At 65.5% G+C, this 113,587-nt stretch carries 107 protein-coding genes (2 of these 107 running past the window's edge); 64 read left to right on the top strand and 43 right to left on the bottom strand.

The window, feature by feature from the left end:
* The 10 genes from LFT46_RS20595 to LFT46_RS20550 form a co-directional block, all read left to right on the top strand.
* On the top strand, positions 1–677 hold the final stretch of the coding sequence (locus tag LFT46_RS20595; RefSeq protein ID WP_236800372.1) for a phytoene desaturase family protein. The gene continues 766 nt to the left of window position 1, outside the view; 677 of the gene's 1,443 nt are visible here — the last part of the coding sequence; its start codon lies off the left edge, out of view; its stop codon occupies positions 675–677.
* Positions 678–763: 86 nt separating this feature from the next.
* Positions 764–2,752, top strand: a complete 1,989-nt coding sequence (locus LFT46_RS20590; protein ID WP_236800371.1) for a penicillin-binding transpeptidase domain-containing protein — start codon at positions 764–766, stop codon at positions 2,750–2,752.
* Between the two features lie 25 nt (positions 2,753–2,777).
* The gene (locus LFT46_RS20585; RefSeq protein WP_236820890.1) at positions 2,778–4,460 is read left to right on the top strand and encodes an ABC-F family ATP-binding cassette domain-containing protein; all 1,683 of its coding nucleotides are present in this window, start codon (positions 2,778–2,780) and stop codon (positions 4,458–4,460) included.
* 119 nt (positions 4,461–4,579) lie between these two features.
* Positions 4,580–5,353 (top strand): DeoR/GlpR family DNA-binding transcription regulator, encoded by a 774-nt coding sequence (locus LFT46_RS20580; RefSeq protein WP_236800369.1) that lies wholly within the window; start codon positions 4,580–4,582, stop codon positions 5,351–5,353.
* Positions 5,350–6,603: an MFS transporter gene (locus LFT46_RS20575; RefSeq protein WP_236800368.1), complete on the top strand. Its 1,254-nt coding sequence runs from the start codon at positions 5,350–5,352 to the stop codon at positions 6,601–6,603. Before LFT46_RS20580 ends, LFT46_RS20575 begins: the two co-directional genes overlap by 4 nt.
* Before the next feature lie 22 nt (positions 6,604–6,625).
* The gene (locus tag LFT46_RS20570; protein WP_236800367.1) at positions 6,626–8,122 is read left to right on the top strand and encodes a bifunctional phosphatase PAP2/diacylglycerol kinase family protein; all 1,497 of its coding nucleotides are present in this window, start codon (positions 6,626–6,628) and stop codon (positions 8,120–8,122) included.
* 145 nt (positions 8,123–8,267) lie between these two features.
* The gene (locus LFT46_RS20565; protein ID WP_236800366.1) at positions 8,268–9,191 is read left to right on the top strand and encodes an ABC transporter ATP-binding protein; all 924 of its coding nucleotides are present in this window, start codon (positions 8,268–8,270) and stop codon (positions 9,189–9,191) included.
* Complete coding sequence (locus tag LFT46_RS20560; RefSeq protein ID WP_236800365.1) at positions 9,191–10,084, top strand: ABC transporter permease; 894 nt, start codon at positions 9,191–9,193, stop codon at positions 10,082–10,084. The genes LFT46_RS20565 and LFT46_RS20560 overlap by 1 nt, the downstream gene beginning before the upstream one ends.
* Positions 10,085–10,356: 272 nt before the next feature.
* On the top strand, positions 10,357–11,763 hold the full coding sequence (locus LFT46_RS20555) for an amino acid permease (protein WP_236800364.1): 1,407 nt from the start codon (positions 10,357–10,359) through the stop codon (positions 11,761–11,763).
* Positions 11,764–11,785: 22 nt separating this feature from the next.
* Positions 11,786–13,087: a M18 family aminopeptidase gene (locus LFT46_RS20550; protein WP_236800363.1), complete on the top strand. Its 1,302-nt coding sequence runs from the start codon at positions 11,786–11,788 to the stop codon at positions 13,085–13,087.
* A gap of 4 nt (positions 13,088–13,091) precedes the next feature.
* On the opposite strand, the gene LFT46_RS20545 is transcribed toward LFT46_RS20550, so the two are convergent.
* The 5 genes from LFT46_RS20545 to LFT46_RS20525 form a co-directional block, all read right to left on the bottom strand.
* Positions 13,092–13,739, bottom strand: a complete 648-nt coding sequence (locus tag LFT46_RS20545; protein WP_236800362.1) for a PglD-related sugar-binding protein — start codon at positions 13,737–13,739, stop codon at positions 13,092–13,094.
* Entirely contained in the window at positions 13,736–14,899 is a 1,164-nt protein-coding gene (locus tag LFT46_RS20540; RefSeq protein ID WP_236800361.1) for a DegT/DnrJ/EryC1/StrS family aminotransferase, read from the bottom strand. The genes LFT46_RS20545 and LFT46_RS20540 overlap by 4 nt, the downstream gene beginning before the upstream one ends.
* Positions 14,900–14,947: 48 nt before the next feature.
* Entirely contained in the window at positions 14,948–16,057 is a 1,110-nt protein-coding gene (locus LFT46_RS20535; RefSeq protein ID WP_236820889.1) for a Gfo/Idh/MocA family protein, read from the bottom strand.
* Positions 16,058–16,108: 51 nt separating this feature from the next.
* A complete protein-coding gene (locus LFT46_RS20530) occupies positions 16,109–17,686 on the bottom strand; it encodes a sugar transferase (protein ID WP_236820888.1) in 1,578 nt (525 codons plus the stop codon).
* A gap of 147 nt (positions 17,687–17,833) precedes the next feature.
* Complete coding sequence (locus LFT46_RS20525) at positions 17,834–20,482, bottom strand: helix-turn-helix transcriptional regulator (RefSeq protein WP_236820887.1); 2,649 nt, start codon at positions 20,480–20,482, stop codon at positions 17,834–17,836.
* 562 nt (positions 20,483–21,044) lie between these two features.
* On the opposite strand from LFT46_RS20525, the gene LFT46_RS20520 reads away from it, so the two are divergent.
* The 5 genes from LFT46_RS20520 (at position 21,045) to LFT46_RS20500 (ending at position 28,160) form a co-directional block, all read left to right on the top strand.
* Entirely contained in the window at positions 21,045–22,967 is a 1,923-nt protein-coding gene (locus tag LFT46_RS20520; RefSeq protein WP_236820886.1) for a hypothetical protein, read from the top strand.
* Complete coding sequence (locus LFT46_RS20515) at positions 22,964–23,989, top strand: aminoglycoside phosphotransferase family protein (RefSeq protein ID WP_236820885.1); 1,026 nt, start codon at positions 22,964–22,966, stop codon at positions 23,987–23,989. Before LFT46_RS20520 ends, LFT46_RS20515 begins: the two co-directional genes overlap by 4 nt.
* A gap of 23 nt (positions 23,990–24,012) precedes the next feature.
* A complete protein-coding gene (locus tag LFT46_RS20510; protein ID WP_236820884.1) occupies positions 24,013–25,479 on the top strand; it encodes a lipopolysaccharide biosynthesis protein in 1,467 nt (488 codons plus the stop codon).
* A gap of 57 nt (positions 25,480–25,536) precedes the next feature.
* Positions 25,537–26,691: a glycosyltransferase family 4 protein gene (locus LFT46_RS20505; RefSeq protein ID WP_236820883.1), complete on the top strand. Its 1,155-nt coding sequence runs from the start codon at positions 25,537–25,539 to the stop codon at positions 26,689–26,691.
* A gap of 200 nt (positions 26,692–26,891) precedes the next feature.
* The gene (locus LFT46_RS20500) at positions 26,892–28,160 is read left to right on the top strand and encodes an O-antigen ligase family protein (protein WP_236820882.1); all 1,269 of its coding nucleotides are present in this window, start codon (positions 26,892–26,894) and stop codon (positions 28,158–28,160) included.
* Between the two features lie 480 nt (positions 28,161–28,640).
* Here the strand turns inward: LFT46_RS20500 and LFT46_RS20495 are convergent, their stop codons facing one another.
* From LFT46_RS20495 to LFT46_RS20480, 4 genes are all read right to left on the bottom strand, one after another.
* On the bottom strand, positions 28,641–29,237 hold the full coding sequence (locus tag LFT46_RS20495; RefSeq protein ID WP_236820881.1) for a hypothetical protein: 597 nt from the start codon (positions 29,235–29,237) through the stop codon (positions 28,641–28,643).
* A 424-nt stretch (positions 29,238–29,661) separates the two neighbouring features.
* Positions 29,662–30,831, bottom strand: a complete 1,170-nt coding sequence (locus tag LFT46_RS20490; RefSeq protein WP_236820880.1) for a glycosyltransferase — start codon at positions 30,829–30,831, stop codon at positions 29,662–29,664.
* A gap of 90 nt (positions 30,832–30,921) precedes the next feature.
* Positions 30,922–32,577, bottom strand: a complete 1,656-nt coding sequence (locus LFT46_RS20485) for a polysaccharide biosynthesis tyrosine autokinase (RefSeq protein ID WP_236800350.1) — start codon at positions 32,575–32,577, stop codon at positions 30,922–30,924.
* Between the two features lie 193 nt (positions 32,578–32,770).
* Positions 32,771–34,783 (bottom strand): hypothetical protein, encoded by a 2,013-nt coding sequence (locus LFT46_RS20480; RefSeq protein WP_236820879.1) that lies wholly within the window; start codon positions 34,781–34,783, stop codon positions 32,771–32,773.
* Positions 34,784–35,223: 440 nt separating this feature from the next.
* On the opposite strand from LFT46_RS20480, the gene rpsF reads away from it, so the two are divergent.
* The 6 genes from rpsF to LFT46_RS20450 all read left to right on the top strand — a co-directional run bounded on the left by rpsF (position 35,224) and on the right by LFT46_RS20450 (position 38,714).
* Entirely contained in the window at positions 35,224–35,529 is a 306-nt protein-coding gene (gene rpsF, locus LFT46_RS20475; protein WP_013602900.1) for a 30S ribosomal protein S6, read from the top strand.
* Between the two features lie 70 nt (positions 35,530–35,599).
* Positions 35,600–36,175 (top strand): single-stranded DNA-binding protein, encoded by a 576-nt coding sequence (locus tag LFT46_RS20470; protein WP_141158852.1) that lies wholly within the window; start codon positions 35,600–35,602, stop codon positions 36,173–36,175.
* A 126-nt stretch (positions 36,176–36,301) separates the two neighbouring features.
* Positions 36,302–36,541 (top strand): 30S ribosomal protein S18, encoded by a 240-nt coding sequence (gene rpsR, locus LFT46_RS20465; protein WP_003800144.1) that lies wholly within the window; start codon positions 36,302–36,304, stop codon positions 36,539–36,541.
* Between the two features lie 17 nt (positions 36,542–36,558).
* Complete coding sequence (gene rplI / locus LFT46_RS20460) at positions 36,559–37,011, top strand: 50S ribosomal protein L9 (RefSeq protein WP_018769834.1); 453 nt, start codon at positions 36,559–36,561, stop codon at positions 37,009–37,011.
* Positions 37,012–37,091: 80 nt separating this feature from the next.
* Complete coding sequence (locus tag LFT46_RS20455) at positions 37,092–37,940, top strand: PhzF family phenazine biosynthesis protein (protein ID WP_236820878.1); 849 nt, start codon at positions 37,092–37,094, stop codon at positions 37,938–37,940.
* Positions 37,941–38,087: 147 nt separating this feature from the next.
* Positions 38,088–38,714 (top strand): FMN reductase, encoded by a 627-nt coding sequence (locus LFT46_RS20450; RefSeq protein WP_236822096.1) that lies wholly within the window; start codon positions 38,088–38,090, stop codon positions 38,712–38,714.
* An 11-nt stretch (positions 38,715–38,725) separates the two neighbouring features.
* Here LFT46_RS20450 and LFT46_RS20445 read toward each other — a convergent pair whose 3' ends face one another.
* Positions 38,726–39,298 (bottom strand): hypothetical protein, encoded by a 573-nt coding sequence (locus LFT46_RS20445; RefSeq protein ID WP_236822095.1) that lies wholly within the window; start codon positions 39,296–39,298, stop codon positions 38,726–38,728.
* 754 nt (positions 39,299–40,052) lie between these two features.
* Between LFT46_RS20445 and dnaB the strand changes: the two genes are divergently transcribed.
* Complete coding sequence (gene dnaB, locus LFT46_RS20440; RefSeq protein ID WP_236800347.1) at positions 40,053–41,438, top strand: replicative DNA helicase; 1,386 nt, start codon at positions 40,053–40,055, stop codon at positions 41,436–41,438.
* On the opposite strand, the gene LFT46_RS20435 is transcribed toward dnaB, so the two are convergent.
* Together LFT46_RS20435 and LFT46_RS20430 are read right to left on the bottom strand one after the other, a co-directional pair.
* The gene (locus LFT46_RS20435; protein ID WP_236820877.1) at positions 41,435–42,409 is read right to left on the bottom strand and encodes an acyl-CoA thioesterase; all 975 of its coding nucleotides are present in this window, start codon (positions 42,407–42,409) and stop codon (positions 41,435–41,437) included. The two genes, dnaB and LFT46_RS20435, sit on opposite strands and share 4 nt — an antisense overlap.
* Positions 42,410–42,545: 136 nt before the next feature.
* On the bottom strand, positions 42,546–42,980 hold the full coding sequence (locus tag LFT46_RS20430) for a DoxX family protein (RefSeq protein WP_236800345.1): 435 nt from the start codon (positions 42,978–42,980) through the stop codon (positions 42,546–42,548).
* 108 nt (positions 42,981–43,088) lie between these two features.
* On the opposite strand from LFT46_RS20430, the gene LFT46_RS20425 reads away from it, so the two are divergent.
* The 3 genes from LFT46_RS20425 (at position 43,089) to LFT46_RS20415 (ending at position 45,546) form a co-directional block, all read left to right on the top strand.
* Positions 43,089–44,441 carry an MATE family efflux transporter gene (locus tag LFT46_RS20425; RefSeq protein WP_236820876.1) on the top strand — a complete coding sequence of 451 codons (1,353 nt, stop codon included), beginning with the start codon at positions 43,089–43,091 and terminating at the stop codon, positions 44,439–44,441.
* A 46-nt stretch (positions 44,442–44,487) separates the two neighbouring features.
* Positions 44,488–45,078: a hypothetical protein gene (locus LFT46_RS20420; protein WP_236820875.1), complete on the top strand. Its 591-nt coding sequence runs from the start codon at positions 44,488–44,490 to the stop codon at positions 45,076–45,078.
* 96 nt (positions 45,079–45,174) lie between these two features.
* The gene (locus tag LFT46_RS20415; RefSeq protein WP_236820874.1) at positions 45,175–45,546 is read left to right on the top strand and encodes a hypothetical protein; all 372 of its coding nucleotides are present in this window, start codon (positions 45,175–45,177) and stop codon (positions 45,544–45,546) included.
* Here the strand turns inward: LFT46_RS20415 and LFT46_RS20410 are convergent.
* Positions 45,543–46,088: a CGNR zinc finger domain-containing protein gene (locus tag LFT46_RS20410; RefSeq protein ID WP_236820873.1), complete on the bottom strand. Its 546-nt coding sequence runs from the start codon at positions 46,086–46,088 to the stop codon at positions 45,543–45,545. The genes LFT46_RS20415 and LFT46_RS20410 overlap by 4 nt on opposite strands.
* Before the next feature lie 71 nt (positions 46,089–46,159).
* On the opposite strand from LFT46_RS20410, the gene LFT46_RS20405 reads away from it, so the two are divergent.
* Entirely contained in the window at positions 46,160–47,185 is a 1,026-nt protein-coding gene (locus tag LFT46_RS20405; RefSeq protein ID WP_236820872.1) for an EamA family transporter, read from the top strand.
* 99 nt (positions 47,186–47,284) lie between these two features.
* Here the strand turns inward: LFT46_RS20405 and LFT46_RS20400 are convergent, their stop codons facing one another.
* A complete protein-coding gene (locus LFT46_RS20400) occupies positions 47,285–47,548 on the bottom strand; it encodes a WXG100 family type VII secretion target (RefSeq protein ID WP_043448478.1) in 264 nt (87 codons plus the stop codon).
* A 213-nt stretch (positions 47,549–47,761) separates the two neighbouring features.
* Here LFT46_RS20400 and LFT46_RS20395 point away from each other — a divergent pair, with 213 nt between their 5' ends.
* Positions 47,762–48,034, top strand: coding sequence for a DUF2277 domain-containing protein (locus LFT46_RS20395; protein ID WP_236800339.1), 273 nt, complete (start codon positions 47,762–47,764; stop codon positions 48,032–48,034).
* A gap of 21 nt (positions 48,035–48,055) precedes the next feature.
* Here LFT46_RS20395 and LFT46_RS20390 read toward each other — a convergent pair whose 3' ends face one another.
* From LFT46_RS20390 to LFT46_RS20365, 6 genes are all read right to left on the bottom strand, one after another.
* Positions 48,056–50,338 carry a heavy metal translocating P-type ATPase gene (locus LFT46_RS20390; protein WP_236820871.1) on the bottom strand — a complete coding sequence of 761 codons (2,283 nt, stop codon included), beginning with the start codon at positions 50,336–50,338 and terminating at the stop codon, positions 48,056–48,058.
* 27 nt (positions 50,339–50,365) lie between these two features.
* Positions 50,366–50,605 carry a heavy-metal-associated domain-containing protein gene (locus tag LFT46_RS20385; RefSeq protein WP_236800337.1) on the bottom strand — a complete coding sequence of 80 codons (240 nt, stop codon included), beginning with the start codon at positions 50,603–50,605 and terminating at the stop codon, positions 50,366–50,368.
* A gap of 52 nt (positions 50,606–50,657) precedes the next feature.
* The gene (locus LFT46_RS20380; protein WP_236820870.1) at positions 50,658–51,023 is read right to left on the bottom strand and encodes a metal-sensitive transcriptional regulator; all 366 of its coding nucleotides are present in this window, start codon (positions 51,021–51,023) and stop codon (positions 50,658–50,660) included.
* A gap of 316 nt (positions 51,024–51,339) precedes the next feature.
* Positions 51,340–51,852: a universal stress protein gene (locus LFT46_RS20375; RefSeq protein ID WP_236800335.1), complete on the bottom strand. Its 513-nt coding sequence runs from the start codon at positions 51,850–51,852 to the stop codon at positions 51,340–51,342.
* Positions 51,853–51,950: 98 nt separating this feature from the next.
* The gene (locus LFT46_RS20370; RefSeq protein ID WP_236820869.1) at positions 51,951–52,733 is read right to left on the bottom strand and encodes a class F sortase; all 783 of its coding nucleotides are present in this window, start codon (positions 52,731–52,733) and stop codon (positions 51,951–51,953) included.
* Between the two features lie 111 nt (positions 52,734–52,844).
* Entirely contained in the window at positions 52,845–53,618 is a 774-nt protein-coding gene (locus LFT46_RS20365; RefSeq protein ID WP_236820868.1) for a hypothetical protein, read from the bottom strand.
* A 276-nt stretch (positions 53,619–53,894) separates the two neighbouring features.
* Between LFT46_RS20365 and LFT46_RS20360 the strand changes: the two genes are divergently transcribed.
* The 8 genes from LFT46_RS20360 (at position 53,895) to LFT46_RS20325 (ending at position 60,431) form a co-directional block, all read left to right on the top strand.
* Positions 53,895–54,095, top strand: coding sequence for a hypothetical protein (locus LFT46_RS20360; protein WP_236800332.1), 201 nt, complete (start codon positions 53,895–53,897; stop codon positions 54,093–54,095).
* Positions 54,096–54,162: 67 nt separating this feature from the next.
* Positions 54,163–55,272, top strand: coding sequence for a WD40/YVTN/BNR-like repeat-containing protein (locus LFT46_RS20355; protein ID WP_236820867.1), 1,110 nt, complete (start codon positions 54,163–54,165; stop codon positions 55,270–55,272).
* Positions 55,232–55,552 carry a MoaD/ThiS family protein gene (locus LFT46_RS20350; protein ID WP_373462134.1) on the top strand — a complete coding sequence of 107 codons (321 nt, stop codon included), beginning with the start codon at positions 55,232–55,234 and terminating at the stop codon, positions 55,550–55,552. The genes LFT46_RS20355 and LFT46_RS20350 overlap by 41 nt, the downstream gene beginning before the upstream one ends.
* 155 nt (positions 55,553–55,707) lie before the next feature.
* Complete coding sequence (locus LFT46_RS20345; RefSeq protein ID WP_236800329.1) at positions 55,708–56,490, top strand: ABC transporter ATP-binding protein; 783 nt, start codon at positions 55,708–55,710, stop codon at positions 56,488–56,490.
* Positions 56,477–57,187: an ABC transporter ATP-binding protein gene (locus LFT46_RS20340; RefSeq protein ID WP_236820866.1), complete on the top strand. Its 711-nt coding sequence runs from the start codon at positions 56,477–56,479 to the stop codon at positions 57,185–57,187. Before LFT46_RS20345 ends, LFT46_RS20340 begins: the two co-directional genes overlap by 14 nt.
* A 6-nt stretch (positions 57,188–57,193) precedes the next feature.
* Positions 57,194–58,075 carry a branched-chain amino acid ABC transporter permease gene (locus LFT46_RS20335; RefSeq protein WP_236820865.1) on the top strand — a complete coding sequence of 294 codons (882 nt, stop codon included), beginning with the start codon at positions 57,194–57,196 and terminating at the stop codon, positions 58,073–58,075.
* Complete coding sequence (locus tag LFT46_RS20330) at positions 58,075–59,175, top strand: branched-chain amino acid ABC transporter permease (RefSeq protein WP_236820864.1); 1,101 nt, start codon at positions 58,075–58,077, stop codon at positions 59,173–59,175. The genes LFT46_RS20335 and LFT46_RS20330 overlap by 1 nt, the downstream gene beginning before the upstream one ends.
* Entirely contained in the window at positions 59,172–60,431 is a 1,260-nt protein-coding gene (locus LFT46_RS20325) for an ABC transporter substrate-binding protein (RefSeq protein WP_236820863.1), read from the top strand. Before LFT46_RS20330 ends, LFT46_RS20325 begins: the two co-directional genes overlap by 4 nt.
* Here LFT46_RS20325 and LFT46_RS20320 read toward each other — a convergent pair.
* From LFT46_RS20320 to LFT46_RS20295, 6 genes are all read right to left on the bottom strand, one after another.
* Complete coding sequence (locus LFT46_RS20320; protein WP_236800324.1) at positions 60,428–61,048, bottom strand: PadR family transcriptional regulator; 621 nt, start codon at positions 61,046–61,048, stop codon at positions 60,428–60,430. The two genes, LFT46_RS20325 and LFT46_RS20320, sit on opposite strands and share 4 nt — an antisense overlap.
* Before the next feature lie 69 nt (positions 61,049–61,117).
* Positions 61,118–62,530 (bottom strand): vanillate/3-O-methylgallate O-demethylase, encoded by a 1,413-nt coding sequence (ligM, locus tag LFT46_RS20315; RefSeq protein WP_236800323.1) that lies wholly within the window; start codon positions 62,528–62,530, stop codon positions 61,118–61,120.
* A gap of 38 nt (positions 62,531–62,568) precedes the next feature.
* Positions 62,569–63,441, bottom strand: coding sequence for a formyltetrahydrofolate deformylase (gene purU / locus LFT46_RS20310; protein ID WP_236800322.1), 873 nt, complete (start codon positions 63,439–63,441; stop codon positions 62,569–62,571).
* Positions 63,442–63,453: 12 nt separating this feature from the next.
* Positions 63,454–64,350 (bottom strand): methylenetetrahydrofolate reductase, encoded by an 897-nt coding sequence (locus LFT46_RS20305; protein WP_236800321.1) that lies wholly within the window; start codon positions 64,348–64,350, stop codon positions 63,454–63,456.
* Positions 64,351–64,464: 114 nt separating this feature from the next.
* The gene (locus LFT46_RS20300; RefSeq protein ID WP_236800320.1) at positions 64,465–65,955 is read right to left on the bottom strand and encodes an aldehyde dehydrogenase family protein; all 1,491 of its coding nucleotides are present in this window, start codon (positions 65,953–65,955) and stop codon (positions 64,465–64,467) included.
* 46 nt (positions 65,956–66,001) lie between these two features.
* The gene (locus LFT46_RS20295; protein WP_236820862.1) at positions 66,002–66,967 is read right to left on the bottom strand and encodes a VOC family protein; all 966 of its coding nucleotides are present in this window, start codon (positions 66,965–66,967) and stop codon (positions 66,002–66,004) included.
* A 250-nt stretch (positions 66,968–67,217) separates the two neighbouring features.
* On the opposite strand from LFT46_RS20295, the gene ligM (LFT46_RS20290) reads away from it, so the two are divergent.
* Together ligM (LFT46_RS20290) and LFT46_RS20285 are read left to right on the top strand one after the other, a co-directional pair.
* Entirely contained in the window at positions 67,218–68,630 is a 1,413-nt protein-coding gene (gene ligM / locus LFT46_RS20290) for a vanillate/3-O-methylgallate O-demethylase (RefSeq protein ID WP_236820861.1), read from the top strand.
* Positions 68,620–69,444, top strand: a complete 825-nt coding sequence (locus LFT46_RS20285; RefSeq protein WP_236820860.1) for an NAD(P)-binding domain-containing protein — start codon at positions 68,620–68,622, stop codon at positions 69,442–69,444. The genes ligM (LFT46_RS20290) and LFT46_RS20285 overlap by 11 nt, the downstream gene beginning before the upstream one ends.
* 36 nt (positions 69,445–69,480) lie before the next feature.
* Here the strand turns inward: LFT46_RS20285 and LFT46_RS20280 are convergent, their stop codons facing one another.
* From LFT46_RS20280 to LFT46_RS20265, 4 genes are all read right to left on the bottom strand, one after another.
* On the bottom strand, positions 69,481–69,717 hold the full coding sequence (locus LFT46_RS20280; protein WP_236800316.1) for a hypothetical protein: 237 nt from the start codon (positions 69,715–69,717) through the stop codon (positions 69,481–69,483).
* 105 nt (positions 69,718–69,822) lie between these two features.
* On the bottom strand, positions 69,823–71,073 hold the full coding sequence (locus LFT46_RS20275; RefSeq protein ID WP_236820859.1) for a pyridoxal phosphate-dependent aminotransferase: 1,251 nt from the start codon (positions 71,071–71,073) through the stop codon (positions 69,823–69,825).
* Between the two features lie 38 nt (positions 71,074–71,111).
* Positions 71,112–72,803: an alpha-amylase family protein gene (locus LFT46_RS20270; protein ID WP_236820858.1), complete on the bottom strand. Its 1,692-nt coding sequence runs from the start codon at positions 72,801–72,803 to the stop codon at positions 71,112–71,114.
* Complete coding sequence (locus LFT46_RS20265; RefSeq protein WP_236820857.1) at positions 72,800–73,828, bottom strand: TIGR03885 family FMN-dependent LLM class oxidoreductase; 1,029 nt, start codon at positions 73,826–73,828, stop codon at positions 72,800–72,802. The genes LFT46_RS20270 and LFT46_RS20265 overlap by 4 nt, the downstream gene beginning before the upstream one ends.
* 165 nt (positions 73,829–73,993) lie before the next feature.
* On the opposite strand from LFT46_RS20265, the gene LFT46_RS20260 reads away from it, so the two are divergent.
* Positions 73,994–74,917: an AEC family transporter gene (locus LFT46_RS20260; protein ID WP_236800312.1), complete on the top strand. Its 924-nt coding sequence runs from the start codon at positions 73,994–73,996 to the stop codon at positions 74,915–74,917.
* Between the two features lie 53 nt (positions 74,918–74,970).
* Positions 74,971–76,059: an ATP-dependent DNA ligase gene (locus LFT46_RS20255; RefSeq protein WP_236820856.1), complete on the top strand. Its 1,089-nt coding sequence runs from the start codon at positions 74,971–74,973 to the stop codon at positions 76,057–76,059.
* Between the two features lie 165 nt (positions 76,060–76,224).
* Here the strand turns inward: LFT46_RS20255 and LFT46_RS20250 are convergent, their stop codons facing one another.
* Complete coding sequence (locus LFT46_RS20250) at positions 76,225–77,544, bottom strand: MFS transporter (RefSeq protein ID WP_236800310.1); 1,320 nt, start codon at positions 77,542–77,544, stop codon at positions 76,225–76,227.
* Between the two features lie 233 nt (positions 77,545–77,777).
* On the opposite strand from LFT46_RS20250, the gene LFT46_RS20245 reads away from it, so the two are divergent.
* The 13 genes from LFT46_RS20245 to LFT46_RS20185 all read left to right on the top strand — a co-directional run bounded on the left by LFT46_RS20245 (position 77,778) and on the right by LFT46_RS20185 (position 89,706).
* Positions 77,778–78,641, top strand: coding sequence for an IclR family transcriptional regulator (locus LFT46_RS20245; protein ID WP_236820855.1), 864 nt, complete (start codon positions 77,778–77,780; stop codon positions 78,639–78,641).
* A 153-nt stretch (positions 78,642–78,794) separates the two neighbouring features.
* Positions 78,795–79,676 carry a shikimate dehydrogenase gene (locus tag LFT46_RS20240; RefSeq protein ID WP_236820854.1) on the top strand — a complete coding sequence of 294 codons (882 nt, stop codon included), beginning with the start codon at positions 78,795–78,797 and terminating at the stop codon, positions 79,674–79,676.
* Positions 79,676–81,568 (top strand): bifunctional sugar phosphate isomerase/epimerase/4-hydroxyphenylpyruvate dioxygenase family protein, encoded by a 1,893-nt coding sequence (locus tag LFT46_RS20235; RefSeq protein ID WP_236820853.1) that lies wholly within the window; start codon positions 79,676–79,678, stop codon positions 81,566–81,568. Before LFT46_RS20240 ends, LFT46_RS20235 begins: the two co-directional genes overlap by 1 nt.
* Before the next feature lie 39 nt (positions 81,569–81,607).
* Entirely contained in the window at positions 81,608–82,477 is an 870-nt protein-coding gene (gene pcaH / locus LFT46_RS20230; protein ID WP_236820852.1) for a protocatechuate 3,4-dioxygenase subunit beta, read from the top strand.
* Positions 82,478–82,479: 2 nt separating this feature from the next.
* A complete protein-coding gene (gene pcaG, locus LFT46_RS20225; RefSeq protein ID WP_236820851.1) occupies positions 82,480–83,037 on the top strand; it encodes a protocatechuate 3,4-dioxygenase subunit alpha in 558 nt (185 codons plus the stop codon).
* On the top strand, positions 83,034–84,506 hold the full coding sequence (locus LFT46_RS20220) for a lyase family protein (RefSeq protein ID WP_236820850.1): 1,473 nt from the start codon (positions 83,034–83,036) through the stop codon (positions 84,504–84,506). The genes pcaG and LFT46_RS20220 overlap by 4 nt, the downstream gene beginning before the upstream one ends.
* Positions 84,499–85,317: an alpha/beta fold hydrolase gene (locus LFT46_RS20215; protein WP_236820849.1), complete on the top strand. Its 819-nt coding sequence runs from the start codon at positions 84,499–84,501 to the stop codon at positions 85,315–85,317. Before LFT46_RS20220 ends, LFT46_RS20215 begins: the two co-directional genes overlap by 8 nt.
* Entirely contained in the window at positions 85,314–85,796 is a 483-nt protein-coding gene (gene pcaC / locus LFT46_RS20210) for a 4-carboxymuconolactone decarboxylase (RefSeq protein ID WP_236800302.1), read from the top strand. Before LFT46_RS20215 ends, pcaC begins: the two co-directional genes overlap by 4 nt.
* Positions 85,797–85,873: 77 nt before the next feature.
* Positions 85,874–87,106: a thiolase family protein gene (locus LFT46_RS20205; protein ID WP_236820848.1), complete on the top strand. Its 1,233-nt coding sequence runs from the start codon at positions 85,874–85,876 to the stop codon at positions 87,104–87,106.
* Entirely contained in the window at positions 87,106–87,807 is a 702-nt protein-coding gene (locus LFT46_RS20200) for a 3-oxoacid CoA-transferase subunit A (RefSeq protein ID WP_236800300.1), read from the top strand. The genes LFT46_RS20205 and LFT46_RS20200 overlap by 1 nt, the downstream gene beginning before the upstream one ends.
* Position 87,808: 1 nt before the next feature.
* Positions 87,809–88,498, top strand: coding sequence for a 3-oxoacid CoA-transferase subunit B (locus tag LFT46_RS20195; RefSeq protein ID WP_236820847.1), 690 nt, complete (start codon positions 87,809–87,811; stop codon positions 88,496–88,498).
* Positions 88,499–88,509: 11 nt separating this feature from the next.
* Positions 88,510–89,319, top strand: a complete 810-nt coding sequence (locus LFT46_RS20190) for an IclR family transcriptional regulator domain-containing protein (RefSeq protein ID WP_236820846.1) — start codon at positions 88,510–88,512, stop codon at positions 89,317–89,319.
* A 60-nt stretch (positions 89,320–89,379) separates the two neighbouring features.
* Entirely contained in the window at positions 89,380–89,706 is a 327-nt protein-coding gene (locus LFT46_RS20185) for an MmcQ/YjbR family DNA-binding protein (RefSeq protein ID WP_236820845.1), read from the top strand.
* Between the two features lie 70 nt (positions 89,707–89,776).
* On the opposite strand, the gene LFT46_RS20180 is transcribed toward LFT46_RS20185, so the two are convergent.
* Entirely contained in the window at positions 89,777–91,108 is a 1,332-nt protein-coding gene (locus tag LFT46_RS20180; protein ID WP_236820844.1) for an MFS transporter, read from the bottom strand.
* Positions 91,109–91,251: 143 nt separating this feature from the next.
* On the opposite strand from LFT46_RS20180, the gene LFT46_RS20175 reads away from it, so the two are divergent.
* Entirely contained in the window at positions 91,252–92,088 is an 837-nt protein-coding gene (locus LFT46_RS20175; protein ID WP_236820843.1) for a shikimate dehydrogenase family protein, read from the top strand.
* 115 nt (positions 92,089–92,203) lie between these two features.
* Positions 92,204–92,992, top strand: coding sequence for an IclR family transcriptional regulator domain-containing protein (locus LFT46_RS20170; RefSeq protein WP_236820842.1), 789 nt, complete (start codon positions 92,204–92,206; stop codon positions 92,990–92,992).
* Positions 92,993–92,996: 4 nt separating this feature from the next.
* On the opposite strand, the gene ligK is transcribed toward LFT46_RS20170, so the two are convergent.
* On the bottom strand, positions 92,997–93,680 hold the full coding sequence (ligK, locus tag LFT46_RS20165; RefSeq protein WP_236820841.1) for a 4-carboxy-4-hydroxy-2-oxoadipate aldolase/oxaloacetate decarboxylase: 684 nt from the start codon (positions 93,678–93,680) through the stop codon (positions 92,997–92,999).
* Positions 93,681–93,923: 243 nt separating this feature from the next.
* Between ligK and LFT46_RS20160 the strand changes: the two genes are divergently transcribed.
* The 5 genes from LFT46_RS20160 to LFT46_RS20140 all read left to right on the top strand — a co-directional run bounded on the left by LFT46_RS20160 (position 93,924) and on the right by LFT46_RS20140 (position 98,614).
* On the top strand, positions 93,924–94,580 hold the full coding sequence (locus LFT46_RS20160; protein ID WP_236800292.1) for a GntR family transcriptional regulator: 657 nt from the start codon (positions 93,924–93,926) through the stop codon (positions 94,578–94,580).
* Between the two features lie 173 nt (positions 94,581–94,753).
* Entirely contained in the window at positions 94,754–95,941 is a 1,188-nt protein-coding gene (locus tag LFT46_RS20155) for a Re/Si-specific NAD(P)(+) transhydrogenase subunit alpha (protein WP_236820840.1), read from the top strand.
* Positions 95,941–96,249, top strand: a complete 309-nt coding sequence (locus LFT46_RS20150; protein WP_236820839.1) for an NAD(P) transhydrogenase subunit alpha — start codon at positions 95,941–95,943, stop codon at positions 96,247–96,249. Before LFT46_RS20155 ends, LFT46_RS20150 begins: the two co-directional genes overlap by 1 nt.
* Positions 96,246–97,619, top strand: coding sequence for an NAD(P)(+) transhydrogenase (Re/Si-specific) subunit beta (locus tag LFT46_RS20145; RefSeq protein WP_236800289.1), 1,374 nt, complete (start codon positions 96,246–96,248; stop codon positions 97,617–97,619). The genes LFT46_RS20150 and LFT46_RS20145 overlap by 4 nt, the downstream gene beginning before the upstream one ends.
* A gap of 71 nt (positions 97,620–97,690) precedes the next feature.
* The gene (locus LFT46_RS20140) at positions 97,691–98,614 is read left to right on the top strand and encodes a diacylglycerol/lipid kinase family protein (protein ID WP_236820838.1); all 924 of its coding nucleotides are present in this window, start codon (positions 97,691–97,693) and stop codon (positions 98,612–98,614) included.
* A gap of 23 nt (positions 98,615–98,637) precedes the next feature.
* Here the strand turns inward: LFT46_RS20140 and LFT46_RS20135 are convergent, their stop codons facing one another.
* The 5 genes from LFT46_RS20135 to LFT46_RS20115 form a co-directional block, all read right to left on the bottom strand.
* Positions 98,638–99,363 (bottom strand): maleate cis-trans isomerase family protein, encoded by a 726-nt coding sequence (locus LFT46_RS20135; protein WP_236820837.1) that lies wholly within the window; start codon positions 99,361–99,363, stop codon positions 98,638–98,640.
* Positions 99,364–99,371: 8 nt separating this feature from the next.
* Positions 99,372–100,799, bottom strand: a complete 1,428-nt coding sequence (locus LFT46_RS20130; RefSeq protein ID WP_236820836.1) for an amidohydrolase family protein — start codon at positions 100,797–100,799, stop codon at positions 99,372–99,374.
* Between the two features lie 30 nt (positions 100,800–100,829).
* Positions 100,830–101,618: an aspartate/glutamate racemase family protein gene (locus tag LFT46_RS20125; RefSeq protein ID WP_236820835.1), complete on the bottom strand. Its 789-nt coding sequence runs from the start codon at positions 101,616–101,618 to the stop codon at positions 100,830–100,832.
* Entirely contained in the window at positions 101,615–102,298 is a 684-nt protein-coding gene (locus LFT46_RS20120) for a GntR family transcriptional regulator (protein WP_236800284.1), read from the bottom strand. The genes LFT46_RS20125 and LFT46_RS20120 overlap by 4 nt, the downstream gene beginning before the upstream one ends.
* A gap of 81 nt (positions 102,299–102,379) precedes the next feature.
* Positions 102,380–103,738: an MFS transporter gene (locus tag LFT46_RS20115; RefSeq protein ID WP_236820834.1), complete on the bottom strand. Its 1,359-nt coding sequence runs from the start codon at positions 103,736–103,738 to the stop codon at positions 102,380–102,382.
* Positions 103,739–103,998: 260 nt separating this feature from the next.
* Between LFT46_RS20115 and LFT46_RS20110 the strand changes: the two genes are divergently transcribed.
* Complete coding sequence (locus tag LFT46_RS20110; RefSeq protein ID WP_236820833.1) at positions 103,999–104,532, top strand: HPP family protein; 534 nt, start codon at positions 103,999–104,001, stop codon at positions 104,530–104,532.
* On the opposite strand, the gene LFT46_RS20105 is transcribed toward LFT46_RS20110, so the two are convergent.
* Complete coding sequence (locus LFT46_RS20105) at positions 104,492–105,331, bottom strand: ACT domain-containing protein (protein WP_236820832.1); 840 nt, start codon at positions 105,329–105,331, stop codon at positions 104,492–104,494. The genes LFT46_RS20110 and LFT46_RS20105 overlap by 41 nt on opposite strands.
* Before the next feature lie 154 nt (positions 105,332–105,485).
* Between LFT46_RS20105 and LFT46_RS20100 the strand changes: the two genes are divergently transcribed.
* A complete protein-coding gene (locus tag LFT46_RS20100) occupies positions 105,486–106,562 on the top strand; it encodes an FUSC family protein (protein ID WP_236820831.1) in 1,077 nt (358 codons plus the stop codon).
* 60 nt (positions 106,563–106,622) lie between these two features.
* Here LFT46_RS20100 and LFT46_RS20095 read toward each other — a convergent pair whose 3' ends face one another.
* Positions 106,623–107,864, bottom strand: a complete 1,242-nt coding sequence (locus tag LFT46_RS20095) for an MFS transporter (protein ID WP_236820830.1) — start codon at positions 107,862–107,864, stop codon at positions 106,623–106,625.
* A gap of 150 nt (positions 107,865–108,014) precedes the next feature.
* Here LFT46_RS20095 and LFT46_RS20090 point away from each other — a divergent pair, with 150 nt between their 5' ends.
* Together LFT46_RS20090 and LFT46_RS20085 are read left to right on the top strand one after the other, a co-directional pair.
* On the top strand, positions 108,015–108,758 hold the full coding sequence (locus tag LFT46_RS20090; protein ID WP_236822093.1) for an IclR family transcriptional regulator: 744 nt from the start codon (positions 108,015–108,017) through the stop codon (positions 108,756–108,758).
* Positions 108,759–108,871: 113 nt separating this feature from the next.
* Positions 108,872–110,062, top strand: a complete 1,191-nt coding sequence (locus tag LFT46_RS20085) for a 4-hydroxybenzoate 3-monooxygenase (protein WP_236820829.1) — start codon at positions 108,872–108,874, stop codon at positions 110,060–110,062.
* 39 nt (positions 110,063–110,101) lie between these two features.
* Here LFT46_RS20085 and LFT46_RS20080 read toward each other — a convergent pair whose 3' ends face one another.
* The gene (locus tag LFT46_RS20080) at positions 110,102–110,641 is read right to left on the bottom strand and encodes a TetR/AcrR family transcriptional regulator (RefSeq protein ID WP_236820828.1); all 540 of its coding nucleotides are present in this window, start codon (positions 110,639–110,641) and stop codon (positions 110,102–110,104) included.
* Between the two features lie 58 nt (positions 110,642–110,699).
* Here LFT46_RS20080 and LFT46_RS20075 point away from each other — a divergent pair, with 58 nt between their 5' ends.
* The gene (locus LFT46_RS20075; protein WP_236820827.1) at positions 110,700–111,755 is read left to right on the top strand and encodes an FAD-dependent monooxygenase; all 1,056 of its coding nucleotides are present in this window, start codon (positions 110,700–110,702) and stop codon (positions 111,753–111,755) included.
* On the opposite strand, the gene LFT46_RS20070 is transcribed toward LFT46_RS20075, so the two are convergent.
* Positions 111,756–113,579, bottom strand: coding sequence for an ABC transporter permease (locus LFT46_RS20070; protein WP_236820826.1), 1,824 nt, complete (start codon positions 113,577–113,579; stop codon positions 111,756–111,758).
* Positions 113,576–113,587, bottom strand: partial view of an ABC transporter ATP-binding protein gene (locus LFT46_RS20065; RefSeq protein WP_236800275.1) — the final stretch only. It continues 1,053 nt past the right edge of the window; the window shows 12 of its 1,065 coding nt (coding positions 1,054–1,065); its start codon lies beyond the right edge, outside the window; its stop codon occupies positions 113,576–113,578. The genes LFT46_RS20070 and LFT46_RS20065 overlap by 4 nt, the downstream gene beginning before the upstream one ends.

The raw sequence follows: 113,587 nt of genomic DNA, 5'->3' as shown, positions 1-113,587 counted from the left end.
CGCCGCGCGGACTCCTGGACATGGCAGGGGAATCACTTCCGGGCCACTTCCGGCGGGCACTGGACCGCTTCCGCTACGGCAACGGCTCCTGCAAGGTGGATTTCATCCTGTCCGGGCCGGTGCCATGGCAGGCCGACGGACTTTCCGAATCCGGTACCGTCCACGTGGGCGGCACACGGGCCGAACTGGCGCGTTCGGAAAATGAGGTCAGCGCAGGACGCCACCCTGAACGGCCCTACGTGCTCGTGGCCCAACCCTCCCGTTTCGACCCGAGCCGGGCACCCGCCGGCAGGCACACCCTCTGGACCTACTGCCATGTTCCCTCGGGCTCCACAAAGGACATGACCAACCAAATTGTGGCCCAGCTGGAACGGTTCGCTCCGGGCTTCCGCGACCTGGTGGTGGAATCACATGTCATCACCGCTGCGGAGCTGGCCGAGTACAACCGCAACTACATCGGGGGCGACTTCAGTGCCGGCGTCATGGACGTCCGGGGGCTTATCCAGAAGCCTGTGATATCCCCCGTCCCGTGGCGGACGCCGCTGCTGGGCGTCTACCTCTGCTCGTCGTCAACCCCACCGGGGCCGGGGGTGACAGGCATGCCGGGCATGCATGCGGCAAGGCAGGCCCTCAAGGATGTCTTCAAGCTGCCGGTCCCTGACCTTGGCATCGCCTAGGTTCCAGGCATGGCCGGCGCGTGGTTGGGCCGTCCGCTGCTTACACAGTTGCGCAGCAGGCGGCCGGCCCGGGGGATAATGGCGCGATGGGGAAATCAACAAAACTTTCGCTTGCCGTAGCTGCGCTCATTCTCGGAACCTCGCTGGTGGCCTGCGACGACGGGAAGTCCGGGGCGGAAGCCGCCGCGCAACAACTGGCCGGCGCGGTCTCGGCGCTGGATGTGGGATCTGTGGCCTTTGAGGGCAAGGATGCTGCGGCAGCCAACGACCAGCTCCACCAGGTCTTCGCGGCCCTGGATCCGCAAAAGCCGCAGGTCCAGGCAGGCGGGCTTACGCTCGACGGCGACAAAGCATCCGCCCCACTGAATTACACGTGGAAGTTTGGCGACGCCGAGTGGAAGTACACCATCGCGGCAAACTTCAAGAAGTCCGGCGACAAGTGGCTCACTGTCTGGGACCCGGCCATGCTGGCACCCGGCCTGGCGGACAGCGAGATCGTGACCAAGGGCTCCCAGTCGCACAAACGCGCGGACATCCTTGGTGCCGGGGACGTCCCGCTGGTCACCTACCGTCCCGTGGTGAACGTGGGGATCGACAAGCCCCAGCTCGGTGGCGCGGACCCGGCCGATTCCGCCGGCAAGCTGGCCGCACTGGTGGGAGTGGATCCTGCCGCCTACGTACAGCAGGTCAAGGCTGCCGGTGAACAGGCCTTCGTTTCCGCGATCACCCTGCGGGAAGAAGGCCGGACCATCTCCGACCAGCAGATCCAGGCCATTCCGGGTGCCCGGGGGATACCGGCGTCGATTCCGCTGGCGCCGAGCCGGACGTTCGCCCGTGCCGTTCTTGGGTCGGTGGGTGAAGCATCCGCAGAGCAGATCGAGGCATCCAACGGTGCCCTTGTGGCAGGTGACGTGACCGGCGTCGGCGGTCTCCAGCAGCAGTACGATGAACAGCTCCGCGGCTCGGACGCTGTCGTCATCCGTGCACAGCGGGCCGACCTGACCCGCGAACAAATCCAGTCCGCCGGCACCGACCCCCGCCGCGTCCTCTTCCAAGTGGACCCCAAGCCCGGAACCCCGCTGAAAACCACCCTCGATCCGCGGCTGCAGACCCTGGCGGAAAGCACCCTGGAGGGCGTGAAACCGGCGTCGGCGATCGTTGCCCTGCGTCCCTCCACCGGCGCAGTCCTGGCAGCTGCATCCGGACCGGGCAGCAACGGCTACAACACCGCCATGCTGGGACAGTACGCGCCGGGCTCCATTTTCAAAATGGTGGACTCGCTCGCCATGTTCCGCAACGGGATGACGCCCGATTCCACCGTCCAGTGCACTCCCACCCTTACGGTGGACGGCCGCACGTTCAAGAACTCCGAGGGCTACCCCGAGACCTCCCTGGGCGCGGTAACGCTGCGGGACGCCTTTGCACACTCCTGCAACACGGCCTTCATCTCGCAGCGGGACTCGGTGTCACAGGGCCAGCTTGAAGCCGCCGCCACGTCCATGGGTGTCGCGGTGGAAGCGCCGAAGCTCGGTGCTGAAGCCTTCCTGGGTTCCGTACCCGGCCAGGCCCAGGGCACCGAGCACGCAGCCTCCATGATCGGACAGGGAAAGGTGCTGCTGTCCCCGCTGGCGGCGGCAATCATGGCCGGGTCCGTCGCCAAGGGCGCGCCGGTGTCGGCGCAGCTGGTCCTCAACGCCGACGCCGGTGCTCCCGCCGCCGGAACGACGGCAGGGTCCACCGCCCCCGCAGCAGAACCGACGGCCACAGCCACGGCCGAGGCGCCGTCCACGGCCTCGGACAAGCCCATCACCGCAGCGGAGGCGGCATCGCTCGCAGACATGATGCGCGCCGTCGTCACCTCCGGACACGCAGGATTCCTCTCCAGCGTCCCCGGTGCCCCTGTGGGGGCCAAGACGGGAACCGCCGAATTCGGCACCGAGAACCCGCCGAAGACCCACGCGTGGATCGTGGCCGTGCATGGCGACCTGGCAGTGGCCGTCTTCGTGGAGGACGGCGGCCTGGGTGCCACCACCTCCGGCCCGCTGCTGAAGCAGTTCCTCACCGCCGCCGGCTAGGGAGGGGCGTGGGAGGATTGACGGTGTGGCCCATATTGACGTTTCCGGCATCGACTACTTCCTCTCCGACGGCACCCAGCTCCTGAACGGGGTCACCTTCAAGGTCCCGGACGGCACCAAGACCGCCCTGATCGGGCCCAACGGCACCGGCAAGACCACGCTGTTCCGAATCATCGCGGGAGACCTGGTTCCGGACGAGGGCGTGGTGGGCCGTTCCGGGACCATGGGCATCATGCGACAGTTCGTGGGCCAGGTGCGGGACGGTTCCACGGTCCGGGACCTCCTGGTCTCCGCCGCTCCCCCGGCGCTGGCGGCGGCTGCGCGCGAGGTTGATGAGGCGGAGCTGGCCATGATGGAGCACGACGACGAACCCACCCAGATGCGGTACGCCCAGGCCATTGTGGACTGGGGGGACGCGGGCGGCTACGACGTCGAAACCGTCTGGGACGAGGTCTGTATGGCCGCGCTGGGACTGCCCTTTGACCGCGCGCAGCACCGCCCGGCGTCGACCCTTTCCGGTGGTGAGCAGAAACGGCTGGTACTGGAGGCGCTGTTTGCCGGCCCGGACGATCTCCTGCTCCTGGACGAGCCGGACAACTACCTGGACGTCCCCGGGAAGCGCTGGCTCGAGGAAAAACTGAACGAGTCCAGGAAGACGGTCTTCTTCATCAGCCACGACCGCGAACTGTTGAATAACGCTGCTGGACGCATCGTGACCTTGGAGCCGGGCATCAACGGGGCTGCGGCCTGGATCCACGGCGGCGGCTTCGGCTCCTATGTTGAGGCACGCGCAGACCGGAACGCGCGCTTCGAGGAACTGCGCAAACGCTGGGACGAGGAGCACATCAAGCTCAAGGAACTCGTCAACATGTACAAGAACAAGGCCGCGTTCCGTTCAGACATGGCCAACCGCTACCACGCTGCCCAGACCCGGCTGGCGAAGTTCCTCGAAATTGGGCCGCCGGAGGCGCTGCCCATCGAGCAGAACGTCCAGATGCGGCTCAAGGGCGGGCGGACCGCCAAGCGCGCCATCGTGGCGGAGCGGCTGGAGCTGACCGGCCTCATGAAGCCGTTTTCCACTGAAGTATGGTTCGGTGACCGCGTGGGCGTCCTGGGCTCCAACGGTTCCGGCAAGTCCCACTTCCTGCGGCTGCTGGCCACCGGTGGCACTGACCCCGAACGGGAGCACCTGCCGGTTTCCGATGTGCAGATCGTTGAGGTGCCGCATGAAGGGACGGTGAAGCTGGGTGCGCGTATCCGGCCCGGCTTCTTTGCACAGACGCACGTCCGGCCCGACCTGCTGGGGAAGACTCTGCTGGAGATCCTGCACCGCGGCGACGAGCACCGTTCCGGGCTGGGCCGTGAGGCCGCCGCCGGCGCGCTGGACGGCTACGGCCTGGCGGGGCAGTCGGAGCAGAAGTACGAGTCCCTCTCCGGCGGCCAGCAGGCACGGTTCCAGATCCTGCTCCTGCAGCTCAGCGGTGCCACCCTGCTCCTGCTGGACGAGCCCACGGACAACCTGGACCTGCATTCGGCCGAGGCCCTGGAACGCGCCATTGACCACTTCGAGGGGACCGTCCTGGCTGTCACCCACGACCGCTGGTTCGCCCGGACCTTCGACCGGTTCCTGGTTTTCGGATCCGACGGAAAAGTCTACGAGTCCGCCGAGCCCGTGTGGGATGAGCAAAGGGTGGACCGCGTCCGCTGAGAGGTTGCTCCATCAGATATCGCTGTTTCACTCGTGGTTTGGCAGCCGCAACTGATAGAGCAACTGCAGAGTTGCTCTTTTGCAGTGACCAAGTGATCAGAGACTGTTAGCATTTGCTCATGAAGACCGATGAGCGGCACCGCACAATTGCCGAAATCCTTCGGCAGCAGTCGGAAGCGAGCGTCGAACAGCTGATGCAGGCGTGCGGTGCCTCGGGCGCCACCATCCGCCGCGACCTTGAGGTGCTCTCAGGCCACGGTGTCCTCCGCAGGGTCCACGGCGGTGCCAGGAGCCTGATCGGGCAGGGGCAGAACCCCGGCTACGGGCAGCGCGAGCTGGAGGACCGGGATGCCAAGACCCGTATAGGGGCTGCGGTGGCAGGCCTGCTGGCCGAACGGGAACACGTCTGGCTGGACAGCGGAAGCACGGCGACGGAGGTGGCGCGGGCCGTGTCAGGCAGGGCGCTGACCCTGATGCCCATGTCCCTGCAGGCCCTCAATGCGGCAACTGCGGGTGAGGGAAGTGCAGGCTCCCGGCCTGCACTGTTGCTGCCGGGCGGGAGCGTGGTGCCCGGAGAACTTTGTTTCCGTGGACCCCTGGCCGAGTCCAATATCCGGTCCCTCCGCTTTGATACCGCCGTGGTTACCCCCTGCGCAGTGCATCCCAACGACGGCCTGCTGGCCCACGACCTGGAAGATGCAGCAGTCAAGAAAGCAGGCCTGGAATCAGCTGCACGGGTGGTGGTAGCCGCCTCAGCGGCAAAGTGGCAGGCCCACGCACGGGTGCTCGTGGCCGGGCTGGACCGCGTGGACATCATCGTCACCGACAGGCAGTTCAGTGCGCAGGATAAGGCCGAACTCGAAAAATACTCTGTGGAAGTAGTGAGCGTATGAGCACCAGCACCGGCATGGAACAGCACGCAGGATTGAAAGCCGCCGCCGCGGCCACGTTTGTGGTCTTCGGCATCAACGGGCTTGTCTTTGCCAGTTGGGCAGCCAGGATTCCCGCAGTCACCCAGACGCTGCAGATCACATCCGGCCAAATGGGCACCCTGCTGCTGTGCACGGCCATCGGCTCGCTGCTTGCGCTGCCCACCGCGGGACTGGTGGTGGGCAGGATCGGTACGGCCAACACCGTGCGTTTTGCCGGCCTGCTGGCCGCGGCGGCAGGCGTGGGTATCGCGATGTCGCTTTCGGCTGTTTTCATTCCCGGAACGGCGGTGTCCCTGTTCTTCTTCGGCATCGGCATTGGGCTGTGGGACGTGGCGCAGAATATTGAAGGGGCCGACGTGGAGCACAAGCTCCGCCGGACCATCATGCCGCAGTTCCACGCGGCCTTCAGCGGCGGCGCGTTCATAGGTGCCCTCGTCGGCGCGGGGCTGTCCACCCTGGGCGTGGACCTTCCGCTGCATCTTCTGGTGATCGCCGCCGTGGTGGTTGTGGTGGCCCTGGTGGTCCCACGCTATTTCCTCCCCCACCTGGTTACAGCCACCGTGGAGGGGGCCCCGAAGCCTGCCAAGGGGCAGTCCGCCTGGCGGGACAGCAGGACGCTGCTGATCGGCGTAGTGGTCCTGGGCGCCACGCTCACGGAGGGTGCCGGAAACGACTGGATTGCCAAGGCATCGGTTGACGGACTTGCCACCTCAGAGTCCACCGGTGCCCTTATGTTCGCCCTGTTCGTGCTGGCCATGACCGCTATGCGATTCCTCGGTGGCCGTGTCATTGACAAGTACGGACGCGTCGCCGTGCTGCGCGCCAGCATGGCAGCGGCCGCCGCAGGGCTGGGGCTCTTCGTGCTGGCATCCAATATCTGGCTGGCGGGGATTGGTGCCGCGCTGTGGGGCGTGGGCGCCGCCCTCGCCTTCCCGATGGGAATGTCCGCCGCGTCCGACGACCCGCAACACTCAGCCGCCCGCGTCTCCGTTGTATCAACTTTGGGGTATATCTCGTTCCTGGCTGGACCGCCGCTGCTGGGCTATCTGGGGGACCTGACGGGGATCCACACGGCGCTGCTGGCGATCATGGCCCCCATCCTGGTTGCCCTCCTGCTCGCCGGAGCGGCCAGGCCCTTACAGGTGGAGCAGGCGACCGCCGCGCAGGACACCGATCAGGACAGCGTGCAGGAGTCCTCCAAGCACGAGTAGCCCTTGGGGTTAGGGTGATCACATGCAAAGCAGCAGGCCACGGGGCCGGACCTGGATCAGCCGGCTCGATAGATACCTCTTGAGGCATGTTTCAGACCTGCCGGGCGGTAACCACGACGTCTTCTTCCGGCGGCTTTCCGCTGCCGCCAACCAAGGCAAACTCTGGATTGGCACGGCGGCTGTCATGGCGCTCTTCCCGGGCAAGACGAGGAGGGCTGCGCTGCATGGCCTGATTGCCCAGGGGGTAGCCTCGGCGGTGACCAACGTGGTGTTCAAGACGCTGCTCCCCCGGACCCGTCCGCTCCCTGAACATCTGCCGGTCTTCCGCTTCGTGCATCCGCAGCCCACCAGTTCCTCCATGCCGTCCGGCCATTCCGCATCCGCCGTGGCGTTCGCAGTGGGAGTGGGTTTGGTCCGCCCCGCCCTGGGCGCCGCATTGGCACCGGCTGCCTTAGGTGTGGCCTATTCAAGGGTGCACACTGGGGCGCACTGGCCCTCCGATGTTCTGTTCGGCTCCGCCCTCGGTGCCGGCGCTGCCTTGGTGACCCGCCACTGGTGGCCGGTCCGCCCGCCCATCCCGCAGACCAACCGGGCTTGGACCAGTGCCCCCGAACTGCCTGGTGGTGAAGGCCTCAGCATCGTGGTCAACACCCTTGGCGGCTCCTTCAAAGAAGAGACCGCCGAGGCTTTGCAGGAAGTATTTCCCAAAGCTCATATAAATACCGTGCAGCCTGACGAGGACCTGGTGGAGCGGATCGCCGCTACTGCTGATTACCCTGGTACCCGCGCCCTGGGTGTGTGGGGCGGAGACGGGACCGTGGGCACGGCGGCTGCTGCCGCCGTCGACCGTTCTTTGCCCCTGCTGGTCCTCCCCGGTGGGACCTTGAACCACTTTGCCCGGGACGCGGGGACGGGCAGCCTGAAGGATGCCGTGCGGGCGGCAAACAACGGTGAGGCCGCACTCGCAGACATCGGAGTGGTGACCGCAGAGCGGGGCCTGGCCGGGAACCCGGAGGTATCCGAGGTGGCAATGCTGAACACGTCGAGCATCGGCCTCTACCCGAACTTTGTCCGACGGCGCGAGCACCTGCAGCCCGCGCTCGGAAAACCGCTGGCCGGCGTCGTTGCCATGTTCCGGACCTTCGCCGCGGGTACGCCCACCACTCTCACCGTGGACGGGAAGCGGCACAAAGTGTGGATTGCCTACCTGGGGAGGGGCCGGTACTACCCGCGCGACCATGCGCCCCTGATCCGGCCCGTCATGGACGACGGTGTGCTGGATGTCCGGCTGATCACCGCCGATGAGTCCTTTGCAAGGCTGCGCCTGCTCTGGTCCGTGCTCACGGGCACCGTGGCAAGCTCCCGGATCACGCATCTCCGGGAGGCCACGGGGGTCAGGATCGACGCCGACGGTGCCCCCATGGCGCTGGCCGTGGACGGAGAGGCCCTGGCCGGAGTCCGAAGCGTGGCCTACAAGGTCCGGCCGAAGGCGCTGACGTACTACTCACCGCGCTCCTGAGGGGAGCGGGCGCGGGGAGGACCCTGATTCTCCCCTGAATCATCCCTGATACGAGGCGAAACGCTGCCCGCACCCCGGTAGCGTGGGGCAAGAACACCCAGCGAAAACCGTCCGCAGCCGCGTGCTGCCGTCCGAAGGATGAATCATGATCGAGGCAAACGGGCTGACCAAGGTCTATGGTGCCAAAACCGCCGTGGCCGGTGTCAGTTTCACCGTTAAGGCAGGGCAAGTCACCGGCTTTCTGGGCCCCAACGGGGCAGGAAAGTCCACCACCATGCGCATGATCATGGGATTGGACCGGCCCACATCCGGATCTGTCACGGTGAACGGCCTGCCATACGTCCGGCACAAGGCGCCACTGCGGCAGGTGGGTGCCCTCCTCGACGCCAAAGCGGTGCACACCAGCCGCAGCGCCTACAACCACCTGCTGGCCATGGCGGCCACGCACAGCATCCCCAAAACGCGGGTGCATGAGGTGATCGAGATGACCGGGCTGGAGGCCGTGGCCCGCAAGAAGGCCGGCGGCTTTTCACTGGGCATGGGCCAGCGGCTGGGTATCGCCGCTGCCCTGCTGGGGGACCCGCAGACCCTCATCCTGGACGAACCGGTCAACGGCCTGGACCCCGAGGGGGTGGTGTGGGTGCGGAACCTGGTGCGGTACCTGGCCGGGCAGGGGCGCACAGTGTTTCTTTCGAGCCACCTGATGAGCGAGATGGCGCAGACTGCGGACCACCTGATAGTCATTGGCCGCGGCCGGGTGATTGCCGACGCACCCATCAAGGACATCATCACCGGCAAGGGCCAGTCACGGGTCCGCGTCCGTACCGACCAACCTGACCGGCTCCATCAGCTGCTGTCTGCGCGGGGTGCCTCCGTTGACGTGCCGGAGCGGGAACTGCTCGAAGTAACGGGTCTGGAACCCAAAGCAATCGCCGCGACCGCCCTGGAAAACCAGGTCATGGTCTATGAACTCACCCCCCTTGTTGCCAGCCTTGAGGAGGCATACATGGAACTGACCAAGGACGACGTCGAATACCACTCCCTGCCCACTGTGGAGGTCAGCAAGTAATGAGTTCCACAACCACTGAGTCAACGTCCTCCCGCGAACCGGCACCGTCCCCCGCCGGACCAGCCTCCCGCAACGCCGGAAGGTCCCTTCCCGGTCCCACCTTCTTCCGGGTCCTCAACTCGGAGATCATCAAATTCCGCAGCTTGCTCTCCACCCTGATCCTGCTCGCCTCCACGGCGGTGGTCATGGTGGGATTCGGTGCGCTGTCGGCGTGGGGGACAGGACAGTTCACGAATGCCGCCACCCGTGATCCGCAGGCGGCCTCGAGGATGGCATCCCAGGGCGGAGACCTTGCCATCAGCGCCCCCACCTCCGGTATCGCCTTCGCGCAACTGATCCTCGGGTCCCTGGGTGTGCTCCTGATGAGTTCCGAGTTCACTACGGGCATGGCCCGGTCCACCTTCGCAGCCGTACCCAAGCGGATCCCCGCATTTGCCGCCAAGCTGGTGGTGGTGATGGTGACGTCGTTCGTGGTCACCGCCGTGTCCACCTGGGTGGCCGGGCTGGTTGCCGTGCCCATCCTGGACAACTACGGCCTGAAACTCGACCTGGCCAGCTCCCAGTCGGTGAAGCTCCTCCTGGTCAACAGCATCTACGTGGCCGCCGTCGCCGCCATCGGCATGGCCCTGGGCACGCTGCTGCGGAACTCCGCCGGTGGCATCATGAGCCTGGTGGGCATCTTCTTCGTGGCACCTCTTGCCTTCCAGCTCATCCCCGGGGACTTCTTCAAGGAAGCCCGGAAGTACCTGCCCGGCAACACCGTTGAGCCGCTGACGGCTGTGCAGCACGTTCCGGACACCCTCGAGGCGTGGCAGGCCGGACTGGTCCTGGGCGCCTGGGTGGTGGTTCCCGTCCTGCTGGCCGCCGTGCTGCTCAAACGCCGGGACATCTGACCTCCGGGCTCCTGCTTCCGGCCAATGCATCCGCAGCGGCGTGGTTTCCGGCACATGACAAATATGCCTGGGAGGAAACTTTTCTTGCTCGTGATGGTTCCTGCTTGGAGGGCCGTCCTGTTCGCCGGGGGCAGATCTGTTGAACTGCACAAAGCAGGGCGGATAATGGCGGACCTAGGGTGAAACGACGATGTGGTGCATCACACGGTCCGCCGGTGTCCACCAAGGCACGTCGCTCAACCCATGCTATTTCCCAACAGGACGGCGCTTCCATGCATGCTGACCAGCAACTTTCAAAGTCCCTGAAACCCAGGCACCTGTCCATGATCGCCATCGCCGGCGTGATTGGTGCAGGACTTTTCGTCGGCTCGGGGGCAGCCATTCAGCAGGCCGGCCCAGGCATCCTCGTGGCGTACGCGGCCGCCGGCCTGGTGGTCATCCTGGTGATGCGCATGCTGGGCGAGATGGCCGCGGCCAACCCCGAGACAGGCTCGTTCTCCACCTACGCCGACAAGGCGCTGGGCCGCTGGGCAGGGTTCAGCATCGGCTGGCTCTACGCCTGGTTCTGGATCATCGTCCTGGGCATCGAAGCCACCGCAGGCGCTGCCATCATGCACCGCTGGGTGCCGGGCATCGACCAGTGGGTGTGGGCCCTTGTCCTCATGGTGCTGCTGACGCTGACCAACCTCGGTTCCGTGAAGTCCTACGGTGAGTTCGAGTTCTGGTTCGCGTCCATCAAGGTCGCTGCCATCGTCCTGTTCCTCCTCTTCGGCGCTGCCGCCATCCTGGGCCTCGTTCCGGGCGTCCCCGCACCGGGGCTGAGCAACCTGATCAACAACGGCGGCTTTATGCCCAATGGCCCGGGTGCGGTCCTGGCAGGCATCCTTGTGGTGGTCTTCTCCTTTTTCGGCGCTGAGATCGCCACCATCGCAGCCGGCGAATCCGAAAACCCTGTGGATGCCGTCAAGAAGGCAGTGAAATCCACAGTGTGGCGCATCCTGGTCTTCTACATCGGCTCCATCGCCGTGGTGGTCACCCTGCTTCCCTGGAACTCCGCCTCCGTGGCCAAGAGCCCGTACGTGGCGGTCATCGAACTCTTCGGCATCCCCGGCGCCGGAACCATCATGGACGTCGTAGTTCTTACTTCCGTCCTTTCCTGCCTGAACTCCGGTCTTTACACCGCCAGCCGCATGCTGTTCTCACTCTCTACCCGCGGTGACGCGCCGCGCTCATGGACCCGCATCTCCCGCCGGGGTGTTCCCGCCGCTGCCGTCCTTGCCTCCACTGTGGTCGGGTTCGTCACGGTCGGTCTGAACTACATCGCACCGGACACCGTGTTCCTCTTCCTGGTGAACACCTCGGGGGCCATTGCCCTGTTCGTATGGCTGGTCATCTCGGCGTCGCAGCTTGTCCTCCGCCGCCGCATGGGCGCCGCGGCCAAGGACCTGCAGCTGAAGATGTGGCTGTTCCCGTACCTCACCTGGGCAGCGATCATCAGCATCGTGGCCCTGCTCATCGGCATGGTGATCGTGGAGTCCACCCGGGAATCGCTGCTGCTCTCCCTGGCCCTGGCTGCCGTGGTCGTGGCGGTCGGTGTGCTCCGTTACCGTCGGCACGGCGCTGCCGCCGGCCAGCCGGACGCCGTGGAGGTCGAACCCGCAGCGGCACCTGCGGAGTAGGCGCGGCGCTAAACTCGGGACCATGCCTTTGCCTTCCTCTGCCGCAGACCACATCCAGGACCTTGGCGCCTATGTCAGCGCATCGCCGTCGAGCTTCCATGCTGCGCACGAGGGCGGCCGGCGGCTGGAGGAGGCCGGGTTCACCCGCCTGGATGAACTGCAGCCCTGGGAGGGCGGGCCGGGTCGGTTCTTCATCATCAGGGACGGCGCACTGATCGCGTGGGTGGTCCCCGAAGGTGCGGGGCCAACCACGGGGTTCAACATCCTCGGGGCGCACACCGATTCGCCGTCGTTCAAGCTCAAGCCCAAGCCCACCACCGGTGCCCACGGCTGGCTCCAGGCCGGAGTGGAAATCTACGGCGGACCGCTGCTGAATTCCTGGCTGGACCGCGAGCTCCGGCTCGCGGGCCGGCTGGTGATGCTCGACGGCGCAGAGCACCTCACGGCCACCGGCCCGCTGCTCCGCTTCCCGCAGCTGGCCATCCACCTTGACCGGGCCGTGAACGAGGGGCTCACCCTGGACAAGCAGCGGCATATGAACCCGGTGTGGGGGCTGGGGAATCCTACGGATTCGGACCTGCTGGGCGTGCTGGCAGGTTCGGTTGCCGGCTCCCCCGTCGATCCGGGACAGATCGGCGGGTACGACGTCGTCATCGCGGACACGCAGGAGCCTGCGGTTTTCGGCGGCAAGGGGGAGTTCTTCGCATCAGGGCGGCTGGACAACCTTTCAGCCACGCACGCCGGGCTTGCGGCGCTGGTTGCGCACGCGGGCTCCGGGGATGCCGGCGGCCCCATTGCCGTCCTGGCCGCGTTCGACCACGAGGAAATCGGCTCCAACTCCCGATCCGGTGCGTGCGGACCCATCCTTGAAGACGTGCTGGTGCGCATCTCTGACGGCCTCGGCGCGACGGTGGGCCAGCGGCGGCAGGCCCTGGCGGCGTCGTTCTGCCTCTCAGCCGACGCCGGGCACGCGGTGCACCCGAACTATCCGGAGCGGCACGATCCCGCCAACCATCCCGTGCTGAACGGCGGTCCGCTCCTGAAGATCAACGCCAACCAGCGCTACGCCACGGACGCGTACGGCGCCGCTTTCTGGGCACGGCTGTGCCGCGAAGCCGGCGTGCCCTACCAGGAGTTCGTGTCCAACAACGTGGTGCCCTGCGGCTCCACCATCGGCCCGCTCACCGCCACCCGGCTGGGCATCCGGACTGTGGACGTGGGCGTGCCGCTGCTGTCCATGCACTCAGCACGGGAGCTGTGCGGGGTTGAGGACCCCCTGCGCCTGGCCACGGTGGCGGAGCTGTTCTTCGGGACGGCTGCGTAGTTTCCTAACGGATGAATCCCCGGTGATCAATCTCGTGGGCGGGTACCCCCACCCACGTTTCCCCGTCAGGGACGTTGCTGAGGACTGCGGCGCCCATTCCGATCGTCGCGTAGTCTCCCACTGAGGTCCTGTCCCGAACGCTGGAATTCAACCCCAGGTAGGCGCCCCTGCCAACCCTGACTCCGCCGCCCAGCGAAACGCCGGCGGCGAACGTGGCAAAGTCGGACACGTCGTCGTCGTACGAAAACGTCACCGCTGGCATGGCCACCACGTGCGACCCCAAGGTAACAGCGGCAGTGAGGGTGACATTCCGCAGCAAGATGCTGCCCCGCCCCACCCGGCACCCCTCGGGAAACTGGACGGTGGGATCCACCGCCGTGGCGTACCTGGAGTCGTTGATTCCCAGCGATGCAAGCCGCGCCACCACGGCCTCACGTTCCTTGCTGGCCATCACGCACACGAGCAAGAAGGCGTGTGTGTAGTTCGGAGCTTCACCAATGCTGCCCAGGACGGGGGCGCCGTCTACTGTCACACCCGCCATTTCCTTGTCATCGTCGAGCAGGCCGACGACGTCGTACTGCCCGCTGCTGCGAACCATCGCAAGGACTTCGCGGGCGAGGCCAGTTGCGGCAACCAGTATCAGTTCGCTCACGTGCCCACCGGGGATGCTGTTTTCCGGATGGCGTTGATGACGCGGTTGATGCTGGTGGCATCCAGTTCATGGAATACCGGCAGGACCAAAGTCCGCTCACTGAGCCGTTCAGTGTTGTGAAGTCGCGTGTTGCCGGTATCCCGCCATCTGTAGGCGGGCTGCCGATGGGCAGCGTAGGCTCCCCGCCGCGCAGTCACCCCGGCCTCTGCCAGCCGTTCCAGCAATAATTCGCGCGTCGCCGGGAACGCCGGAAGGACTTCCATCCAGAGGGACTGGAAATTCGTCGTGCCATAGGGAGGATCAGTTACAAACCGCAGGCCATCCAGGCCTGACAAAGCGCCTGCATAAATGCCCGCAATCCACCGCCGGCGTTCCACCATGGCCGGAAGCCGCCGTAGCTGGCAGATCCCGATCGCTGCCTGCAGGTCGGTCATCTGGTAATCGAAGCCCACTTCCAGGCACACCTCCCGGGGAGGGACGAACTGCTCCGTGTTCGGCCGCGTCAGGTTGCTTGCATGCCCGCGCAGGGCCCGGGCGCGGGCGGCCCAGTCCGCCCGGCGGGTGGTGAGCATGCCGCCCTCACCAGTAGTGAGAATGTGATCGGGATGAAATGACCACACGGCAATGTCTGATCCAGTCCCAACGGGCTTTCCTCTATAAAGTGACCCCACCGCGCAGGCGGCATCCTCGATCAGTGTGATCTCGTGGCGGTTGCAAAGGTCCCGAATAGGGTCGAGATCCACAGGCACACCGGCTTGGTCCACTACGATCACCGCGCGCGTGTCCAGGGTCAGGGCGGCATGGATCGTTTCTGCAGTCACGTTCCCGGTGGCAGGGTCGACGTCACAGAACACAGGCCTTGCACCCACGTAGGTGACGGCGTTCACTGTGGCTACGACGGAAAGGGACGGAACCACCACATCGTCGCCCGGGCCGATACCGGCCACCACCAAGGCGAGGTGCAGGGCTGCGGTGCAACTCGACGTTGCGACGGCAAAGCGGGCGCCCTGGGCGGCTGCGAAAGCAGCCTCAAATTCCCTGACTTTCCTGCCTTGGGTAAGGCAACCGGAATGAACCACGTCGGCCAAGGCATCGGCTTCCTCTTGCCCGAGCCACGGCTTCACGACTTCTATCCTGGCAACTACTGACTCAGTAGCCACGGGACACCAACTTTCCTTGGAGGAGCAGGAGGAAGACAATGGCTGCCTCTACGTGGTCCACAAGATGCTCTGCGACCAGTCCCCGGAGAGATCGCCCGGGCCTTCCTGAAGCGGCGCAAGAACTCCGGACACTTGGCCATCAAGGCTCCTGCTCCGGGCGACGGCTTCCAGCACTGCCAGGACCCTCAGCCCGGGCAGGTGCGGTGCGTACCCGTCCCTTTGGCGTCGGATCCGGTTTGAAAACTCAGCCGCCAGCCGATCCATTGTTTGCTGCTCAATGGTCAACAGGGTGCCGTCTTCGCCCAGCAATTGGAGAAGGTCGGGTTCCGGGCAATATGGGGCCGTCAGTTTCTGCTGGGCGGACAGGCAGGGGTCAAAGACCCGCAGACGCTCCTTGTGCAGTTTGGCATCCCAAACCAGCGTGAGCCGGGTACCCGCTATCACCAGTTGGTGGCTTCTGGCCCGGCTGAGCCTGTTGACGTGGAGGTGGACAGGGGCATCATTGGGAAGCCTGAAATAGATGTGGCCCACACAGTCACGTCCGGTGCCCAGAGGGTCACCGCCGAAGGCTGAGACGTCCAGGGGAGCCAGGCCGTCCGGGAGTACCTGGTCCAGGATGGCAAAGTCGCCCGGCGCCAGATCCCAAAACACGTCCCGCTCTGTCTTCAGGAGGTTGGTTTCGGACAGGAGGGCTTCGACAAAAAGGATCTCGCCCAATGAACCGGTTTCCATCAGCTTTTGAATTTTCTGGATGGCCGGCTCAAAGGAATGGGGATGGTCGGCCATCAGGACAAGACCACCCGTTTTCGCTTGCGACACCATCTCCTGTCCGTGTGCCAAGCTGTCTGCGAGGGGCTCTTCCACCAGGACATGCTTGCCGGCCCGCAAGGCCGTCATGGCCGCTCCATGGAGGGCACCCAGCGGGGTGGCAATTGCGGCAGTATCTACGTCGACGCTGTCCAGCAGTTCATCTATCGTTTCGAAACAGGGGACAGCTCCGAGTTTCGCGGCGAGCCTGCGTGCCCGGTCAATGTCTACGTCGCATATTGCCGCCAATTCCCAGCCGGGGGAGGCGTGGAAGGTCCTGGCCAGAGCAGCGCCCCTGGATCCGGCGCCGACGACGGCCATTCCCAACTTGGCAGCCGACTGGTTGTCCAAGCCAAAATTGTGTGCCACGGCATTCATCTCGTCCTCTTCCTGCTTGAGCTGTCAGTAGGCGCCGGAAGGCTGAACAACGGCACGGAAAGTGCGCCACAGAATCAGCAGGTCCCCGGCGATCGACCAGTTTTCGACGTAGTACAGGTCCAGGCGCACGGCTTCATCCCATGAAAGGTCCGAGCGCCCGTTGATTTGCCAGAGCCCCGTAAGGCCGGGCTTGATCAGGAGGCGTCGGTGGGTATGCCGCTCGTACGCGCTGACCTCGCTGGCGAGGGGAGGGCGGGGCCCCACCAGGCTCATATCGCCCACCAGGACGTTCCACAGCTGCGGCAACTCATCCAGCGAATACTTGCGCATCCAACGGCCGCATTTGGTGACCCGCGGATCGTTGTGCATTTTGAAAAGCACGCCTGAGCCCTCGTTGTTCTTGGTCAAAGTTGCCAGGCGTTCCTCGGCATCCACCACCATCGACCGGAACTTGTACATTCCGAACGTCTTTCCATCCTTTCCGATGCGCTCTTGGCGGAACAGGACCGGGCCGGGGCTGTCTTTCCTGACGACGACGGCAAGGAGGAGCAGAATCGGTGCCAAGACCAGGAGTGCGGTGCCGGCAAGTGCCACATCCACCACCCGCTTCAGGATGTGCCTTCCGCCCGAGTACTGGGGGATGTCAACGTGCATGAGCGGCAGTCCCTCCACGGGGCGCCAATGGATACGGGGCCCTGCCACGTTGGTCAGGGTTGCTGCCAGCACCATCTCCGCCGAACACTCCTCCAGCTTCCACCCCAGCTCCCGGATGAACCTGTTCCCTCCTGGGAGAGGTCCGGCGATGATCACAGCATCCGCCGTGGCGAGCCTTGCCGTTCGCGGAATGTCATCCGTGGACGAAAGGACCGGGACCAGTCGGTCGTCTACCCGCAGCCGTGCCCCCCGCCGGGAACCCGGGAGGCAGACACCCAGGATTTCGTAGACGGGACCCGATTTCTTCTCGATCTGGTGGACCACATAGCGGACGTCCTCAGGTTCGCCGACAACGATGGCCCGCGACAGGTGCCGCCCCTTTGCCTTTTCCGTGGCAAGCCGGCGCCGGAACGCCCAGCGGTTGGCGGTGAGCGCAACGATTCCCACGGGGAGGGAAACGGTGGCCAGGGCGGCACCGCCTTGGATCGAAAAAATCACGGCGGCCAAAGCAAGGAAACCAAAGACGCGGAAGGTAGCCCCAGCTACACGCTTATACTCGTCAGCGCCGACCCCCAAGACCTTGGGATCGCGTGTCCGGTGAATCTCCAACGCGGCGATCCAAATCAAGGCCACTGCTGCCGTGGCTACGGCTCCAGCCTTGGACCCGTCACGGAACAATCCGCGGTTGGCCAGCTCGGAACCCAGCATGACGGAGCCTGCCACCAGGAGGCTGTCCGTAATTCTCAAAAGATTGATATGGGTTGCGATCCAGTCGGCAGACGATTCCCGTCCCTTGGCTGGTACGTCCACGAGGGCAACAGGCTCTGCCGATCCTGCGTAGATGCCACGGGGAGGATAGTCGCTTCCAAGGTTGCCGGCGTAGATAGGGCGGCCAGTCCTCTTGTAGGGGATTGTGTTCCGTTCCCGGGTAATAGGTACTTCTGCCATCGTGGCCCCTAACGGTTTGTTCACCTGTAATGTGACTCTGACGCAAAGCTAGCTGGGGAGAGCAGCATGCGCCGGGTTTCGGCAGGTTCCCTGTGGATCCTGCGACGGTGTGTTGTGGGAAATGCGGAGACTGCGGAGCCCTCGGACTTAAAGGACAGGCAGGACGTAGGGCTCCGGCTGGGACTTCGCTTTCCCCGCAGCAAGGGCAGTCAGCTGGGCCCGTGATTCGACGCCGAGTTTGCGGTAGATGGCGGTAAGACGCACTTCCACCGTCCGCACGGAAACGAACAGCGTGGCCGCTATTTCCTTATTGCGCATGCCCCTTGCGACCATATTTGCCAGGGCCCGCTCATGGTCGGCGAGCAGGAGCAGGGCCGGGTTACCTTGCGGACCTGGTGCTTCCACCCTTTCATTGAGCAGGAGGGCATCCACCTGCTGAAGCCAGGCGTTGGCCCCGATTTCGTCGAATATGACCTTGGCCCGCATCATCTCGTCCCGCGCGTCCCGCAACCTTCCCAGCGCCTTTAGCCGTTCGGCGTAGGACAACATTGTCCTGGCACGCTCAAGCAGAGACTCATGCCGGTTCCGGTTCTCGAGCGCCTGGGCAAACAGCTGGAGGGACTGTTCGCCGTCTGCCAAAATGGCCCGGCTCCGTGCAACCGCTGCCATCAACCAGGGGGACCGAAGCCCTACGGAGCGGCTTTCCAGGCTTGCTAGGGCTTGGGTAGCCTCGCGGTGGCGTCCCAGTCGAACCAGGACCTCCACAAGATCCGCATCGCAGCGGAGCAAGGTGGGATTGTTGAACCGCACGCCGATCTCCGCAGCGCGCGAAAGCTGGGCAAGCGATTCGGCGAGGTCGCCTCGGAGCAACGCGAAGTGCCCCTGCCAGGAGGCAAGCTGGGCGGTGATGGCGGCATGGCTCTCAACGCCGGCGTGGCGCTGTGCTTCCTTCGCATGGGTCTGGGCCATTGGCTCATCACCCAGAGCGTGGGCCCGCCATGCCCGGAGGACATGGCGCATCCCGCGGTGGTAGTTGGAGTCGGGCTCGCGCAGTTCGAGCTCGTCAACCAGCTTCACGGCAGTCCGGACATTGCCCGCCCTGATTTCGTTGTCTGCCGCGGCGAAAAGGGCCGTTTCTCGCCAATTACAGTTGGCGTCTGCTGCGGAAGAACGCACCCGCGCGAAGATTTCCTGCGCCTCACTGTGCCTTTCCGCATAGCTGAGGGCGCGGCCATGGATCAGCAGGCCTGCAATGGTGTTGTCACCGTCCGGGGCATACTTGGGCTTTGCAGGCTCCGGCTCGCCGCCAACAATCTCGGTCAGCATCCTTGCGCGCTGCGTGATCTCAAGGCATTCTTCGGAAGCGGAATCCGCGAACTCCCGTGCGTGGCACAGGATGTCCCTCGCGTCTGCGAGTTCCCACCGTTCCGCATAATAGACGGCAGCGACAGCAAGCAAGTTGGCAGCAAAGGATGGATCGAACTGGCCGAATTCCTTCACGAGGCGCAGGACCATGGCAGAACGGATTGCTGCACCCTGGATGAAACCTATTTCGAATGAAAGCCCCGTCAGACGCAGGATGAGGGCCGGATTCCGGGTTATCCGCTGAGCCCACTCCAGATAGCGCTTGGAGTAAACAAACTCCCCGCGGTTGAACAAAAGCTCAGCCACAGTGGAAAGGCGGGCAGCGGTCTCAGCCTCCCAGGGGTTGATGCTAAGTGCCCGCTCGATGTATTCGACGGCGAAGGGGACTTCCCCGGCCCTTATCAGGTCGACCGCGTGGCGCAGCAAGCCAAAGGGTGTCTGCCGTTCCAGGGCGGTGAAGCTGAGGTGCCACCTTCGTGCGTAGGGATCTGTAGCTTCCGAAGCTTCCGCCAGTGCCGAGTGGCTGGCAGTGCGGACGGCAGGCGTCATCGATCCGAAGATGTACCCGCGAAGCAGTTGGTCGCGGATACCTACATAGGACCCCGTCCGTTGCACGAGTCCGCGGCCCAGCAGCTCCTCCACCGCGGCCCAGACATTGGGGTTGACTTTTTCTATTGCGGAGATGTCGCTTCGCAACGATAGTGATAGGAGGTCCAGGACGCTGCGGGCCGCTGCCGTCAGTCCTCCTACGGCCAAGGCGAATTCGGCTTCGAAACTGCCCTTGCAGGGCAGGGGGACAGGGAGGGCAAACTTGCCCTCGGCCTGGCGCTCCAGCAACTGGTTGTAAAGTTCGACGGCGGCGAGCGGGTTCCCGCGGCTGGCTCCGGCGACTGCGTGGGCAGCGGCGTTGGTACCCTGACTGACCGGAAGGGCCTCGAGCATCTTGACTGTGTCGCTGTAGCTCAAGGGATGGAGGGCGAGGACGGGCAGGCCCGAAAATGGGCTGTCAGGAATCTCTTCCCGCAGGCAGACAATCAGGGCGATATCCGTCCCTGCAAGGCGGCGGGCGAGAAAACCGATCACTGCCTGGCTGCTTGGGTCCAGTTGGTCTGCGTCGTCGATAACAATGACGGTCCTGGACGAAGAGCGCTGATGCAGGCCCCTGAGCAGCAGGGCAGATATTGCCGGCGCGTCGAGGGTTCCAGGCGTATCGCGGAGGATTTGGTCTGCAATTCCGTTGAGAACGGGATCGTCCATCGCATTCAGGAGGGCGGTAAGCCCGGACATAGGCCAGGCGGACTCGAATGCGCTCGCGCCGAGAAAGACGGTCCGGTAGTCGGAAAGATGCGGAGTTTCGGAAACCAGTGCCGACTTCCCGACCCCATGGACACCGATCACGGCAAGGGCGGCATCCTTCGGCCCTCTAATCACGGAGAGGAGCCTGTCCAACTCCCTCTTTCGTCCTGCCAATGACATGGGGTCCCCAATTCTCGAAGAAGGAGACCTGCATTCTTTCGATTTTTAGTAGTAATAAATCCCTAAGCGTCGCCTCGTGGTTATGCTAATAACCACGGGAGCGGCAGGCCGTCGGCTTATCGCCTTCGGCGCGGTACCCAGCCGTAAATGAGAATATAGCCGTGAATCCGGAGCCAGCGCCATACAAAGTTCTTCTGGATTTCATCAAGATCGCCCCTTCTTTTCATCAAGACGCACGCCATGCTCCCTAGCTACCTAATGGACTGCGGCGCTACCCTCCCCTACCTAACGGCCACCGCCGCGCAGCTACCCCCATACTTACGTACTCCAATGGGCTTCCGTCCATAAAAGCGAGTACTCACTACTCGTGATGCCTGCTCAGGGGCGGCGTATGCTCACCAGACGGCCACAAGCCATGGCTGCGTTGCCGGCAGCAGTGACCAAACTGGGAGCACGCACTCCCTTGCCGGCCCACACGGCCCGGTCCGGAAACGACGTGTCTTAAGGGGTAAGTGAATTGTCGATATTTCCCGGGCTTCCGGATTCGGTTGCACACCCTAATCGGTTCGCCAAGTTTATACCCGATTCCGGTGCCCAGTTCGAACCAAATATCAATCCTGTTTTGATGTCCGTTTTTCGGACCTTGGAAGATACCGGACAGTCCTGGATTCTATTGCGCGGTGAGGATGATCTTATGCACCCGGCCGGTGACGTTGACTTGCTGGTTTCCCGAAAGGTACTGCCCCGTTTGGACCGCGTCCTTGAGGCTGCAGGATTCCGCCGGGTAATGGCACAAGGACACGGAAGCCACCGTTTCTATTTTTGCTATCTTCCAAATGAGGATTCCTGGATAAAACTGGACATTGTTTCGGACATTGATTTCGGAAAGTTCCAGGAGCTGCGGACAGGCCTTGCCGCCGACTGTCTGCGGCGCCGGGTCGCCCATGGACCACTCTGGCTTCCGGAACTCCGGGACAAGGCATGGCTTCAGATCCTGCACTTGGTGCTGGACAAGGGACACATTGCACCCGAGAGAGTACCGGTTGCCCTTTGGGCCGCTGCCGTAGCTTCGGCTTCTGACCCAGTGGCTGATTTCCTTGACCGCAAATTCGGAAAGGGGAAAGCCCAGGACCTCCTGGATTTACTGGGTTCCGGCAATTTTCAGGTTGTCCCCGCCGCCGCGGCGTCTCTGTCAGGAAACTGGACGCGAAACACATCCGCGCCCAAGATGATTTCGGTAACCCACAGAGTGCTTCGACGGGTGGGACCGTATCTCAAGGGCAGGGGACCTGTGATCGGAGTGCTCGCGCCGGATGGAGCGGGCAAAACCACTCTGCTCGTCGAATTGCAGTCGCACTCTCCACTGCCCTCGACTTATGTCTACATGGGCCTTTGGTCGGGCAGCCGGCACGATCCCTGGGTCCGTCGGGTTCCAGGCGCTGTGGTTGCCAGGAAGGTATTCCGCATACTTCGCGGTAGCCTCACCGCAAGGTACGTCTCGTTCCGCGGCCGGCTGGTGCTCATGGACAGGCTCGCTGAAGACACCTTATTGGCCAGTCCCGAAACTAAAAGCCGCCTTGGTGCGCTGACCGATGCACTTGCCCTGCGCCTTCAACCGACACCCGATCTTGTGCTGGTCCTCGACGCGCCCGGTGAGCTGATGTTCAAACGAAAGGGAGAACACAGTCCCCAGATATTGGAGGAGTGGAGGGCGGCCTACCTGGAGCTGGCTGGGAACCTTCCAACGGCCCGCATTGTTGATGCCAGCCGATCAGCCTCCGAGGTGAGGAAAGAGGCATCAAGCCTTATGTGGCGCACGTTGGTGGGGGAGGAGGCCGCGGACCCTGCTGAGCCGGCGCGGCTGCCACTGCACTTGTGGACCTTGCTCGATTGGCGGTTCCTGCTTCCGGTCGCACAGTGCGGAAGGGTGGGCTACGGGGGCCACATTGGTCCGGACACCGCCGCATCCCTGAGCCTGTTGGATCCGGGTGCCACCCGGATTGCCATGGATGGAAGTACTGGAGCAGTTGAATTCGACCTTGTCTTGCTCTCGCAGCCAGACCTCCTGCTGTTTGAAAAGGGTATCCGGTCCCTTAGCGCCGACGGCTGGATCTGTCTGCAGGTAAAACGGAAATTCACCCCGGGTCGAGGCCCGCATACCCTCGGCGGCTGGAAACGTGCCCTGGAACGGGCAGGCTTCGACGAGGTGGAAATCCATTGGCTCGTCCCGACGCTCGAACATCCGGAGCGTCTTGTACCCACTGCCTCTGAAACCGCCGTCAGGAATACCATCGCCCACTACTCAAGTGCACGCTTTGGGAAGGCCAAGGCACCTGTCGCGAGGCTGGCCCTAAGGCTGGGCCTGTTCAACATTGCCGCGCCCGCAGGCATAGTGATCGGCCGACGGGTGGAAGAAGCCGGCCACCAGGAGTCAGCGTGAAATACATTGATCAGATCCTCCGCGACCACTACCGCGAACTCTCACTTGGATCCTTTGGTCTTCGTGGCGGGTGGACCTCCCTGCTGCTTACACCGCAGTTCGTCACGTCCCGCCACGTAGTGGCACTGATCTTCGCCAAGGGCGCGCGGGACCCCAGCCTGGTGGTGAAGATTCCCCGCCAGCCGGGGGACAACGCCAGCGTGTGCAAGGAAGCAGACGTTTTGCTCCAACTCAGGGCGCTGGGGGTGGGGTCCGGACAGGGGGCACCGGAGGTCGTTGGCGTCCTTGATGTCGACGGACAAACAGTGCTTATCGAGACGGCTGTGACGGGCGCCTTGTTGGAGCCCCACATCGTCGCGGAAGACTTTGGCCGTGCGCTTCAAGCGGGCGAGGACTTCGTGGCTGCCCTGCCCTGCACCAAACAGGTCGCGGAAAACCCGGACTGGTACGAAAGGACGGTCCGCTCTCCTTTGGACGATCTCGCTTCGCTGGTTCCTGGCGATAATGAAGTCCTCGAGCTCATAGACCGCACCCATGAAGTGCTCGTGCCACTGCGGGAGGAAAAGCTTCCGGCCGTTGTTGAACACGGTGACCTTAGCTACCAGAACCTTTTCCTGCAGCAGGATGGACGGTTGCAGGTGGTCGACTGGGAGCGTTCGCGGCTTGACGGACTGCCCGCGCACGACTTGGTTTTCTACCTTCAATACCTTGGTCAATCCCAGGAAAATGCGCTGTCATCCCGCCAGCTCCAGCTCCGTGCCTTCGACAACGCCTTCAGTGCGGGCGGCTGGGCAGGCGCTTCGGTGACGCAGCACCTCAGGCGGCGGGGCGTTAACCCGGACCTGCTCCCATATGTGGTCATCGCAACCTGGGCGAGGTCCACCGCAACCATGGCCTACCGACTGGCGGACCAGGGATCCGTTTCCGGGGAGGCAGGGCGTCTTCGGTCGGCCGTCACCTATGACCGAGATTTTTGGCTATGGCGCCACTCGGTCACCGACTGGGCCGACCAGGCTCTGTAGGCAGTCACGGGAAGGTTCCTTACATGACTAATGATGGTGGTGGACTGGCCCGGGTCGGTTTCAGGGGAGCAATCTGGCAAGGTATCGCACTCGTGTCAGGCAAGGGCATCGTGCTCCTCACGACAATCGTGCTTGCGCGTCTCCTGTCGCCGGAACAATACGGGCTCGTGGCTGCAGCCCTTGTCCTCATGGCTTACATGGAAACTGTCGCGGATGCCGGAGTGGCACAAGCCCTGGTGTATCTGCCTGCTTCTGCAGTAACTGCGCGCTCGGCGCTCCTGGTCTCGGTGGTGCTTGGTGCCGTGCTCGCCGTCTTGGCCATACTGGCGGCGCCTTGGATCGGAGAACTGTTCCAGTTGCCCGAGGTTGCACCTTTGGTCAGGGTGCTCGCTATTTCACTGCTGGCCACAGCCCTCGGGGCGGTCCCCGAGGCGCTTTTGAGGCGGGACCTGGAGTTCAAGAAGCTGGCAGTCGCACCGGTCCTCCGCGCATTCACCACCGGAACGGTTAGCCTCATTCTTGCCTTCGCCGGGTATGGAGCATTCTCCCTCGCTGCAGGAACAGCCTCAGGATCAGTTGCGTATGCGATTGCCTGTTGGTTCCTTGTTCGCCACTCCGCTCCCTGGCAAATCTGGCGGGTGGCCGGGGATGCGATCCGGGCAACAATCAAGTTCGGACTTCCCGTGGCCGGCAGTAACTTGCTCGCGAGGCTCATCTTCGACGTGGACTATCTGATCATTGCGGCCGTGCTCGGGGCCCAGGCCCTGGGCTTCTACACGCTGGCATTCCGGCTTCCCGAGGCGCTCATCATCAATGTGTTCTTCGTACTTTCCACCGTCCTGTTTCCCTTGTACACCCAGGTTCAAGACCAGCCCGGGCGCTTGCGGGATGGCTATCTTAGAGGCGTCCGGATACAGGCCCTCTATGGCATGACAGCCGGTGTGGGGCTGGCCGTGCTGGCGCCCGTGGTCGTACCGTTGGTTTTCGGACCCAAGTGGATCGATTCCGTTATCCCACTTGTATTCCTCTCGCTGTATGCCGCGGCGCGCTCGCTTGGAGCGGGAGCAAACGACGTATACAAGGCAATCGGCCGGCCCGGAATTTCGATCGCTTTTTCCAGCGTTCGATTGGCGGTGCTGGTGCCCGTCCTGCTGTTCGCCGCCCAGTGGGGGATTATCGGAGTAGCGCTGGCCCAAATGGCGGCAGCTGTCTTTTTCGCGTTCGGCATGCAGGCCGTGGCAGCCAGAGTGCTGGGCATAGCGCCGAAAGCCCTGCTGCAAGCGGTCTTCCCTGCGCTGGCATGCAGCGTGATCGTGGCAATTACCGGGCTCGGCATCTTCCTCCTTCCCTACCTCGGCGGATTGCCCACCGCCGTACTGGTGGTGGCAGCCGCCATTGGCGCGGTGTACGCCGCCCTGAGGTTTTGCTTTACCGCACTGCATGACGAGCTTCTGGTCCTCCTCCGCAGGAAGAGGCCTCAACCTGCATGACCCAGGACTAAAGGCAACGGAACCTTCAAAGCGATCCAACCTGAAGCATGGAGTGACATGAGCAATTCAAAAGAAGCGGCCACGAGTGATCCTAAATTGATTCCCGCCTCCCTGATACTTGTAGCGCCGCGCGTGAATTCGGGAGGAGTCGGAGACTACGCACAAGAGCTCATTGCTGCGGCAATTCCTTCCTTCTGCTGCTTCCGTGAGATCAGGACCGGCGGGCCCGGAGATGCGGGAATCCTCGACCTGGTGCGTTACCGGGCACAATTGGCAGAGGTCATCGACAAGGCGGCATCGGACGGACCAGTTGTTGTCCATTTCGAATTATCCGCAGCATCGCTGGCGCCCTTCTGGCTGTTGGCAGGTTGTCCCCGGCACGTGATCATTACAGCCACGGTTCACGACCCGCCATGGGCGGTTTGGTGGCCCTTCCGGTTCAAGTCCGTGGCGGCGAGGAAGTGGCTCCACCACGGCATCCACCTTCCACTTCGGCCGGTAAGTAAGCAGTTTGAGCGCTTAGCTTTGAGAGGGACTGCTTTGTTCGCGCTTACCGACGTCGGGGCACGGGCTTTGCGGGAGGCATTCCCTGCCTGCACGGCAGTGGCGGCGCGGCACTTCATACCCTCCAGGGCCGCCCTTAAACCAGCTTTTGACCGGCCACTGGCCGTAGGACTGTATGGCCATGCCGCCAAAGGCAAGGGTTTCGAGCGGCTCGTGGAATTGCGTGCGGCGCTTCCGCCCGAGGTTGATGTGATCGTGGCGGGGCGTGGAACGGAAAAGCTTCCGCACGTCCCTGGAGTAACCATTCTTGGCGCCGTTGAGGGCGCTGAGGAAGACGCCTTCTTCGAGTCCGTGAGGGCGATCCTTTTGCCGTACGACAAAACAAGTCGGTTCTACGGAAAAATGCTGCCGGCGTCCGGCGTGGTTTCGCGTGCTTTCGCCTATGGCACGCCTGTGCTCGGCTTCGACTCCGGAACGCTCGGTGAAGCGTCGAAAGCGGGCGGACTTATTGCAGTCCCGAATTCCGTGCAGGCGCTGGCCGATGCGGCTTCCATGGTCATCACGGACCAGGCGGAACTTGAACGACTTGAAAGCGAGATTGGAGAACTGCAAAAGGAGCATTCTGTCCGGCAGGCAGTCCTACCTTTTGTCTCGTTTTGGCGCGATGCCGTGGATGCACTGCCGCCCGGGCGTGAGCCCTTGCCGTGAGCTGAGCATCTGTGGAACCGCTGTCAGCCCTTGTTCCGGCTGCGGTTATCCACATACTCCCGCCAGGAACCTAGGGGCCCGGCGGCACCCGGAATAACGTGGAAAACAAACACGAAGCAACGTGCATAAGCAGCGGAGAGGATCTGCGCGTGGAGTCCCTATATCTTGGATTTGGCAGTGCCGCAGTCATACTTTCCGTGGTGGCAGTCCTAACGCATCCGGACCGCCGCTCTGCACTTTCGTTTCTGCTGGGAGTATCCGCCGGGCTGGTCGGCGTGCAGGTTTTCCGCATTCACATCTTCACGATCCTTGCGGTAATTTGGCTGTGCCTGCCGGGAGGTGCCGTCAACAGGAGCTCTGCAAAGTTCCTGGCACCGCTTGGCTTTGCCGCCGTGTTGTTTGCCTCCACTGCGCTCCTCGGAGATCTGGTGAACAGCCCAACCCTGGCACTGCAACTGCTTGGACTCGTTGGCTCAGCCGCAATCGTGGTGCTGAGGGCCAGCCGGGAAGATGCGAAGGCCATGCTGTGGGGCTTGCTTGTCATTTCCACTATTGGCAGTGCAGTGGGTCTGTTGCAGGTCTTCAAGCTCGTGCCGAGCGACCTGTGGCACTTGCAGATCAGTGCCATTGGCCGTCCTACAGGCATTTATCCCGAACCCGACTGGCTGGGCATGTACGCCGGCGTCGGGGTCATTCTCAGTTGGCGGTTGGCCCTGCCGAGGGTGGCGAAGGTGGTTTTCAGCCTGACAAACTTCATGGTTCTTGTGTTGGCAATGGCCCGGGCGTCATGGGTCGCCCTGGTGGGGACGCTGCTCCTGGTCGCGTGTGCCGCGGTGATCTACCGGGGCACACATGCAGTCGGCCCGAGGCTCAAAGGGCCTCGTAAAGGCCGCTTGGCGGCCATTGCTGCCGCCGTTCTGGCATCGGCAGTTGCCCTGACCGCGGTCCCGCAACTCCAGGAGGACCTGGTACGGCGGATCTCGACAATGATAGGCACCGTCCAGGAAGATGACATCTCGGGCCAGGCCCGGATCAGGCAAAACGACTCGTTGATGGCTCTGGCGGACACGGTGCCGGTATACGGGCACGGGATCAGTGCAGCCGGCAGGGTAGGCGCCTGGGGACAATTCGAGGCCGTGGGCGAGGCACAGAACAACGTCGCCAGTAACTGGATTTTGGGCATGTGGGTTGACGGCGCATGGTTCGCTGTCCCGCTGATCGCCTTCCTGATCACACTGGCGTTGGTAAGGATCCGGACGATTCCGGGGCAACTGCTGACTTTCTGCCTGATCAGCAGTCTTTTCTCGAACGCGGTCTTCTTCCCGATAACCTGGATCCTGGTCGCTCTGGCAATCACTGCGGGCCAGCGCCGGCACAGCACACCCGTCACTGAACAGGAAACTGCGGGCGTCCCGGCAGGGGCGGTGCCGGGACCCTACCCACCCCGCGCAGCTGTGGCCCAGCCTTAGAAAAGGCCACCCCAGTCCGGCAAGGACTCCCAGTACTGCTGGCGACGTGGGCGTGATGGCAGGAGCCGGTGATGGTTTCGCTGGGGGTGCCGCGGCGAAGGTCAGACAAACTGGTAAAGCTGCATGCAGGCTCTTGGAACCGTGAAGGTTCGGGCCAGCCGGAGAATGACTGTTCGAGGCGATCGCAAATGCGAGCCCTCTTCCTCCCCTTCAGTAAAGGCCTGAACGGTTTGCTCAGCGCCCCTGGGTCCGAGCTCCAATCAGCCCAGTCCCTCGGCCCAGGGCAGGCTCCGCGGGGCTGTGCTATGCGTCCGACGGGCACCTCCGGACGTTGTCGCTGCCGCCTAAACCCCACTCAAACATAGGCCGCCCCAGCATTGCTGCTGGTCGGGCTCCCTTCCAACCATGGAAATGCTCCCCGAAAGTCAACACTGATTCCTCAGTCCGGCCTTCGGGGAGCAAGTCCATGCGTCCCCGGTCTTATCGCTCTGGCAAGATCCAATTTCGGTACAGGGCAGCCCAGTCTCTGGAGGCATCCGCATGGAAGAGCTTGCCTGCGAGTGCTGCTTCAGTCCTGCCCTGGCCCACGGCATGTTCGATCGCACCGATCCAGCCGGCGATTGATGTATCCCGCTGTTCGCCTGATTCCGTCACCAGCAGCCTGGACTGCGGTCCATAGAGTTCCCGGAGGCTGGTGCCAGCACGTCCAACGATAGGAACGGCCTGTTCCAGCGCACGGATAGCGATGCCGCTCTGATAGAAGCGCTTGTAAGGGATGATAATTGCGTCACTGGTGGCAATCAGCTCATCAAGCTCGCCTTCACTAACAAAGCGCGCGTCCACAGTCCAGCCGTTGACGGCGGGCCAACCACGGCCAACTATTTCAAGGTTGTACTTTGGCGTGAGCCTGGTGGCCAATTCCTCAAGCAGGGCCACGTCCCTGTCGGGCTTGTACTGCCCAAGTACGCGGACAGTTGGCCTTCCGGTGCCACCGGTACGCCCTTGTACCGCATCACCCACTGGAAGCATGGGATGCGGCAACAGGATCATCCCGGGTGCCAGGCCCAGGTCGCCCATGGCCTCCGCCGCCTCCTGGCTGTGCACAAGGGCTCCCGGCCTCTTCTTCAGCTGCCCCACAAGTCGGGCAACCAGGGGACTGCTGCCAACAGACCGGACCAGCGGGCGCGGATCATGGTAGACGATGATCCCGGAGTTGCCGCAGGTGATTTTGACAGTAAGGAAGTCCAGGAAACCGAGTACAGGCCATGTTAGAAGAACGCGGGTCGGTACAGGGCTTCGGCGTGCCAGGCGACCCGCCGAACGGAGGGCCCCCGAATAGGCAATAAGCCAACGCAGCCGCCCCTTTCCGGATTGCGACGGTTCCGGGACGGAAATCAGCTCTGTCTCCGCCCCGGCGTCCTGCAGATGGCCGCACAGGGCTGAGGTGTAATGTTCCAGCGCAACGCCAAGCGGGTTGACGACGACGATTCGCGCAGTGCCGTTAGCGAAGGGTAGCCCGGAGATTGCCGGCGCTGTCGACGTCATTGCTCTGCTCCCCCTGCCTTTCCGCCGTTTTCTCACCCATGGCCGCACGCATGGCGCGTTCGTAGCGCTGGCACACGTCGGTCCAGTCGTACTGGGCAGCTGCCCGTTCCCTATTGGCCTCCCTGGCCTTCGCCCGCTCGTCGTCATCCTTCAGCATGCGTTCTACCGCCCTCTTGATGGCCAGTGGTTCCGGAGGCACCAGATACTCGTCCGACCCCAGGACTTCCGCGTTATAGGGGGTGTTGCGGGCGACAACGGGTGCCCCGCATGCCATCGCTTGAACGAGGGCAGGATTTGTTCCTCCGACACTGTGGCCGTGGAAGTAAGCGCCGGCATGCTCCCACAGGGAAAGGAGTTTTTTGTCGTCGCTGAGGTGGCCGAGCCAGTCGACATTTGGATGCTCACTCAAGCGGCGGGCAGCTTCGTCCAAGTCACCGCCGTATCCGGTGGATCCAACAATCACCACCTTGTGCTGCTCGGCAAGGAGCTCGGCCGCTTCGAAGAACTCAGATACGGTGTTTTCGGGAACGAACCGGGCGACCATGAGCACATATCCATCGTGCTCATATCCCGGGACCACATCGCTCCTGGCGGGAATTCGTCCGCCATAGGGGATGAAAACACTGTCGCGGCCGAACTCTTCCCTCCACCGGCGCTGGATTTCCAGCGAGTCACTCACAAGGATGGTGCCGTACCGGGCCGTCATCCGCGCCCCAAGCTTGAAGACGGATTTGGCAATCCGGTTCCACTTGGCACGTTCCCATTCAATGCCGTCAACGTTTACAACACTCGGTATTCCGCGAAGCCTAAGCAGGGGAAGGAAGAAACCATTCGCCACGTTCATCACCAGGGCAACCCGGGGCTTGTGCAGCAACGAATGGAGGACCGAGGACAACCCGAACGAGAGGGTGCTGAGTGATTTACTCTCAAGCCCCCACGTTCTCGTGGTCCGCACGCGTGGGTCGCGGGCCTCGTCGTCGTCCTTTGTTTGGCCTGCCCGGCAGTAGACGTTTACATCCCAGCCGCTTTCTGCGAGGAATGGCGCCAGGTGGCGGACGGCAGTCTCGAAACCGCCGTAATAACTCGGGTAGCCACGGGTCCCGATAACAACTACAGACTTGGACATTCGTTCTCCTCTGGGAGCGTGAAACCAGTACCCACAGATCCGCGGGCGGGTGACGGCAGGGCCATGAAGGTAAAGCGGAGAGCCAGCCGCCTAGGATGAGGGGACGCTTCTCCGTGCTTTCTCATTACCGGCCAAGGGAACAGCAGCGGGGCGCGGCGTTGTCCTGGTTTCATGCGCGTTGGACCGGTCACGGGGAATCGGAAGGCGTTCGGCCTCCGGTTCAGGCGTGTAGTACGTATACCCGTCAAACTCCTTGGCAGGCAGGCCGTTGATGAGCGTTCCCAGGACGCTTGCATTGACCTTCCGAAGGTTTCCGAGGGCCTTCCGCAACTGGTCGGTGGTTGTCCGGCCCGCCCTGACAACGACGATTGCTCCATGCGCGATGCGGCTCAGGAGTACGGCGTCCGTTACCGGGAGCAGCGGGGGAGCGTCGATGATGACAATTGCCCGTTCCGCCAAGGAATCAATGAGGTGCTTCATGGCGTGGGAGCTGAGCAGTTCGCTGGGGTTGGGTGGAATCCGGCCGGCCCCCAAAATCGACAGGTTTGGCAAGTCACCGCGCTGTTGAAGGACCTCATCGAGTTCAGCTTTGCCAGTGAGGATGTCGGTGACACCTACGCCGGGAACCACGCCGAAAATCTTGGCGACGCTAGGGTGCCTCAAGTCTCCATCGACGACTACCACCTTTTCCCCAGCTGCCGCCATTGTCGCGGCCAAATTGGCAGCAACGGTGGATTTACCCTCACCACTGACGGAGCTTGATACGACGATAATTCGCGGCGGGTTATCAACGTCGAGGAAGGCCAGGTTGGTGCGCAGTTCACGGAGTGATTCAGCGAATGCGGGGCTATGACCGGCTCCACCCTGCTTTACTGTTGCTCCTACGGCACCAGTGTGATCTCCCTTCAGCTTGGCCTCCACGGGAAGGGCCGCGATCACGGGCAGGGACGAAAGGCGCTCGACGTCGTCGGCAGTACGCAGCCGGCGGTCAAGGTGATTCCGGAGGAGTGCGGAGGCATAAGCCAGGAGAAGACCTCCGGCGAGACCGAAGATGGTAGCCAACGCCAGCCCTGGAGAAGCAGGGGCGGTGGGGACAGTGGCTGCGTCGAGCGGAATCAGGGAGAGCCGCGGGATTGCGGGTGCAGCCGGCTGCCCGGAGGCAGCGGCGGCCTCCCTGTCACGGACCTGCTTGGCCAGTTCGGTGATCCACGCGTCCGCAACTTTTTGGGCTGTTGCCGGATCATCAGACTCGGCTTTGACATAGATTTCAGCCGACTCAAGCGGGACGGTGACCGTGACGTCCTTCAGCAGGTCATCGCTGGCCTGGGACAACCCCAAAGAGGCACGCACGTTGTCGGCCACCAAACGGGATTCTGCCAGCGACTTATAGTTCTTGGCCCTTGCCTTGGCCAACGTGTCACCCTGCAGCAGGGTGCTCACATTGTCGGTTCCCACTGCAAGTACCACCGCAGAAGCCTCCGCGGCGTAGACGCGCGGTTGGAGCGCACTCCACGCCATGACTGCAAGCGTGATGCCAAGGGTTACGGCTGTGATCGACTTCCAGTAAGTGCGGGCTACCCGTACGTAGTCCCTCAATCCCATTCCGGCAGCCTTTTCATCGCTGCCGCCAATCTCCTGATAACTCAAGACTTCGATCCCTTCTGTGGGTTGAAGCGCCGGATAGGCAGCTTCGGCAAAGGGGCCCGGGAAGTCCGGGTCTCTGCGTGTGACCACTTCTGCTGCCATGGATGCCCCTTTTCCGGCTGTTGCCTGTGTCGTTGCTTGACGAAATGGCGTGAAGCAACGCTATGGCGCCTGGGGCCGCCGTGGTCCTTGTGGCCAGGGCGGCTGCGGACACCCGGGGCCAGAAATGTGGATACTGCGGGTACCTGCGGGGTTGCCTGGAGCGCCAGGCAACCCTGAAGGTGCTGGTGGGGAGCTAGCTTGCCGGCTTCAGGGCAGCTTGCCAGGCCCCAGCGGCCTTACTGGCTGAGAACGTCCAGGTGCTGGTGCCGCTGGCTCCCGCAGATGGCTGGACCCTGTCGGCTTCCTCGGTAATCTGGCCGCCTGCCGCTTCCCAGCGTTCGGACCAGCCTGTGGGAGCCGTAATCGCCGGCGTGCCACTGTCGTATCCCGCTCCACCAATGAGCATGGCACCGCTGCTGGCAGTCGTAATGCTTGGGACCGTGATGCTGGTTCCGGACGATACCTGGGTTGCCGCGTTGGCATCCAGAGGAGTGGTGGTGTTAACTCCCCGGTAAGCGGTGATTCCCCCGCCCCACTTCACAGCCGGATTCGTGGTCCATGAGTATGAGGTACCGTCGGCAGTTCCCACGACGTGGTAGTAAGCGAACACTTCTGCACCCGACCAGACGCGCAGTCCATTCACAATGGGTGTCCACCCGGCGGGCACCGAGCTGATCGAAGGGTTCAGGTCTGCTGTAAAGGACGCCACCAGGACATCTCCCGCCGCTGCGCCGGACGGTTTGGGCAGCGTAACGGTGGCTGCCGTGCCGGAGTAGCTGCTTGCCGTACCCACCACTGTGATGCTCCCCGTCGGCGTTGGCGTCGGCGTGGGGGTCGGCGTAGGAGTTGGTGTAGGCGTTGGGCTGGGTGAAGGGGTTGTTCCCAGGGGCCGGTCCGAGTACCAGTACCGCTTTGTGGCGTTATTGCTGGCCATGACCACCACACCCGTAGTTGCGTTGACGCTTTGCTTGGTGGTGGTGACGTCATTCATGTTGGCAGAAGCGCCGTCCTGGATAACCGGGGTTCCCCGGCCGGTGCCAAAGACCGGGTTGTCCATGGAGGCGGTCTTTTCGTAGATACTTCCGGGAATGCCGGAGTAGGCACAGCCTGATACTGAGGTGGACGGGCCGGTGTAAAAGGCCCTGACCAGGTTGTTGGTGGTGTCCAGCAGGATCTGGGGGCGCGTGACGCAGTCGGCAATGGTGGCAATAGTGGACCGGGTGAAGGAACCCGTCCCGGGCCGGAATACCAGGAGCTGCAACTCCGGCAGTGTGGGGTCTGACGACGTGTCGTTCAAGCTCGTTTTTACGGCTGCATACACGCGTCCTGCTGAATCTGCCATGAGTGCTTTCAGGTTCAGGTGGTCATCCGCCTGGCCTTTACCCTGGACAGCCGGCTGGAAGTTCCAGGAGGATGCAGCGGTGGTCGATGTCCCGTCCGTGCGGGTGGCCCAATAAACGGCATTCGAAAGGTGGTCACTCCACATCACGCCGATCTTGTTGCTCCCGAAAGCGACCACGGCCGAGATGTCATCCGGCGCGGGATTCGGATCGGCTACAGGAAGGACGAACGGCGTGCCCCAACTCGTTCCTCCTGGAGCGGACGAATTGACGTAGACGCTGCTTGTGTAGCCGCTCGTGGAGCTCCCGGAGACTTGGGTCCACGTAGCCCAGATGGCACCGGTGGTGTCTTTGTCGATTGTCATCGACTCACTGCTGTTGTTCGTGATGGTGGTGGGGAACCCGCTGTCGAGGGTGTATTTGCCGGCCGAGTAGCTGTACCTGTACAACTTGGCCGGCTGTCCGGATACGGAAGGTTGCGTGCTTGAGTCTCCTGACACCGTCACCACATGGGAAGCGATGTACAACTTGTTTCCGTCCCACAGCGTGTCCGCCAGCGTATTGCCGCGGCTATCGTTGAGGACGCCGGTGTCCACCCATGTTTTTGAGGTCCGGTCCAGCCGGAAGATATGCCACCCGCTACCTGTGGCCCACATGTCTGCCCACCAGGTACCGTCGTTCCACCACAGCTTGCTTTGCGGCTTGTCAGCGGTGGGAGGGTTGCTCACTCCTGAATAGCTGATGCTTTGGTAGCCATAATTCTCGGCGGCCCGGGCACTGTCGATTCCGGCGATAAGCGTTAACAACAGGGCGACTGCCAGGGCCAGGGAGGAAGCAACGGAGGCAGGCGTTTTAGCTCTGGACATCTTGGGGTTTTCCTTAGGCGCAGGTTCATGGACATTTCCCTTGGCACCCCAGCCGTGCCGGACGTTCGCGGGCGAACGTCGAGATTAGGGACAACGTAGTCCGCGCCTTCCAGATGGGGCAATGGGGTCTTTGCCGGCCGCATTTGATAGGGAGATGCGGGGATTCGGCCACTCTTCGCGGAGCTCCAGCAAGACGGAAGTCCTGGCCTTCCTGCCTCCTGTTTTCCACATAGCCCGTCCGGCTGCTGCCGGGCTGCAGCAGCATCCGGCTAGCCTTGAGTCAAGCGCGAATCGCCTATCGGGTCCATATGCACTAAGATATTGAAGTCTGTGCTGCGTCCTGCCCCCGTTCCGGTGGCAAGGCATTGCACGGAATCGCAAATGAACCTCCTGTTACGGAAATGCCGTAACCGCTTAGCCCAAAGGAGGTGGGTTCACATATGCGTCCTTACGAATTGATGGTAATCATCGACCCCGAGGTCGAAGAGCGTACCGTTGAGCCGTCGCTTCAGAAGTTCCTGAACGTCATCACCAACGATGGTGGAACCATCGAAAAGGTTGACATCTGGGGCCGTCGTCGTCTGGCTTACGAGATCAAGAAGAAGTCCGAAGGTATCTACGCCGTGGTGAACTTCACCGCCAAGCCGGAGACCGCCAAGGAACTTGACCGCCAGCTGTCTCTTAACGAGACCATCATGCGCACCAAGATCACCCGCCCCGAAGAGCAGAAGGTTGTTGCTGAGTAATTCAGCCGGCTTCATTCTTCACCCCGCAGGAAACGCACTCTTCACCCAGGATCGAACAAGGAGGCAGTAGATGGCAGGCGAGACCACCATTACGGTCATCGGTAACCTCACCAATGACCCGGAATTGCGGTTCACACCGTCCGGTTCGGCAGTAGCGAACTTCACCATCGCTTCCACCCCCCGCACCTTTGATCGCCAGTCCAACGAGTGGAAGGACGGGGAGACCCTGTTCCTCCGCGCCGCTGTGTGGCGTGAAGCAGCCGAGAACGTTGCCGAGTCCCTGACAAAGGGAATGCGCGTCATCGTGACCGGCCGCCTGAAGAGCCGCTCCTACGAAACAAAAGAAGGCGAAAAGCGCACCGTTATCGAGCTTGAGGTCGATGAAATCGGCCCCAGCCTGCGCTACGCCAACGCCAAGGTCAACCGCACCCAGCGCTCCGGCGGACAGGGTGGCGGCGGCTTCGGCGGTGGCAACAGCGGCGGTGGCTTCGGCGGCGGCAACTCTGGTGGAAACCAGGGCGGCAACTCCGGCGGAGGCTGGGGCGGCGGCAACCAGCAGGCTGCGCAGGACGATCCCTGGGCCACGCCCGGTGTGTCCAACGCAGGCGGCTGGGGCAACGGCCCCGATTCCGAACCTCCCTTCTAAAACCCAAACAACGGCCCGGCGCCGGGACTGCCTGGGTGCACAACGCACCCAAAGCAGCTGCCGCCGTCGGACCACCACCATCCCGTGGATCAATATCCACGGGCTCCCTAGAATAGGAGCTCCACGATGGCTAAGGCTGAACTCCGTAAGCCCAAACCAAAGTCCAACCCCTTGAAGGCCGCTGACATCACTGTCATCGACTACAAGGACGTAGCATTGCTGCGCAAGTTCATCTCCGACCGCGGCAAGATCCGCGCCCGTCGCGTCACTGGCGTCACGGTGCAGGAACAGCGCAAGATCGCCCAGGCAATCAAGAACGCCCGCGAAGTTGCTCTGCTGCCTTACTCCGGCGCTGGCCGCGGCTAAGGAAGGGATTAACTAACATGGCAAAGCTCATTCTGACCCACGAAGTAACCGGTCTCGGTGCTGCTGGCGATGTTGTCGAGGTCAAGGACGGTTACGCACGTAACTACCTGCTGCCCCGCAACTTCGCCCTGACCTGGTCCAAGGGTGGCGAGAAGCAGGTTGAGTCCATCAAGGCTGCCCGCGCCGCCCGCGAGCACGCTTCCTTGGAAGATGCTCAGAAGCAGGCCGCTGCTCTGTCCGCCAAGCCGGTCAAGCTGGTCGTCAAGGCCGGCGAGTCCGGCCGCCTGTTTGGCACCGTCAAGCAGGGCGATGTCGCCGACGCTGTTGAGGCCGCTGGCCTTGGCAAGATCGACAAGCGCAAGGTTGAACTGCCCGCACACATCAAGTCGGTTGGTTCCTACCAGGCCAACGTCCGCCTCCACGCTGACGTTGCCGCTGTGATCGAACTCGACGTGGTGGCAGGAAAGTAATTTCCCACCCCACGTCAGGACCCCCGTCGCCGGATTCCGGCGGCGGGGGTCTTTCGCTTTGGCGGTGGTAGCCTGCTCCGGTGAACCCGACACCGCGCAGCCGTCCTTTCCACCAGGTGGATGTATTCGCCAGCCAGCCCTACCGCGGCAACCCGCTCGCCGTCGTCCTTGATGCTCAGGGCCTGGATGCCGCGGCCATGCAGCACTTCGCCAACTGGACCAACCTTTCGGAAACCACCTTCCTGCTGCCGCCCGAGGATCCCCGGGCTGATTACAAGGTCCGGATCTTCACGGGCTCTGAGGAGTTCCCGTTCGCGGGCCACCCCACGCTGGGCTCGGCCCATACCTGGCTGGAAGCCGGGGGCGTACCCAAGGCGGACGGCTACGTGGTGCAGGAGTGCGCTGCCGGGCTGGTCCGGGTAAGGCTCGACGGCGGGAGGCTGGCCTTCGCGGCACCACCCCTGACGCGCTTCGGCCCCGTGGAAGCGCCGGTCCGCCGGCAGTTGGCGGCAGCACTGCGAGTGCGCGTGGATGATGTCCTCGACGCGGCCTGGCTGGTGAACGGTCCGGAATGGATCGGCGTCCTGCTGGGGTCGGCAGAACAGGTGCTGGCCCTGGAACCGGACCAAGCTGCCATGGGCGACCTCAAGGTTGGCGTAATCGGGCCCCACGCACCGGGCGCCGGTACCGACTTTGAGGTCCGCACGTTCCTGCCGGGTGACGCCATGGTGGAGGACCCGGTCACGGGCAGTTTCAATGCTGGAGCCGCTCAGTGGCTGATTGGAAGCGGGCGCGCGCCGGAGCAATACCTGGCTTCGCAGGGGACCGTCCTGGGCCGGGCGGGGCGGATCCATGTCGGCGCCGGGGACGGGGAGATCTGGGTGGGCGGCGATTCCACCACCTGCATCAAAGGGAGCGTTCTGCTCTAAGCCGGGGCTCCGGCCGGGTCTGGTTGCGTACTAAATGCCTTGATCCGGGCGCCCGATACTCCGGGAATACTTCCGTGCTGCCCGCAGTTCATTGGTATAGATGCAAACGCATGTAGAATCAGAATGAACGAGCACCAGGAGAACGCCATGGAAACCCGCCGCATCACCGTCATTTCTGCCGGGCTCGGCGTACCCTCATCCAGCCGGCTGCTGGCAGACCAGCTCGCCGCAGCCGCCGAGCGGCAGCTAAAGGCAGGCGGCTATGACGTGGCAGTGGATGTTGTGGAACTCCGCGACCTGGCCGTGGACATCGCCAACAACTTCGTTACCGGTTACGCCGCACCACGCTTGGCGGAAGTTACTGCCGGAGTGGAGGCGTCGGACGGAATCATCGCGGTCTCCCCGGTCTTCAGCGCCTCCTACAGCGGGCTTTTCAAGTCCTTCATCGATGTCCTGGACCCGAAGTCACTGGACGGCAAGGCAGTCCTGCTGGGCGCTACCGGCGGCACGGACCGGCACCAGATGGTGCTGGACTATGCCCTGAGGCCGCTCTTCAGCTACCTCCGCACGCGCATGGCTGCAACCGGCGTCTTTGCGGGGCCCCAGGACTGGGGAACCGCAGAAGAGGGTGGTGGATCACTCGCGGACCGCATCGAGCGCGCGGCGGGTGAGTTCACCCGGCTGCTTGAGGGGCCGCAGCCGGGCCGGAAGCCCGCTCCGCTGGAGTCCCTGCCGTTCGAGCAGCTGCTGGCGGGTATCGCAGGGCCCCGCTAGTCCTCCACCTGCTAGTCGTCCAGCAGCGCGATGAACTCCCGTGCCTGGGTGAGGGAGATGTCGGAGTGGCGGGTCAGTGCGTTGGCCGCCGCCTCCGTGTCGCCGCTCCGGGCCAGGGTACGGATCCTGCCGTAAATCTCATCGTTGAGCATGTTGCTGCTCACCTCGCGCGTGACGTCGCCCTTGCTGGTGATGGCCCGGTAGCGGTAGGGGAACCGCTGCGGCTCGTCGTCGTCGTCCTCCTCCTGGACGGACTGTGGCGGCTCGTGGCGCCGATAAGGCTGGGGGTGGGCCGCCAGGGCGCCTACGGCGTCGCGTGAGGCCCTCAGCCCCTCTCCGGTGATCTCGTAATACAGTTTGATGGCGGCCATGGCCTGGCCCTGCGCGATCAATGCGTAAAGCCGCCGGTGTTCCTCTTCCGACAACCGGTCCGCCGCTGCCCTGGCCAGCTCCTGAGATGTGGCGGCAGGTTGCGCCGGTGTGGAAGGGTGTGCGGCCTTGCGCTTTCGGCCGGCGCGGTACGCCACCGTCACCCCCGCAACCACCGCGAGCAGGATAAGGACCGGGACCACAAGGGATTCCATTTTCACGAGCCGTTCTGTGTACTTCCTGGCCCTCGCCAGGTGCGGTTGCTTTGCTGGCCATCAGCCCAGCCATTGCCTGCTGCCGGGTGTGCGGCTGCATGTGCTGGCTACCAAGAATCTTAATCCAGATACTGGTTATCCACAGCAATATTCACCGGTGCGCATACAGCCCGGGGTCCTGCCCGTCAAACTCCCCAAGCGGAATATGAGCAAGCCCACGGCATTGTCCTGCCTGCCCTTGGAGCCACCCTCCTGCCCGCTCCCCGGCGCCGCGCCCCGCGGGGCCTGTGGATGAAATTCCCCGGAAGAAATATTTACTCCACATGCTATTGGATGCGTTTCCGCAGGTCAGAACGCTGTGGGAGGGTAAAAAACTTTTATATCCACAGGCTTCCCCACAGGCTGTGCACAAGCTATGCCGCTTACTGCACAGGTTATCCACAACCTTGCGGGCATGCTGGCTTTGCTGCCGGGACCCCGGCGGTTAGCGTAGCGGGGTACCTGTTCTTCGCGGCCGAAACAGGGCCTCTCCTGCTTCGGCGCGGGACCCAGTCGGCCGCTTCCCACGTGTAGCTGTGGAAAAGCTGTGGATACTGGGGATAACTCCAGGCGGGGGCTGTTAGGGAACGCTTGGGGCGCTCAATTGTCAGAGCCCGAGGGTAGAACTGGACACGTAGCGGGAGCCGGATTGCCGGAGGCCGCGAGCAGGACGGAACACCGGACGCACGCCCGGTACAAATGGAGGACGGCAGCTTTGTCAATCGCGCATCTGGACCCTGTCGAGGCAACCCGTGGATCGGACGCCAGCAGGAAGCCCCCGCAGGACATCGCTGCCGAACAGTCCGTACTGGGCGGCATGATGCTTTCCAAGGACGCGATCGCCGATGTTGTGGAGATCCTCCGCGGCCAGGACTTTTACCGGCCCGCCCATGAGACCATCTACGAAGCCATCATCGACCTGTACGGCCGCGGCGAACCCGCGGATGCTGTCACCGTCTCGGACGAGTTGACCAAGCGCGCTGAAATCAACAGGATCGGTGGCCCCGCCTACCTGCACGAGCTGATCCAGACCGTCCCCACTGCTGCCAATGCCGGCTACTATGCCGAGATCGTGGCCGAACGTGCGGTGCTCCGCCGGTTGGTGAACGCCGGCACCAAGATCGTGCAGTTGGGCTACGGTTCGGACGGCGAGGTAGAGGACCTGGTCAACCAGGCGCAGGCAGAGGTTTATGCCGTGGCCGAGCGCCGCACCGCAGAGGACTATGTGGTGCTGAAGGACGTCATGGAGTCCACGGTGGACGAAATCGAGGCCTCGGGCCACCGCGGTGAAGGGATGGTTGGCGTCCCCACCGGTTTCTACGAACTCGATGAACTGACCCACGGACTCCACCCGGGCCAGATGATCGTCATCGCTGCCCGCCCCGCGGTCGGCAAGTCGACCTTCGCCCTGGACTTCGCCCGTTCCGCAGCCATCAAGCACAACCTGGCCACTGTCATGTTCTCCCTGGAAATGGGCCGGAACGAGATCGCCATGCGCCTGCTGTCGGCCGAGGCAACCATCAGCCTCCAGGATCTCCGCAAGGGAACCATCAAGGACGAACAGTGGTCCAAGATCGCTACCACCATGGGACGCATGAACGAGGCGCCGCTGTTCATTGACGACAGCCCCAACATGTCCCTGATGGAGATCCGCGCCAAATGCCGCCGCCTTAAGCAGCAGCACGACCTCAAGCTCGTGGTCCTGGACTACCTCCAGCTCATGAGCTCGGGCAAGAAGGTGGAGTCCCGCCAGCAGGAAGTCTCGGAGTTCTCACGTGCACTGAAGCTTTTGGCCAAGGAACTCCAGGTCCCCGTGATCGCGCTGTCCCAGCTGAACCGTGGATCGGAACAGCGCCAGGACAAGCGGCCCATGGTCTCGGACCTCCGTGAGTCCGGCTCCATCGAGCAGGACGCCGACATGGTCATCCTGCTCCACCGCGAGGACGTCTACGACAAGGAGTCCCCACGCGCGGGCGAGGCCGACATCCTGGTGGCCAAGCACCGTAACGGTCCCACCAAGGACATCGTGGTGGCGTTCCAGGGTCATTACTCACGGTTCGCCAACATGGCCGGCGACGCCGGTGGCGGCGGTGGCTTCTAGGAGCCCTGCGCCAGCAGATGGTTGGGCAGCCGGTTCCCGGGCGCCGTACCCCGGATCTCCAGGAGTTCGCGGGCGTGGGCGTGGAGCCGTTTGTCTTCGTCGCTGACCGGCACCCAGGCGGGGACGGGCACTGACGTGCCTTCGTCGTCGCGCGCCACCATAACGGTGAGGCAGTAGGTGGTGAGGTTCAGCTCCCTGCCCTTGGGATCGCCGGAGCGGACGTGGACGGCGATGTGCATGCCCTTGGTCCCGGTGTACACCAGCCGGGCTTCCACCTCCACCACATGGCCGATGAGCAGCGGGCGGTAGAAGCGCACGCCCCCTGAGAACACCGCCACAGTGTCCCGGCCGCAGTAGCGTGAGGCACAGACGTAGGCGGCCTCGTCGATCCACTTCATGACGATGCCGCCGTGGACCTTGCCGCCCCAGTTCACGTCGGTGGGGGCCGCCATGAACCGCAGCGTCACCCGTTCGGCCGTGCCGGCGTCGGTATATTCCTGCCGGTTCATGGCTTCCACGATCTGCTCGCGGACCTTGATCCTGGCCAGCGCATGGTCGCGCTGCTCGATCTCCTCCGGAGTGACGGGCTCGAACTGCTGTACCGGAACGGGCTTGCCGTCCGCTCCCACGGCCACGAAGATCACCATGCACGTGCTGCGCATCGTGGCCGGACCGCCCTTCGGGTCGCCCGAGGAGACAACGGTACGGATGTGCATGGATGACCGCCCGGTGTAGACGATGGTGGCCTCCACCTCCACCATGTCCCCGCTGTTGACCGGATCGGCGAAGTGGATGTTGCCCACGTAGGCGGTCACGCAGTAGGACTTGGCCCATCCCACCGCTGCGGCATACGCCGCCTTGTCCACCCATTCAAGGACCGTGCCGGCATCCACCGATCCGCTGTGGCCCACGTCGGTGGGGGCGGCGAGGAAGCGGAGGGTCACGGAGTTGGGGCGGCCGGTCTCAGTCATGGTGTGATCTTACTGACGGCCCTGGTTACCGGCCGGTGGGGACCGCAACAAACTGCCCCCCGCATTATCCACAGCGGCGGCTACGCACCTGGGTGCGCAGCCGCCGTCCGGCAGTGGTGCTTCCGTTCAGGCCGGACTAGGCCAGGGCCGCAAGTTTGGAGTTGCTGCGGGCGAACAGCGCGCGGTCTATGGAGAAGCGGCCGGCACCGGTGAGGGCCAGCGCGAACGATGCCGCGGCCAGGAGCAGGACAAGCTCATACCCTCCGTTTGCGGCAAAGATGCCTGCAGGGGCATGAACCAGGAAGAGGGCGCCGAGCATGTCCAGGACAAGGAGTGCGGCCACCACGCGGGTGAGGATGCCCAGGATCAAGGCAACCCCGCCGGCCAGTTCCAGGACGGCGATGGAGGGAGCCATGAGTTCTGCGGCGGGAACGCCCATTTTGGCGAAGGAAGCCTGGGTGCCGGCAATGGTCCATTCGTTGAACTTCTGCCATCCATGGGCTGCGAAGAGGAAGCCGAGGATCAGGCGGAGGGCGGTGAGGGCTGCGGTGGTCAGTCGTGGCTGGGTCATGGCTCCACCCTTCCGGACAATTGGTTGAACTGTCAACTAAAGGTGGTGAGGTGTGGTGTTTCTCATGCCCGTCCGCGTCCTGTCGGTGCACCCGGTTAGGCTGGCACCGTGCCCCAAAAATTCGCCCCGGCAACCACGGCCGCCACCCGCGGCCCGGCCCGGGAGATACTCCGCCTCGCCGTCCCTGCCTTCGGGGCGCTGGTGGCCGAACCCCTCTTCCTGCTGGCGGACTCCGCCATCGTGGGGCATCTGGGTGTTGCCCAGCTGGCGGGGGTGGGGCTGGCATCGGCCGTGCTGCAGACCGCCGTCGGGCTCATGGTCTTCCTGGCGTACTCCACCACTCCGGCTGTTGCCCGCGCCATTGGTGACGGGCAGTTGGGCAAGGCCCTGGCGGCAGGGCGCGACGGCGTATGGCTGGCGTTGATCCTGGGCGTGCTCCTCGCCGTGGCCGGCTTTGCCGCCGCAGAGCCGCTGATTGACCTCCTGGGCGCCGAGGGCAGCGTCCGGACCTTCGCCGTCGACTACTTCCGTTGGTCCATGCCCGGGCTTGTGGCCATGCTGTTGATCTTCGCCGGCACCGGCGTGCTGCGCGGACTGCAGGACACCCGTACCCCGCTGGTGGTGGCCACCGCTGGATTTGGCGTCAACATCGTCCTGAACCTCTGGCTTGTCTACGGCCTTGGCTTGTCCGTGGTGGGCTCCGCGGTGGGGACCAGCCTCGCCCAATGGGCCATGGCACTGGTCTACCTGGTGATGGTCCGCCGGAACGCGGTCCGGCACGGCGTAACCCTGCTGCCCAGCTGGCGGGGAATCGGCAGCATGACCCGGGTGGGGTCCTGGCTCATGCTGCGCACACTCAGCCTGCGCGCCGCGATCCTGGCCACCGTGCTGGTTGCCACCGCCCAAGGCGAGGTGAATCTCGCAGCCCACCAGCTGGCTATGACCATCTTTTCCTTCCTGGCGTTCGCGCTGGATGCCCTGGCCATCGCTGCCCAGGCGCTTATTGGAAAGGAGCTGGGCGCATCCAACGCGGCCAGGGCCCGGCTGCTGACCGGAACCATGATCCGCTGGGGCGCTGGCTTCGGCGTGGTAACCGGCCTGCTGCTGGCCGCGGCGGCACCATGGGCCGGGGCGCTGTTCACCCCTGACCACCAGGTGCAGCAGGTGCTTACCGTGGCACTCTGGGTCCTGGCCGCGGGGCAGCCCATCGCCGGTTACGTCTTTGTCCTGGATGGTGTGCTGATCGGTGCGGGGGACGCGCGCTACCTCGCCCTCGCGGGACTGGTAAACCTACTGGTCTACGTGCCTCTGCTGGCATGGGTTGCGCTGTCCGGCGCCGATGGCGCCTCCGGGCTCGGCTGGCTCTGGGTGGCCTTCGCGCTGGGGTACATGGCGGCGCGCGCAGTCACCCTGGGCCTGCGTTCGCGCTCCGACCGCTGGATGGTGCTCGGCTCCGCCTGAGGCGGTCCCGGTTAGACCTCCCAGCCGCCTCCACTAAACTGGACCGGTGACGCAACCATCCACCCCCGCGGGCGCTGCTCCCGGAACCGCCCCCCGTAACGACCTCTGGAAGCCGGTCCTGCTCCGTTCGGCTGCTGCGCTGGTGTTTGGCGCCGTGACGGTCTTCTGGACTTCTCCTTCCGTCGAGGTCATGGGCTGGGCCGGGGGACTCTACCTCCTGGCCGCAGGGGTGGTATCCCTGCGGACCGTCCCCGCAGCGGGCTTCGCCCAGAACTCTGCCCCCGGCAAGCTGCTCTCCGCCGGCGGCGCAGTCCTGGCCGGGGCCGGCTTTGCCGTACTGCTCCTGCACAGCGACCTGTTGTTCGGCGTGGTCGCCGCCCTGGGGCTGGGCGTGGCCGGCATCCTCGAGCTCGCCTGCGGCCTGCAGCACAAGGGCCGCCACGTACTCGCAAGGGACTGGATTGCCTCGGGGGTCATCAGCATCGGAACGGCGGTGCTGCTGCCGTTCTTCATCAACCTTGGCGCCCACGCGCTGCTGGGTGTAGCCGGTGGCGGAGCCATTATCTCCGGCGTCCTGTGGGTACTTTCCGGGCTGACCCTGCGGCACGATGCCCGCGCCGGGGCAGGAAAGCCGTAAACTAGGGGGAGCGCCTTCTACTTTCTGTAGAAAATGGGTGCGACACCGCAAATGTAAACCAGGCCGGCCGCGCGCCGCCTGCAGGGAGGAATCACTGTGGCTGACCAGCATCAAGGAAAACCGCGCAAGCTGCGGACCTCGGTGAAGGGTCCCCTGATGTTCTCCGCATTCTGGGCCGTCGTCGCCTTCGTTGCGGTGCTGATCTTCGCCTCCGGGGGGAGCGCACGCGCACCCCGCTTCGACCTCGCTTTCACCGCAGCCGGCATCGCCTTCATCGCCACCCTGGTGGTCGCCGCGATGCTGTCCATGAGCTACAAGGAGAACGCGGAACACCTGGGCAAGGGCTCGGGCGTGAACTTGAGCTCCGCGCCCAAAGCCCCCCACGGAGGCTCCAGCCACGGCTTTGGTGCTCCCGGCAGCCAGAACCCGCCGGTCCCCGGCGAAGATACGGACGGCACGCCCCGCTAACCTGCCGCGGCCTGCCTGGCGCGGTAGGCGGCAACATGGGCCCGGTTGGCGCAGTTGCCCGTATCGCAGTACCGCTTGGACCGGTTGCGGCTCAGGTCCAGCACGGCGGCGTCGCAGTCCTCCGACTCGCAGATGCGCAGCCGGTCCATTTCCTTGCTGCGGATGACGTCAGCCAGGGCCATGGCTGCCTCAGTGCTCATCCGGTCCGCCAGCGGCGCCTCCGGTGCAGTGGCATGCAGGTGCCAGTCCCACCCGTCGTGCTTCATCAGCTGGGGCAGGGCATTCGCGTCACGCAGCAGCCGGTTGACCGTGGCCACGGCGGCGTCCTCGTCCGCCGTCCATACGGCGGCCAGTTCGCGGCGCAGCTTCAGCACGCTCTGCAGTTCCGCGGCATCCCGGGTCCGGGCTCCGGAAAATCCTTCCGCGTCCAGGAAGCTGTCCAGGTCGGCAACGGAGGCCAGTCCTTCGCGGCCGTTTGCGGAGGTGTTGATGAGGTTCACCACCGTGCGCAGCGCCACCTCCGTGTCAGGGGCGAAAACCATGTTGACTCCTTACAGCGCCGAAGCGTAGTGTCATGAGCATTACCCCACTTTACTCCTGACAGGAGGCGACGTTGCCTGCCGCCAACAAGCACCACCCCACTTCGGAACTGCCCGCCACGCGGACCGGCTTCCTTGCGTCCGGGCTCGGCATCGCGTTGTTCTCTTCGGCCGTCTTCGGCCTGTCCGGATCATTTGCCAAGTCGCTGCTGGAGACCGGATGGTCCCCGGGCGCGGCCGTCACCGCCCGCCTCACAGGCGCTGCCCTGATCCTCGCCCTGCCCGCAGTGTCCGCATTGAGGGGCCGCTGGCACCAGTTGCTGGACAACTGGCTCACTATCGTGCTGTTCGGCCTCATCGGCGTGGCGGCCTGCCAGTTGTTCTACTTCAATGCAGTGGCACGCCTGTCCGTCGGAGTCGCGCTCCTGCTGGAGTATCTGGCCCCGGTCATCATCGTCCTTTGGCTCTGGGCCGCCAGCCGCCGTCGCCCACGGGTGTTGACCGCCGGCGGGACGCTGCTGTCCCTGGCCGGACTGGTGCTGGTCCTGGACCTCACCGGCGCCGTGAAGGTGGATCTGGTCGGCGTCCTCTGGGGCATGGCTGCCGCGGTTTGCCTGGCCATCTACTTCTTCATCACGGCCAAGGAAAACGACACCCTGCCGCCTATCGTGCTGGCTTCCGGCGGACTCATGGTGGGTGCTGCAGTCATGTGGCTTGCGGCCGCCACGGGACTGCTGCCGATGGCCTTCAACACCGCGGACACCAAACTGGGACCGTGGACCACGCCCTGGTGGGTGTCGCTTGCGGGGCTGGTGGTGCTGGCAACCGTGCTGGCCTACACCTCGGGCATCATGGCGGCAAGGGCGCTCGGCTCCAAGGTGGCGTCCTTCGTGTCCCTCACCGAGGTCCTTTTTGCCGTGCTGTGGGCATGGCTGCTGCTCGCTGAACTTCCGGGCCCTGTCCAGCTCCTGGGCGGCGTCCTCATTGTCGGCGGCGTTATCCTGGTCAGGCTCGACGAGCTGCGCGCATCCGGGGCCGGCAACGGCAGGCTGCCGGCCTCACCGCTGGAACACGCGAACGACGTCGAACCAGTCCCTTAACCGCGCCCGCCGCCGTCGTGCGCAGAAAAAGTGGTATGCCAACAAAAAGGGCAGGGACACCGCGTGGTGTCCCTGCCCCGCCAGTATGTGGCGGTAAGCCTAGTGAGAGGCCTGGCTCTGCTCTTCGGCGTTGCGCTTGGCCTGCGCGCCGGCTTCCTTCAGTGCCTCGGCAACCTTGGTGAGCATGGCGGTGTGCGTACCGGACCACTCGTTGCGGAACTTGGTGGCGTCCGGGCCTTCCCAGTTGGTGCTGCTCAGAACCTTGGTGAGAGTGGACTTCTGCGTCTCGATCTCGGACGCCCCTGCCTGAAGCTTGCTGCCGAGCTGGCGAAGCTGCTCAACGTCTGCACCCCAAATAGCCATCAGTTTCTCCTTGTTAGGTCGTGGATCCGAACCAGATCGGCATCCCCAGCGGCCCCCCGGCTCATCCGGAAGATCCATTGCCTAAAACCTATCCCGGCCCCCAAACAGTGTCGATGGGCAGCCCTGCCCATGCCGGGCTCCCCATGGACGCCGGGTGGAGACCATGAAAAAAAGGGGTCGATCCCAGGCGTTGGAAGAGCCTAGCATGGCGTTATGTGCCGGAATATCCGAACCCTCCACAACTTCGAGCCGCATGCCACGTCCGAGGAAGTGCACGCGGCGGCGCTGCAGTATGTCCGCAAGATCAGCGGGAGCACTAAGCCTTCCAAGGCCAACCAGGACGCCTTCGACGAGGCCGTGCACCAGATCGCGCACATCACGCAGCACCTGCTGGACTCCCTGGTGACGCAGGCCCCGCCCAAGGACCGGGAGGAAGAGGCTGCCAAAGCCAAAGCCCGCGCCGCAGTACGGTACGGCGCGGCCTGACCCAGCCTTCGCTGCCTGCCGCTACTTGCCGAAGCTGCGCAGGCGCAGTGAGTTGGCCACCACCAGGACGGAACTGGCGGCCATGGCGGCGCCGGCGATCATCGGGTTGAGCAGCCCCAGTGCAGCCACCGGGATCCCCACCGCGTTGTAGAAGAACGCCCAGAAAAGGTTGGTCTTGATGGTGCCCAGGGTCTTCCGTGACAGTTCGATGGCTTGGGCCACCTGGTGGAGGTCATTGCCCATCACCGTCAGGTCCGCCGCTTCGATGGCCACGTCCGTTCCCGACCCCATGGCAATGCCCAGGTCGGCCTGCGCCAAGGCCGCGGCGTCGTTCACGCCATCGCCGGCCATGGCCACCGTGGCACCCCGGGACTGCAGCTGTTTCACCGCTTCCACTTTTCCTTCGGGCAGGACGCCGGCGTAGACATCGCCTGGCGCAATGCCGACGGCGGCAGCCACCCGGGCGGCGACAGCGGCGTTGTCCCCGGTCAGCAGGATGGGCCGCAGGCCCAGCGCCTTCAGCCGGGTGACGGCGGCGGGGGAGCCTACCTTGACGCTGTCCCGCAGGCTGATGATTCCGGCCGGCGTGCCGTCCACCGCCACGCAGATGGCCGTGGCACCCCCTTCTTCAGCGCCGGCCAGCTGGGCCCGCTGGCCTGCATCCAGGACAACACCACGCTGCTCCAGCCAGCCGCTGCGCCCGGCCATGACCTGCCTGCCTTCAACGGTTCCCGACACTCCGCCGCCCGGGGCGGAACTGAAGCCCTGCACCGGCGGCAAGGTGCCGGCGTCGTTCGCTGCAGGTGCGGAACGTGCCCCGGACGCTGCAGCCGCGATGGCGCGGGCCACGGGGTGCTCGGAGGCGGCCTCCACTGCCCCGGCGAGTCGGAGGACGTCCTGTTCCGTGAAGCCGGGGAACGCGGAGGTGGCGTCTACGGCCAGGATGCCGGTGGTCACTGTCCCTGTCTTGTCCAGCAGGATGGTGTCTACGGTGCGGGTGTCCTCCAGAACCTGCGGGCCCTTGATCAGGATGCCCAGCTGCGCACCCCGGCCGGTGCCCGTGAGCAGACCCACCGGGGTGGCCAGTCCCAGGGCGCACGGGCAGGCAATCACCATGACGGCGACGGCGGCGGTGAACGCCTGGCGCAGGTGCCCGCCGTCAGCGTCGGGGCCGGCTGCCAGGAGCCAGAGCACGAAGGTCAGGACGGCAATGCCAAGGACCACCGGCACGAAGACGGAGCTGATGCGGTCCGCGAGCCGCGCGATCGGGGCTTTACCGGTCTGGGCCTGCGACACGAGTCGGGCCATCTGGGCAAGGGTGGTCTCCGAGCCAACCCGGGTTGCCCGCACCAGCAGGCGGCCGGACGTGTTGATGGTGGCACCTGTGACGCGGCTGTCCGGGCCCACCTCGACCGGTACGGACTCGCCGGTCACCAGCGAAGCGTCGACGGCGGACGCACCGTCCACCACCACGCCGTCGGTGGCGATCTTCTCGCCCGGGCGGACCACCAGGACATCGCCCACCTGCAGCCGGTCCGCCGGGATCTTCTGTTCGCTGCCGTTGCGCAGGACAGTGGCATCCTTGGCGCCCAGGTTCAACAGGGCCTGCAGGGCATCGCCGGCCTTCTGCTTGGCGTTCGCCTCCAAGTACCGACCCAAGAGCAGGAAGGTGGTGACTACCGATGCAACTTCGAAGTACAGGCCGCCGGGCATGCCCTCCATCCCGGGGTGCTCGGTCATTCGCGGGTCTGCCAGCAGCTGCCAGGCCGAGAAGAGGTAGGCCGCCGCCACCCCGAGCGACACCAGCGTGTCCATGGTGGAAGCAAAGTGCCGGGCATTGATGGCGGCCGCCCGGTGAAAGGGCCAGGCCGCCCACGTGACCACCGGCAGCGCCAGGACCGCGGCCACCCAGCCCCAGTTAGCGAACTGGAAGGCGGGGATCATGCTGATCATGAACACCGGGACGGTCAGGACAGCCGCCAGGATGAGGCGGGGCCGGAGCCGGGAAGCCGGGATCGCAGCGACCTGGTCCGCTGGTCCCGCCTCAGGAGCCACTGTGTGCTGCGGCCGAAGTGTGGCCTTGTAGCCTGCGGCGTTGACCGTATCCACCAGCTGTTCGTCGGTGATTCCCGCCGGGACCGTGACGTGGGCTGACTCCAGGGGCAGGTTGACCGTTGCTGCGACGCCCTCAAGCTTGCCGAGCTTCTTTTCCACGCGGTTGACGCAGGAAGCGCAGGTCATTCCCTGGATGTCCAGTTCGACGATCCGGGTTCCCGGCGGGTGCAGCAGTTCTTGGTGGCTCATATCAGCTTTCCGGTGTGGGAATGGTTCTTAGGCTTCGTTGGCGACCACCAGGTAGCCGGCCTCGGCCACGGCTTCCCCGATGTCAGTGGGTGAGAGTTCCTTGTTTGCGCTGATAGTCACGGTGGAGATACCGCCGGCGTTCAAGTCGACCTTTACTTCTTCGACGCCTTCGATGGCTTCGAGTTCTTCGCTGACAGCCGATACGCAGTGCCCGCAGGTCATGCCGGAGACGCTGATGGTTGTGGTGGTGGGGGAGGTGGTGCTCATGGCTTGCTCCTTCTGTAGGTTCCGGCGGTGGCCGGGGGATTGTGGGATGGTGTCAGCGAAGCAGCCGGCCGATGGCGTCGGCGGCTTCCTTGACCTTGGCGTCGATGGCTTCAGCGCGGGCGTCCGGGTCCGGCTCGGAGGCTGCACCCACCACGCAGTGGCCGATGTGCTCTTCGACCAGACCAAGGCTTACTGCGTGCAGGGCCTTGGTGACGGCGGCAACCTGGGTGAGGATGTCGATGCAGTACTTGTCTTCATCCACCATTCGGGCAATTCCCCGGACCTGGCCCTCGATGCGCTTGAGGCGGCGGAGGTACGCGTCTTTGTTGCCCGTGTACCCGTGCTGCGGGGCAACATCCGCCTCTTCGGGAGCCTGATCAGCTGCCGCGGCGGCGACGGCTTCTTCGATAGCGTTCATGAGATCACCGTATACCCCGGTAGGGTATAACCGCAAGTACCCCCAGGGGGTATCTCTTACCTCCTCGGCGCCTCCTGGGCGCCTACGGGGGGCTGCGGGCTGCGCTGCGGGGGCACAAAAAAGCTCCGGAGTGCGTTATTGGGGGATACGCACTCCGGAGCAGCTTTTGGGCAATTCCGGCTTCCACCGAGGTGGAGCGGCTTTGCTTGAATCAGCTTACTGGCTGGTAGTGGCGCTGCGCCAGCATCCCGAATAACTACTTTCGCTTTACTTTAAGCTCCCCTACATCGGCGCGGATTTCCGTGCCGATGAGCGCCTAGGGACGGTCTTCGTGGGCCGGCTTCCGGTAGGGGACCACCAGCACCGGCCGGCTTTGGTGGTGGCTGAGCCACGCGCCGACGGACCCGTTGAGGGCCTCTGAGAGCCGGTGCGAAAATCCGCGTTCGGAGGTGCCCACGATGATGATGGGGGCGTCGAGTTCGGCTGCCACCTGGCCCAAGGCGCGGGCCGGATCCCCGGTGAGGGTGCGGAAGGACCAGTCCAGGGAGGCACCCTCTGATGCCAGCTTGTCCACGACGGCCTGGACATGTTCTTTCAGTTCTGTTGCCAGGGCCAGCATGTCGTCATTGGCGTGCGGGTCGCGCGAAAGCCGGTGTGCGGAGCGAGCAGGATCCCATTCCACCAGGTAGCTTGCTTCATCCACGTAGGCGCAGACCAAGGGTGTGCCCAGCCGGGCAGCCAGGGTCGCCGCGGTTTGCAGGACTTCCGGGTGCTGTTTGGGCATGATTCCCACCAGCAGCGGGGTGCCGTTGAAGTATTCCCCTGTCATGGGGCCCATTGTCCGTCCGGCGAAGGGGTGTGAACAGGTACGTTCGGCCCGGAAGGGCCTGGAGGTCGCGGAAACCTCCGGTGCCGGGCGCGGAGCGGCTAGGAAGCGGCAGGGTACGCCGTGACCACAACATTCTTGCCCCAAGGGTCCTCGGTGTAGCAGCTGATGAGGACCAGCCGGTTGGGCACCATGTCCCACACGGGGCTGTCCTTGAGGCCGGACTTCAGGTAAGTCTTGATGCTTTCCACCTGGTAGCTGATGGTCCCGGCTGTGGTTTCGACATCGAAGCGTTCCCCGACGGCTGCGGCTGAGCTGAGGTGGTTGAAGGGGGCGTCTGCGCCTTCCCAGCTGTGGCCGATCACGTAGGTGGTGTTGCTGGAACCACTGCCCGGGATGCCGAACGGCGTCAGCCAGTATCCGTCCTTGGTGGCGGGGGGTTCGATGGTCCGGCTGGACTGCGCTTCACCGTCCAGGTCCAGGGGGTGGACGGCTACGTCGAACTCTGCGGATGGATACCTGATGCGGAGGGGCTGGGCAGCTGCGGGAAGGACAGGTGCTGCCGCAACTTCCGTGGGCATCGTGCGGGCGGTCTGGGAGGCTGAGGCTGGATCCTGTGCGGCAATTGCAGCAGGAATGCCCGTCCCGGCGATGGGAGCCGGGCCACCCGGTGCCCCGCCACCAGCGATGACCACGGCAGCCGCAGGACCATTCCCAACGGACAGCGGCGGCGCCGGGTGGAAAAGCGGAGCACCAAGGGTGAATGACAGGAACGCGAGGATGCCGCAGAACAGGATGGCCAGGTCCCCACGGTTCGATGTTCCCCAGGCACGCTGCCAAGTGTGCCGCCTGGGCGCTGCGTGCCGGCTCCGGTCCTGTGGCATGGCACTCCTCGTTGGTTAGTGGCATTGGCTGGATTGGAAGGAAGGCGCCCTGCCGGGCACTGGCAGGACGCCTTCCTTGTCAGGGGGCCACGGGTTCGTGGCGGATTGCGGTTAGCCGGCGTTGTTCAACGGACGCGACCGGCGGCGGGCTGCCACGGCTGCGCCTGCCGCAGCAAGTGCTCCCACCCCTGCCAGCCAGCCCTGGCCGCCGTCGGAAGCTCCCACTGCGGTCTGGGCGTTGTAGCCCTGGTTGGTTCCCACGCTGACTGGTGCGGGCGCGGCCTTAGGTGCTGCCTTCGCTGCCGCGGCAGCCTGCTTGGCAGGCGCGGGCTGTGCCGGGACCTGGGCCGCCACGACCGGCGACTTCACCTCAGGCGATTGCACCGCAGGGGTTTCCGCAGCGGGCTGTTCCACTGCGGGCGGGACGACGACAGCGGGTGGCTGCACCACAGGTTGGTCAACGGTGATCGGCACCTCGGTGGGCGGCGGCGTCACCGTGGGTTCCTCTTTGGGCGGCGGCGTCACGGTGGGTTCCTCCGTGGGCGGCGGCGTCACGGGAGTAACGACGACGACGGGCGGCTGCTCGGCAGGCGGCGTCACCACAGGAGCGGGCACCTCGCCGGGCGGCAGCGGCGCGCACTGGGCGGCGTAAAGTTCCTTTCCGGCGGCGGTCCAGTTCTTGCCCTCCGATTTCGACGTCGGCGGGATGATGTCCAGCGGATGCTGGTCGTGACCGCCCAGCGCATTGATGCTGAACTCCAACGGCGCCCAGGTGGTGCCGTCACTGTGGCAGACGATGATTTTGTCTCCGGCGGCCAAGGCAGGTGCTGTGAGGCTGATGAGGCCGAGCCCCACCACCCCCAGTGTGGCTAAGGTGCGTTTCATCTTTTTCCCCATCTGTTTGTGAAACGGACCATGGCGGGGACAGGCCAGCGGTTGCGCCGTATGCCCCAGCGGCACGGTCAGCTTGCTTTGAGATTTCAGGCTAGGGAGGCCGCAGGAGTCAGTCGCGAGTAGGGGGTACTCGTCTTTTCCGGCCCCTGGCAGGTCAAGTTACTTGCCGGTACCCAAAACGCTGCCACGTTCCACCTGCTTAAGTGCCGGCATCTTGTCGGTCCCTCTGGCCGTGCCTAACGTTTTAAGTGTTAGGGAGGGGGAATCGTGGAAATCTTCATGTGGTGGCTGGACCTGGACCTCGCCAGCAAGGAGTGGCTGCGGCAAAACCTCCGTGCGGAGGAGCTGCCGCTTCCCGTGCTTCAGGGAATCGCCGAGGCGGGAGGTCCCCATCCGGGCAATCCAGCCGCCGTGCTGACCGCCGCCGACTGGGACTTCATCGAGACCCAGTCTGAGTTCGTGGACTGACCCTCCCGCCCGGGAGGGGGAGGCGAGGGGCTGAGTACCGTTGCGCGCCAACCGATCCGGTGGTTGCATGGTCCGCATGGCAACGGCGGCAGAATCATTTGTCCTGGCAATCGGTACCAAAAAAGGGCTGTGGCTTGCCACCAGCCGGGACAGGCAGGAGTGGTCCCTCACAGGCCCGCATTTCCTGATGTCCGAGATTCCCAGCATCGGAATCGATACCAGGGAAGGCCGCACCCGGATTCTGGTCGGCGTCCGCAGCCCGCACTGGGGCCCCACGGTTGCCCACTCCGATGACCTCGGTACAACCTGGACCGAGCCGGAGCAGGGCGCCATCAAATTTCCCGAAGATACCGGCGCGGCGGTGGAGCGCGTATGGCAGATCTACCCGGACGCCGGGTCCCGGCCGGGAGTGGTCTGGGCGGGGGCCGAACCCATCTCCCTCTGGAAGTCCACGGACGGCGGGGAGCACTTCGAGTTGAACCGGGGCCTGTGGGACCACCCGCACCGCAGTGAATGGGGAGCCGGCTACGGCGGGGCGGCGGCGCATTCCATCGTGGTTGACTCCTCGGGTGAGACCGTCCATGTCGCCATGAGCACCGGCGGCGTCTACCGCTCGGACGACGGCGGAACCTCCTGGGAAGCGCGCAACAAGGGGATCTCGGCCTACTTCATGCCGGACCCCAATCCGGAGTTCGGCCAATGCGTGCACAAGATCGCCGCGGATGCCGCCGTCGAAGGCCGCCTCTACGCGCAGAACCACCACGGCGTCTACCGGACGGACGACAACGCGGACAGCTGGAACTCCATCGCCGGGGGGCTGCCCGCAGACTTCGGCTTCGTCATGCTGACCCATCCCCGCCGCGACGGCACCGCCTGGGTGGTCCCGCTGAAGGCCGACGGCGAACGCATCCCTCCGGACGGCAGGCTCGCCGTCCACCGCACCGACGACGCCGGGAACACCTGGAAGCGCCTCAGCGCCGGCCTCCCGGAGCACGAATACAACAGCGTGCTCCGGGACGCGGCGTCGGTGGACGCCGCCGAACCAGCCGGGGTGTACTTCGGCACACGAGGCGGCACCGTCTACGCGAGTGCGGATGAAGGGGAGACGTTCAGGGAGGTGGCATCCCACCTGCCTGATGTCCTGTGCGTCCGGGCGGCAGTGGTGGCCGGTGCCTGAGATTGCGCTGCTGCTTCCCAGCGTCCTGCAGCCCTTGGCCGGCGGGCAGTCCGTACTGGTTGCGCCCGCTGACGGGCCGGTGACGGTGGCAAGCCTGCTTGATGCGGTTGCCTCTGACTATGCCGTGCTGGGCCGGCGGCTGCGTGACGAGACGGGCGCACTGCGAAGGTTCGTGAACATATATGTCGACGGCGATGAGGTGCGGCGGCTGCAGGGCCTGGACACCGAGGTGCTGCCTGGCCAGGAAGTCCTGGTGATCCAGTCCGTCGCCGGCGGCTGAAGTACCACCCCTCCACGGGAAATTCGCGCTTCATCGGACGCGGCGAGTTCAAGCCAAAATCGTTGACAATTTCGTCCGCCATCCGTAGCGTCGGTTTCGTGCAGTACTGATCGGCTGCATCCATTCCTAGCGATGATGCGACAGGAAGGTACAGGGTGGCTGCGAGCCTGAGCCTCAAGGACGTCAACCTGCACTTCGGCGGGGTCAAAGTGCTGCAGGACGTCAGCTTCGACGTCGAGCCCGGCGTCATTTTAGGCCTGGTGGGCCCCAACGGTGCAGGCAAGACGTCCCTGTTCAACTGCATCAGCGGCCACTACAAGCCCAGCTCCGGGGCGATTTCCATCGACGGGACAGAGGTCTCGGGCAGCACTCCATCCCGGCTGGCCCACCTGGGCCTGGCCCGCACCTTCCAGCATCCAGCCCTGCAGTTGAACGCAACAGTCCTGCAGAATGTGCTCCTTGGCGCCCACACCCGGCTGCCCGGCGGTCCCATATCCTGGGCGCTGCGGCTGCCGCGCACCGTCCAGGCGGAGCGGGCAGTCCGCACCGAAGCACTGGAACTCCTCAGCCGGGGAGGGCTCGGCTGGGCAGCAGAGCTGCCGGCCGATGAACTCTCGCACGGTCTGCACAAAGGCATCGAGCTGTGGCGGGCGCTTCTTTCACGGCCGGCGTTGCTCCTGCTCGACGAGCCTGCGGCCGGACTTTCCCACGGCGAAGTGGAACAGCTCATCGCGACGGTCAAGCGCCTCCGCTCGGAGCAGGACATCACCATCATCATCGTGGAGCACCACATGGGACTGATCTCCGCGCTCACCGACCAGGTTGTGGTGCTGGACCACGGACGCAAGCTGATGTCGGGCACCGCGGCCGAGGCGCAGTCCGATCCCCGCGTGGTCGAGGCCTACATCGGAAAGGACGCCGCGGATGACGCTGCTTGAGCTCAAGGACGTCGCCGCGTCATACGGGCCTGTGCAGGTGCTGGACGGGGTCTCGCTGAGTGTTCCGGAAGGCGGGTCGGTGGGGATCCTGGGCGCAAACGGTGCCGGCAAGACCACAACCCTGCGGGCCATTAGCGGCACGGTCAGGACCGGCGGGACCATCAGGTTCGACGGCCGTGACATCCGTGGCCTCCGGTCGGACCAGGTGGCGGCCCTGGGAATTGCCCACGTTCCGGAAGGCCGTGGCACCCTGGGGCAGCTGAGCGTCCGGGAAAACCTGTTGGTGGGCGCCTATCTCCGCAGGGACCGGAAGGCCATTGAAACGGACATTGAGTACTGCCTCGATCTGTTCCCGCAACTGCAGGACCGGGTGGGCTCCCGGGCTGCGGCACTGTCCGGCGGAGAGCAGCAGATGCTGGCCGTGGGCAGGGCCTTTATGGCCAGGCCCAAGCTGCTGCTGCTGGACGAGGCATCGCTGGGGCTTGCGCCCGGCACGGCCAAGACTGTGTACCAGGCCATCCGCCGGCTGCGGCTCGAATCCGGCATAGCCATGCTGGTGGTGGAGCAGAACGCGAACCTCGCGTTCTCACTCGTCGATACCGCCACCGTGTTGGAAACAGGCCGAAACGTGCTCACCGGCACATCGGCGCAGCTCAAGGGCATGGACGAGATCCGCCGCGCCTACCTGGGGGGTTGAACCGGCATGGAAACCTTTATCCAACTCGTGGTCGACGGCCTCGCCACCGGTTCCATCTACGCCGCCCTGGCCCTGGCGATCGTGCTGGTCAACCAGGCCACGGGCCTGATCAACTTCGCCCAGGGCGGCATGGCCGTGCTCTCCGCCTACATTGCCTACGTCTTCGTCCAACTCGGCCTGCCCATCATCGTCGCCATCCTCATCGCCGTGGTGCTTTCCTTCGTCTTCGGCGCGCTGGTGGAGCGTTTCCTGGTCCGGCGGTTTGAACGCGGCGACCCGGACACCGCGGTGGTGGTCACGATTGGACTGCTCACCCTCGTCACCGGCATCTCGGCGGTGCTGTGGGGCTACAACAATCTCGCGTTTCCGTCGCTCTTTCCCCTGACCAGCGTGGAGATCCTTGGGGCGGTGGTAAGCGTCAGGTCGCTTGCCACCGCGGTGACCATCGTGGTCATCATGGTGGTCCTGCAACTGCTCTTCCTCCGAACCAAGCTGGGACTGGCCCTCCGCGCCGTCGCCGACAACCCGTCGTCGGCCGCTTTCTCCGGGCTTCCCGTGGGCCGGCTGCTCATGGTGGGCTGGGGGCTCGCGGCGACGCTCGGAGCCATCGCCGGCGTCCTGGTGGCACCGCAGCTGACGCTGACCCCGGGCATGCTGGACACCGCCCTGGTCTATGCGCTCGCCGCCGTCATCCTGGGCGGCCTGAACAGCCCCATCGGCTGCGTGGTGGCGGCCTCCGCGATCGGTGTCCTGGAGAACCTGGTGGCCGTCTACGTTCCCCTAATTGGCCACGACCTCAAGATTGCGGTGCCTTTCGTGCTGATCTTCGTCATCCTCATCCTCCGCCCGCAGGGCCTGTTTGGCAGGAAGGTCGTGGTGAGGGTCTGATGAGCACAGCTGCTGCCACCGTACGCCGCCGGCGGGTCCGGCTTGTCCTTGTTGCCGTTGTGGCGGTTCTGCTGGTCGCCGCGCCACTGATCCTGCCGGCGTTTGCAAACCAAACCCTGGTCCGCATTGGGGTCTATGCGGTGGCGGTGCTGGGGCTGAACATCATCATGGGATACACGGGCCAGGTCAACCTCGGACAGATCTTCTTTGTGGGCCTGGGCGCCTACGTCACCGCGTACGGCGTCAACCATGGCTGGAACATCCTGCTGGTGTTCGTTGCAGCCTGTGCCATCGCCGGCGTGGTGGGGCTGCTGGTGGCGCTCGCTGCTGCGCGCCTCGGCGGCCTGGCCATTGCGATGGTCACCATCGCCCTGCCGATCGTCGGCGTCCCCCTGGCCAAACGGCTCGCCGAGTTCACGGGCGGCTCCCAGGGAGTCTCCGCGCGGTTCACTGATGCCCCCGACTGGTCCGGGCTGGCAAACGACCAATGGCAGTTCTACATTGTGCTGGTGGTGGTAGCCGGAGCATTCCTGCTGGCCCGGAGCCTGGTCCACGGCAAGTACGGGCGGGCCTTCGCGGCGGTCCGTGAAAATGAGGCTGTTGCCGCCTCGATGGGCATTTCGCCCTACCGAACCAAGGTCCTGGCCTTCACCATTGCCTCCGTATTCGGCGGTGCAAGTGGTTTCCTGTACCTCGCAGCGGTGCAGTACACGTCTCCGGAGACCCTCAACTTCGGACATTCCATCAGCCTCCTGGCCGCCATGGTCATCGGGGGTGCGGGAAGCATTGCAGGTTCGCTTCTGGGCGGGGCCTACTACGTCTTCGTTCCGCAGTTGACCAACGCCATAGACCCCAACCTCACCACCGTCAGCCAGGGCGCGATCCTCCTCGCAGTGCTGTTCCTGTTGCCAGGGGGCCTGGTCAGCCTGCCCAGAGTGGTCCGCAGGCTCACCCGCAGGCTCACCCGCCGTCCTCCCGCCCGGCGTTCCACATCCCGCCCTGCGGCGGAGAATTCCCAGCAGACCACTCCCGCACATCGTCCGGTACCGGATGCTGCGCCGGAGGAACATGAACAAACAGAGAGGCAGGATGGACCATGAAGATGAGAAAGAAGCCGGGAGGAGTACTTGGCATTGTGGCCTTGACGGCCGCCGTCGCGCTCTCCCTGTCCGGTTGCAGGGGCGACAGCGGGGGCCAGGGCGGCGGCTCCGCGTCCTCTCCGGGGATCACTGACTCGGCGATCACGCTGGGGATCACCACCCCGCTCAGCGGCGCAATCGCCGGGCCGGGCAAGTGCACCGTCGCCGGGGTCTCGGCTTACTTCGGAGCGGTGAATGCCGCGGGCGGGGTGAAGTTCGGCGACGGCAAGACCCGGACCGTGAACATCAAGTCCTACGACGACGCCTACGATCCCCAAAAGTCCCTGGCCAACTTCCAGCAAATGGTCTCTGACAATGTGTTTGCTGCCACCGCCGGCCTGGGAACGCCCACCAACCGGGCGTTCCGCGACGCCGCCATCAGCCAGAAGGTCCCGCAAGTGCTGGTGATGACCGGCGACCCGCTGTTCAGCGACCGGAAGCAGAGCCCCTGGCAATTGGGCTTCGTGCCCATCTACCAGAACGAGGGCGCGGCGTTCGGGAAGCTCCTGGCGAAGTCGGGTGCGCAGCACAAAGTTGCCATCCTGTCGCAGAACGATGACTACGGCAAGGGCTACGTCGCGGGCTTCAAGGACGCAATCAAGGGCGCGTCCAACATCTCCGTGGTGGGCGAGCAGACGTACGAGGCGACTGACACTTCGGTGGATGCGCAGCTAACCCAGCTCGCTTCCTCCGGGGCGGACGTCTTCTTCAACGCCATGTCCATCACGCCGCTCACCATCGCGGCCCTCCAGAAGGCGCAGCAGATCGGCTGGAAGCCCAGCTGGTTCCTGCCCTCCAACACCTCAAGCCCAACCGCCATCCTGGAACCCGGCGGCGGCTCCGCCTACCCTGGCATCTACTCCGTGTCATTTGCCAAGGCCCCGCAGAGTCCGGCATTCGCCAAGGACTCCGACGTCGTGAAATTCCTTGACGAACTGAAGAAGTACGGGAACTACCCGGACATGCCGGCGTTCCCGCACTGCATGTGGAGCTACATGGTGGGGGCCACCCTTGAGAAGGCGTTCCAGAACATGAAGGAGCCCACGCGGGACAGCTTCATGACGGCGCTGCGGGACATCAAGGACCTGAAGGCGCCGCTGATGCTCGAAGGGACGTCGGTGGACACCACAGTCGATGGCCAGCCGGCGGTGTCCTCCGTGGTGGTGCAGAAGTACAACGGCAAGGGGTATGCGACTGTTGAAACGTTGGCTGACTAGGCCGGGGACGCGCTGGGCACCGGCGTGGCGCGTCCCGGGGATTCCAGGGTGTCGATGAGCTCGAGCCCCCGCCGCGCCCACGCTATTTCAGCGTGGGCCCGGTCCACCAGGCCTTCGTATGTGAACCGCTTGAAGGCGATGGTGCGTTCCCGGTCCGCGGGGTCCGTTACGGCCAGGCGGCGCACCAGCATCGGATTGTCCACCTGGGCGATGCGCTGGAGTTCACCCTCCCACTGGGCAAGCTCGGCCTCCCACTGTTCCTGATGCCGCCGAAAAAACGCGCGCGCCGTCTCCGGCGATGCCGCCTCAAGGTAGGCGGCACGCAGGTGCGCAGGGTCGCGGACCCGCGCGTATTCCAGCGGGGTCTGCATCCAATCCAGGAAGGCCTGGTTCCCGGCTGCCGTCACATGGTAAACCCGCCGGGTGGCGCGCTGGCCCCTGGGCTGCTCCTCACCTTCGATGAGGTGCTCTTCCTCCATCTTGCGCAGCTCAGGGTAGATCTGCGAGTCCGGGGCGTGCCAGACGTGCCCCACGGACATGGAGAACTGTTTCTGCAGTTCGTAACCTGACAGCGGGCCGACGCGCAGCAGGGCCAGCAGCGCGTACCGAAGGCTCATGCGGTACTCCTCCAAGGGCTCAAGGAAAGTGCGGGGGCGGCTGCACCCCCGCACTTCAGGGTCCCCAGCCTAGGCCGACTGGTAGTTCGTCCGCCACCCGCCGTGGTAGGTGGCGCGTGCCACGGTGGAGTAGGGGACGGGGCTCACTACGGCCCGCACTTCAGTCTGCACATGGGGTTCGACGGCGGCCTTGGCGGTACCGCCGTTCGGCTCGCCCCAAACGACCTTCAGTTCCGTGCCTTCGGGAACGTTGGGATCGATGGTTGCCAGCGAGAGTGCGCGCCGTTCGTTTGCGCTGTAGCCGGTGAACATGGAGTACCCCACCACCGTTCCGTCGGCGTCCACCACTGAGTCGTAGTTGGCTGAGCCGTAGTTGGCCAGGGGCAGGTCAAAGAACTTGTAGCTGGGCCCCCCCACGTTGAACAGCGACGCGAAGATGGAGGTGACATCTTCTGCGTCCCAGGCCAGGGTGACCTTCTTGCGCTGCATGGCCGGATCGATCCGTTCGAGTGCGTCACGGCCGATGAAGTCGTGATCGAATTTGACGAACGAGCCGTAGCCCAGCTCCCACGGAGTGAGGTAGTAGTCCTCGATGTTCCCGGACACGAACGAGCCCGCCAGGGTTCCGGTGGCTTCATATCCGTCCGCGGGCAGCCATTCGCGGTAGCCGCGCTCGGCTTCGCCGCTGTAGATGGCCGGCAGCGGCGACGGGATCCAGCCGGACTCCAGGGTATTGGACGGGTAGGCGCGGGAACCCACGGGCACCAGCCCGAACTCGGCACCTGCCTCTACGATTGCATCCCGGATGCGGTCGTGGTCCGCGTACGGGCCCCAGACCTCCAGGCCCGGAGCGCCGGCCATGCCGTGCCGCAGGGTGCGGACCGTGGTCCCGGCGATGGTCATGGTGGACATGTTGAAGAACTTGAGCTGCTCCAGTGCGCCCCCGTTGAGCTTTTCGATGACCTGCCAGGCATTGGGGCCCTGGATTTGGAACCGGTAGTACTGGCGGGTCACGGGATGCCCGTACGGCCGTGACGGGGACCGCCGGTCCACGGTGATGTCCAGGTCCCGGTAGCCGCCTGTCTCGCCGTGATAGAGCAGCCAGTTTGCTGCGGGTGAGCGGCCGACATATACGTACTCGTCCTCCGCCTCGTGGAACAGGATGCCATCACCGATGACGTGGCCGGACTCCGTGGTGGGCACATATTGCTTGGCCTTGTTCACGGGGAATACGGCGGTGGAATTGATGGCGGTGGCGGTGATCAGCTTGATGGCATCCGGGCCTTTCATGAACAGGTTGTCCATGTGGTGGGACTGGTCGTAGAGAACGGCAGTCTGCCGCCACGCGGTCTGCTCCTTGATCCAGTTCTGGAAATCGGCCGGGACCACAGGATAGATGTAGGAGCCGATCTGGGAGTTGCGGAGGAGGTCCACCGCCCCTTTGGACGCGTCCAGGACTTCCTGCAGATTTTTCGGTGCCACGATGAACCTCTTGTTCTGTGTTGGATTGTTGGTGGGTATCAGAAGACGATGGTTTGGTTGCCGTGCCGGATGACGCGGTCCTCGGCATGCCACTGGACAGCGCGTGAGAGCACTGCCCGCTCTACGTAGGCTCCTCTGGCCTGAAGGTCCAGGGCCGAGTGCGCGTGCGTCACGCGGGCCACGTCCTGCTCGATGATGGGCCCCTCATCCAGGTCCTTGGTCACGTAGTGCGACGTGGCGCCGATCAGCTTCACCCCCCGCTCCTTGGCCTTGCGGTAGGGCGCTGCGCCCACGAATGCGGGCAGGAATGAGTGATGGATGTTGATCAGCGGAACGGCTGCCGCGTCCAGGAAATCGGGTGACAGGATCTGCATGTAGCGGGCCAGCACCACGAAGTCCACGTTGCCGTCCAGCAGCTGCAGGATCTGTGCCTCGGCCACCGACTTGTCCGGCCCTGCTGAAGGGACGTGGAAGAACGGGACGCCAAAGGAGCGCACGTCCTCCGCGGTATTCGTGTGGTTGGAGATCACCATGGGTATGGTCACGGGTAGTTCGCCCCTCCGGTGCCGCCAGAGCAGTTCCAGCAGGCAGTGGTCGGAGGTGGATACCAGTATGGCCATGCGCTTGGGTATGGAGCGGTCCGTCAGCGTCCAGGACAGGCCCAGCGGGGCGAGGGTCTTGGCTACGTCGGCCTCGATTTCGGGCAGCGCCGCCGTCAGGTCCGGACGGTTGAATACAACCCGCTGGAAAAAGTCACCGGACGAAGGATCGCTTGAGTACTGGTCCAAGGAGACGATGTTCCCCTTGTTCCGGGTCACCAGCGCGGCCACGGCAGCCACGATGCCCGGCCGGTCCGGCCCGTGGACAATCAGGCAGGACTGGTCCTTCCGGGACTCTGTATGCAGGACCATTGATTCCCGTCCCTAGCGATCTTCGGCCGTGAAGTGCCGGACCCAGTTTGCCGTCGCCAGCAGGCCGCCGAACGTGTAGAAGTGCAGGCCGAGCTGCGGGGGCAGGTGCTGGTCCTGCCCGGGTGCATGCTGCGCAAGCACGGCAGCCAGGTCGTTGACGAACCGGTCAGGTCCCGCGTCTCCCATGAGGTTGGTCAGTGAGAAGCCGTATTTCTTGACGATCATCGCGTTGGCTCCCACCCCGAACCGGCGCGCAAAGCTGAGGAGCCGCTTGACCCCTGCCGGTCCGGGCGTTCCGACCCGGATAGGTGCCTTGATGCCCCTGGCCCTGACCTCCTCGATCCAGCCGGCGACTGGGCCGGTGTCGAAGGCAAACTGCGTAATGATGAAGGCGCCGAGGTCCTGTGCGGCGAGGGCTGCGGTTTTGTCTTCCACCGCCCGCCAAAGAGTGTCCTTGGGGATATCGGGGTGGCCTTCCGGGTAACCGCCAATTCCCACCTCCCGGACGCCGAACTGCGGCAAGAGCCCGGTGTTGATCAGCGCGAGTGAGTCCCCGTACGGGCCCTCGGGTTCTGCGGGGTCGCCGCCCACCACGAACACGTGCTCGGCGGCGCCCACCTCCTGGAGGCGCTGGAGGAACTTTTCAAGGTCGCCCCTTGATGCCAACCGGCGCGCTGAAATGTGCGGCACGGGGACGAACCCGAGGTCGCGGACAGCCTTGGCCGCTGCTACCCGCATCTCCAGGTCCTCGTTGCCAAGGAAGGTGACGTTGATACGGGTGCCCGGCGGAATCTTGTCCTTTGCCTCGATGAGGGCGGCAATGTCCTTGCCGGTCATTTCCACCGAGAAGTTCTTGATGAGTTCCAGTGATGCTGCGCGGTTGGGGGCGGGCATGATTCGGGTCGCCATCAGCTCATCCTTTCGGCGGGTGCAACGGTGCACCCGCCTCCGACATTACCTATGTCCATAGGTAATGTCGATAGTTATCTACCCAATTTTGACCCTCCTGCTGCCCGCCCGCTCCTAGCCTTCTGCTGCCTCCGGCTCCAGATGGGCGATGGCGCGGGTGTCCTGGAAGGCCCGGACCCCTTCGATGCCCTGTTCCCTGCCCATGCCGGACTGCTTCATTCCGCCAAAGGGCGCCCGCAGGTCCAGCCGCGTTGCACCGTGGTCGTTAACCCAGACGTAGCCGCAGACCAGGCGCCCGCCCACGCGGTCGGCCGCTGCCGGATCGGCGGTCCACACCGAGCCGCACAGTCCCGCCCAGGTCGCGTTCGCCGCCTGCACTGCCTCCTCCTCCGTATCGAACGGGATCAGGGGGATGACGGGTCCGAACTGTTCCTGGGTGACAACCCGCAGTGAGGGGTCCGGATCGATCACCAGCGCCGGACGCAGGAAGTTCCCGCCCCGCAATTCAGGGTCAGAGGGAAGGGTGCCGAACTCCCTGACGTCGGCACCTGCTTCCTTGGCTTCCTCGATGAGCTCGGCCACGAATGCCTTCTGCACGGGGGAGTGCAGCGGACCCATGGTGGTCCCCTCGTCCAGCCCGTAGCCGATGACTGCTTTTTCAAGCCGCTGCGTGAGACCCGCCACCACCTCGTCCAGGCGCGAACGGTGGACGTAGATCCTCTTCGCGTTCATGCAGATCTGGCCAGTGGTATCGAAAATGGCGGCGTAAAGCCGGTCCAGGTGGGTGTCATCGAGGATCGCGTCCGCGAGGATGACGGCGGCGTCGTTTCCGCCAAGCTCCAGCGTCACCCGGGTGAGTGACTTCGCGGCCATTTCCATGATGCGCTTGCCGCCGCCCACACTTCCCGTGAAGCAGACCTTGGCGATGTCCGGGCTGGTGATGAGCGCGGCCATGTCTGCGTCCTTGCCGGTAACCACGTTAAGTACCCCGGGCGGCAGTTTTTCGGCAATCCGCTGGACCACGCGGGTGGTGGCCAGCGGGGCCGTGGGTGGCGGCTTCACGATGGCTGTGTTCCCGGCGAGCAGCGCGTGCGGCAGTGATGCCGCGAGGATGGCAATGGGCCAGTTGAACGGCACGATGACCGTCACCACGCCCAGCGGCTGGAACGTGACCGAGGTGGAGACGGGAATTCCTGGCGCGGGCGGCAGCACCTTGGCAGTGTCGACGTCGGGAGCCAGTTCCAGGGCGAGGTTCCACCTGATTTCGAACACCAGGGAGTCCACCCAGGCTTCCATTCGGATCTTGCCATTTTCCTGGGACAGGATGGCGGCATCCTCATCACGGAAGTCGGCAATGCCCTCCAATGCCTGCCGCATCTGGTCGGCGCGCTCCCGTGCGCTCAGGGCAGCCCACCCGGGGTAGGCGGCCTTTGCCGCAGCGATGGCGTCCTGGACGTCGGCCGGGCCCGCTGCCGCAGCGTGGCCCACGATGGTGCCGGGCTTGCCCGGATCGGCAATGTCCATGGTGGCCGCGGCCTGGCGTTCGGCGCCACCGATGTACAGCCCCGTGGTCACCGGGGCGGACGTGTCCACTGTGTTGGTCATGATGTTGCACCTCTCTGTGCGGTACTGCCGGGATCTTTTAATTTTGTCACTGGCGGATGTTTGGCGTTCCATGCGTATGGAACGTCTCGATGGTCTTCATGCCCCAGGCCTGGCCCTTTTTGCGCTCCTCCTGGCTCCACTCCACTACCGGTGAGTCCGGGTCCAGCAGCAGGCGGGCCCCGGCGTTGGCCAGTTCGATGCGGTTGCCGCCGGGTTCCCAGACGTAGAGGAAGAATGTCTGGTTGATGGCGTGCTTGTGCGGCCCGGATTCGATGTGGATGCCGTTTTCAAGGAAGATGTCCGCGGCCTTCAAAATGTCCTCGCGGGTATCGGGGGCGAACGCCACATGGTGGAGCCTGTTGCCGTGTTTCAGCCAGTCGTCGGAGTACACGATGTCGTAGGACTTGTTGTTGAAGTGGAACCACCAGGCCGCGTAGCCCCCGTCGTCGAGCCGGATGCGCTCACTCTCCCGCCCGCACAGCGCATGGGCCACGAACTCCCCGTTGGCCACCACGTCCTTCGCGAGGAAATTGATGTGGTCCAGCCGCCGCGCGTTGACGCCCCTGCCGGGGAAAGCCGAGGCTTGGTTCTTCAGCGCGGGCTTGTCGTCCGTTGCCACATACCGTTCGCTTTCGTAGTAGACGCCCATAAGGTGCCCGTCCGGGTCGCGGAAGGAGTACGTGGGCCCCGTCCCCACCTCCCCGTCCTCCCAGCCGATGCCCAGGCCGGTGGCTTCAATGGCGGCGACCCTGCGCTGCAGCGCCTCCTGGCTGGTGGTCCGGAAGGTGGTGCGGCCGACGCCGGCATCTTCAGAGGCGGTGAGCTTCAGGGTGTAGAGCTGGTATTCATCCCACGTCCTCAGATAGGCGGACTTCCTGCCGTCGCTGCTGGTCTCCGCAACGACGCGCATGGCGAGCAGGTCCCGGAAGAACCAGAGGCTTTCGTCGAAGGCGGGGGTCAGCAGTTCGACGTTCCCCAGATGGGCAACGTCGAACGAGGTATACCCGGTCATGGAGCTTCCTCTCTAAGGGGGGTGTTCCGGCGTTGAGGCGGGACGCGGGAAAATCTCGTGCCGTCCGATGCCATGGAGTGGGTCACCATAGTGCCTTACGGCCCACGGTCAGTCCTTTCCGGCGAACATTGCCAGAGAATCACGCTCTGGAACTTTGGTCAATACATCCCATACAATTTTGTTAGCAATCGCGCGCCAGCCCTTTCAGGGGTGCGTTTCGGCAGTGCCCACTGAACCGAAGGAGAAAGCCATGGCCCCGAAGTCCCTCCAGGAATTGCTTGATGCAGCAGGCAACACCGTTGATCTCCTGCGCAATTCCCAGCTCGGCACCTATATCTATCCGGTGGTGCCCGCAGAGTTCACCAACTGGCGCCGCGAGCAGCGTGCCTGGCGGGAGACAGCAGTCCTTTACGATCAGTCCCACCACATGGTCAACTTCTTCATGAACGGCCCCGACGCCCTGAAGCTTCTTTCTGACACTGGCATCAACAGCTTCGCCAATTTCCCGGTGAACACCGCCAAGCAGTTTGTACCGACGGCGTCCAACGGCGGTGTGATCGGTGACGGCATCCTGTTCCACCTGGCCGACCAGGAGTTCGTCTACGTGGGCCGGGCACCGGCGGCGAACTGGCTCCAGTTCCACGCCGAAACCGGCGGGTACCGCGTGGAATGCACCTACGATGACCGGTCGCCGTCCCGCCCCTACGGCCAGGCGGTCACCCGGAAGTACTTCCGCTTCCAGATCCAGGGTCCCAACGCCTGGCAGATCATCGAAAAGCTCAACGGCGGAACCCTTGAGCAAGTGAAGTTCTTCCACATGGGCCACTTGAACATCGCCGGGGAGCAGGTGCGCACCTTGCGCCATGGCATGGCCGGGGCCCCGGGGCTGGAAATCTGGGGACCCTACGAACAGCACGGCAAAATCCGGGATGCCGTACTCGAGGCGGGGGCTGAATTCGGAATCGAACCGTGCGGGTCCCGCGCCTACTCCTCGAACACGCTGGAATCGGGCTGGATCCCGTCGCCGCTGCCGGCGATCTACAGCAGTGACGCCGAACGGGCCTACCGTGAGTGGCTGCCGGCAACAAGCTACGAAGCGGTCAATGCGCTCGCCGGCTCGTTCGTCTCCAACGACATCGAAGACTATTACCTCACGCCCTGGGAGCTCGGCTACGGATCTTTCGTGAAATTCGACCACGACTTCATTGGCCGCGACGCCCTCCAGCAGATCGATCGAGCCAGGCAACGGAAAAAGGTGACCCTTGCCTGGAACGACGAGGACCTCGCCCGGATCTGGGCATCGTTCCTGGACCGTGACACCCCGGGCTACCAATTCTTCGACATCCCCAACGCCAACTATGGCTCGTCCAACTACGATTCCGTGGTGGACGCCGACGGCACGGGCGTCGGCCTCTCGCTCTTCACCGGGGTCACGGCCAACGAACGCCGCGGCCTTTCGCTGGCAACGGTTGATCCAAACGTAGAGCTGGGAACGGAAGTCAGGGTTATCTGGGGGGAGCCCGACGGCGGGTCCCGCAAGACAACGGTGGAGCCGCACGAACAGATCAGCGTCCGTGCCGTGGTCAGTCCCGCCCCTTATGCCGTCACTGCCAGGACCGAATACCACGGGGGCTGGCGAACCGCGGCCGCCGGTGCGCGGTAGCAGGCGGGGGACGGACGGTATCTGGATCGCCGTCCTGGGCCTCGGGGAAGCCGGAAGCATCTATGCGCAGGACCTTGCTGCCCGCGGGCTGAAGGTCACCGCGACAGACCCCGCCGTCGAGGCTGTCCCGCTGGGCGTCGTGCCCGCCGGCTCCATCAGCGAAGCGGTGACCGGTGCAGGCCTGGTGCTCAGCCTGGTGGGAGGACGTGCTGCGGAACATGTCCTCCAGGAGGCGCTGCCCGCCATGGAACCGGGGGCTCTCTTCGCGGACCTGAACACCTCCGGACCGGACCAAAAGCGGCGGCTCGCTGAACAGGCAGCCCGCAGGAACGTCCTTTTCGCGGACGTGGCCGTTCTGGCGCCTGTACCCCGCAGCCGGATCGATTCGCCCCTGCTGATAAGCGGCACGGGGGCGGATGCCCTGGCATCCCTCTTCGGCGGTTGGGGCATCCCGGCCACCACCGCAGGAATTGAAGCGGGGGCGGCAGCGGGCCTCAAGCTGCTCCGCAGCGTGTTCATGAAAGGGCTGGCGGCGGTCATCCTGGAGTCGGTCACTGCCGCCGAAGCGGCAGGCGCGAAAGAGTGGATGATCGGCCAGATCGCGGGAGAGCTGGGTCCCTCCGGCCCGGCGCTTGTGGCCCGGATGCTTGAAGGTACGGGCCTGCACGCTGTGCGACGGGAAGCGGAGATGTTGGATGTGCGGGCATTCCTCGAGTCGTTGGGAACCCCGCATCCGGTGACCGATGCCGCCATCGCGTGGCTGCAGTCGCTGGCGCATATGGACCAGGGGCGGATTGCGGACAGTCCTTCCTGACTACGTCCGCCTCCCGCCTCCCGCCGCCCGGAAGTCCTAAGCCACCCGCCAGACGCTGCACTCGTCCGTATTGATCGCCTTGCGGAGGCCGGTGAGCCGGTCCAGGATCCAGACGACGCCGATGCCGGGGGCGGTTTCCTGGACGCTGCCGCGGCGGATCACCACGTCGTCGTAGGACGGCCCCACTGAGAGGCGGGCTTCAATTTCGTCACCGCGGTGGAGCTGGTCCAGGGCGCGGATTCTGGTTACATGCGGGGTCGCTTTCTTCAACATCGGGGCCTCCTGGCTGGAGCTGGTGCCGGCTCTTGCCTGCACTCACCAGTGTGGCCGCGCAATGTTGCGTACCGGTTTCCCCGCTGTTAGGGGCCGGTTAGTTCTTCACTCCGTCACTGTTTCAACTTCGAAGGCCGCCTCACGGTTGCGGTAGGCGGCAAGGAACGTGGAGATCCGGCGGACCGCTTCCTCGATCTCGCGCACCGAGGGAAGGATGACGAAGCGGAAGTGGTCCGGTGTGGGCCAATTGAAGGCCGAGCCGTGCGAGACCAGGATTTTCTGGTCCTTCAGAAGATCCAGGACAAACTGTTCGTCGCTGTCGATCGGGTAAAGCTCCGGGTCCAGGCGGGGGAACAGGTACATGGCGCCCGACGCCGGCACGCACGTTACGCCTGGAATGGCAGTGAGGAGCTTGTGGGCCAGGTCCCGCTGCTCGCGTAGGCGGCCGCCCGGCTGCACCAGGGCCTCGATGCTTTGGTATCCGCCCAGGCAGGTCTGGATGGCGTGCTGCGCCGGGACGTTTGCGCACAGCCGCAGCGAGGCCAGCAGTTCCAGGCCCTCGCGGTAGGCGGCGGTGGCGGCCAGGGGCCCGGTGATGGCCACCCATCCCGCACGGTAGCCGGGCATCCGGTAAGCCTTGGACAGGCCGCTGAAGGTCAGGCAGCAGACGTCCTCGGCCACGGCGGCGGTGTGGATGTGCTTGGCGTCTTCGTAGAGCACCTTCTCGTAGATCTCGTCGGAGAACAGGACCAGGTTGTGCTTCCGCGCCAGGGCCGCGAACTGCTCCAGGATGTGCCGCGGGTAGACGGCCCCGGTGGGGTTGTTCGGGTTGATGATGACGATGCCCTTGGTGCGGCTGGTGATTTTTGCTTCCACGTCCGCCATGTCCGGCCACCAGTTCTCCGCCTCGTCGCAGAGGTAGTGCACGGGCTTGCCGCCGGTAAGGGTCACGGCAGCGGTCCAGAGGGGGTAGTCCGGTGCGGGGACCAGGATCTGGTCGCCGTTTTCCATGAATGCCTGCAGGCACATGGAGATCAGTTCGCTGACGCCGTTGCCGATCACGATGTCCTCGACGCCGATATTCATCAGGCCGCGGGTCTGGTAGTACTGCGAGATGGCCGTCCGCGCGGTGAAGATGCCCTTTGAGTCGCTGTAGCCCTGGGCGCCGCGCAGGTGATGGATCATGTCCACCACCACGGACTCGGGCGCTTCCAGTCCGAACGGCGCGGTGTCCCCGAGGTTCATCTTCAGGATCCGGTGCCCTTCAGCCTCCATGTTCTTGGCTGCCTGGAGGATGGGTCCCCGGAGTTCGTACCGGACGTTCTGGACTTTGCTGGAGTGCTGCATGGCGTGCATGGTTGATTTTTTCACAAACCACGACGGCGGACGGCCGGTTACGGCGCCAGCCGGTCACCTTTGCGGTGCACACGGAACCAGCGGCAGCCATAGCGCCCCAGCTCCACCGTGAAGCCGCCGTCGGGCGCCAACCCAACGCTGTCGCCGTCGAACAGGTCCAGCAGCATGGCGTCCCGGAAGCCCCGGGGACCGTGATCCGGCTCCAGTCTCCCGCTGACCTTCACGGAATCTTCGCCGAAGTTGTGCAGCAGTACCAGCGTCCCGCCCTCGGAACTGCAGGTGTGGGCGAACACCGCGGGCTCACCCTGGTCGATGACCCCGAAGCTGCCCCAGCCCAGCTCGGCGGCCTCACGGTACCGCGCGATCAAGGTGGCCATGAAATTAAACAGCGACTCCGGGTCCCGTTTGGCCGCGGCGGCGTTGACCCGGTCCGGACCGTACTCCCCGCGCACCAGGGGTGCCACCAGGTCCGCTGTTTTGGCGCTTGAAAAGCCGCCGTTCTTCTCGTTGTTCCACTGCATGGGGGTACGGACGGCAGCGCGGCCCTTCTGCCGGAGGTCTTCACCCATGCCGAGCTCCTCGCCGTAGAACAGCACCGGGGTACCGGGCAGGGAGAACATCAGGGAGTACACCATCCGCAGGCGGTCCGGGTCCCCGCCGAGCATTGGCGGCAGCCTCCGCCGCAGTCCGCGCCCATAGATCTGCATGTTCTTCTCCGGCCCGAAAGCTGCAAAGACCTCCTGGCGCTCGCCCTCACTGAGCTTGTCCAGCGTGAGTTCGTCGTGGTTCCGGACGAACATTGCCCACTGGTTGTCCGGGTTGATTTGCGGCCGGCCCTTCAGCGTTTCCGCCAGGGGACGTGCATCCTGCCTGGCCAGGGACAGGTAGAGGTGCTGCATGGACAGGAAATCGAACTGCATGTTCAGCTCGTTGCCTTCCATTCCGCCGAAGTACTCCAGCTGCTCCTTGTAGGACAGGTTCACCTCGCCCAGCAGCACCGCGCTGCCGTTGCGCCGGTTCAGGAAGCTGCGCAGTGCCCTGAGGTAGCCGTGCGGGTTGATCCTGGCTGCCTGGTCCTTGGGCTCGCCCCTGGTCTCCAGGAAGAACGGCACAGCGTCCAGCCGGAACCCGTCCAGTCCCAGTTCCAGCCACAGTCCCATGGCCTTGGCGATCTGGTCCCGGACCTGCGGATTGGTGACGTTCAGGTCCGGCTGGTACTTGGCGAACATGTGGAGGTACCACTCGCCCGTGGCCTCGTCCCGGGTCCACAGCGAGTTCTCCTCCCCGGGAAACACCACCTCGGCGGAGGTGTCAGGGGGTGTGTCCTTGCGCCAGACGTAGAAATCGCGGTACGGGTTGTCCGTGGACTTCCTGGCCTCCACGAACCACGGATGCTGGCTGGAGGTGTGGTTCACCACGAAGTCCGCGATCACCCGCATCCCCCGGTCCTTTGCGGCGCGGATGAATTCCACCAGGTCGCCCAGCGTGCCCAGCCGCGGGTCCACATTGAAGAAATCCGTCACGTCGTAGCCGTCGTCGCGGTCGGGGGACGGGTAGAACGGCATCAACCAAATGCAGGTCACGCCCAGGGCAGCCAGGTAGTCAACCCGCTGGGTGAGGCCGGCGAAGTCCCCCGTGCCGTCGCCGTCGTCGTCATGGAACGTCTCCACGTCCAGGCAGTAGATGACGGCGTTCTTCCACCAAAGGTCGGAGGTTTCGGCGATCCTCATGCGGAAGCGTCCGACGCCGGTTTGCCGGCTGCCGCGGCCAGTTGCGGTTCGGCGGGGGTGCCTGCGGGGGTGCGCAGTTGGGGGAGCACCTCCGCGGCGAAGGCGTCGATGAAGGCTGCCTGCTCCTGCCCCACGAAGTGCAGGTACAGCTCGTCGAAGCCAAGGTCCGCGTACCCGGCCAGCCACTCCACGTGCTGCTGAAGATCCGCGGAGACATTGACGGCGCTGCGGACCTGATCTTCGGGCACATGCGCCCCCGCGGTGTCGAAGTGCCGGGCGGTGGGCAGGTCCCAGGGGATGGGCGGAGCGAAGGTGTTGGTCCGCCACTGGTCCAGGGCAATGGCCGCGGCTTCCTTGTCCGTGCCCGCCCACGACAGGTGGACCTGCAGTACCGCCTTTCCCTTGCCGCCGTTGTCCCGGTAGGCGGACAGCATGTCCCGGAGCTTTGGCGCCGGCTGGTTTATGGTGACCAGGCCGTCCGCCCAGGTGGCCGCGCGGTGTGCCGTTTCCACGCTGACGGCGGGTGCGATGAGCGGCGGCGGTGTGTCCGGAACGTCCCAGATCCGCGCCTGCTCCACCGTGACCAAGCCCCGGTGGGTCACCTCCTCGCCGCGGTGCAGGCGGCGGATTACGTCCACGCATTCCTCCAGCCGGCGCTGCCTGATGTCCTTGGCGGGCCACGCGTCCCCAGTGATGTGTTCGTTCATGTTCTCGCCACTGCCTGGGGCGAACCAGAACCTGCCGGGGAACATGCTGGCCAGCGTCGCCGTGGCATGGGCGGTGATGGCCGGGTGGTAACGCTGACCCGGCGCGGTCACCACCCCGAACCGCAGGCTGGTGGTGGCAAGCGCCGCGCCCAGCCAGGACCACGCGAAGCCGGCGTGCCCCTGCCGTTGGGACCATGGTTCGATATGGTCTGAACACATGGCCGCGTCGAAGCCTGCGCGCTCTGCGTGCTGGACGTCCTTGAGCAGCTGGCCGGGGCTGATCTGTTCGTGCGAAGCGTGGAAGCCGACGGTAACCATCGTTAACCTGTACCGCCCCGGAAGCGCCGTGTCGAGGGGCCGGCGGCACGGCGGTGGGCCATTCTGTGGACGCTTCTGGCGCAGCGCTCCTTATTCGATAAGTTTGGGACTTGTAGTACTGCCTTCCTGCGGTGGTGCATGGTGGAAGCGGAAGGAAGTACCCACGTGGGCGGTGTGCTCATCGGACTGGCGGTGATCGGCGTGGTCATCGCCGTCGGCTATATCGCCGCGCGCTGCGGGCTGGGGGATGAGCCCACCATTTCGGCGCTGACGCGGACCGCCTTCTTCATCACCAATCCGGTGCTCCTCTTCACGGTGGTACTGAAATCGGATTTGTCAGTGGTCTTTTCCGCCTACGTTCCGCTTGCCATCATCACTGCAGGGGTAACGGCACTGCTCTATGTCGCCGCCAGCCGCATCTGGTTCCGGCGGCCGGCGGCCGAAACAGCTCTTGGTGCCATGGCCGGGTCCTACGTCAACGCCAACAACATCGGCATCCCCATCACCCTCTACGCCCTGGGTGACGCCACCCCGGTAGCCCCGGTCCTGCTGGTCCAGCTGCTCCTGTTCGCCCCGCTGGTACTGACCCTGCTGGACCTTTCGGCGGCCGGCCGGTTCTCGCCCCGGCTGATGCTGACCCAGCCCTTCCGCAACCCCATGATCATCGCCTCGCTGCTGGGCGTGGTCCTGGCCGCATTCCATGTGCAGCTGCCGGAACCTGTGATGGCACCGCTGACCCTGCTGGGCGGCGCCGCCGTCCCTGTGGTGCTCCTGGCGTTCGGCATGTCGCTGCGCGGGACCAGGATGCTTCGGAGCGGCGGCCACACGGCCGAGATCCTCACTGCCACGGCACTCAAGTCCGCGGTGATGCCGGCGGTGGCGTTCGTCGTCGGACGCTTCCTGTTCAACCTGGACCACCGGATGCTCTTGGGCGTGGTGCTCATGGCGGCACTTCCCTCGGCCCAAAACGTCTTCCTGTTCGCCAGCAAGTACGGACGCGGGGTGGCTGTCGCCCGGGAAACCATCCTGCTTTCCACCGCGGCCGCAGCACCGGTGCTGGTGCTGATCGTCTGGCTGCTGGCGGGCTGACGCCGGGCGCGCCGCCCTACCGCCAAGCGGGCCGGCCGGGCAAGAATGGGCACATGGAACTTCCCGTGATGCCGCCCGTCCCGCCCATGCTCGCCAAGGCCGTCAGCGGCATCGACGGCATTCCAGGCAGCGGGGACCTCAGCTATGAGCCCAAGTGGGACGGCTTCCGCTCAATCATCTTCCGCGATGGTAACGACCTTGAGATCGGCAGCCGCAACGAAAAACCCATGACCCGCTACTTCCCGGAACTCGTTGCCGCGCTCAAGGAGAACCTGCCGCCGCGGTGCGTGGTGGACGGCGAGATCATCCTGGTGGGGACTTCGGGCGACCGCCTTGATTTCGACGCCCTGCAGCAGCGGATCCATCCTGCCGCCAGCCGCGTGAAGCTGCTGGCACAGCAGACACCCGCCTCCTTCGTGGCCTTCGACCTCCTTGCCCTCGATGATGACGACTACACCGGCAGGCCTTTTTCCGAGCGGCGGGCGGCGCTGGAGAAAGCCCTCGCGGCCAGCAAGGCACCCGTCCACCTGACAGCCGCAACCACGGACAGGGACACGGCCGCGCAGTGGTTCGAGCAGTTCGAGGGGGCCGGGCTGGACGGCATCGTCGCCAAACGACTGGACGGCAGGTATGAGCCGGACAAGCGGGTGATGTTCAAGGTCAAGCACGAGCGCACCGCGGACTGCGTGGTGGCCGGCTACCGGCTCCACAAGAGTGGCCCGAACGCCATCGGTTCCCTGCTGCTGGGCCTGTACAAGGACGACGGCGGCCTGGCCAGCGTGGGGGTGATCGGCGCCTTCCCCATGAAGAAGCGGCAGGAATTGTTCGAACAGCTCCAGCCGCTGGTCACCGACTTCGAGGTCCACCCCTGGGCGTGGGGCAAGCAGGAGGAGGGCGAGCGGACGCCGCGGAACGCCGAAGGCAGCAGGTGGAGCGCCGGGAAGGACCTCTCCTTCGTTCCGCTTCGGCCCGAACTGGTGGTGGAGGTCCGCTACGACCACATGGAGGGCGACCGTTTCCGCCACACGGCGCAGTTCAACCGCTGGCGGCCGGACCGGGACCCGGAATCCTGCACGTATGAGCAACTGGAGGAGCCGGTGAACTTTGACCTGGCCTCGGTGCTGGAGACCGGCCGGGGGTAGCGGCCCCCTGCCGGGCACCCGGCCGGGCTCCGTCGTCGTGCATTCCTGCCCGGTTACCGGTGTCCAGCCTGTTGCGGCGCAACGGAAAAGCCCGCCGCCCCTGGTTTTTCCAGGAGGCGGCGGGCTTTCTGCGTTAAGTAACCGGGCAGGAACGCGCGCGGGCGCCTACTTCAGGCCGAGCTGCTTGGTGGGTGTCCGGAAGGACTCCTTGGCGGTCAGCGCTGACACTGCGGCGATGGCGCAGATGATGGCCGTGAAGATGGTGATCTGCACCCAGCCGCCGGCCTTGATGCCGCCCATGGCAGCCACGATGGCCGGAGCGAACCCTGCCATCAGGAAGCCCAGCTGGGTGCCGATGGCCAGACCAGAGAAGCGGACCTTGGTGCTGAACATCTCGGCGTAGAAGGACGGCCATACGGCGTTGGCGGCCGCGTAGCCACCGGAGAAGTAGCCGATGGCGGCCAGGAACATCAGCGGGACGCTGCCGGACTCCAGGCTGAGCAGGAACACGGGGGTCAGGAGCGCGCTGGCCACGGCGCCGTAGATGAAGACGGGCTTGCGGCCGATCTTGTCAGCGAGCATTCCGAACAGCGGCTGGGTGCCCAGGGCCACGATGTTGGCGGCCACCACCAGCCACAGGGTGGTGGTCCCGTCAACGCCGGCCACGGTCTTGGCATAGCTGATGGCCAGGGTGCCGAACACGGTGGAGACGGCGGCGATGAAGGCGCAGCAGATCACGCGGAGGACGTCGCGCCAGTGGCCCTTGAGCAGGTCAGCGACCGGGAGCTTGGCGATCTGCGCGGTCTTCCGGGCCTCTTCGAAGGCGGGCGGCTCGTGGAGCGTGCGGCGGATGAGGAATGCCACCACAACCACCGCGGCGCTCAGCCAGAACGGGATGCGCCAGCCGATGCCGAATTTGATCTCATCCGGCAGGGCCAGGACGGGAATGAACACCAGGGCGGCGAGGATCTGGCCGCCCTGCGTTCCCGTGAGCGTCCAGGAGGTGAAGAAGGAGCGGCGGTTGTCCGGGGCGTGCTCAAGGGTCATGGAGGAGGCGCCGGCCTGCTCACCGGCGGCGGAGAGGCCCTGGCACAGCCGGGCCAGCACCAGCAGGGCCGGAGCCCACCAGCCCACAGTCCGGAAGTCCGGGAGGCAGCCGATGACGAAGGTGGACGCACCCATGAGCACCAACGTGAACATCAGGACCTTCTGGCGGCCCACCCGGTCACCGAAGTGGCCCAGGATGATGGCGCCGACGGGGCGCGCCACGTAGGCGAAGCCGAAGGTGGCGAAGGACATGATGGCGGCGTTGGCATCGGCACTGGGGAAGAAGACCGTGGGGAAAATCAGCGCCGCGGCGGAGCCGAAGATAAAGAAGTCGTAGTACTCGACGGCGCTGCCGAGGAAGCTGGCGAGGGCGGCCTTCCTGGGCGTCCCGGCATGCGTGAGGGCACCCGCCTCTGCGGACGGAAGTGTCTTGCTCATGGTGTTCCTTTGGTGTGACGACATTGTCGCGGATGGATCTGGTGGTCGCAGCCGCCGCTGCCTTGGTGCGGGCGGGGCGCGATGCGGCTGGAGTCCGGAAAAGACCCGGCATAAATAGCCACATGGTGGGAGCTACTTGTGCGATACAGAAACTATGACTGTGAGGGCTGTCACCTGTCAATAAAAATAATCACCATCTAGAAGCAGCTCTCACATTGTGGCAACATGGAGTCATGAGTGTGAACCAAACCACAGCGATCAACGACGACTCCGCTGTAGCCGCCCCCACTGCGGAACCTGTCAACGCCATGCCTCCGGAGGGAAGGGTTGCTGCCCGTCCCGCCGACCGCACAGACATGGTGGGCAAGGCCCTTGGCCTGCTCGTCCTGCTGGGCGAGGAACCGCGGGGCGCCACCGCCGCAGACATCTCCCGCCGGGCGGAACTTCCGTTCAGCACCACCTACCGCCTGCTCGGCTCCCTGACCCGCGACGGTTTCGTCGACTACGAGCCGGACGGCCGCCGCTACCACCTGGGCCTGCGGATCTTCCAGCTGGGGCAGCGGGTCTCCAACCACCACGGCTTTGCCGGCACTGCCATGCCGGTCCTCCGCCGGGTGACGGCCGAAACCGGCGAAGCGACCATCCTGAGTGTCCGCGACGGCCTGCATCACCTGACCGTGAGCAAGGTGGACGGCCCGCAGACTTTCCGGGTGACCAGCGACCCCGGCCACTTGGGCTCCCTGTCCGCCACCGCCGTCGGCAAAGCTCTTGTGGCGTTCGCCGAGGACGCCGAACGGGAAAAACTGCTGGACGAACTGCCGCTGGAAGCGCTCACCGGGAAGTCCATCACCGACCGCGACGCCTTCCGTGCGGAAATCGACAAGGTCCGCAGGCAGGGCTACGCCGTCATGGATGAGGAAAACGAGGCCGGCATGCGGGCCGTGGCTGTCCCGCTGCTCAACAGCCAGGGACATGCCTTTGCCTCCCTGGCCACCGCCGTGCCCGTCTTCCGACTGGGCCTGGATGAGCTGGTTGCCCATGTACCCCTGCTGCAGGAGGCGGCTGCGGAGCTCGCAGCACGGCTTCCGCAGCGCTAGCGGGCTGCTTCATTACGCCCTCTTGACCCGCCAATGTTCGTATCTAGAACAACGGTGCGATAAGTGAACAGCTGATGTACCGTAATCCCTATCACCCCGCAGCGCGGCCCAAGTTCCGCTGCTGCCCGGTGCCGTACCAAAGGAGCTGCACGCATGAGCAATCGAACTGAGTCCTACCTGGTGGGACTGGTTGGTGATGGTGTGATGCCATCGCTCACGCCGCCCATGCATGAACGGGAAGGTGATGTGCAGGGCCTGCGCTACCTCTACCGGCCCATTGACCTGCTTGAACTGGGGCTCACCGGGGAATCCGTGGGTGACATCCTGAACTGCGCCCGCAACCTGGGCTTCAACGGCCTGAACATCACCCACCCCTGTAAGCAGCTGGTTCTGCAGCACCTGGACGAGGTGAGCCCCGATGCCCGCCGCCTGGGCGCCGTCAACACCGTGGTGATCCGCGACGGCAGGTTCATCGGCCACAACACCGATTTCTCCGGTTTCGCCGCGGCGCTCGCCGCCGGACTTCCCGGCGCCCGCCTGGACCGTGTGGTGCAGCTTGGTGCCGGCGGCGCCGGATCGGCGGTGGCCTACGCCCTGCTCACCGCCGGCGTGCGGACGCTGGACCTGGTGGACATGGACCCCGCCCGGGCCACCGCACGGGCTGCCGAGTTGCAGGCCTTTTTCCCGGACAGCACCGTCACGGCAGGCACGACGGCGGAGCTGCCGCAGCTCATGCCCCTGGCCGACGGTTTGGTGCACTGCACCCCGGTGGGCATGGCCGCCCACCCCGGCGTCCCGCTGGACCTGGACCTGCTGGAGCCCCGGCACTGGGTGGCGGACATCGTCTACCGCCCCATCGACACCGAACTGGTCCGCGGCGCCCGCGCCAAGGGCTGCGAGGTGCTGGACGGTGGCCGCATGGCGGTAGGCCAGGCCGCCGACGCCTTCCGGATCTTCACCGGGCTGGAGGCGGATCCGGACCGGATGCGCTCACACTTCCTGGAACTCGTGGCCGTCGAGGAGGTGGCCGCCTGATGCGCACCGGAATCGCCACCGTCTGCCTCTCCGGGACCCTGAAGGAAAAGATGCAGGCCTGCGCCATCGCCGGCTTCGACGGGATCGAGATCTTTGAACAGGACCTGGTCACGTCCCCGCTCAGCCCCGAGGACGTGCGGAAGATGGCGGCGGACCTGGGCCTTGGCCTGGACCTGTACCAGCCGTTCAGGGACTTCGACGGCGTCTCGCCGGACCTGCTGAAGGCCAACCTCCGGCGGGCCGAGGCCAAGTTCAAGCTCATGGCGCGCCTTGGCATGGACACGATCCTGGTCTGCTCCAACGTCGCCACTGCCACCATCGACGACGATGCCGTCCGCGCCGAACAGCTGGCGCAGCTTGCCAACCTCGCCGGGGACCACGGCGTCAAGGTGGCCTACGAGGCCCTGGCCTGGGGCAAGTACGTCAACGACTACGAGCACGCCTACCGCCTGGTGGAGATGGTGGACCACCCCAACCTGGGAACCTGCCTGGACTCGTTCCACATCCTGAGCCGGGACTGGGAGACCTCCCACATCGAGGCCTTTGACCCCGAAAAGATCTTCTTTGTCCAGGTGGCGGACGCCCCCAAGCTCTCCATGGACGTCCTCTCCTGGAGCCGCCACTACCGCGTGTTCCCCGGCGAGGGGCAGTTCGAGCTGGCCAAGTTCATGGGCCACGTGGTCCGGGCAGGCTACTCCGGTCCCGTCTCCCTCGAGGTCTTCAACGATGTCTTCCGCCAGTCCGACGTTGAGCGTACGGCCGTGGACGCCATGCGCTCGCTCATCTGGCTGGAGGAGCAGAGCGCCAAGTGGCTGGCCGGCACCCCAGCCGAAGGTGCGGCGGGGAACAGCGGCGTGGTCCGCCGTCGTTATCCCATGGAACTGGCCACGCTGCCCAAGGTGAACGAGCCCGCCGGCTTCAACTTTGCCGAGGTGAAGGCGGACGATACCGCGCAGCTGGAGAAGTTGCTGGGCCAGCTGGGTTTTGCGTTCGAGGGCCGGCACCGCACCAAGGACGTCCAGCTGTGGACCATGGGCCAGGCGCGGGTGATCATCAACGAGCAGGCCGCGCAGCACGCGGAACCGGCCATCGCCGCGCTGGGGTTCGACGTCGATTCCCCCGTGATTGCCTCCGCCCGGGCCCAGCAGCTCAAGGCGCCCGTGGTGGCCCGCAAGGTGCAGGCGGACGAGGAAGTGTTCCAAGGCATCTCCGCGCCGGACTCCACCGAGATCTTCCTCTGCCAGGGCAGCCCGGACGGCACCGCAGCGTGGACGCATGAGTTCGGGGAAGGGCTCGAACACCCATCAGCCGGGTCCAGTGCCGTGATCGACCACGTCAACCTTGCCCAGCCCTGGCAGCACTTTGATGAGGCCGTCCTCTTCTACACCAGTGCCCTGGCCCTGGAGCCCCAGCCCTTCGCCGAGGTGCCCAGCCCCAGCGGCCTGGTGCGCTCACAGGTGATGCAGACCTCCGACGGCGCGGTGCGGCTGGTGCTGAACCTGGCCCCCATCCAGCAGGCACGGAACGAGGCCCGCAAGACCTACCAGGAACACATCGCCTTCGCCGTGGACGACCTCGTGGCAACCGCCCGGGCTGCGAGGGACCGCGGCCTTGAATTCCTGGAGATCCCGGCCAACTACTACGAGGACCTGGACGCCCGGTTCGACCTCGAGCCGGACTTCCTGGCCACCCTGCAGGAGCTCAACCTGCTGTTCGACCGGGACGCTGACGGAGAATTCCTGCACTTCTACACCGCCACGGTGGGCAGCGTGTTCTTCGAAATGGTGGAACGCCGCGGCAACTACGACGGCTACGGCGCCCCCAACGCGCCGGTGCGCCACGCGGTCCAGTACGACTCGCTGCACCGCAGCACGCCACACCGCACCACTTAGACCAGAGCAGGAAACGAACAAAACAGAAAGGAGCCAGCCGTGCCGGAAAACATCACCGAGGAGCTGGAGTCGGAGGAACTCGTGCCCCCGGCCGAACCCAAGGCCGCCCACCAGCTGGACAAGGCCATCGAATCGCAGGCAGACCTCAGTGCAGAGATCACCGCCATCGGCGAGGCCTACCAGCGGGCCCTCAAGGACGGCGCCCAGCAGGAAACGCAGCCGCGGCTGGACTACCCGCCCTACCGCAGCAGCATCCTGCGCCACCCCACCAAGAGCCTGCAGCATGCGGACCCGGAGACCATCGAGCTGTTCTCGCCGGCGTTCGGACACCAGGACGTGCATGCGCTGGAGTCGGACCTGACCATCCAGCACAACGGCGAACCGATGGGTGAGCGGATCATCGTGTCCGGCAAGGTCCTGGACGGCGACGGTCGCCCCGTGGCGGGCCAGCTCGTGGAGATCTGGCAGGCCAACTCCTCCGGCCGCTACATCCACAAGCGCGACCAGCACCCGGCCCCCATTGATCCCAACTTCACCGGCATCGGCCGCTGCATCACCGGCCCGGACGGTTCCTACCGGTTCATCACAATCAAGCCCGGTGCGTACCCGTGGAAGAACCACCTGAACGCGTGGCGGCCCGCGCACATCCACTTCTCGCTGTTCGGCAGCGAGTTTACCCAGCGGATCATCACCCAGATGTACTTCCCGGGTGACCAGCTCTTCCCGCTGGACCCGATCTACCAGACCATCGTGGACCAGGACGCCCGCGACCGCCTGGTGGCCACCTACGACCACAGCCTCACCGAGCCGGAGTGGGCGCTGGGGTACAACTGGGACATTGTCCTGACCGGCCCCAAGCGGACCTGGACCGAGAATGAAGCATTTGGCACCGAAGGCGACGAGGAGTAGACATGAGCACCAAACTGGTACCCACCCCCGGGCAGACCGTGGGCCCGTTCTACGGCTACGCCCTCCCGTTCGAGAAGGATAACGAGCTGCTCCCTGCCGGGTTCCCGGGCTCCATCCGCCTGCAGGGTACGGTCTACGACGGCGCCGGCCACACCATCCCGGACGCCATCCTTGAGATCTGGCAGCCGGATGCCGACGGCAAAATCGTCCAGCGCACCGGCTCCCTGGTCCGCGACGGCTACACCTTCACCGGCTGGGGACGCGGCGCCGTGGGCAACTCCGGCGTGTTCACCTTCACCACCGTCAACCCCGGCCCCACCAAGCCGGGTGCAGCGCCCTTTATTTCCGTGGCGCTCTTTGCCCGTGGCCTCACCAACCGGCTGTTCACCCGCATCTACCTGCCGGAGGACACCGAGGCCCTGGCCAACGACCCCCTGCTGAGCTCCCTGGACCCGGAGCGCCGCAAGACGCTCATCGCCCGCCGAGACGCCGACGGGGGCCTCACCTGGGACATCCGTCTCCAAGGTGAGGACGAGACGGTCTTCCTGGACTTCCAGTGACCCACGCCGCCGCCTTGGGAGACTTGCGCGCCTTCGCAGAAGAGGCCGACGCCGGCCTGCTCAGTCCCGTCTCAGCCTCACCTTTGGTGGCAGCGCTGACGGGGGACCGGGCAGTGCTGGCGGCCATCCTCGCCGTCGAGTCCGGCTGGGCAGCCGTGCTGCAACGGGCCGGCCTGGCACCCGCCGGTTCGGCCGCCGTCGTCGCTTCCGCCGCAGAGGCGGGGCGCTACGACCTGGCCGGTATCGCGCTGCGCGCCCAGGGCGGCGGCAACCCGGTGATTCCCCTCCTGGCCGATCTCCGGAAAAACGTGGCCGCGCTGGACACCGCCGGGGTCGGTGCCGGGAAGGCCGTCCACACGTCCCTGACCAGCCAGGACGTGCTCGACACCGCACTCATGCTGCTGGCCCGCAACACCGTCCACGCCGTGCTGGCAGACATAAGGGGTACGACGACGGCGCTCGCCGCCCTGGCGGGGCAGCATACGGACACGCTGTGCGTGGGCAGGACCCTGACCCAGCATTCCCTTCCCTTCACCTTTGGGCTGCGGGCGGCGCAATGGTTCCAGGGCGTCGCCGCCGCGGGCCGCCAGCTGGAGGCACTGGAGTTCCCGGTCCAATTCGGCGGGGCTGCTGGAACGCTCGCTGCGGGCACCGTGCTGACGGAGGGCTCCTCCGCCACCCCATTCAGCCTGGCCGATGCCCTCGCGGTGCAGCTGGGCCTGGCCCCGGCGGCCGCTCCCTGGCACACCAACCGGCTGGCCATCACGTCCCTGGGCCATGCACTGGCTTCCGTGCTGGACGCCTTTGGCAAAATCGCCGCGGACGTACTGTTCCTCAGCCGGCCCGAGGTGGCAGAACTCGCCGAACCGCGCGCTGCCGGCCGCGGCGTCTCCTCCGCCATGCCCCAGAAACAGAACCCCGTGCTGTCCGTCCTGGTCCGCAGCGCCGCACTGCAGGCACCGCAGCTGGCAGCGCAGCTGCACGTGGCCGCCGCCAACTTCAACGATGAGCGCCCGGACGGAGCCTGGCACGCGGAGTGGCCGGCCCTCCGGCAGCTGCTGGCCCTCGCCCTTGGGGCCGCTGGGCCCCTCCGCGAACTCGCCGAGGGGCTGCGGGTATTCCCGGACGCCATGCGCCGCGACCTTGACCTTGCCGGGCCGCTGCTGCTGGCCGAGGGCGTCAGCGCAGCGGTGGCACCGCTGCTCGAGGAGAAGGACGGCCGCAGCGGCAAGCAGCAACTACAGGACGTGGTGGACCAGACGCTGCAGGCGCCCCCCACTGAGCAGGGGGCCGCGTACCGGAAGCTGCTCCGTGAAGCTGTCCCCTCCGCCGTCGTCACCGACGCACGGCTGGAGGAACTCCTGGATCCGGCCAGCTACCTGGGCCAGGCGGCGGAGATCGCGCGCCGCATCCTGGCCACCTTCCCCGACTTTGTTTCCCCCGACGCGAATGGAGCTTCCCGTGGCTAGACCGGCTTTGAAGGCAGCGCTGCTGTCCCCCCAGCGGCCCCTTGGCGACCACCCCCTGCTGGTGGCGGGCCCGTCCCTGGGCACGTCCACGATCCTGTGGAACAGGGTGGCGTCCCTGCTTGGCAACGACTACGACGTAGTGGCCTGGGACCTTCCGGGCCACGGCGTCTCGCCCGCCGCCACCGAAACCTTTGACGTCGCGGACCTTGCAGACGCCGTGGTGGATCTGGTCGACTCCATCGCTCCCGGCGCCAACTTCCACTATGCGGGTGTTTCGCTGGGCGGCGCCGTGGGCCTGCAGCTGGGCATCAAGCACGGGGAGCGGCTCAAAAGCCTGTCCGTGCAGAACAGCGGGGCCAAGATCGGCACGCCGGAAGGTTGGCTGGAGCGGGCAGAAACCGTCCGCACCCAGGGCACGCCCGTGATGATCCAGGGCTCCGCGCAGCGCTGGTTCGCCCCGGGCTTCATGGACCGCGAACCCGAGTTCAGCAGCCGGCTCCTGCACGCCCTGCGCGACGCCGACCGCTTCAGCTACGCCTTCTGCTGTGAAGCCCTGGCAGCCTTTGACGTCCGGAACGAGCTCGGCAGCATCACCGTTCCGACCCAGGTCATCGCCGGCGCGCTGGACGGCGTGGCCACTCCCGCCATGGCGGAGGAAGTGGCCGCGGGAATCACTGCCGGCGGCGGCACCGCCACCGCCGTGACAATCGAGGGCATCTCCCACCTGGCGCCCGCCGAGGCGCCCGCGCACGTGGCGGACCTCATGCGCAGCCTGATCAGCTGGGCCGAATCCCGGGCGGCAGCCAAGTGAGCGGCGCCGAACGTCCGGGCCTGGAGCGTCACGGCGTGGTCCAGCCGGGCGCCACCAGCCAGGAGATTTACGACGGCGGCATGGCAGTCCGGCGCGAAGTCCTGGGCGACGCGCACGTGGACCGGGCCAACGCCAACAAGGATGAGTTCACCGAGGACTTCCAGGACATGATCACCCGCATTGCCTGGGGTGGCATCTGGACCCGTCCGGGGCTCCCGCGCCAGATGCGCTCGGCCGTGACCATCACCGCCATGGTGGCGCACGGGCACTGGGAGGAACTGGCCATGCATATCCGCGCCGCCCTCCACAACGGCCTGAGCCGGGACGAGATCAAGGAAATCCTGCTCCAGACCGCCATCTACTGCGGCGTCCCCTCCGCCAATACTGCCTTCAAGACCGCCCAGCAGGTCTTTCGCGAGATCGACACCACGCATGAAGAACCTGCGGTCCCCGACACCAACCCCACCCCTCCCAACTAGCTCGCAGCAGTTGTCGTTTTGGGCCCCCAAAACGACAACAAGTGCCAGTCAGTTGGGCCCAGAGAACCAGAGGAATCATGAACCAGGCTTTTGTGTACGACGCCGTGCGCACCCCGTTTGGCAAGTTCGGCTCCGGCCTTGCCTCCGTCCGCCCGGACGATCTTGCCGCGCATGTGATCAGGGAGTCCGTGAGGCGGGCCCCTTCGCTTGATCCGGAGCGGATTGATGAGGTGGTGTTCGGCAACGCCAACGGCGCCGGTGAGGAGAACCGCAACGTGGCCCGGATGGGCACCCTTCTGGCCGGTCTTCCCGTGTCCATCCCCGGCACTACGGTCAACCGGCTGTGCGGCTCGTCGCTGGACGCGGCGATCATCGCCTCCCGCCAGATCAACGCCGGCGACGCCGACCTGATGCTCGTGGGCGGTGTGGAGTCCATGTCCCGGGCCCCGTGGGTGCTGCCCAAGACCGAGAAGCCGTACCCGGCCGGGGACATGACCCTGGCCTCCACCACCCTGGGCTGGCGCCTGGTGAACAAGGCGATGCCCAAGGAGTGGACCATTTCCCTGGGCGAGGCCACCGAGCGGCTGCGTGAGAAGTACGGCGTGACCCGGCAGGCGCAGGACGAGTTCGCGGCCGATTCGCACAACCGTGCCGCTGCGGCCTGGGACGAGGGGTTCTACGACAACCTGGTGGCCCCGGTCCCGGGCACGGACCTGGTCCGTGATGAGGGCATCCGCCCCGGCTCCACTGCCGAGAAGCTGGCCGCGTTGAAGACGGTGTTCCGCAAGGAGCCCGAGGGCGCCGAGGTGGGCGGGACGGTCACCGCGGGTAACGCATCGCCGCTGTCCGACGGCGCCTCCGCGGCCTGGATCGGCAGTGAGGCTGCCGCTGGGCTGCTGGGGCTGGAGCCGCTGGCCCGGATCGCCGGACGCGGCGCACACGCCAACGATCCCCAGTACTTCGGCTACGCCCCGGTCGAGGCGGCGAACAAGGCCCTGGCTAAGGCGGGCATCGGCTGGGACCAGGTGGGCGCCGTCGAACTTAACGAAGCGTTCGCCGCGCAGTCGCTGGCCTGCATCAACGCCTGGGGCATCGACCCCGCCATCGTGAACCGGCACGGCGGCGCCATCGCCATGGGCCACCCGCTGGGCGCGTCCGGCACCCGCATCCTGGGCACGCTCGCCCGGTCGCTGCAGGCCTCCGGCGAACGTTGGGGCGTGGCCGCGATCTGCATCGGTGTGGGCCAGGGCCTGGCCGTGGTGCTTGAGAACGTGACTGCTTCCGGAAATACCGCTGGAAAGGACCAGTAATGCTGAACTTTGTCGACTCCGTCCAGGCCGCCGTGGCCGAAATCAAGGACGGATCAACCGTGATGATCGGCGGGTTCGGCAACGCCGGCCAGCCGTTCGAACTGATCGATGCGCTGCTCGAATGCGGTGCCACCGACCTGACCGTGGTGAACAACAACGCAGGCCAGGGCGACCAGGGCCTGGCCCTGCTAATCAAGGAGGGCCGGGTGAAGAAGATGATCTGCTCCTTCCCCCGGCAGTCCGATTCCTGGCACTTCGACACCAAGTACAAAGCCGGTGAGATTGAGCTCGAACTGGTGCCCCAAGGCAACCTGGCCGAACGCATCCGTGCCGCCGGAGCCGGGATCGGGGGGTTCTTCACCCCCACCGGGTACGGCACCATGCTCGCCGAGGGTAAGGAAACCCGCTTCCTGGACGGCAAGTGGCAGGTCTTCGAGACCCCCATCCACGCCGACGTCGCCCTCATCAAGGCATTGAAGGCGGACGGCAAGGGTAACCTCGTCTACCGCAAGACGGCCCGGAACTTCGGCCCGATCATGGCCGCCGCGGCGAAGCACACCATTGCCCAGGTCTCGGAGATCGTCCCCACCGGCGGGCTGGACCCCGAAAACGTGGTGACTCCGGGAATCTACGTCAACACCATCGTCAAAGTTGCCGGCAGCGGCAACCCCGCTGCAAGCACAAACCCGAAGGTGGCCTGAGATGAGCCTGACCGAAACGTCCCTCCAGACCTCGGCGACGCCCCTGGGCCGGGATGACCTGGCCCGGCTCGTGGCCAGGGACATCGCGCCCGGGTCCTTTGTGAACCTCGGCATCGGGCAGCCCACGCTGGTGTCCAACTACCTCACCGAGGAACAGAACATCACCCTCCACACGGAGAACGGCATGCTCGGGATGGGTCCCGAAGCCCAGGGCGATGAGATCGACGAGGACCTCATCAACGCCGGAAAGATCCCCGTCACCGAACTCCCCGGCGCCTCGTACTTCCACCACGCCGACTCCTTCGCAATGATGCGCGGCGGGCACCTGGACATCTGCGTGCTCGGTGCGTTCCAGGTATCGGTCACTGGCGACCTCGCCAACTGGCACACCGGGGCACCGGGTGCCATTCCCGCCGTCGGTGGTGCCATGGACCTGGCCACCGGCGCCAAGGACGTATTCGTCATGATGACCCTCCTGACCCGCGAAGGCGCCTCCAAGATCGTGGAGTCCTGCACCTACCCCGTCACCGGCGTGGGGTGCGTGACCCGCGTTTACACGGACAAGGCCGTGTTCCTGACGGGGCCCGAGGGCATTACCGTGCGTGAAACCTTCGGCTGCACCCTCGAAGAACTCCAGGAACTGGTACCCGTCCCGCTCAAGGCCGCCGCCGCCGTCGGAAGCGCCACCTAGGATTGGTAACCATGACCGACGCCGTCCGCACGGACACCCAGCCGCCGCAGGCCAGCGACCAGTACGTCCAGTCGCTGGCGCGGGGCCTGGCCGTGATCCGTGCCTTCGACGCCGACCGCCCCGTCATGACGCTCACGGAAGTGGCGTCCCGCACCGGGCTGACCCGCGCCACCGCCCGCCGGTTCCTGCACACCCTCGTGGAGCTGGGCTATGTCAGGACCGACGGCAAGACGTTCGCGCTGACGGCCAAGGTCCTGCAGTTGGGGTACGCGTACCTCTCCGGCCTATCCCTGCCGCAGCTGGCCCAGCCGCATCTGGAGGAACTGTCCCTCAAGCTGGGCGAGTCCACCTCCGCTGCGGTGCTGGACGGCACGGACATTGCGTACGTTGCCCGCGTGACCACCCGCCGGATCATGACCATCGGGATCACCGTGGGCACCCGTTTCCCGGCCTATGCCACATCCATGGGCAGGGTACTGCTCGCGGCACTCCCGCCCGCGGAACTCAAGGCTTACCTGGCGGCGGCCGAGGTGAAGCCGTTAACTCCCCGCGCCCTGGGAAGCGTCCCGGAGTTGCTGGGGGTGCTGGAAACCGTGCGGGCGCAGGGCTGGTGCCTGCTCAACCAGGAACTGGAACTGGGGCTGATGTCCGTTGCGGCGCCCGTGTACGACGGAACCAAGGTGGTGGCGGCCGTAAACGTCTCCCTGCAGGCCCAGTCCGTGGAGGCCAAGCCGGACCCGGACGCCTACCTGGCATCGGTCACGCGAGAGATCGTGGCCACCGCCAAGCTGATTTCCGCAGACCTCACCGCCCGGGGATAGATCGCCGCCAGCGGTATGTGACCTTGTCCCGCCGCCCTACCCGGGGGCAGACTCGGATGCATGGTCAGCGAGGACGAGGTCAGGCAGGCTGCCCTTGCCCTGCCGGGCGTGACGGAACGGTCCAGTTGGGGACAGCCGGCGTGGTTTGCCAGAACCCTGGTGGCCCGAATCTGGGAGCCCGGCGTCCTCACCGTCAAGACCGGGGAGCGCCACGCGCTGGCAGGGACCGAGCCGGAGACCTTCTTCTGGACTGCGCACCACGAACGCTCACCCTTGCTGGTGCTGGTCCGCATGGAACGCATTGACGCGGCGCTTCTGGCGGAACTGCTCGAGGATTCCTATCGGCTGGCAGGAGGTACGCCGGCCCGCGGACAGCAGTCCCCTTAAGGCAGGAGGCCGACGGCGGGTGCTTCCCGCCGTCGGCCTCTTCCTGTTTGCTGCGTGGCTGGAAGGGCCCCTACCGCACGTGGTTGCCCAGCTCCCGGAGCGGGGTCTTGGCTGTCTCGCGGGCCCACCAGGCACCCGCCACGGCGAGGACCGAAGAACCTGCCACGATCCAGGCTGCCGGTCCCCAGTTGGCCTTGTCCGCTCCCACCAGGGCGGTGCCCAGCAGCGGGGTGAAACCGGCGCACAGGATTCCGATCTGGAGTCCGATCGCCATGCCTGAGTAGCGGACCTTCACGTTGAACAGCTCCGAGAACCAGGCCGGGTAGATGGCATTGGACATGGCGTAGGTTCCGGCCGTGATCAGCGTGCTGGTCAGGAAGATCATGGGGATGTTCCCGGTGGAGATCACCCAGAAGTAGATGAAGATCATGGCGCCGGAACCGAGCACGCCCCCGATGAAGATGGGACGCCGGCCAAGGCTGTCGGACCATCGTGCCATCAGGGGCTGGCTGCCGATCGCCAGGACGTTGCCGAGGATGCTCACCCAAAGCATGGTGGAGGCCGGGACGCCCACCGAAACCGCGTAGGCGAGGCCAAAGGACTGCATGAACGTGTTGGTGACGGTCTCGAAGGACATCAGCGCCACCTGGAAGAACTGGGCGGGGTGGGTCTGGAACATCTTGGCGAAGGGCAGCTTTACCAGTTCGCCGTGGTCATGCTTTTCCTCGAAAACCTCCGGCTCCTCCAGGGAGCGGCGCACCAGGTAGGCCACGATCAGGACTACGAGGGAGAGCCAGAAGGGGATCCGCCATCCCCAGGCAAGGCGGTCCGCCTCGCTCATGGCGGCAACAGGAAGGAAGGCCAGGGATGCCAGCACGATGCCGGCCGAGATGCCGCTCATGGCGAAGCTGGCGAAGAAACCGCGGCGGCCTTCAGGGGCTTCCTCGGTGGACAATGCCGAGGCGCCGGCCGTCTCGGCGCCGGCGGACAGGCCCTGCATCAGACGAAGCACCACCAGCAGTGCCGGGGCCCAGTAGCCCGCCACGCTGAAGTCCGGCAGCGCGCCGATCAGGAACGTGGCGCTGCCCATCAGGACCAGGGTGAGAACGAGGGTGTTCTTGCGGCCGATCTTGTCACCCAGGTGGCCGAACACCACTGCGCCGAACGGCCTCGCGACGTAGGCGACACCGAACGTGGCGAAGGACGCGATAAGCGCCACGGTGGGGTCGCCCGCGGGGAAGAAGATCTTCGAGAAGACGAGGGAGGCGGCAGTGGCATAGATGAAGAAGTCGTAGTACTCCAGCGCGCCGCCGAGGAAGGCTGCCAACGCTGCCTTCTTTGCGCGCTTGAGACGGCGCTGCGCCTCCGGCGTCGCCTGGGCTCCTGTTGCGATGTTGGTCATTGTGGGGTTCCTTCCACGCTGAAGGTGGGAATCTTTTCTAATCTGTACGCATAGCGAACAAGTGTGCGAAATGCGCCTAAAAAGAGGATACTAGCCGGTGACGCCAATCACAACGCCAATCTCTGCGAAAGGTGGAGCCACGTATGGAACCGCGCGTTCACGCTTCCCGCCTGGTCCTGATCGGGTCAGCTGCTTCCCAGGCCATGTCCCCCGCGCTTTGGAATCCCGTCCTGGCCCGGCTGGGCAACGGCTGGAGGTATGAGGCATGGGATGTGCCACCGGATGGCGACCTGGCGCAGGTCCGCAGAGAGCTCTTGGACCCGGACCTGGTGGCGGCGAACGTGACCATGCCGCATAAGCACTGGGCGGCGGAAACCGCTGATGTTGCCGACGGGTCCGTGAGGCTGAGCGGTGCCTGCAACCTGCTGGTGCGGGCAGGCGAAAGGTTGGAGGCCCACAACACCGACATCACCGCTGCCCGCGAACTGCTGGGGACCGCCTACCAGCGCCACGCCCTCCTGCTCGGGGCCGGGGGAGCCGCCCGCGCAGCCCTCATTTCCATCCGGGAAAACGTGGGGACCGTGTCCATCACGGACCGCGATCCCCGCGCTTCCGCCGCACTGCTGGAACTTGCGTGCCAACTGGGCCTCGAGGCGCACGCCATCACATGGGAGCAAGCCCGCGATGCCGCCGCTGATGCCTCCCTGATCGTCAACGCCACGCCCATCGGAAAGAGCACCTCCGATCCGGCGGCCTGGGGTGGTGCTGCCCTGGCGCCCGACGCTGTCCTGTACGACTTCGTATACGCCCGCCACACCACCGCCAGCGTGGCCTGCGCAGAGGCCATGGGCATTCGGTGCATCGACGGGTGGGACCACCTTCGGGAACAGGCGGTGGCCATGGTGCCCCTCCTGGGACTGGACGAGGAAACAGGCGTGTTGTTGCAGGAAACCCTCGTCCGTCTTCGGGCTACGCACTAGGGCGATGGCTCTTGGCCAGGCTTGCTCCCCGCCGGCGCCCGATATGATCGAACAGGTGTGAAAAGCCCGGCAATTCCGTGCCGTGCGCACGGTTGGTTCGGAAGGGAACAGGATAGTGGAGGAGCAGGCAGGCTACTTCGTTAAGTCGGTTGAGAAGGCTTTTGACGTCCTGCTTGCCTTTACCCCGGACCAGCCCCGGCTCACCGTCTCGCAGGTTGCAGCCCGGACGGACATGACCCGGGCTTCGGCCCGGCGCTTCCTGCTCACCCTCGCGGACCTTGGCTACCTTCGGGCTGTCGGGCCGGCCTTCGAGCTGACCGCGCGGTCCCTGGACGTGGGCAGGTCCTATCTTGCCGCGCTGACCTTGCCCAAGGTGGCCGAGCCGCACCTGAGGGACTTGGCGGCGAAGCTTAACGAGACAACGTCCCTGTGCATCCTCGACGGCGGCGACGTGGTCTACGTGGCCTGTGTTCCTTCTCCCCGCCTGCTGAGCGTGTCCATCACGGTGGGTACCCGCTTCCCGGCCTGGGCCACCTCCATGGGCCGCGTCCTCCTGGCCGGGCTGCCTGCGCCGCAGCTGGAGGAATACCTCCACTCGGTCCGGCTGCAACGCTTCACTGACCGCTCCATCGGCAGTGTGGAGGACCTGCGTGCCGAAGTGGAAGCGGCCAGGGCCAGGGGCTGGTGCATGGTTTCGCAGGAGCTGGAGGAAGGCCTCCGGGGCGTGGCCGTCCCGGTCCGGCGCGGACATGAGGTTGTGGCCGCGGCCAACGTTTCGCTGCAAACGCACCGGGCCGCGGCGCAGGACATTGAAGCGGCCGTCCTGCCACAGCTGATGGAAGCCGCGCGCCGTATAGCGCTTGATTACGGCGGTCCCGCCGTTCGTGCCGTTCAATCCACGTAGCGCCTCAATCCACGTAGCGCAGTCCCGCGGCTTCGAGCGGCCCCCGCATGCTGTAAATGTCCAGTCCAAGTTCCCCGCTGGCAAAGCGCTCACGCTTGGCTTTTTCGTTGTCTTCCCGGGCCCGTGCTGCTGCCGCCACGTCGGCTGCCCTGGCGGCGGGCACCACCACCACCCCATCGACGTCGGCAATCACCACGTCGCCAGGCGTGACCAGGGCGTTGGCGCAGACTACCGGGACATTGACGGAGCCCAGGGTGGCCTTGACGGTGCCCCTGGAATTGATTGCGCGGCTGAAGACGGGAAAGTCCATGGCCTGGAGGGCGGCGACGTCCCGGCAGCCGCCGTCGATGACCAGCCCCGCTGCGCCCTGTGCCCGGAGTGATGTGGCCAGCAGCTCGCCGAAAAAGCCGTCTTCGCATTCCGTGGTGCAGCCGGCAACCACCACGTCTCCGGGCCGGACCTGCTCGGCGGCCACATGCAACATCCAGTTGTCCCCGGGCTGCAGCAGGACGGTGATGGCAGTGCCGCACATTGCCGCGCCCGGATACGCCGGCCGGATGTAGGGGCGCATCAGGCCCAGCCGGCCCATGGCCTCGTGGACGGTGCTGACGCCGAAGGCGGACAAGGCCTTGACGCTGTCTTCAGCCGCGCGGGTGATGTTGGTGTGGACAATACCGAGTTCCTGCATGGTGGTTCCCTTCCCAGGCGGGGTCAGCGTCCTTGAGTAGGGCGTCAAGGCCTGTATAGACGCTCCTGGCCGGGCCGGGGACGACGCCAAATTGACGAACAAACCGCACAAGCAAATTTTGTCAGCGATATAGCTAACAATCAACGGTGGGTATTTGGCACCTGCCCGCGGGAGCTGGAGTACGCTGAGTTCGGAAATTGTCAGCAAAATTGGCAACCGAAAGGGACAGGGAGAAGGTTGGCTGTGGACACCGTGAATAGAGCGGGCCGGACCCTTACCGCCGTTGAGCTTGCAGAGCTGCTGCGCACCGCTATTGTCAGCGGAGAGCTGGTGCCTAACCAGCGCCTCGTCGAAGGGGACCTGGCCGCCGAGTACGGGGCGAGCCGGGGAAACATCCGGGTTGCCCTCTCGGAGCTGAGCGTCGAAGGCCTGGTGGAGCGCGTCCAAAACCGGGGAGCGCGGGTGCGTGCGGTCTCGGTAGGGGAAGCGGTGGAGATCACCGAGGTGAGGGCCGCCCTGGAGGGCCTCTGTGCCCGTAAGGCTGCCGAACGGGCCACCGATGAGGACATCGCTGAGCTGCAGGACCTGGCCGCCCGGATGAAGGACGCCGTGGACCGGGGAGACCGTGAGTCCTACTCCGAAGGCAACCAGGCGATGCACGAAAAGATCATCGCCATGAGCGCGCAGCAGACGGCCGCAGCAACCATCCAGCGGCTCCGGGGACAGGCGGTCCGGTTCCAGTTCCGCCTTGCCCGCCAGCCTGGCCGCCCGGCCGTTTCCTTGCCGCAGCACCTGGCCATCATTGATGCCGTCTGTGCCCATGATCCGGACGCGGCGGCAGAAGCCATGCGGCTCCATCTCGAAAGCGTGGCGGACGCCATCCGCGCCAGCAACAAGTAAGGGCAGTCCTTCAGCCAGGCAACCGCCCGGGCATGGCGGTGGCGGGCTGACAGGCGAATTGTTACCACTTACCCTCCAGCCCCCACTCCCGCCGCAGCGCAGGGCGTTCTAGACTCATGCCAACTGCGTGCAGCAGAGCGGCTGCACTGCTCGTCAGGAAGAGGAGTTGGCGGGTGAGACTGGGGATTCCGCGGGAACGCCGGGAGGGCGAGCGGCGTGTGGCCGCCACCCCGGATACCGTCAGGCAACTGGCTGGGATGGGGCTTGAGGTTCTGGTTGAGGCGGGGGCCGGGGACGGTGCCGGGCACGCAGACCCCGCCTACCAAAACGCCGGGGCCGCCATCGTTCCCCAACTGGACTTGGCCGCCCTCGACATCCTGGCCCACGTCCGTCCCCTTGACCCGAACGCCGCTGCGCATCTCAAAAAGGGAGCCGTCACGGTGGGGCTCGCCTCGCCGTCGTCCGAACTGCCGGCCGTACAGGCGCTCGCGGACAGCGGCGTCACCTCCTTCGCCCTGGAACTGGTGCCGCGTATTTCCCGGGCCCAGTCCATGGACGCGCTGACGTCGCAGGCGCTGGTGGCCGGGTACCGCTGCGTCCTTGAGGCCGCCATCAGGCTGCCCCGGTTCTTCCCGCTGTACATGACCGCCGCCGGAACCATCCCGCCCGCCCGCGTCCTGGTGCTCGGCGCCGGCGTGGCCGGGCTGCAGGCCATCGGCACCGCCAAGCGCCTGGGCGCCCGCGTCTTCGCCAACGACATCCGCCCCGCCTCCGCCGACGAGGTAGCGTCCATGGGCGGCACCTTCATCCGTCTGGATCTGGAAACGGCCGAGGCGGCAGGCGGCTATGCCCGGCAGTTGAGCTCCGACGCCGGCACCCGGCAGCGGCAGCTGCTGGCGCCCCAGGTGGCGCAATCGGACGTTCTGATCACGACGGCGGCAGTTCCCGGACGCCCCGCGCCCCTCTTGGTGACCCGCGAGATGGTGCAGGGCATGCGCCCGGGATCGGTCGTCGTCGACCTCGCCGCCGAGTCGGGCGGCAATGTGGAGGGCTCCGTACCTGGTCAGGAAATCCCCATTCCCACCGCCGACGGAACAGGACAGATCACCCTGGTGGGGCTGAAGGACGCGGCCTCCGCGATGGCCTCCGACGCCTCCCGCCTCTATGCCAAGAACGTAGCCAACCTGCTGGCGCTGCTGGTCCACGACGGCGCGCTCATGCTGGATTTCGACGACGAAGTGGTGGCAGGTGCCTGCCTCACCCACGCCGGGGAGGTGCGGCACCAACCCACTGCGGAGTTGCTGAAGGCACGTGCTTCAACAGCTGGCGCCGCCGCAGCCCGGCAGGAAGGAGGGCTCTGATGGACGGGATTGCCCTGCTGACCATCACGGTGCTGGCGGTGTTCGTCGGCTTCGAAGTGGTGTCCAAGGTTTCCAGCACCCTGCACACGCCCCTGATGTCCGGCGCCAATGCCATCCACGGCATCATCCTGGTGGGTGCCATCATCGTGGCCGGCCAGGCAACCGACCCGTGGGTGCTCGCGGTGGCGCTGCTCGCCGTCGTCCTTGCCACTGCCAACCTGGTGGGCGGCTTCGTGGTGACGGACCGGATGCTGCACATGTTCCACGCCAAAAAGGACGCGGTGCAACCCAAGGCGGGCAGCAAATGAGCCTCCTCGATCCGGTCTGGACCTCCGTCCTTTACCTCACTGCGGCGGTCTGCTTCATCCTGGCGCTGCGGGGGCTGAGCTCGCCGCGCACGGCCCGCCGTGGAAACCTGGTGGGCGCACTCGGGGCGCTGATCGCCGTCGTCACCGTCTTTCTGTCCGCCCGGCTGGAGAACATCCCCTGGATCCTGGCCGCCATCGCCGTTGGCTCCGCCGTGGCCGCGCCGGTGGCCCGCCGCGTGAAGATGACGCAGATGCCGCAGCTCGTGGCGCTGTTCAATGGTGTGGGCGGCGGCGCCGCAGCCCTGGTGGCCCTCCTGGAACTGGCGCACGCGGAGGATCCGTGGGTGCGGGTGGCCATCGTGTTCACGCTCCTGGTGGGCGCGGTGTCCTTTGCCGGCTCGGGCGTCACGTTTGCCAAGCTGCAGGAACTCATGACCACCCGGCCGGTGGTGTTCCCGGGCCTGCCGGTGGTGATGGCCGTGGTCCTGCTCGCCGCGGTGGCCGCCGCGGTTGCCGTGGTCCTCACCGCGGCGCTGCCCCTTGCGGTCCTGCTGCTGGTCCTGGGCCTTGCCGCCGGTGTGCTGCTGGTGCTGCCGGTAGGCGGCGCCGACGTGCCCATTGTCATCTCGCTGCTGAACGCCTTCACCGGTCTGGCCGTCGCCGCCTCCGGCCTGGTGCTGGGCAATGTCCTGCTGGTGGTGGCCGGCACCCTGGTGGGCGCCTCGGGTACCATCCTCACCCGCGCCATGGCGGCGGCCATGGGCCGGAGCGTGGCAGGTATTCTTTTTGGCGCCTTCAGGGGAGGTTCGACGGCGGGATCCACCGCCGTGAGCGGGCGTCCGGTCCGCTCGTCCTCGCCGGAGGACGTGGCGGTTCTGTTGGGGTACGCCCAGCGGGTGATCATCGTCCCCGGCTACGGCCTGGCGGTGGCCCAGGGCCAGCACACGGCCGCCGAACTGGCCCAGGCCCTGGAAGCGCGGGGGATTGAAGTGGATTTCGCCATCCATCCGGTGGCCGGCCGCATGCCCGGGCACATGAACGTTCTTCTGGCCGAGGCCAACGTGCCGTACGAGTCGCTCAAGGAGATGGGCGACATCAACCCGGAGTTCAAGACCACGGACGTGGTATTGGTGGTGGGTGCCAACGATGTGGTGAACCCGGCCGCCAAGACCTCCTCAGGCTCACCGATCTACGGGATGCCCATCCTGGAAGTGGCGGAGGCGCGGCAGGTGGTGTTCCTGAAGAGGTCCATGCGCCCGGGTTTCGCCGGCATCGAAAACGATCTGCTGTATGAGCCGCAGACGTCGCTGCTGTTCGGGGACGCCAAGGACTCGTTGGCGCAGGTGCTGGGCGCGGTCAAGGCCCTGTAGGCGCGGAACATGCTCCGCCGGGTTACCCTTCTTTGAGAAGCCTGCTTTACATTCCGCCATCTGAGGACGTCATGACTGAGACCAGTTCCACCCCTTCGCCCAAACGAGCCGCCGTCGTCATTAACCCGGCCAAGACGGTGGACATTGACGTGCGCGAGCTGATGGCCAAGCACTGCGAGGAGAACGGCTGGGGCGAAACCCTCTGGTTCGAGACAACGGAGGAGGACCCCGGCGTCGGCCAGGCGAAGGAAGCCCTGGCCCAGGGCGCGGACCTCATCATCGCGGCAGGCGGCGATGGAACCGTCCGTTGTGTGGCTGAGGTCCTTGCCGGCGGGGACATCCCCATGGGCTTGCTGCCGTTGGGCACCGGGAACCTGCTGGCCCGCAACCTGGGCATCGACGTGACCGACTACGACGGCGCCCTGTCCGGAGCCCTGGTGGGCACCGAGCGGAAAATCGACGTGGTCCGCGCCCGCCGGAACGACCCCGACGAGGAGCAGCTGTTCCTGGTCATGGCCGGCCTGGGCTACGACGCCACCATCATGGCGGACACCAACCAGGAACTGAAGCACAAGGTGGGCTGGCTGGCCTACGTGGACGCCGGGATCCGCAACCTTCCCGGGAAACCGGTCAAGGCAACCGTTGCGATCGACGGCAAACGGGTTGTCCACCGCGGCGTGCGCAGCGTGATGGTGGGCAACTGCGGCAAGGTCCAGGGCGGCCTGGAGATCTTCCCCGACGCCAAGATCGACGACGGCCTGCTGGACATCGCCGTCCTGGCGCCGCACCACGGCAAGCTGGGCTGGCTCTCCGTGCTCGCCGGCATCATCGGCAAGGGCAAGAACAAGGACACCGCCGTGGAGTACTTCCAGGGCAAGAGCGTGGAGATCACGCTGGAGCACAAGGACGACTACCAGCTGGACGGCGACCACGAGGGCCAGGGCAAGCACGTGCTCATGACCATGGAGCCCGGTGCCCTGACCCTGCGGATGTAACCTTCCTGCCGATGTAGGGGCGGTCAGCCCAGCAGCCGCCCCCAGCGCGGCTCCAGCAGCGGTGCGCCGGCCAGTTTCAGGGCGTGCCACAGCGTGACCGCCACGGAGTCCAGCACCGGGACCCCGGTGGTTTCCTCGATCTCTGCAGTGATGTTGGCTCCGTAAAGGTTGGTGCACAGGTAGACCAGGGCATCCGGGGCCGCGGCGGCGAGTTCTCGGGAGCCGGGCCGCATCTCGTCGTCGGTCACCCGGGCAAAGGATTCGTTGTCGCTCAGGCCCAGCGCCCGGTGGTCCACGGTCTTGATGCCTTCACGCTCGTAGGATGCGATGACCTGGTGGTTCACGTCTTCCGTGTACGGCGTGAACAGGCCGATCCGTTCCGTCCCGAAGGCCCGGAACGCCTCGAGGTAAGCCAGCGTGGAGGTGGTCGCCGGGACCCCGGTGGCGGCGGTGATTTCACCGGCCAGCTCCTGGTCGTGGCCCGAACCGAGCCAGGAACCTGACGTGCCGTTCCAGGCAATCACGTCCACGTCCGCCGTCGCCAGCAGCTGCGACGCCTGGCGCATGACGGCGGGGTCGAACTGCCGGTCCGAGGAATCGTCCAGGGCGATGCGGGTCACCGGGATCCGGGTGAAGTGCACCGTGACGTCGGTGCGGCTGCCCAGGATGCGGTACGTCTGGGGTTCCAGGCAGGTGTTGGAGGACGGCACGATCATGCCGATCCTGTGCGGGCGGGTGGTTGCAGGCATGGTGGCTCCTAGAGCGCGGCGGGAAGTTGGGCGGCGTCGGCGGCAGCGGACTGGTGCTGGCGGAAGCCGTTGCGGTGGATGAAGCGGCCTGCGGCGCCGGGATCGTGGAAGCCGTCCGCGTCCAGCACCACGCGTCCGTTGGAAACCACGACGGCGGGCCAGCCGGTCAGTGCCTTCCCGTCGAAGGGTGAGAAGTCGGTGCCCATGTGCAGGGCTGCGCCGTCCACCCTGCGTTCCTCTGCGGGATCGAAGACCACCAGGTCGGCGTCGAACCCTTCGGCGATGCGGCCTTTGCCGGGAACGGCGTTGATCCGTGCAGGTTCGGCGGCGAAGGCGTTGACGAATTGTTCAACGGTGGCCCCCGCGGAGGTCATCGCGGTGAAGGTGACCGGCATCCGCGTCTCCACCCCGGGCAGTCCGTGCGGCATGGCCCGCACGTCATCGGTCCGCTCGCGCTTCTGGGACAGGTCGTAGCAGGAATGATCCGAGGACATGGTGTGGATGGCACCGGACACCAGCCGCTCCTTGAGGGCAGCCACCGTTTCCGCGCTGCGCATGGGCGGGCAGCAGGCGAACCACTCCGGGAAGGTGGAGGCATAGACGGAGTCGTCCAGGGTGACGTAGTGCGGGCAGGTTTCGGAGTAGGCCTCAAGCCCGTGGTCCCGTGCCTGCGAGACCAGGTCCACCGCTCCGGGCGTGGACTGGTGCACGAAGTACACCGGCGCTCCCGTGTATTCGGCCATGGCCAGGGTCTCCTTCACGGAGATCTCCTCGGCCAGCTCGGGCCGGGTCCGGTGCAGGTGTTCGATGCCGATCCGGCCGTCCTGGGCGTGCTGTTCGGTGCAGTCGGCAATGATGGGGTCGTGTTCGGCGTGGATGTAGGCCAGGCCGTCCAGCCGCACCATTTCCCGCATGACCTTGACGATGGTGTCGCCGTCGGCCATGGTGGTGCCCCGGTTGGTGGTGTACATCTTCACTGAGCGGACGCCCTCGGCGGCCAGCTGCTCCAGCTGCCATGGCACCGTTTCGTCCCAGCTGATCACGGCGCCGTGCAGGGCCACGTCGCAGCGGGACTGGGTGGCGAGTTCCTTTTTGTGCAGGACGGCGGCCAAGGGGGTTTCCTGGGCGTCCCGCGGAATTCCGAAGTCGATGATGGTGGTGGTTCCGCCCCACAGGGCGGCTGTGGAGGTGGTGCGGTAGTCGTCCAGGGTGCGGAAGCGTCCGGTCACCTGGGCCACGTGGCAGTGTCCGTCCACGCCGCCGGGGATCACGAGTTTGCCCGTGGCGTCGACGGTGCGGTCCGCCGCGGGCACCGGCTGGGCGGCGTCGACGAGTTCGGCAATCTTTCCTTGGTGCACCACGATGTGGGCGTCCTGGCGGCCGTAGCTGTTCACCACGGTGGCGTTGGCAATGACGAGGTCTGGCTGGTGGGACATCGGTGTCCTCCTGGGTTGGTGAAGTCGGGGTTAGGCGGCGGGCTGCGGGGTGCCGGCGTGCTCTTGGCGGGCGGCGAGGGCCGCGTCCAGGTTGCCGGACAGGCCTTTGCGGTCCTTGGCCGGGGGCGGGGCGAAGGCGCCGGCGCGGTGGGTTCCGGACTGCAGGGCAGCCACGGCCTCCGCCATGCGGATGCCGGCGGAAATGCCGTCAACCACGGGCACGGGAATCTGTCCCTTGAGTTCGCGGGCCAGGCCTGCCAGGGGGGCGCCGGCAAGGATGACGACGTCGGCACCATCCTCCGCCACGGCCTGCCGACTCAGTGCCAGCAGGGTTTCCCGGAAGTCCTGCTGGACCGAGGCGATGCTGGTCAGGGAGTCGTTGATGGAACGGATGGAGGCCAGCCGGCCGGCCAGACCGAACTGCTCCACGCATTCCCGGTACCAGGGTTTGATCCGGTCCGAGATGGCGATGATGGAGAAGCGGTGGCCCTGCAGGGCTGCCGCGCACAGGGCGGCCTCGGTGATGCCGATGACGGGAACGTCAGCCAGTTCCTTGAGGGCCGGCATGCCGGGATCGCCGAACGCTGCGACCACCACGGCGTCCACCGGGTCTGCTCCGGGGCGGGTGTGTTCGGCGATGATTTCCGCCACGGCGCCGGCGGCGACGAGGGATTCGAAGCGGGTTTCGATGTACTCCACGCCGTGGCCGGCCGTCCGGACCAGCAGGTCGCTGCCGGGGGAGGCGGACCGCAGCGCTTCGGATTCGATCAGTGCGGTGACATCGGCACTGATGTTGGGGTTGATGACCAGGAGTTTCATTTTCTCTTCCGGTGGAATTCTGGTTCGGTTTTTTGGAAGTCCTCAGGGAACTGGTCCCGGTACTTGCCAATGTGGGAAGCGGACTGGGCGGCTGCCCTGTCCGGGTCGCCGCTGGCGATGGCTGCGTAGAGTTCGCGGTGTTCGCGGATGAGTTCGGGCAGGTCGCTGACGTGCCGGAACAGCCAGTGCATCCGCCCCTGGAGGGGTTCCAGGGCGGACTTGAGGAAGTTGTTGTCCGCGATGCGCGTGATGGCGTCGTGGAATTCGCTGTTGGAACGGTGTGCCTCCATCACCGACCCCTTGGCCAGGAAGGCCTCTGCGTTGTCCAGCAGGCCCTTGAGGTAGTCGAGGTGCTCCCTGGTGGCCCGCTTGGCGGCGAGCCGACAGGCCAGCACCTCCAGGGACTGGCGGACGTCGAAAAGGTCCTCGACGTCCTTGGGGCTGAGGCTGCTCACTTCGGCCCCGCGGGCCCCGCGGTCGCTGATCAGGCCTTCCTGGCGGAGCATGCGCAGGGCCTCGCGGACCGGCAGCCGGGATACGGAGAACTCGGCGGCCAGGTCGCGTTCCACCAGCCGCGTGCCGGGAGCGTAGTGTCCTTCGAAAATCCGGGTGCGGAGGGTGTCCCGGACGGTTTCGCGGAGGGGGCGGTCCTTGTCCTGGGTCTCTTCTGCGGTCAGCATGGTGCTCCATTTCGGATTCTCGTACGGCACTGCTCCCGGCTCGCGGGGGCGTCAATTGCAAGTTTCCCTGCGAGGGTCAGCTTAGACAGGAAGCCGCTTGTTGTAGTTCAGGGTGAGGACGGAGGCGCCCATGATCACCGCGGAACCCACAAAGTACAGCAGCGCCCAGGTGTAGGAGCCGGTGGCACCCACGATGAGGCCGACGACGATTGGGGTGACGAAGCCGGAGATGTTGCCACTGAGGTTCATCGCTCCGCCCAGGACGCCGGCGTTGGTGCGGCCGCCCAAGATGGAGGGGATGCTCCAAAACAGGCCCACCCAGCGCAGGAAGAACAGGACCACGGAGAGCAGGACCACGGCGGTGGTGGCGTCGGGGACCACGGTCACGCCCACCAGGCCCGCCACGACGATGGCGCTGGAGATGCCGAGGAGGGTCCGCATCACCAGGTTGGCGGAGGCGCCGGATGCGCGCCACTTGTCGGCGACGGTGCCGCCGATGATCTCGCCGACGAAGCCGGCACCGAAGATCACCAGCGTGGACCAGCCGATGGTCTTCAGGTCGAAGCCCTTGGCCTGGGCCAGGTACAGCGGGCCCCAGGTCAGCAAGCCGTAGAACACGCCGTTGAAGCCGAGCCAGCCCAGGCACATGGCCCAGAAGGAGCGGAATTTGAGGTAGGGAAGCAGGCCGCGCTTGCCCTTGCTGCCGTCCATGGCTGCTTCGGCGTCCTCGGCGGCGTGCGACGCTTCGATGTAGGAGGCCTCGGCCTCATTGACGCCGCGGTGCTGGCGGGGGTTGTCCCGGACGTACCACCAGACGGCCAGGCCCATGAGGACGGTGGCGGCGCCGGCGATGACGAAGGCCCAGCGCCAGCTGCCCGTGGAGGCGATGAGGCCGGCAATGATGATGCCGCCCAGGCCGGCTCCCAGGGGAGCGCCGGCGTCCAGGATGGTGGCGCCGCGGCCGCGTTCGGACTTGTGCATCCAGATGGCATTGAGCTTGCCGCCGGCGGGCATCACACCTGCCTCTGTTACGCCGATGCCGAGCCGGGCGATGAACATGCTGAGGAAGCCGCCCGCCATGCCGGAGGCCGCTGTGGCAGCACCCCAGCCGATGCAGGAAGCCGTCATGACCTTGCGGGGACCGAACTTGTCGATCAGCCAGCCCACCGGCACCTGCATGAGGGCGTAGGTCCAGAAGAAGGCGGAAAGGAGCAGGCCCACCAGTTCGGGAGGCAGGTTGAATTCCTTTTGGATGATGGGCAGGGCGACGGAGATGGAACCGCGGTCGATGTAATTGACGGAGACCAGGACCAGGAGCAGCAGGAAGAGCTTCCAGCGGACGGCAGTGCGTCGTTGCGTGCCGTCCTTTTCGGGTTTGTCGGCGGTGCCGGGAGCGGCCTCAAGGGATGTGGCCGTTGTTTCAGTGTTTGGGATGGACACAGCTTCTCCTTCACGGGGAAGTTTACGGATGGGGGATGCGAACGGTGCGGTACGTGCCCGTTGGGCCGTTGCCGGTGGAGAGGGTCCGCCGGACGATCCGGAGCGCCGAGCGGAAGCTTTTCATTTTTGGGATCCCAATCTGGGATCCCAAAAACAAAGGTAGGAGTGACACGCGCCACTGTCAAGGGTTTTGCGCGCGCATGCCGCGTGACCGCCTTCCCAACCGATTGTGACCGGCGGCGGGCGGCTAGGGGCAAGGAATGAACACACCCGTGCTGGAACGGGCCAAGAAGAACTGGAACAAGCTGGGCGCCGGGCTGTACGCGGGTGTCCTGGGTATTGTCGTCCTCGCCGTCAGCGGCGCGGCGGGGCTCCTGTTCCATCTGCCCTGGCTGTTTCCCAGCCTCGGCCCCACGGTGATGCTGTTCTTGGAGTCTCCCGAACAGAAGGCTTCCAGGCCGGTCAACACCCTGGTGGGGCATGGGGTGGGGCTGTTGGCCGGGGCACTCTGCCTTTATGCCCTGGGCCTGCAGGACCAGCTGTCCGCTACGGTGGGCGGACTGACCCCGCTGCACGTCCTCAGTGGCGTGCTCTCGGTGGGGCTCACCACCCTGGTGCTGACCTGGCTGGGCCTGCCCCACCCGCCCGCCGGGGCAACCACCCTGATCGTCAGCCTCGGCATCCTGTCCGCTCCGGTCCAGCTGGCGTCCATGGCAGGGGCCATCATCCTGATCACGGTGGTGGGGTGGGGGCTCAACGTTCTGTTGGGGACGCGGCCGGCCGATAAGACGTAATCTCGGCCAGTTCGGCCAGCCGGTGGGCCCGAGCCGACTCCGCCGGCGTGAACGGTTCGCCTGGCCGGGAAAAGGTGACGGGCCCGTGCCATGCCGTGGGGATCTTAAGGTGCGTCCCGTCGTCGGGCCCTTTGCTGCCGGCGTCCGACGGCGGCAGGATCCTTGCGTGCAGCAGCTCGGCCACCGCCAGGGGCAGTTCGTCGGGGGCGGCAGCGATGCGCGCCGCGAGGCTTAACGCCTTGGTCTGTCCGTCCGCCATGGCCAGCGCGGTGGTGGGCCAGACGTGCGGACTGCCGCCGCCGCCGTCGTGCAGCGCATCCAAAAGCTCCCGTTCGCCCACGTGGCCCGGCACCGAGAGGACAAACTCGTCCAGGACGCCGCCCGGGACCGGGTGGACGTGGATGCTGAGGATGTTGCTGTCCAGCCGTGCCAGCGCCCGCGTGATCCGCTGCAGTGCGCCGGGCCGGTCCCGCAGCAGCGTCCGCGCCCGCCAGAGCGACGGGGCCGCCACCAGTTGCCGGCGGTGCCGCAGGGCCGGCGCATGCAGCCAGCGGAGCAGGATCCTGGCAGCTGACGGCTCGGCCCAGATCACCAGGACCGTGGCAGTGAGGGCCAGCACCAGCACCTTGGCTACATAAGGTAGATGGGCTTCCACCACCAGGGCGTGGACCAGCAGCTCGATGGGCAGCATCACGGCCACGTTCGCCACGGTCAGCCTGGCTTTGGGCGGTTCCGGCATCTGGCCGCAGACCTCGCAGCGCAGTTCTTTGGTGGACGGGTGGGGCGGGGTGTGCTTCATGGCTCCAGCATTGCCTCGCGTTGTTTCCCCCGCATTGCCTTCCGATTCCATTCAGGGGAACGCAGCGGGCACCGGGAGGGGGCCGGGCCTTAGGATTTATGAGGAACGTCAGCGCGGCCGCCCGTCAGGATCCACCCCAAGGAAGGCGCTGCCCGTGAAGATGTTTGCCGAGATGTTCACCATCGGCCCCGGCAACAAGGACCACCACCCGGCGCTTCGATGCGCGGTGGGCGTCTTCGTTCCCCTCACTACGCTGGTGCTGCTGGGCCGGCTGGACCTGGCAATCTTCGCGTCCTTCGGCGCCTTCACCGGAATCTACGGCCGCGGCGAACCGCATGCCGTCCGCTTTGTGCTGCAGCTGCGGGCCGGGCTGCTGATGCTGCTGGTGATGTTCCTGGCGGCGCTCGCGGCCCGCATCGGTCCCGCATGGGGCCTGGACACCGCCACCCACACCTGGCTCCTGGTCCTGGCCACCACGCTGGTGGCAGGCGCCTGTTCCGTCGCCATCTCCTGGCTGCGGCTGCGCCCGGCGGGATCGCTCTTCCACATCTTCGCGTTCGCCGCCATTGCGTCCATTCCGAACCAGCCGCCCCTGTGGCAGGGCATGCTGGTTGCCGTCCTCACCACGCTGTTCGCCCTGCTTGTCGGCTTCTCGTCCCGGATCCTTCCCAGCCACCGCACCCCGTGGACCAGGCCTCCGCGGATCCGTCGCACGCCCGCGGAGAAGCGCGCGGCGTGGCTTGAAGGGTCCGGCTACCTGGTGGCCGCAGGCCTCGCCGGCACGCTGGCCACCTGGGCCGGGTCCCGCCTGGGATTCGGGCATAACTACTGGGCCATGGTGGCCGCCGTTGTCCCCCTGGTGGGCCACACCACCCAGCACCGCGTGCGCCGCGGCATCCAAAGAATCATCGGCACTGTCCTGGGCCTGTTGGTCCTGGCGGCGATCCTGTTGCTGGGCCTTCAGCCCTGGCAGACAGTGCTGGTCATGGCGCTGTGCCAGTTTGGTGCCGAAATGTTCATCATCCGCCAGTACCTGCTGGCCCAGGTGTTCGTCACACCCCTGGCGCTGATCTCCACGCTCCTGGTGGTACCCGCCTCGCCTGCTTACCTCCTGCGCGACCGCATCGTCGAGACCGTCATTGGTGCCGCCGTCGGCATAGCGGTGGTGCTGGCACCTGCCGTATGGCGCCGTGTGCGGCGCAGGCAGGGACGGGTTGCGACGGCGGCCTGACCGCCTTTTCCGCCCGGCCCGCCCCCGAGCGGCACCTGGGGCGGGCCGGCCGGAGGCCGGTCATGGGCGTTCCGCGGCTGCTTCTTCCCGGACTGCCCGGATGGTGTGCGGCACTGCTATCAGCGCCAGCACGGCGATGGCGGCAGCGGCCGCAAAGACGTAAAAGCCCCAGGGGTAGGCAATGTTGGCAGCTACCAGCGTTCCGGTGACGGCGGGGCCCATGATGGCACCCAGCCGGCCCACGCCGGCGGCGAAACCCAACGCGGTGGCTCGGAGGACTGCCGGGAACAGCTGGCTGACCCATGCATAAACCAGCACCTGCGCGCTGAACACGAACACGCCGGTGACAAAGACTGCCAGGTTGAGCAGCAGTTCACTTTGGATCTTGACGCTCAGGACCGCCAGGAAGAGCGCGGAGAGCCCGAACCACAGCAGCACCACCTTCTTGGTGCCGTGCTTGTCGGCCAGGATTCCCGCGATGACCAGGCCCACCACGGCGCCCACATTCAGGACCAGCAGGAGGACCAGGCCGGTGCTGACGGTGTACCCGGCGCCGGCCATCAGCTGCGGGAGCCAGGTGTTCAGGCCGTAGACCAGGAGCAGGCCCATGAAGGAAGCCGCCGCGATGGCCAGCGCCACCAGGGGGTAGGGCTTCCGGGCAAGGTCGCGGAAGCCTGTGCGGGCTGCGGCCGGTTCTTTTCCTTCCGCCCCTGAGGCAGCCGCTGAGGGAAGGGTCTCCGGGAGCTTGAACCACAGGAAGGGTGCCAGGGCAATGCCCGCCAGGCCGCCCACGATGAACATCATCCGCCAGTCCGGAATCAGCATCAGGGCAAGGAAGGCCGTGGCCACAGCGCCTACGTGGTAGCCGGTCATGGTCCGGGTGGTCGATTTTCCGGCGGTGCCTGCCGGAGCGTAGTCGTTCATGTAGGCCAGGGCGGCCGGAAGGCAGGCGCCCAGCCCCAGCCCGGCAAGGAGGCGGAAGGCGCAGAACACCGCAACGTTGGGCGCGAACACCACGGCGATGGTGAAGATCGAAAACCACAGGACGCAGGCCACCAGGAGGCGGCGCCGGCCAAAGCGGTCAGACAGCGGGGCAATGAACAGGGCACCGGCGCCAACGCCGACCAGCGAGATGGTGGCGGCCCACGTGGCGCCCACCGCATCGAAGCCAAGCTCATGGGTCTTGATCAGCGTGGGGATGACGGTACCCAAGACCACCAGGTCAAAGCCGTCAAGGACCATCGCCAGCCAGCAGAGCCAGACTGGCCACTTTGAACGGTGCTGAGTGGGCGCAAGTGACATAGAAATACCTCGGTGTATCTTCCAGGAGTTGAGCGGCAGGCTTCGCCGGGGAGGATCGGGCAGCATCGCCCACATCCCCAGTGAGGTTTGTATCACTAGGAGGTGTAATCTGGGACAACTTTTCCCATTGAACGGAAGAAGGTGCTTGCGCTGGCCAACTCGAAATCCGGCGACTCGGTAGTGGACCGGATCGTGCGACTGATTTCCGCGTTCCCGCAGGACGTCAGTGCCCTGCAGCTGAGCGACCTCGCCCAGCGCGCCGGCCTGCCGCTCACCACCACGCACCGCCTGGTGGGCCAGCTTGCCGCCCACGGGCTGCTTGAGGCGGCGCCGGGCGGCATGGTCCGGCCCGGGGTCCGGTTGTGGGAACTGGTGAACCGTACTTCCCCCACCCTCGCCCTGCGCCAGGCGGCCATGCCGTTCATGGAGGACATCCAGCAGGTCCTGCACCAAAATGTGAACCTGGCCGTGCTGGACGGCTGGGAGGCGCTGTTCGTGGAGCGGCTCTCCAGGCGGGGCTCGGTGGCCAACCGCGCCCAGGTGGCAGGAAGGATGCCGGTGCACATCTCGTCCGCGGGGCTGGCGCTGATGGCCCACCAGGACAAGATGGTGCAGGAGGAGTACCTCGGGCGCTTTACCGACCCGGAAGGAAAAGTCGCCGCGGATACCGTCCGGGCACTGTTGGCCGAAACTTCCCGCCAGGGCTACGCCCAGCTCAAGGGCGTGGTGGATCCGGATACCTGGGGCATAGCCGTCCCGGTCCTGAACCGCAGGCAGCGCGCTGTGGCGTCGCTCGGCGTCGTGGTTCCCCTCCGTGAGATGCGCCTGCAGGCGCTGGTGCCCGCGCTGCAGACCGCCGCACGTGGCATCGCCCGGCACATGGCAGACTCCTGATCCATTCAACGGAATAGGTGTAACGGGGCTCACCACCCGGCGCCCACACTGGTTGGCAGAAGAACCGACCCGGTGCCGCCCAGGCGGGGCCCGCAATGAAGCGAGGACAGAACATGGCACGAAAAATCATCACCACCCAGGTGGCCATCATGGGCGGCGGTCCCGCCGGACTCATGCTCTCCCACCTGCTGTATATGGCAGGCATCGACTCCACCGTGGTCGAGATCCGCAGCCACGAGCAAATCGCCCACACGGTCAGGGCCGGCATCCTGGAGCACGGCACCGTCAACCTGCTGGTGGACAGCGGTGTCTCGGACCGTGTGCTGCGCGACGGGGACCGGCACGACGGGATTGAGCTGCGCTTCAATGGCGAGAGCCACCGCATCGACTTCAAGGACCTGGTGGGGGAGTCCGTGTGGCTGTACCCGCAAACGGATGTGTTCCTGGACCTCGCCGCGCGCCGGAAGGACGACGGCGGCGACGTCCGCTACAGCGTCAGCGACACCTCGGTGCACGACCTCGAGGGCAAGCCGAAGGTCTGGTTCACCGACGCGGACGGCGCCGAGTTCGAAATCCAGGCCGACTTCCTGGTCGGCGCGGACGGTTCCCGCAGCCACTGCCGCACCCAGATCCCGGAAGCCAAGCGCAAGCGGTACTTCCATGAATACCCCTTCGCCTGGTTTGGCATCCTGGCCGAGGCGCCGCGCAGCTCGGATGAACTGATCTACGCCAACTCGGCCAACGGCTTCGCGCTGATCAGCCAGCGCACCGAGACTGTGCAGCGGATGTACTTCCAGTGCGACCCCAAGGAAAACGTGGCCGACTGGGATGACGGCCGGATCTGGGCCGAGTTCCGCAGCCGGGTCAACGGCAACGGCTTCGAGCTCAAGGAAGGGCCCGTCCTGGAAAAGATGGTCCTGCCGTTCCGCAGCTTCGTTCAAACCCCCATGCGGCACGGCAACCTGTTCCTGGCCGGCGACGCCGCACACACCGTCCCGCCCACCGGTGCCAAGGGCCTCAACCTGGCCATCAACGACGTCAAGGTCCTCTTCGAAGGCCTCGACAGCCACTACAACTCCGGCTCTGATGGGCTCCTGGAGACCTACAGCGACCGCGCCCTGGACCGGGTGTGGAAGGCGCAGCAGTTCTCCTACTGGATGACCACCATGCTGCACACCCCCGCCGACGCCGACGACTTCTCCCGCGCCCGCCAGCTCGGGGAACTGAATTCCGTGGTCTCCTCCCGGCACGGCAGGGCCTACCTCGCCGAAGCCTATACAGGCTGGCCCACCGCCGCTTCCTAAGCCAGGGGAGAATTCCGACGGCGGGGCTGCCAGTTAGTCTTACGGCGCCAGCAGCCGCCGGACCGCCGAAGCGATCACCGCAGCGTCCGGAGCATCGTCCCGCCGGACGGTCAGCAGATGGAGCAGGACGCCGTCGCCGTAGTCGGCCACATCCCGGGCCCTGGCCCCCGCGTCCTGTACTCCCAGCGCGGCCAGGGCCTGCTCCAGCCCGCCCACCAGCCGGAAATGGCCGGCGGTCACCGATTCGGGCTTGTCCAGGGAGAGGGCCAGCCGGGCGCGGGTCAGCCCCGCATGCCGTCCGGCAAGTGCCAGGACCAGCGAGGCCAACTGGTTTGCCAGTTCCTCAACGCTGCGGGGCGGGCCGGCCGGCCCCTGCTCGGCCAGGAGCGCTGCGTCCAGTTCCAGCAGCCGCTCCAGCACTGCCGCAACCAGTGTGGCGCGGCTCCGGTAGTAGTTCGAGGTGGTTCCCTCGGCCACCCGGGCTGCGGCGTCAACTGCCCGGTGGGTGAGGCCCTTCATCCCCCTGTCCGCCACCACAGCCAGGGCGGCATCAAGCAGTTGGTTGCGGCGGTCCGGCATGCGTTCAGTGTAGCGGGACGCCCTTCCCATCCACTACAAAAGTAGTAAAATATGGTGCATGGAAACGATCACGATCGTTGGTGGCGGAATCGCCGGCCTCGCCCTCGCCGCGGCGTTGGATACCAGCCGTTTCCAGGTGACCGTCCATGAGAAACGCCCGGAACTGCCCGCCGTGGGCAACGCGCTGGGCATGTGGCCAAACGCCCAGCGGGCGCTGGCGCGCCTCGGAATCCTGGATGAGGCACGGGCGGTCAGCCCGGTGCTCGGCAGCGGCTCGGTCCGCAACGCCCAGGGGGAGCCGTGGGTGACCGTCGACGCGGGCGGGATGTTCGGCATTTCCCGGGTCGACCTCCTGCGGCTGCTGGATGCAGCCGTGCCCGCAACCGTCCGCAGGGTCACGGACACGGTGCAGGCAGTCCCCGCGGACGGCAGCTTGGTGGTAGGCGCCGACGGTGTCCACAGCATGGTCCGACGTGCGGCTTGGGGCGGGGCCACCGAAGCACGCCTCACGCCGTACCTTGCCCTCCGCGGCACCCTTCCTACTCCAGTCGGCCCGGATGAGGTAGGCGAATACTGGGGCCGCGGCGACCTGTTCGGGATGGCCGCCGCCCGGGGAGGCTCCTTTTGGTATGCGAGTTACCGGTCCGAACTCGGCCCCTACGGGATAGATCCCGCGTCAGTCCTCGAGCAGGCAAGGGCTCGCTTCGCCAACCACGCCCCTGCCATCCGGCGCACGCTTGCCGCAGCCACGCCGGAGGAATGCCTGGTCCAGCGACTTTGGACGGTTCCGCGCCTTGGCTCCTACGTCAGCGGCAGGAGGGTGCTCATTGGAGACGCCGCACACGCCATGATGCCCACGCTGGGCCGCGGGGCCTGCGAATCGCTGGTGGACGCGGTCACGCTTGCAGACCTCCTCAACACCCTGCCCGAGGACCAGGCGCTGCGGGCCTACAGCCGGCAGCGGAGGCTGCGCACCCGTGCCGTGAGCGTGGCCTCGTCAGCGCTGGGACGGATTGCGCTCGCCGACCGTGCCCAGCCGCTGCGGGACCGGGTGCTCAACCTCGCCCGACGGCGGACCGCACGGGCCGCCGTCGGCAGCACCTCCGGCGGTTGATCAGCGAACGGCAGCGGCCGGACGCGTAGCGTCATCTTCACCCGGCGCTTGGGTGCCCGGGGCTCCCGGGCCAGGGGCTTGCGATGCGGAAGGCAGCGTTGGCAGGGGTTTTCTGGTCCTGCGCCGCCCGGCCCTGCCGTACACCAGGTACATGGTCACGCCCGTGATGACCATGAGGAGCACCGTGTAAACGAAGGTGTTGGCGATTCCCTCGGTGCCCTCGGCGCCGTCGGTATTGGCCTTGATGACCAGGCCCAATGGCTGCACCAGCGGGTGGGCCAGGAAGATGGCGGTGTCGTAGTCGTCGAGCAGGCTGTTGAAGTTCAAGGCTGTGATGGCTGCCGCTGCCGGGAGCACCAGCGGCAGGAGGATCCGCCTGAAAACGTACAGGGTCTTGGCGCCCATGATGGCTGCGGCCTCCTCCAGCGAGGAGTTCACGGAGGCAAAGGATGCCTTGAGCATCCGGAGGGTGAACGGGATCTTCACCGTGACGAAGGCGATGAGCAGAATCACCGTCGTTCCGGTCAGGACCGTACCTCCCACCAGCGGACTGGGATGGTCGTAACTGACAATCAGGCCCAGGGCCAGAAGGGCGGAGGGAAGGATCCACGGGATGTGCAGCAGATATTCGAAGGTTGACGCCAGCCAGTTTTTGTATTTTTGCAGCAGCCGGGCCACGAAAAGGAGTCCACCGACGGCGATGACCGCCGCCAGGGCGCTGTACACCACGCTGACGATGAACGGACGGATGCCCGACTGCTGGGTAAGGACGCGGCCGTAGTTGTCCAGTGTCAGGTTGGCCAGCGAGAGTTGTCCCGTCTGGATGGCGGCGCCGTCGGCAAACGAGTACAGCACGATCAGCGCGACCGGGAGCGTGTAGACGGCAAAGAGGAGATAGGCCACGCCGTGCACGGCCAGGTTGGCTGCGCGATTGGTGATCTCCTGCTTCTGGAGCTCGGAAGACACCTTCGACACGGAAAAGTAGGTGCCGCCCTTTTCGAGGCGGGACATCACGGCGAGCATCAGCATGGTGGCCAGACCCAGGATCACGGCCAGCAGCGCCGCCAGGTCGCGCGAGGTGGGGCTGTTGGTAAATGTCAGGATCATCGGCGTTATGGTCTGGAAGTCACGCCCGCCCAGTACCTGTGGAGCGCTCAACGCGCCCAGTCCCGTGAGGAACGACAGGATGGTGACGGCGAACAGCGTGGGTTTGAGCATCGGCAGGACGATGCGCCGCAGGATGGTCCACATCGAGGCGCCAAGATTCCGCGCCGCCTCGATGGTCTGGTAGTCGATGCCCTTGAGCGCGTTGGCCACGAACAGCATGTGGTTGGTGGTGGTTGCAAAGGTCATGACCACCAGGACGGCGAAGAACCCGGAGAACCAGTTCGGGTCCATCCCGGGGATCAGCCTGACCACCAGCGAGGTGACGATGCCCTTGTCCCCATAAATGAACTTGTAACCCGCCGCCAGCACTATGCCGCCGTAGATGAAGGTGGAGGCATACCCCAGGAAAAGGATCCTTGAGCCGCGGATCCGGAAGTAATGCGTGACCAGGACGATGAAGACCCCCACCGCGTTGACGGTGATAGACAGAGCTACGGCCAGGAGAAAGCTGTTGCCCAGTGCCTTCATTGCCCGCTGGGAGGAAAGCAGTTTTTCCGCCGCGCGGCCCGAAAAACTGCCGTCAGGAAAGAACGTGGCCATCAGGATGTTGACGTTGGGCCACACCAGGAACGCGGCAATAAACCACGTGAGGACTACCCCAACCACCAGGACGAAGGGGGAACGAACCATGCCGCGGACTGAGGTGCTGCCGCTCATGGCAGGGC

The organism is Arthrobacter sp. FW306-07-I (genome assembly GCF_021800405.1).
Taxonomy (GTDB): domain Bacteria; phylum Actinomycetota; class Actinomycetes; order Actinomycetales; family Micrococcaceae; genus Arthrobacter.
The sequence above is the reverse complement of the archived record's forward strand: the minus strand, read 5'-3'. Positions and strand labels throughout refer to the sequence as shown.

Bases quoted from the DNA above. Each gene is read 5' to 3' on its own strand.
- LFT46_RS20080 (WP_236820828.1), bottom strand. From the start codon at position 110,641: ATGCCGGACCGCCGCAACCAACTGCTTGATGCCGCCCTGGCTGTGGTG.
- LFT46_RS20530 (WP_236820888.1), bottom strand. From the start codon at position 17,686: ATGGCAGAAGTACCTATTACCCGGGAACGGAACACAATCCCCTACAAG.
- LFT46_RS20385 (WP_236800337.1), bottom strand. From the start codon at position 50,605: ATGAGCACCACCTCCCCCACCACCACAACCATCAGCGTCTCCGGCATG.
- LFT46_RS20140 (WP_236820838.1), top strand. From the start codon at position 97,691: ATGACTGAGACCAGTTCCACCCCTTCGCCCAAACGAGCCGCCGTCGTC.
- LFT46_RS20435 (WP_236820877.1), bottom strand. From the start codon at position 42,409: ATGACTGAGACCGGCCGCCCCAACTCCGTGACCCTCCGCTTCCTCGCC.
- rpsR (WP_003800144.1), top strand. From the start codon at position 36,302: ATGGCTAAGGCTGAACTCCGTAAGCCCAAACCAAAGTCCAACCCCTTG.
- LFT46_RS20330 (WP_236820864.1), top strand. From the start codon at position 58,075: ATGAGCACAGCTGCTGCCACCGTACGCCGCCGGCGGGTCCGGCTTGTC.
- LFT46_RS20135 (WP_236820837.1), bottom strand. From the start codon at position 99,363: ATGCCTGCAACCACCCGCCCGCACAGGATCGGCATGATCGTGCCGTCC.
- LFT46_RS20125 (WP_236820835.1), bottom strand. From the start codon at position 101,618: ATGAAACTCCTGGTCATCAACCCCAACATCAGTGCCGATGTCACCGCA.
- LFT46_RS20355 (WP_236820867.1), top strand. From the start codon at position 54,163: ATGGTCCGCATGGCAACGGCGGCAGAATCATTTGTCCTGGCAATCGGT.
- LFT46_RS20485 (WP_236800350.1), bottom strand. From the start codon at position 32,577: ATGGCAGCAGAAGTGGTCACACGCAGAGACCCGGACTTCCCGGGCCCC.
- LFT46_RS20240 (WP_236820854.1), top strand. From the start codon at position 78,795: ATGAGCAATCGAACTGAGTCCTACCTGGTGGGACTGGTTGGTGATGGT.
- LFT46_RS20505 (WP_236820883.1), top strand. From the start codon at position 25,537: ATGAGCAATTCAAAAGAAGCGGCCACGAGTGATCCTAAATTGATTCCC.
- LFT46_RS20490 (WP_236820880.1), bottom strand. From the start codon at position 30,831: ATGTCCAAGTCTGTAGTTGTTATCGGGACCCGTGGCTACCCGAGTTAT.
- LFT46_RS20590 (WP_236800371.1), top strand. From the start codon at position 764: ATGGGGAAATCAACAAAACTTTCGCTTGCCGTAGCTGCGCTCATTCTC.
- purU (WP_236800322.1), bottom strand. From the start codon at position 63,441: ATGGTCCTGCATACAGAGTCCCGGAAGGACCAGTCCTGCCTGATTGTC.
- LFT46_RS20265 (WP_236820857.1), bottom strand. From the start codon at position 73,828: ATGGTTACCGTCGGCTTCCACGCTTCGCACGAACAGATCAGCCCCGGC.
- LFT46_RS20365 (WP_236820868.1), bottom strand. From the start codon at position 53,618: ATGAAACGCACCTTAGCCACACTGGGGGTGGTGGGGCTCGGCCTCATC.
- pcaG (WP_236820851.1), top strand. From the start codon at position 82,480: ATGAGCACCAAACTGGTACCCACCCCCGGGCAGACCGTGGGCCCGTTC.
- LFT46_RS20555 (WP_236800364.1), top strand. From the start codon at position 10,357: ATGCATGCTGACCAGCAACTTTCAAAGTCCCTGAAACCCAGGCACCTG.
- LFT46_RS20070 (WP_236820826.1), bottom strand. From the start codon at position 113,579: ATGAGCGGCAGCACCTCAGTCCGCGGCATGGTTCGTTCCCCCTTCGTC.
- LFT46_RS20145 (WP_236800289.1), top strand. From the start codon at position 96,246: ATGAGCCTCCTCGATCCGGTCTGGACCTCCGTCCTTTACCTCACTGCG.
- LFT46_RS20565 (WP_236800366.1), top strand. From the start codon at position 8,268: ATGATCGAGGCAAACGGGCTGACCAAGGTCTATGGTGCCAAAACCGCC.
- LFT46_RS20550 (WP_236800363.1), top strand. From the start codon at position 11,786: ATGCCTTTGCCTTCCTCTGCCGCAGACCACATCCAGGACCTTGGCGCC.
- LFT46_RS20495 (WP_236820881.1), bottom strand. From the start codon at position 29,237: ATGGGCGACCTGGGCCTGGCACCCGGGATGATCCTGTTGCCGCATCCC.
- LFT46_RS20120 (WP_236800284.1), bottom strand. From the start codon at position 102,298: ATGCTGACCGCAGAAGAGACCCAGGACAAGGACCGCCCCCTCCGCGAA.
- LFT46_RS20295 (WP_236820862.1), bottom strand. From the start codon at position 66,967: ATGACCGGGTATACCTCGTTCGACGTTGCCCATCTGGGGAACGTCGAA.
- LFT46_RS20395 (WP_236800339.1), top strand. From the start codon at position 47,762: ATGTGCCGGAATATCCGAACCCTCCACAACTTCGAGCCGCATGCCACG.
- LFT46_RS20185 (WP_236820845.1), top strand. From the start codon at position 89,380: ATGGTCAGCGAGGACGAGGTCAGGCAGGCTGCCCTTGCCCTGCCGGGC.
- LFT46_RS20390 (WP_236820871.1), bottom strand. From the start codon at position 50,338: ATGAGCCACCAAGAACTGCTGCACCCGCCGGGAACCCGGATCGTCGAA.
- LFT46_RS20580 (WP_236800369.1), top strand. From the start codon at position 4,580: ATGAAGACCGATGAGCGGCACCGCACAATTGCCGAAATCCTTCGGCAG.
- ligK (WP_236820841.1), bottom strand. From the start codon at position 93,680: ATGCAGGAACTCGGTATTGTCCACACCAACATCACCCGCGCGGCTGAA.
- LFT46_RS20200 (WP_236800300.1), top strand. From the start codon at position 87,106: ATGCTGAACTTTGTCGACTCCGTCCAGGCCGCCGTGGCCGAAATCAAG.
- LFT46_RS20150 (WP_236820839.1), top strand. From the start codon at position 95,941: ATGGACGGGATTGCCCTGCTGACCATCACGGTGCTGGCGGTGTTCGTC.
- rpsF (WP_013602900.1), top strand. From the start codon at position 35,224: ATGCGTCCTTACGAATTGATGGTAATCATCGACCCCGAGGTCGAAGAG.
- LFT46_RS20130 (WP_236820836.1), bottom strand. From the start codon at position 100,799: ATGTCCCACCAGCCAGACCTCGTCATTGCCAACGCCACCGTGGTGAAC.
- LFT46_RS20375 (WP_236800335.1), bottom strand. From the start codon at position 51,852: ATGACAGGGGAATACTTCAACGGCACCCCGCTGCTGGTGGGAATCATG.
- LFT46_RS20075 (WP_236820827.1), top strand. From the start codon at position 110,700: ATGGAAACGATCACGATCGTTGGTGGCGGAATCGCCGGCCTCGCCCTC.
- LFT46_RS20190 (WP_236820846.1), top strand. From the start codon at position 88,510: ATGACCGACGCCGTCCGCACGGACACCCAGCCGCCGCAGGCCAGCGAC.
- LFT46_RS20180 (WP_236820844.1), bottom strand. From the start codon at position 91,108: ATGACCAACATCGCAACAGGAGCCCAGGCGACGCCGGAGGCGCAGCGC.
- LFT46_RS20575 (WP_236800368.1), top strand. From the start codon at position 5,350: ATGAGCACCAGCACCGGCATGGAACAGCACGCAGGATTGAAAGCCGCC.
- LFT46_RS20255 (WP_236820856.1), top strand. From the start codon at position 74,971: ATGGAACTTCCCGTGATGCCGCCCGTCCCGCCCATGCTCGCCAAGGCC.
- LFT46_RS20095 (WP_236820830.1), bottom strand. From the start codon at position 107,864: ATGTCACTTGCGCCCACTCAGCACCGTTCAAAGTGGCCAGTCTGGCTC.
- ligM (WP_236820861.1), top strand. From the start codon at position 67,218: ATGGCCCCGAAGTCCCTCCAGGAATTGCTTGATGCAGCAGGCAACACC.
- LFT46_RS20245 (WP_236820855.1), top strand. From the start codon at position 77,778: ATGAGTGTGAACCAAACCACAGCGATCAACGACGACTCCGCTGTAGCC.
- LFT46_RS20105 (WP_236820832.1), bottom strand. From the start codon at position 105,331: ATGAAGCACACCCCGCCCCACCCGTCCACCAAAGAACTGCGCTGCGAG.
- LFT46_RS20235 (WP_236820853.1), top strand. From the start codon at position 79,676: ATGCGCACCGGAATCGCCACCGTCTGCCTCTCCGGGACCCTGAAGGAA.
- LFT46_RS20250 (WP_236800310.1), bottom strand. From the start codon at position 77,544: ATGAGCAAGACACTTCCGTCCGCAGAGGCGGGTGCCCTCACGCATGCC.
- LFT46_RS20305 (WP_236800321.1), bottom strand. From the start codon at position 64,350: ATGGCGACCCGAATCATGCCCGCCCCCAACCGCGCAGCATCACTGGAA.
- LFT46_RS20110 (WP_236820833.1), top strand. From the start codon at position 103,999: ATGAACACACCCGTGCTGGAACGGGCCAAGAAGAACTGGAACAAGCTG.
- LFT46_RS20175 (WP_236820843.1), top strand. From the start codon at position 91,252: ATGGAACCGCGCGTTCACGCTTCCCGCCTGGTCCTGATCGGGTCAGCT.
- LFT46_RS20205 (WP_236820848.1), top strand. From the start codon at position 85,874: ATGAACCAGGCTTTTGTGTACGACGCCGTGCGCACCCCGTTTGGCAAG.
- LFT46_RS20370 (WP_236820869.1), bottom strand. From the start codon at position 52,733: ATGCCACAGGACCGGAGCCGGCACGCAGCGCCCAGGCGGCACACTTGG.
- LFT46_RS20410 (WP_236820873.1), bottom strand. From the start codon at position 46,088: ATGGTTTTCGCCCCTGACACGGAGGTGGCGCTGCGCACGGTGGTGAAC.
- LFT46_RS20270 (WP_236820858.1), bottom strand. From the start codon at position 72,803: ATGAGGATCGCCGAAACCTCCGACCTTTGGTGGAAGAACGCCGTCATC.
- LFT46_RS20195 (WP_236820847.1), top strand. From the start codon at position 87,809: ATGAGCCTGACCGAAACGTCCCTCCAGACCTCGGCGACGCCCCTGGGC.
- LFT46_RS20470 (WP_141158852.1), top strand. From the start codon at position 35,600: ATGGCAGGCGAGACCACCATTACGGTCATCGGTAACCTCACCAATGAC.
- LFT46_RS20445 (WP_236822095.1), bottom strand. From the start codon at position 39,298: ATGGAATCCCTTGTGGTCCCGGTCCTTATCCTGCTCGCGGTGGTTGCG.
- LFT46_RS20570 (WP_236800367.1), top strand. From the start codon at position 6,626: ATGCAAAGCAGCAGGCCACGGGGCCGGACCTGGATCAGCCGGCTCGAT.
- LFT46_RS20450 (WP_236822096.1), top strand. From the start codon at position 38,088: ATGGAAACCCGCCGCATCACCGTCATTTCTGCCGGGCTCGGCGTACCC.
- LFT46_RS20275 (WP_236820859.1), bottom strand. From the start codon at position 71,073: ATGCACGCCATGCAGCACTCCAGCAAAGTCCAGAACGTCCGGTACGAA.
- LFT46_RS20510 (WP_236820884.1), top strand. From the start codon at position 24,013: ATGACTAATGATGGTGGTGGACTGGCCCGGGTCGGTTTCAGGGGAGCA.
- rplI (WP_018769834.1), top strand. From the start codon at position 36,559: ATGGCAAAGCTCATTCTGACCCACGAAGTAACCGGTCTCGGTGCTGCT.
- LFT46_RS20380 (WP_236820870.1), bottom strand. From the start codon at position 51,023: ATGAACGCTATCGAAGAAGCCGTCGCCGCCGCGGCAGCTGATCAGGCT.
- LFT46_RS20480 (WP_236820879.1), bottom strand. From the start codon at position 34,783: ATGTCCAGAGCTAAAACGCCTGCCTCCGTTGCTTCCTCCCTGGCCCTG.
- LFT46_RS20560 (WP_236800365.1), top strand. From the start codon at position 9,191: ATGAGTTCCACAACCACTGAGTCAACGTCCTCCCGCGAACCGGCACCG.
- LFT46_RS20340 (WP_236820866.1), top strand. From the start codon at position 56,477: ATGACGCTGCTTGAGCTCAAGGACGTCGCCGCGTCATACGGGCCTGTG.
- LFT46_RS20300 (WP_236800320.1), bottom strand. From the start codon at position 65,955: ATGACCAACACAGTGGACACGTCCGCCCCGGTGACCACGGGGCTGTAC.
- LFT46_RS20400 (WP_043448478.1), bottom strand. From the start codon at position 47,548: ATGGCTATTTGGGGTGCAGACGTTGAGCAGCTTCGCCAGCTCGGCAGC.
- LFT46_RS20320 (WP_236800324.1), bottom strand. From the start codon at position 61,048: ATGAGCCTTCGGTACGCGCTGCTGGCCCTGCTGCGCGTCGGCCCGCTG.
- LFT46_RS20430 (WP_236800345.1), bottom strand. From the start codon at position 42,980: ATGACCCAGCCACGACTGACCACCGCAGCCCTCACCGCCCTCCGCCTG.
- LFT46_RS20325 (WP_236820863.1), top strand. From the start codon at position 59,172: ATGAAGATGAGAAAGAAGCCGGGAGGAGTACTTGGCATTGTGGCCTTG.
- LFT46_RS20280 (WP_236800316.1), bottom strand. From the start codon at position 69,717: ATGTTGAAGAAAGCGACCCCGCATGTAACCAGAATCCGCGCCCTGGAC.
- LFT46_RS20085 (WP_236820829.1), top strand. From the start codon at position 108,872: ATGGCACGAAAAATCATCACCACCCAGGTGGCCATCATGGGCGGCGGT.
- LFT46_RS20335 (WP_236820865.1), top strand. From the start codon at position 57,194: ATGGAAACCTTTATCCAACTCGTGGTCGACGGCCTCGCCACCGGTTCC.
- LFT46_RS20350 (WP_373462134.1), top strand. From the start codon at position 55,232: ATGTCCTGTGCGTCCGGGCGGCAGTGGTGGCCGGTGCCTGAGATTGCG.